This window comes from Streptomyces sp. NPDC058697, from assembly GCF_042715345.1.
GTDB lineage: Bacteria > Actinomycetota > Actinomycetes > Streptomycetales > Streptomycetaceae > Streptomyces > Streptomyces liliifuscus.
In genome coordinates this window covers 113,266-228,608 of sequence record NZ_JBHXSU010000011.1, presented here as the reverse complement: position 1 = coordinate 228,608, position 115,343 = coordinate 113,266, and the positions used below count along the sequence as shown (strand labels likewise).

The following is a 115,343-nucleotide window of genomic DNA, read 5'->3' as shown; positions in this document are numbered from 1 at the left end:
GATCCAGGCCGGTCCGCACCGGCTGGTGTCGCTGCTGACCCGGGAGGCCGTGGAGGAGCTGGGTCTTGAGGTCGGGGTGGAGGCCACCGCCCGGGTGAAGTCGACGAACGTGCACATCGACCGCGCCTGAGGGGAACGGGGGTGGCCTCCGCCGGTCACATCCCGGCCGGGCCGGTCACTTGGTGGCCGAAGACCGGTGCACGGTCAGTTGGCGACCGAGTACCAGCGCGCGGTCACTTCGTGACCGAGTACGAGTGCGCGCCCGTTCCCGCCAGGGCGCCGCCGTCCACGATCAGGTACTCGTCGCGGATCGGGCGGCCCGCCAGCCACGACTCCAGGATTTCGCGGGTGCCCGCCGCGTAGCGGGCCTGCGCGGAGAGGGAGGAGCCGGAGATGTGCGGGGTCATGCCGTGGTGCGGCATGGTCCGCCAGGGATGGTCGGGCGGGGCCGGCTGCGGGTACCAGACGTCGCCCGCGTAGCCCGCCAACTGGCCGCTGCGCAGCGCCCGGTCGACGGCGTCCCGGTCGGCGATCTTCGCCCGCGCGGTGTTGATGAGGTACGCGCCGCGCTTCATCTCACCCAGCAGCTTGTCGCCGAACAGCCCTTCCGTCTCCGGGTGCAGCGGCGCGTTGATCGTGACGACGTCGCAGTGCGGCACCATGTCGGCGGCCGACTCGTGGAAGGTCAGGCCCAGTTCCCGCTCGACGTCCTCGGGCAGGCGGTGCCGGTCGGTGTAGTGCAGCTTCACGTCGAAGGGCGCGAGGCGGCGCAGCACCGCGAGGCCGATGCGCCCGGCGGCCACCGTACCGACGTGCATGCCCTCCAGGTCGTACGAACGGGCCACGCAGTCGGCGATGTTCCAGCCGCCGTCCAGCACCACCTGGTGGGAGGGCAGGTAGTTGCGGACGAGGGACAGGGTCATCATCACCACGTGTTCGGCGACGCTGATGCTGTTGCAGTACGTCACCTCCGCGACCGTCACTCCGTGAGCGATGGCCGCGTCGAGGTCGACGTGGTCGGAGCCGATGCCGGCGGTGATCGCGAGCTTGAGGTTCTTCGCGGCGGCGACGCGTTCCGGGGTCAGATACGCCGGCCAGAACGGCTGGGAGATCACCACGTCGGCGTCGGGCAGCTCACGGTCGAAGACCGAGCCGTCGCCCTCCTTGTCGGAGGTGACGACCAGGGTGTGCCCGGCGGCCTCCAGGAAGCGGCGCAGGCCGAGTTCACCGGACACGCTGCCGAGAAGGTGGCCCGGTGTGAAGTCGACCTCGGAGGGGGTCGGGGCACTCTGGCCGCCGGGGTAGTGGTCGATCGCGGGGAGGTCGTCACGGGCGTACGAGGTCGGGTATCCGTCGGTGGGGTCGTCGTACAGGACGCAGAGCACCTTGGCCATGTCGCAGCTCCTCGACTCCGGGGTCCGGGAGTTCGGCTCAACTCCCGTGCGGGAAGGTGGAATTCACGATCCTCCGGGTCGAACGCGCTGGTCAAAGCGAACTTCGCTATGCCCGTATAGCCGACGGCTATCAACGCCGACGGCTATCAACCCGGATCCGCGGTTTCCAGATACGTCCGCAGCCGCTCGTCCAGCGCCTCCCGTACGCCCGCCTCCCGCGCCACCGCCACCAGCGCAGCGGCCAGTACGGAGGGAGGGTCGTCCGGGCCGGTCACCAGCCCCACCCTCGGTCCATGGCCGGGCCCCTCCAGCGGTATCACCCTCATCCCCTCCGGTACGCCGAACATGTGCAGCCACGCGTGCGAGATCACGCTGGACCAGCGGCCGCCCGGGAGGTGCGCGTACAGCCCCGCCACGCTGTCCGACTCGATCGCGGGGGCGGCCTTCGCGCCGTCGGCCGCGAAGCACTCGTCGATGATGCGGCGGTTGCGCATGCGCGGGCCGAGCAGACACAGCGGGAGGGCGGCGGCCTGGGCCCAGCGGGCCGTGGAGGCGGTGGCGAGCGGGCCGTCGGTGGGGGTGAGCAGGACGTACCGCTCCTCGTACAGCGGCAGTCGGCGCAGCGAGTCGTCGTCGAGGTACGTCATCGCCGCGTCCAGCTCGAACTCGGCGAGTCCGTGGGTGATGTCGGCCGAGGACAGGGACTCGATGCTGACGCGGGCGCGCGGGTGGCGGTCGCAGAAGGGGGTCGTCAGCAGGGAGGCGGCCGGCAGGGCTGTCGGGACCACTCCGAGGCGGAGCGTGCCCGTCAGTCCGTCGCCCAGGGCGGACAACTCCTGGCGGAGTGCGTCGCGTTCGGCGAGCATGCGGTGCGCCCAGGCCAGCACCACCTCGCCCTCCGGGGTGAGGCCCTCGTACCGTCTCCCCCGCCGCACGATCGGGACGTGCAGTTCGTGTTCGAGGCGGCGGATCGCGGCGGACAGCGACGGCTGGGAGACATAGCAGGCGGCCGCCGCGCGGGCGAAGTGGCGTTCGCGGGCGAGGGCGACCAGGTACTCCAGCTGACGCAGTTGCATGCGTGACCTCCGCGGGAGGGGGCTGCGTGCCCGGGGTGCCGGTGTGCCGACGTACAGCATGGGCCGGGCCGTGCGCCTCCGGGGAGGCCGACCGCGTCGGTTGCTGTCACGTACCGGCCGGTGTCGCGTACGGGCTCGTGTCCACGTACGTGTCACATACGGGCCCGTGTCACGTCCACGGTGTGTAGCCGCCGTCCACGCGGATCGTGTCGATGCCGCTGATGTGCCGGGCGCCGCAGCGGTCCTGGGGCAGGACGAGTTGGGGGCCCTCGCGGTCGAGCGGGGTGCCGTCGATGCCGACCGCGAGCAGGACCGGCGCGCGGCCGAAGTCGGGGTCGATCTCGGCCCAGGACAGCAGCGCATGGTGGCCGTCCCGGCTGGACACGGCGATGAGGAAGCGCAGCCGGTCCTTGCGGCGGGCGGGATCGAAGGCAGGGCCGGCGGCCGTCAGCACGTCGTACAGGAGCGGGCCGGTGAAGCGGTGATGCCGGATACCGCTGGTGGCGCACTCGAAGCTGACCGCGGCCTCGTGCTGCGGCCAGGCGAGCAGGTCGGCCACCGTCAGCCGGGCCGGGCGGTCCAGATCACCGGCGAGCACCAGTTCCGCCAGGGGACCGGCGGCTGTACGGGCAGCTGCGAGGAACTGGCTCACGGGCTACCACCTCCCGCATGACCGTACCCGGACACCCACCTCACACAAACGCACATGCCACCCCTACGGATGGCTGCCTCGATGAATGCCAAGCGAAGTCGGGTTTTCACCTAGCATCTGCGGCACAGCGAAAGATGTGTGCACGTCTGCCGTGGGCCTCCCGGGCCGGCTGTCGTCAGGCGTCTTCGGGTTCCAGCTCGAACGTGAAGTAGATGCTCAGCGTGTAGGGCTCGTCCTCGTCGTACGCGTAGTCCCATGAGACATCCAGCAGGAAGACCTGGTTCTCCCCCACCCACTCCTGGGCCTTCCCGAAGGCTTCCGCGGCGGTGGTGGCGGGGAACAGTTTTCTGGCTATGGGATGCACCTGGCTCTCGGCATCGGAGTCGTCGAAATCCTCCGGGACATCGAGGCAGAGGTCGGGATCGAGCTCCATGGACTGCGCCCTTCGGTCGGCTGCCGGTACGAGTGGACAGAGGCTGCTCCTGATCCTCCGAACACGACGCCGGGAAGGACGCCCGGGCACCTGGAACGGTTGCTTCGCAGGGTGCGGGTGGTATGGCGCAAGTCACAACGGGCCGCGGTATCGAGGGGAGGAGCAGGAGCGTCCTCTCCCCCACGGGGATCATGCGCCGTCCTGCGGGCGAAGCCGACGGACGTACGGCAAGGACGCCACAGCGCATGGTCGGAGACAGGGGGAACCGACGTTGCGCCGCGGATACAAGTGGGTGGACCGTGAACTGTCCGGGATGGATCCGGAGACCGACTGGGAGCGGATGGTCTCGCTCTATGTCGGCCACCGCGTCCCGGAGTTCGCCCTGGCGATGATGGTCTATCCGGGCACCATGCGCATGATGCAGCCGAGTTTCGGGTCCGCCACGCTGGCCCACACCTCGAAGCTGGAGAAGAGGCCCCACCGGCGTTTCCAGGACGGCAACGACTTCCTGATGGCCTGGATGGTGGACGGCCTGTCCAGTACGGCGGGCCGCGGGGCCGCCGTACGGCTGAACCGTATCCACCTGGCCGTCGCCCGCGGAACCCCGCACTTACCCGGCAACTTCGACGACACCGACGACTTCGTCTATCCGCTGGTGCTGCTGGCCACGTTCGGCGACCGTCTCCAGACCTCGCTTGGCCTGCCGGGCACCAGCGAACCCATGAAGACCGCCTGGCACCGATGGGCGCAGGCGCTCTTCCGCCTCCTGGAACGCGAGTCCGGCCCGCTGTCCGACGAGGCGTTTCCCGAGGACTGGGACGCGATGATCGCGTTCGCCGTCGAGTTCGAGTCCAGGCCGTACGAGCCGACGGAGTCCGGCCATCGCGTGGCGAGCGCGATGATGAACTTCTTCGCGGAGCGCTGGTTCCCCGCCCCCTTACGGTCGTTCGGCAGCGATCTGACCCGCTACCTCGCGGGCGAGCGGGTCTGCCGGGTCCATCGCATCGGCTGGATCAGCCCCCGCCGTGAGCGTCTCGTCCGCGTCTTCCTCAAGTCCGCGTTCCGCGCCCAGCGCCTGCTCCCGGACTCCCGCACACCGCTCCCGGAACGCCTCCGACGGAACCGGCGCACCAACGCACAGCTCAAGGAGCTGGAGCCCCACCGGACCACCGGCACTACATGAGGTACTGCCACTTGGTCATGCGGTCCTTCAGGTCGACGGTCGGCCCGTCCAGAGTGAAGGTTCCGTCTCCGCGGTGATGGAACAGCTGCGGGTGCGGCTGCGAGGGGTCGGTCCACGCCCTGACGGGTTCGAGGAGGAAGAGGCTGTACGCGGCCACGAGGCTGGTGTCGGCGACCCTGCACTCGATGTTGGCGAAGCACTCGGCCACCAGCGGGGCCTGGACCTGCTCACCGGTCACGGCGGTCAGGTCGAACTCCTCGAACTTGTCCACGTCGGCGCCCGAACAGTTGCCGATGTCGACCACGGTGGCGGCCATGTCCGCCGTCGGGACCGAGACGACGCACTCGCCGGTCTCTACCAGCGCCTGGTAGCTGTGGTCCCAGGGGCCGATGGTGCACGCGATCAGAGGCGGGGCGTGGCGCACCATCATGTTGAACCCGTTGGTCATCACGTTCGGGATGCCGCGATGCCTGGTGGTGACCAGGATGACGGGGCCGGGTTCGATGAGCCGGTGAACCTGGTCCAGGGGGTGGGGCTGAAGGTCCTTGACGGTGATCATGTCTGCTCCTGGCGCCGTGCGGTCCGGGCGCCGGCATCCGGGCCCGGCGCACTGTCTGTCGCATCGAGTGTCGGCAGACGGGCACGCCGCCATGAAGGCCACGTTTTTCCTGGGTGTGGCAGGACCAGGTTCCTGGGTGCGGCAGGACCGGCCTCGCCCCGGATCACATGATCCCGCTCTCCGCTCTCCGCTGCTACTGCTCCTTGCCTGCGAGGTCGGCCACGGGCGCGGCGGCCCGGGCCGGCTTCGGCTCGACCGCCATGGCCCTCAGCGTCTCGAAGGCGGTCGCCGTCGGGCTGGCCGGTTCGGCCTGATAGACGACCAGTTGCTGATGCGGAGCCCCATTGACGGTGAACGCGGCGAACTTGATGTTCAGGTCACCGACCTCGGGATGCTTGAGGTGCTTGCCTTCCTGGGACTTGCTCTTGACCTCGTGCATCTTCCAGAGCCCGGCGAACTCCTCGCTCTGGGCCGACAGTTCCGCGACGACCTCGGCGATACGGGCCGATTCGGGATCGTGGCCGTAGGCCGCCCTGATCTCGGCGACGCAGGAGTGCGCGGCCCGCTCCCATTCCTGGTAGAACTCGCGCCCTGCCGGGTCGACGAACACCATGCGGGCGAGGTTGTCGAACCGGTCGAATCCGCTGTGGAGGGCCGTGGCGAGGGAGTTGCCCGCCATGATGTCGAGGGCCGGACCGACCACGAAGGCCGGGGTGTGCTCCCATCCGTCCATCAGCTGCAACAGTTGCCCGCTGACCTCCGCCTCGCCCCAGTCGCGCGGGCGCTGCGAGGCGGTGAGGCAGAGGCGGTTGAGGTGGTCGGCGGCTTCCGCGTCCAGTTTCAGCGCGAGTGCCACGGCCTCGACCACCTGCGCGGAGGGGCTGCTTTCACGCCCCTGTTCCAGCCTGATGTAGTAGTCGGAGCTGACTCCTGCGAGTAGCGCGACTTCCTCTCTGCGGAGTCCCGGCACCCGACGTCGCCCGTATTCGGGGAGACCGACGTCGTGCGGCTTGAGGGCCTCTCGACGGGCTCTGAGGAAATCACCCAAAGGTGTCCCATTGCTCATGCGGCAAGCCTAGATGGTTTCCGACCGACCAGAAGTCCGGGTTGTGCAATATGACACCGGGCGACAGGAACGTATACGCAGAGTAGCCACAGGGCGAAGCGCACCGGCAATCCTGGGTGTAACGCACCCACCGTCCACGTACCTTTTCCGGGCGTTCTCCGCCTAGCCTCGAAAGCATGGACAACGACACGCGCGCCGACCTGGTTGAAGGGCTGGGTCGGTTTCTCCGCTCGCGCAGGGAACGCCTCAGCCCCGCGGACGCCGGGCTGTCCGGAGCCGGCCGGCGAAGGGTGCCCGGCCTTCGGCGCGACGAGGTCGCGGCGCTGGCGGGTGTCAGCCTGAGCTACTACAGCCGGCTGGAGCAGGGCCGTGAACTCAGCCCCTCGCCGCGGGTTCTGGAGGCGATGGCCCGCGTGCTGCGTCTCGGGGAGGAGGACAGGCGGGAACTCTTCCGGCTGGCCCGGCCGGCGACCCGCCGCACGAGGTCCCCCATCCGGGTCGAGCGTGTCCGCCCGCACCTGCGGCAACTGATCGAGGGCTGGACCAGGACACCGGCCTTCATCATCGGCCACGCCCAGGACCTGCTGGCCACCAACGCGCTGGCCGACGCCCTCTACGGAGACTTCGCCCAGCACGACAACGTACTGCGCATGCTCTTCCTGGACCCGGCGGCGAAGACCTTCTACCGGAACGCGGAACGGGCCAAGAACCGCGCGGTCGCCGACCTTCAGCAGACCGCCGCGAGCACGCCCGAGGATCCCCGCATCCTGGAGCTCGTCGGTGAACTGTCGGTGCGCAGCGGCGAGTTCCGCTCCCTGTGGGCACGCGAGTACACCCGGGTCCCGCCGTACGAGGTCAAGCAGATGTACCACTCCGGCGTGGGAGACCTGGAGTTGAGGCACGAGGCCCTCAACATCCGCAGCGCCCAGGGACAGCAGCTGGTGATCCTTCAGGCGGAGCCGGGGTCTCCCTCCGCGGACCGCCTGTCCCTGCTGGGTTCCATCAGCGCGCCCGAAGTACCTCACCAGCAGAATCCCCCGCACGGCACCTGAGCCGGGTTCGTTCTTCGCCCGCATGCTCGCCTCGCCTTCCTAGGTATGGGACTCCCAGGAAAAGCGCAGCCTTCATCGCGCCATCACCGACGGGCAGACTCGAATTCGTCAACAGGAAATCCCCGAAAAGGGGAAAAGACGAAAGAGGGTTTTCCCATGGCTACGTGGTTTGTCACCGGCGCTTCCCGCGGAATCGGTGCCGAAATCGCTCGGGCCGCCCTGGCGGACGGAAACAATGTCGTGGTCGCCGTACGGAACCCGGAGCGTGTGCCGGCCGATCTGAAGGATTCCGACCACGTCTTCGCGGTCGCCCTGGACGTCACGGACAACGACAGCATCCCGCAGGCGGTCGACGCCGCCGTGGAGCGCTTCGGCGGCATCGACGTCCTGGTGAACAACGCCGGCCGCGGCCTGCTCGGCGCGCTGGAGGAGATCACCGACGCGGAGGCCCGGTCGCTGTTCGACCTCAACGTGTTCGGCCTGATCAATGTCACCCGCGCCGTGCTGCCCGTGATGCGCAAGCAGGGCTCGGGCAAGCTCGTGCACATCGGTTCCCGTTCGGGCTTCGAGGGCGAGCCCGGCGTCAGCCTGTACTCCGCCTCGAAGTTCGCCGTCGCCGGCATCAGCGAAGCGCTCTCCGCCGAGATGGCCCCGTTCGGAATCCAGTCGGTGGTCGTGGAGCCGGGTGTCTTCCGCACCGACTTCCTCGACTCCAGCTCGCTCTCCGTGGCCGCGAACCGCATCACCGACTACGACGACACCCCCGCGCACGTGACGCTGGACTGGATCGACCGGGCCAACCACGCCCAGCTCGGCGACCCGGTCAAGGGCGCCGCCCTCATCGTCGAGGTCGCTTCCGCCGAGAAGCTGCCCACGCACCTCTACCTGGGTCGCGACACCCTTGAGCGGCTCGACGTCAAGTACCGGCAGGTGACCTGGCCCCGTGGCGCGAGAAGTCCGCCGCCACCGGGCACGAGGACGCCGCCTGACGTATCGCCGACTCTCCCCCCACACACATTCGGCTCTCCGCACCTTCGGCTCTCCCCACCTTCCGATCAAAGAGATTGAGGTTTTGTGATGTCTGCTGCTCTGCTCACGGGCACTCCCCTGGCCGGTCGTGTCGCCGTCGTCTCCGGCGCCTCCAGCGGCATGGGTGCCGTCACCGCCGAACGTCTCGCCGAACTCGGCGCCACCGTGGTCGTGCTGGCCCGGCGCAAGGAGCGTCTCGACAGCCTGGTCAAGAACATCGAGGCCGCCGGCGGCACCGCGTTGGCCCTGGCCGTCGACGTCACCGACCGCGCCGCCGTCCAGACCGCCGCCGACCAGGTCGCCGCGCGCTTCGGCAAGGCCGACCTCGTCTTCAACAACGCCGGCGTCCAACTCATCTCAGGCATCGAGGAGTTGAAGGTCGACGACTGGCAGCGCCAGATCGACCTCAACATCAGCGGCCTGATGAACGTCATCGCCGCGTTCCTCCCCCACCTGACGGACTCCGCCGCCCAGGGCAAGTCCGCCGACCTGATCAACACCTCGTCCATCGCGGCCACCCGCATCCTGGCGAAGTTCTCCATCTACTCCGGCACCAAGGCGTACATCAGCCATCTCACCCGGCTGCTCCGCGTCGAACTCGGTCCCAAGATGGTCCGCGTCGCCACCATCGAGCCCGGCATGGTCGACACCGAGCTGCCCGACCATGTCACCGACCCCGACGCGTCCAAGCTGATGGCCGACCTCATCCACGACATCGACGTCCTCCAGAGCGCCGACGTCGCCGAGACCGTTGCCTTCATGGCCGCCGTCCCGCGCCACGTCAACCTCACCGAGATCACCATCCTGCCGACGGCCCAGGTCGTCTGAGGTCCGTCCCGTCATGGCGGGGGAGGAACAGCACTCCGCTGTTCCTCCCCCGCCATGACGCGTCGGCGGACATGACGGCCCACACCGCCGAGCGGCCACCGGGCGCCCGCGCCCGCACCGTCCAAGCTCCGGGCCATGCGCGTATTGGTCTTGGAGGACAATCCCGAGCTGGGGCCCTGGCGGGACGCGTGGCCGCGGCCTTCGCCCTCGCCGCTCAACGCGCTGCCGCGGCTTCCCGACCATGAAGAAGTGCACGGCCGCCCCGCCGACAGGAGCCTGGACCGACTTCGACGGCAAGGGCGCCCGGTACGTGGACGACGTGGGCGCCTGGCAGACCGTGGAACCCGCCCTCGACTTCACCACGACGGCACTGCTGGCCTTCGCCCTGACCGCACAGGCCGACAGCCGGTAGCCGGTAGCCGGTAGCCGGTAGCCGGTAGCCGGTAACGGGCAGACCAGCCTCTGAGTCTCCTCAAGTCACTTGGCACACACGGATCATGACGGCGAGGCTGATCCCATGACAGGAATCATGGGACTGAGCAAGAAGAACAACTTCGTACTGGCCATCCGGGACGCGGACGTGGTCGCGGCGGCCCTGCGCGAGGCACTTGCCGGGGCCTCGCCGGAGGAGCGCCCGGGCCTGGAACGCGCCGCCGCACTCGTCGAGTCCACCGCCGCCGCCACCGAATCCCAGCTGCGCGCCCGCTGGGTCCGCTCCCGGCTGGCCGACGCCGGCTTCACCGGAGACATCACCTCGGTCGCGGCGGTGAAGGCACTGCGTCAGGCGGAGCCACAGCTGAGCCTGCTGGCGGCGGTGCAGCTGCAGAAGGACGCAGTGGCCCACCCGGAGTGATCCGGCAGCCCCCGAACACGCGGGGAGCGGGGGCTGCCGGAGGCGTCGTACTGCCCAGGACGTACGGTCGGTCGTACCGCTCAGGACCTGAGATGGGGCGTACCCCTCAGGACGTGAGGTAGCAGGACTTGCTCACGCCGGGCAGCGGATCGGTGCCGAATGCCGCCGTCGTGCAACCGGTGCCGCCGGTGAACGACTTGTACACGAAACTGCCCCGTGCGCCGTAGGCGACGGTTCGCTGTCCGCTGAAGGAGCACGTGCCGCCTTCGGCGGAGCAGGCCGTGGCATAACCGGCCGGGCCGCCGGTGGCGGTGTAGCAGGCCTTCGACTCCCCGGAGATCGGGTCGCCGAACGTGGCGTCGGTGCACGGGGTGTTGCCGGTGGCCGTGACGGTGGCGAACGCGCCGAAGGCTCCGTACATCACCGGCTGTCCGGCGGCGGCCGGACAAGTGCCGTTCTGGTCCGCGCACTTGGTCCAGCCGCCTGGCGGTCCCCCGGCCGGCGGCAGGTAGCAGGACTTGGCCACGCCGTCGATGGGATCGCCGAAGTGGGCGTTGGTACAGGCGACGGAGCCGTTGGTGACCTGGTGGGCGAAGTTGCCGTTGGCGCCGTACGCCACGTCGCGGTTGTAGCCGGGCACGGAGCAGTCGGCACCCTCGGCCGCGCAGACGGTGTATCCGGGCGGGCCGCCCGCGTCGGCGACATAGCAGGACTTGACGAGATCCGACGCCGGGTCGCCGCCGAAGGCGGTGTTGGTGCACGCGGTGCTGTCGGTCACCGTCTTGTACCTGTACGTCCCGGCCCCGTAGGCCACCGAGCGGGTGCCGCTGAAGGAGCACGTACCGCCCTCGTCCGCACACCGGGTGAAGCCCGCGCGCAGGGCGCCGGTACCCGGCTCGGCGGGCGGAGCGGGATTGCCCAGTCCGGTGGCGGTCACGGTGTAGCCGCCCGGGGCGACACCGGTGAGGTGGACGTAGGTGTCGTCCTGGCTGCCGCCGGTGATGCCGGAGGTGGGCGTGAAGGTTCCGTTGCGCCAGACGACGTTGCCGTTCACCGACACCGTGACGTTGCCGCCGCCGAACTTCGGGACGCCGATACGGCCGGTGGTGCCGGACGGGCTGGTCAGGTGCGCGGAGTAGGTGCCGGCGGCGGGGTCGCGGGACCAGGACGCGTTGACGGCGCCCTGCGGCATGGTGATGCGGCCCTCGGCGCTGGTCAGATCGCCGGGGTGCGGGACGAAGCGGTACGCACCGGTCGCCGACTCCGGTGCGGTGCCGAGCACGTCGAAGGTGAGCGTGGAGGTCGGCGCGCTGGACCAGCCGTGGGCCAGGCTCATGAACGAACCGCCGTAGGCGAGGCCTCCGTCCGCCTTGATGCCCTCCCAGAAGGTGCTCTTGGTGCCGATGTCGCTGTTCAGCATGTGGCCCCAGGTGCGACGGATCTGGTCCAGGGCGCCGTGGTCGTCATTGGCGGTGAAGCGGGCGTTCAGCTCCATGCCGCCCACGAACGGCGAGACGTTGCCGCCCCACTCGGGGGTGGTCGGACCGTAGGTGCCCCAGCGGGTGCCGAGCCCCGCGATGACACTCTTCGCCTTGGCCGTGGAGTCGGTGAGCCCGTACCAGACGGCGAGCGAGTTGCCGTCCTGCGGGTACAGGCCGCTGGTCGGGTTGTCCTTGTACATCCCCTTCGAGGCGTCCCACAGACGGGAGTTGGCGGCGGTCTTGAGGGCGGCCGCCCTGCTGTTCCAGCTCGCGGCGAGCGCGCTGTCGCCCTCGACGGTGGCCAGGGTGGCGCCGCCCCTGAGCGCTGCGTACAGCAGTGCGTTGGCGGAGATGTTCTCGCCGCCCTGGCCGGACCGGGCCCAGTCCTGCGTGCGGGTCACATTGAGCAGGTTGCTGGCGCCGATCTTGTTGATGATGAAGGCCATCCCACGCTTGTAGTCGGCCCATTGGGAGTCCAGCCACGCCCGGTCGGCCGTGTACGTGTAGTACGTCGACGTGCCCAGCAGCGTCCAGGTGTGGTAGGTGTCCGAGCCCTTGAGATTGAACGGCGGTCCCGACCAGGGGATTTCACCTTCGGCGGACTGCGCGTCGAACATCGTGGTGAGCGCGTTGCGGGTCGAGGTGAGGTCGCCCGAGTACGCGTACTGGCTGGGTACGGCGATGCCGAGGTCCCCGGGCCACACCGTACGGTCGCGCTTGGCCCCGTCGACCAGGATGGAGTCACCCACCCCGACGGTGGCGCCGTTGTCCCACTCCGAGGCGGGCGGGGGCCAGGCGCGGCCCTGGTTCGAGGCGATCGTGTTGAGCTGCACGGTGTACGCCCCGGCGTACCAGATGCGGTTGAGCAGTTCGTCGTTGGAGTGGAAGTAGTTGGCGTAGTCGGCCGGGTTGGCCTTCCCGGGAGCCGCCGTGAAGTTGAGGCTGACACCCTTGAGGTCCACCCAGCCCGAGGTGTCGAGGAAGACGGTGAGGTAGCGGAAGCCGCCCCGCTGTCTCGCGGTGGGCACGGTGTAGGTGCCGTTGGCGGAAGCAGTGGCGTAGAGGGCCCCGTCCTCGCCGTCGCGACCGCTGCTCCGGTCGCTGTTGTTGCCCACGTACAGGGACGACTCGCTGTACGCCAAGCCGACCCGTTGGCCGCCGCTGCTGGTGCTACCGAAAGACAACGTTGTCACACCACCGACTTCCTTGCCGAAGTCGAGAGTGATGGCCGACTGCGAGCCGGAGATCCTCGTCGACTGCCCACTGAGGACGTTCTGCGGGTTCGCGACACTGCCGGACGTCTTGCGCACGGCGGTCGGGCTGAGGGTGCGCGAGGTCGGCGAGTAGTTCAGCGGGTCAACGGCAGCTCGGGGCAAGCCAGTCGGGGCTTCCGACGGCGCCGCGGACGCGGGTGCGGATGCGGGTGCGGATGCGGGTGCGGATGCGCCGGCTGACGGCGCGGGAGCCATGGCCAGCGCGGAGGCCACGACCATGGCGAGGCCAACCAGGCGCCCTGGAAAGGGCGTTCGGCGGAACAGGGGACGGCGGCGGCGCCGCATGAATACCTCCCGGATCGGTTCGGAAACGAGCTGTTGTCTGAATCGATTCAAATCAATCGCCCACGAAGGCCTGGGATGGATGGAACAGTGGGTCTGCGAGGCGCCTCGCCGAAGTTGCACCGATGATGGGCGCCCAGAAATGGACTGTCAACCCATCGCGCCCCTCCTGAACTCCCCTGAAAATGCCGCCCCTTTGAGGCATTGACAGGGCCTCGCCAAAACGATTCACTGCCCCGGGGACAGGTATGGACCAGTGCTCGTTGCCTGGCCGGGAGGGCGAGGCTGCTGGGTGAATGAGGGGGAGCGTCGCCGGCGCCACAACAGGCCGTAGGCCGTCTCCCGCTCGCCGTAGCGGACGGGCACACCGCGCCGGGGAGCACCGGTCCGGGTCGTCACCGTATGCCGTTGATCGGCTGGCGTTTGGACCAAACCGGCGGCCGTCCCGGCTTCTTATCCGCCGGCAATGGCGGCTCCAGTCTGGCCCCTGCTCGTCGCCCAACCTCCGCGCCCCACGAGTGGATCGCGGCAGATCTTGATCCACTTCTGAAACGGGTCTCAGCAGAGCTCGCCCGCCAGCAGCCCCATCGTGAACATGTCGTACCACTTGCCGTCACGGCGGAAGACCTGACGAAGGCGGCCCTCCTCAACGAAGCCGACCTTCTCGTAGACCCTGCGCGCAGCATGGTTCTCGGTAACCACGGTCAGCGTTATTTTGTGGAGGCGCATGTCCTCGAAGCCGTAGCGGCAGATCGTCCGCACCGCATCGGTGGCGTATCCGCGGCCCCAATACGCCTTCTCACCCAGGTAGATATCAAGCTGTGCGATGCCCTTCTCCGGGGCCGCGTCGTGCAGCATGACCAGGCCGATGAGCTGGCCGTCGGCCAGCGCCTCAATGCCAAGGAGCAAGTCTCCATAGGCGTTGCGGGGGCGCTCCTCCAGCCACTTGCGGACGCGCTCCACCGGCTGGGCATATGTGTCGTCCATCCACCGCATGACGTGAGGGTCATGGTTCCAGCGCCACAGTGCGTCGGCATCCGCGGGACCCATCGCCCGCAGTTTCACCAGTTCTCCGAGCGCCATGCTCACCGACCCCTGTACGTCTCGTGATCATCTTACGAATCACGAAGTGGTACCACGGTCGGGATCGCACGCTCAATCGGTTTCGGCGGTGCCGAAATCGGGTCCATGGCAAGTTCAGGAGAAAGCGCCGGCTGCCAGGGGAACATCCCCCGGTGTGGGCAGCTGCCCGTTGCAGTTGGGGGAAGCCGAGGAGGTGGGACTTCTGAAGCACGCCCTCGGAGCGCTCACCGCCGCCGCGGGCTGACCGACGGGGCCGGCAGCTGACAGCACTCGGGGTCTCGGTCCGGGTGGGAGCAGGTGCTCGGGTCGTCGATGCCGGTCGCCGCGTGCTGGTCGGCGGGCACGGGGCGCGCGTGAACGCGTGTCGACCGAGCCGCGGCCCGGAGGGGGCGTCGCAGGACGTTCCGCCGCGCCCCGAGCCGGCGCGCTGGGTGGGTGTCAAACACCTGGGTAAACGGCGGCCTGGTTCCGTTTCGTGGGCGCGATCAGGCTGGCCGTAGGGCAGCCGCAAGGAGCTGCCGACCCCGCCTCGGCCGGCGTGAACGCGCTCGACGCAATCCACAGGCCGACGGAACCGATCACCTGAGGAGCTGCTGGCGATGAGCGACACCGACATGGACATGGGCATGGAAATGGACACCGTGCACTGGAACAGCAAGGCCTTCGACGAGATCGTCTCGAACGAGGCGGGACGGCCCGTCCTGTTCACCAACGCCCGGGTCCTGACGATGGACCCGCTGATCGGGACCATGACCGGCGCCGACGTCCTGCTCGTGGGCGCCCTGCTCGTGGGCGTCGGCCCCGGCATCATCACCGCGGCACAGGACGACAACGCCATCGTCGTCGACTGCACGGGCATGACGGTCGTACCGGCCGTCGTGGACACCGTCGCCCTGGTCGGCGGACGCGGCCACCGCTCGGAGTACGTCGCGACACTGACGCCGGGGAACGTCGGCGACCTGCTCGTCGTCCCCGACGAGTTCGCCGCCGACGTGGCGAGCGCACAGGCCACCCTCCTGACCCGCCCGGACCGGGTCCAGGCCCTGGTCGCGGCCGGCAAGCCCGTCCTGTGGGCCGGGACCGACGCCCCCGACCGCCCCACCGCGCCCGAGGCCGGTATCCCGGCCGCTCAGGACCTGACCGGCAGCCCGCGCGTCGGCGTCTGGATCGACAAGAACGACTTCCTGCACCAGGAACTCACCGCCGACGGCCGCTACGACGAGACCCGAGGCGGCCGCCCGCACGCCTACCAGGGCCGGTACTGGATCGACGGCGACCGCATCGACTACCTGGACGACCTCGGCTTCTGGGCCTTCGGCGAGTTCCAGGACGACGAGCTGCACCACGCGGGGTACGCCATGCGACTGGGCTGACCCTTTGCCGTACTGGCCAAAGCCGGCACGAGCCTTGACCGTAACGGTTCTGGCCCGTACCGGCTTTGGCCAGTTCCAGCTGTGGTCAGTTCCAGCTTGGTCAGTATCGGCTCCGAAGAAACCAGTGGCAGGCCGGCGAGCTCCAGCCCCTGCGGTCAACGTTTTCCGATGATCGGGGCTCTTGCATCACTCGGCCCAACTACCCTTAATCACCCTCGGATACGGGGAGTCACTACAAGAACGGGCGATGGACATCGAGATTCAGCTGATCAGTGACGGCGATGGACTTGCGGTCATCGGGAACCCGACGGATGTCGAACACTTCCTCCTCTCCGAGGGCCTGTTGTCGTTGTCGGAGGACCTCGGACTGCGAAAGCTCGGGCCTTTCCTCCGTGCCGGGGCTGGAATCGCACGGGCGGGATCCGAAGTCGCCGCCAACTCGGGTCGCTGGGTGAAGCTGACCGACGAGTCCGCGCAAGCCATCAGAAGATTCGGGCTGAGGGAAAGTTCGAAGACGGGTCTCTGTACAGGTGTGATCAAGGGGAGCAGGGGTCGGATCGGGGGATTCGTCGAAATCGTGAGGGGGCCCGGATCACTTCTGTCCAACCCGGCGATTCTCGCTGGCGCCGCGGGGATCATGGCGCAGCTCGCAAGGCAGCATGAAATGAACGAGATCAAGGACTATCTCGCCACGATCGACATGAAGGTCGACGACGTGCTCCACGCCCAGAAGAGCGCCGAGTTGGCGAAAGTGATCGGAGCCGGCCTCGACATCAAGTCCGCCATGACCGTTCGAGAGCAGGCTGGTCGGGTCGACGAGACCACGTGGTCGACGGTGCAGGGCAGGACCCATACGATCACAGACGCCCTCGGGTGGGCATTGCTCCAACTCGACGCACTCGCAGAGAGAGTGGAGAGCAAGACCAAGATCGGTGACCTCGCGAGGATGGCCGAGGAAGCGGAGTCCGAGGTCCGGGAGTTGCTCGCCGTTCTGGCTCGTTGCTTTGAACTGCAGGATGCGATGGACGTTCTGCGACTGGACCGGGTGCTGGACGTGTCTCCGGCCGAGCTGGACGGGCATCGCCTCGCGCTGAACGCCGACCGGCAGGACCGGCAGGACCGGCAGGACCGGCAGGAACGCATCTCACGAGAGACCGAGCACCTGATGGCCCGCATCGATGCGGCCGGCAGGGCCAACTCGAAGGTGCTGCTGCACTCGGCCACGTCCCGGGCTGTGGTGGGCTCGATCAACCGTGTCGGGATCGCTGTCGATGACTTCCACAGGCCGCTCGGAATCGAGTTCGGGCGACATCCGCTGGAGGCGACACGATGGTTGGACGCGGCCCGGGATCCGGGGCAGTTGAAGACCGCGGCCGCGGAGGCCGGGCGCATGGCGCTCGCCGGAGCAGCGGGCCTGGGGGCTCTGGGAGCTCTGGGGGTTGTAGCTAAGAAGGCCACGGAGAAGGGTAAGTGAGCGCGGGCCGACCGCCATGGCTTCCCGGACCTCGGCGTCCAGCTCGGCGGCCGAGTGCTCGCCGCGATCGGAGACGACCGCCCCCTGTTCGCCGTCGCCGCTTGGCGCCGCCGATTCCCGTCGCCGATTCCCGTCTCCGTTTGCCGGCGCCGCGTGACAGCCGGGCCGCGTCTGCCATGCTGGCCGCCGCACAGGGACGAGGGGGAGGCGTGACCGAGTCGATCGACGGATGGATCATGGCCCGTAACCTGCGGCCCTTGCTGGAATTGCTGTCCCACTACGCGGGCTATGCCTTCGACCAGACCGATTGGGACACCATCGCACTCGGCGTCCAGGACACCGACGACGAGATGCTCAACGGCTGGTACTCGTATCCGCTGACCGGCACGATCGCCACCCTGGAGGTCCGCCTCGCTCACGCCGTCGGCAGCGATGTGACGTCCGTCGGCGTCACCGGAGCGGAGACAGCGGAACTCCAGATCCGGGCCGACACGCTGCTGTCTGCATTCGCCACCGTCTGACAACCTTCTTGTGCAGCTGAGCGAGGCAACGGCCCAGCTGTGCAGCCTTCCGCTAGGAGCCGGCGGGGACGACCTCCCGCCCACCCGGGTCCGCGCGAGGCCGGGCCTGAGCTTGGCGACCACCAGTACCCGGTTCCCGCCGACCGAGGCCAACAGCATCGTCGCCCTGGTGCTCCGCCAGGTGTCACAGGTCGCGCCGACGGCCGGTCAGGGCAGGCAGAGAGAGCAACGTGCCCACGACCAGCAGTACGGCAACGACGCGGAGGATGCCGCCGAAGCCCTGCCCGGAGAGGGCACCGGCCAGTTGCGGGCCCAGGCTGGCGCCGAGGAACATGCTGCAGGCGTAGAGGGCGACGCCCGCGCCCCGGGCGTGGGACGCCATGGCGTGCACGATCTCGACGACGGCGGGAGCGGCCGTCGCCACCGCTGCCACGAACACGAGCAACACCAGCGCGAGGACGCGGACATCGCCACGCAGCACGGAGCCCGCCGCGACCGCTCCGGCCGCCACGGACATCGCCAGTACGACGCGCACCGGCGCCGCCAGGCGATGCAGGACGGAGGTCAGGAGCGGTACGGCGACTAGGGCGGGCAGGGCGCTGGCCCGCAGGGCGAGCAGGGCGGCGTTGTCGCCCGCGACGCCGGGAGGTCCGGCCACGACGACCGCGGTGTAGACGGCCACGAAGGATGCCATGACAGTGGCCGTGGCGAGGTACAGGGCGACGAGACGCGGCTTGCGCAGGAGACGAGGTACGGCGACGAAGGCCTGGAGCAGACTGGGGCCGGAGTCCCGTGCCGCCGTGGGGCGCAGGATGTGCCGGACCGGCCAGAGGCTGAGTGCCATGAGTGCGGCACTGAGGACGAAGACCATCCGCCAGCCGAGTCCGGCCGCGACGATCTGAGCGCCGATCTGCATGAGCACAGCGGACGCCAGCATCCCGCTGGTGACGCAGGTGAGGGCGATGCCTCGGCGGTGGGGCGCGAGGTGGCCGGCGATGTACGAGAAGGCCGAAGGCGCGAACGTGGCCGCGGTGAGCCCTTGCAGGATGCGCAGCGCGACGGCCCAGGTGAGGCTCGGAGCAGCGCTCACTGCCAGTGTGGTGACGCTTGCCCCCACCAGTCCGCCCGTGATCACCGTCCGGGGACCGTAGCGGTCGGACAGTGGTCCGGCGATCAGGAAGCCCGCCGCGTAGGCGAACCCGAACGCGGTGGCCGTCCAGGTCGTCTGCGTCGGGGTGGTGGCCAGGGAGCCGGCCATGGGGGTCAGCATGGCAAGGACGGTGTACATCTGCCCGACGACGAGGACGCCGAGGGCGGTCAGCAGCGCCACGGTGGAGGCGGTTCGGCTGCCGGCCGACGTGGGCGGGTCTGCCGCGAGCCGGTCCGCTGCTTCGGGTGACGCGGATCGGTCTGCCGTGGTGGGCGATGGGGATCGGCGGAGGACGGTGAGGCGGGACATGGGGGCTCCGGTTGTGCGCGCACGTCGGTGGCGCTGGTTTCTGGATGGTGATGGTGGTGCTGAGTGCCGCGTCGTGGCTGACGGCGGGGGTGTCCCCGGCTCGGCAGAGCCGGGGACACCCCCGAACTCCGGTCAGCCGGCCGGTGTGTTGAGCACGTACGTGCGGGAGGCGCTGACCTCGCTCCGCAGCGCCGCGAGGTCCACGTCGAGGACCTGGCCGTTCCACTTGCGGGGTTGGCCGCCCACCAGGACGCCGGTGATGTTGCGGGCGTCGGAGCCCAACACCAGTGTGCCGATGGGGTCGTTGAGGGGCATGTTGTTGAGATCCTCGGCCTGGACGACCAGCAGGTCGGCCTTCTTGCCGGGGGTGAGGGAGCCGGTGACGTCACCGAGGCCGTTGGTCCGGGCGCCCTGGAGGGTGGCGAAGTCCAGCACGTCGTGCGTGGTGATGCGGGAGAGATCGCCGCCCGTTCCGTAGGCGGCGTTGACCGCGCGCATCCGCTGGATCGCGAGCAGGGCCCGCATCTGGGTGAACATGTCGCTGGCGAGGGCGACTTCGACGTCGATGCTCAGGCCGGGGCGGATGCCTACGGCGAGCGCCTCGTCCACGGCGGGGATGGCCGTCTCCAGCCCGATCTGTGCGTCCGAGGTGGGCGCGAGGGCGACCGTGGTGCCCGACTCCCCCATCGCCTTCCATGCCTCGGAGGTCAGACCGGTGGCGTGGATCAGCGTGACGTCGGGGCCCAGGATGCCGTGCGCGGCCCAGGACAGCACGGCTTCCGAGGATGACTTACCGAAGACGGCGTCTACGCTGATTCCTATGCCCAAGTCGGCTGCGGCACGGGCGAGTTCGGGACCGTATGCGAGGACGGGTCCCGCGATTTCGTCGGTGGCCAGCGTCGCCATGCGGAGCGTGAGCAGCTGGTCGTCGCTGCTGAAGTACTGGTCCTTGAGGCGGGTCAGGTCGGCCGGCCACTGGCGGTCCCACTCCCCGAAGTGCGGCCCCATCGAGGCGTGCACCCCGCGGATACCGGTGTCCCGCAGTGCTTCGATCGCCGCGTCGGAGTGCTCGCGGGTACGGGAGTTGTGGGAGAAGTCGAGCATGGTGGTGATACCGCTGTCGATCGCGGTCAGCGCCGCCAGTCTGGTGCCGACGTACATGTCCTGCGGGCGGTAGACGGTGGCGTATCCGGCGAGCGTGGACATCACATAGCCGCCGAGGTCGTCGACGTCGGGCATGATCCGGCGCAGCTGGGCCTCCCAGGCGTGCCGGTGGGTGTCGACGAAACCGGGGGCCAGGATCGTGCCGGAGGCATCCACGACCACCGCGCCCACCACGCCCTCCGCGGCCCCTGCGGCCCCCACGGCCCCCGAGGCCCCCGAGGTCAGGTTCGGCCCGATCGCGGCGATGGCGTCGCCCTCGACGAGCAGGTCGCTGTCGTGCAGGATGCCCAGTTCCGGGTCCATCGTGACGATGGTGGCGCCGGTGAACAGGATGCGCCGACGCGGGTCGGCGGACTGGCGTCGCAGTTGTTCGAGAATGCCGGCGCTGGTGGTGTCGTCGGTGCTCATGGCGGGCCCCTTTCGGGTGGCTCTTCGCAGGCGCCGCGGGAGGCGCCGAGTCTGGGCCGAGTGGCTTCTGGTCCAAGACTCGATCCGCACCCGTACGGCAACCAGGCCGCCGTTTCCCTAGGTGCGACGCACCCAGGACAGCCCGCGGTGGCAGGGGCTCCGCCGCCGAGGCATGTGACGATCGGCCGAAGGGTGTGAGGATCGGCCGACGGGTGCGCCGAGGTCGCCGCCCTCGGCGCACCCCGCGAAACGCACGCGCCGCCTCGCCTCAGCCTTCTGAGGCGAGGCGGCCGATCACGCCATGCGGTCCGGCGAGCTCGCGCTCACCGCGGCACAGGCGTCGACCGTCGACGACATCGCACGCACAGCCACCGACGTCACCCCCAGTTACATTGACCGGCGCCCGCGGAGGCCGCGGCTCACCCTTGGGCGGGCGGCACCGGAAAGAGCAGGCAGCTACTGGTGGCATGGGCGAGCAGACGGTCCTTCGCGTCGACCAACCGCGCCTGGGCGAGGGCTGTTTGACGCCCCTGGTTGACGACCGTACCGATGGCTCGCACCCGGCCCGTGTCCACGGTGATCCGCCGCAGGAACTTCACCGTCAGGTCGAGCGAGGTGTACGCCATGCCCTGCGGGAGGGCGGACTGGACGGCGCAGCCCGCCGCCGAGTCGAGCAGGGTGGCGAAGATTCCGCCGTGCACGCTGCCGATCGGGTTGTAGTGCTCCTCCCCCGGCATCAGGGAGAAGACCGCCCTGCCGGGCTCCACCTCGTCCAGGGCGAAATCCATGCTCGCACCGATGGGCGGCGCCGGCAGTCGCCCCGCCTGCACCTCGCGCAGGAAGTCGATGCCGGCCATGCGTCCGGCGGCCTCCGCCAGGATCGCGGGGTCTTCCCATTCATACGTACGCGTTCGTCCCACGATCCAGCGCCTTCCCGTCTGACTTTTGCAAACGAAGCTAGCTTCCGGCTCACCTGACTGTCAATGACGAAGCCAGGCCCTTACGATGGCGGGATGGAGTGGCTTGAGGCGAGCACGGAGAACTGCCCCGTCCAGCGGACGCTCGACGTGGTCGGGGAGAAATGGACGTTGCTGATCCTGCGTGACGCCGTCAACGGCGTCCGCCGCTTCGACGACTTCCACCGTCACATCGGCCTGTCGGAGGCCGTCCTCAGCGACCGTCTCCGGAAGCTGGTCTCGACCGGGATCCTGAAGACCGTCCCGTACCAGGAGGCGGGCAGCCGCTCCCGCAACGAGTACCGCCTGACCCGCAAGGGCTGGGACCTGTGGCCCGTCCTGATGGCGCTGAGCCAGTGGGGCGAGGCCTACGCCCTCGGCGCCGAGGGCCCGGTACTGGACGTCCGCCACACCGACTGCGACGCTCCGGTCCGCGTCGTCGTGGAGTGCTCCGCGGAGCACTCCACGCTCACCCCCAGGGAAGTCACCGCCCGACCGGGACCCGGCGCCCGCCTCCGCTCCTGAACCCCGGGCCCGCTCGGGATGGTTCGTTCCCGAGGGGCCCGTACTCAGCGGCGCAGGGCGGTCGCCCGCTCCATGTGGGACAGCTTCTCGGGATTGCGTACGGCGTAGAGGCCGGTGATGAGGCCGTCGTCGATGCGCACCGCCACGACGGTGTCGAGCTCGCCGTCGAGCCGGACGATCAGCGCCGGGTGGCCATTGACCTGCACGGGCCGCATCGACACCGCGTCGGCGACCCTGCCGAGCCCGGCGATCAGCAGGCGGGCCACCTTGTCGGCCCCGACGATGGGACGCAGCACGGCCTGCTTGACTCCGCCACCGTCGCCGAGGAGGACGACGTCCGGCGCGAGGGTGTCGAGCAGGCTCTGCAGGTCGCCCGTGTTGACCGCTCGCTGGAATGCGTCGAGGGCGTTTCTGGTCTCGGCCGGAGAAACGACACCGCGTGGCCTGCGCGCCGCGACGTGGGCTCGTGCCCGGTGCGCGATCTGGCGGACAGCGGCCGGGTTCTTGTCGACGGCCTCGGCGATCTCGTCGTACCCGAGGTCGAACACCTCGCGCAGCACGAACACCGCCCGCTCGGTCGGCTGCAGAGTCTCCAGTACCAGCAGCATCGCCATCGAGACGCTGTCGGCCAGCTCGACGTCCTCGGCCACGTCGGGCGTGGTGAGCAGCGGCTCCGGCAGCCAGGAGCCGACGTAGGACTCCTTGCGGCGGCCGAGCGTACGCAGTCGGCTCAGCGCCTGGCGTGTGGTGATCCGGACCAGGTACGCCCGGTGGTCCCGCACGGTGCCTAGATCGACGCCCGCCCATCGCAGCCAGGTCTCCTGCAGGACGTCCTCCGCGTCGGCGGCCGAGCCGAGCATCTCGTAGGCGACGGTGAACAGCAGGTTCCGATGAGCGACGAACGCCTCGGTGGCGGGGTCCGTGCGTCCGCCGTCGGCGGGCTGCCCGGCCGTGTCCTCTGCGCACTCGCTGTACTCGCTCATCGCCGGCTGCTCCTGCCTGTTCGCTGTCGAAGGTGTCACGCGCACAAGACGCCGGCCACCGCCGCTCTGTGACATCCCTGAGCGGTGGCGCACGTCACACAACCGCCCCGCAGGACCACCTTGGGGGCTCGTTGATCACTTTCCGGCGTGGTCCGTCCCGGCGACTGTTCGCTGTCGGCCTTGGGGGGTGGCGTCGGGCATGGGCGATGCCACCAGCCGGGCGGTGATGCGGGCGACGGAGTCTGCGAGCTGGTGCTGCTCGTCGGCGGGCAGTACGCCGGCGATGTCGGGCATGCGCCGGCCGACGTCGGCGTAGAGCGCGTCGACGATCTCCTTGCCGAGTGCGGTGGTGCCGAGTGTGACCGCCCGCCGATCGCGCTGGACTGTTTCCCGTTGCACCAGTCCGCGCCGTTCGATGCGGTCGACAAGACCACTGAGCGCGTTCTTGGCCACGCCGAGCAGCTGCGCGAGTTCGCCCATGCCCTGCGGCTGATCCTTGATCACGCACAGGAGTGTCGCCTGGACCGGGGTGAGGTCGTGGTCGGCGCAGATCTGCGCGTACCGGCGCTGCACCAGCACGGACAGCCAGACCAGGTTGTTTCCGAAGCCGTCGTTCTCTGTCACCGGCGCACCCTTCCTTCACTGAACGCCAGCCTACCTTGCGGAAGTTCACGGCAGGAACTACTTTAGTTCACGGCAAGAACTATTTGTCCGCCGTCGTGGGCTCGCCCGGCGCACGCCATCGCTCCGGCGCGCCCGGACGCGTTCTCTGCGAACTCCGGAGCAGACCCCGGCGGACCAAGGCAGCCCCAGAGAGAGAAGCAACCATGAGCACACAGTCAGCCGGCACGATCGCCGTCTTCGGCGGCACAGGCCAGCAGGGCGGATCGGTCGTCGACGCGCTCCTGACCCGCGGCGCGCACGTACGCGCCCTCGTACGCGACCCCGAGTCCGACCGGGCACAGGCGCTCGCCGACCGCGGAGCCGAGCTCGCGCGCATTCAGATCGGCGACGCCACGTCGCTGTCGGCGGCGCTCAAGGGGGCGGACGCCTTCTTCTTCATGACCACCCCCGCAGGGCACTCCCTCGCGGACATCCAGGGCGAGACTCAACTGGGCACCGCGCTCGTCGACGCGGCGGTCACGGCGGCCGTGCCGCACGTCGTGTTCAGCTCGGTGGGCGGTGCGGAACGCGACTCGGGCATACCGCACTTCGAATCGAAGCGCCGTGTGGAGGAGTACCTCCAGCAGTCCGGCCTGCGGACGACGACAGTCCGCCCGGTCGCCTTCATGGAGAACTTCTCGTTCCTGGCACCGAGCGTCGAGCAGGGCCAGATCGTGCTGCGCATTCCGCTGCCCGACGGCATCCCGCTGCAGCTGGTCGCCGTCCACGACATCGGCCGGATAAGCGCCGCTCTCCTGCTGGGCACCGCCGAGGCGCCCGGCGGCACCATCGAGATCGCCGGCGACGAGCTCACCGGCAGTCAGATCGCCGCCGCCTTCGGCGAACACGCCGGACTCCCGGCGCGGTACGAAGCCCTGCCCCTGCACGTCCTCGACGACAACCCGGACACCCGGGCGATGTTCCGCTGGTTCGCGGAGACGCCTGCCTACCAGGCCGACATCGACGCGGTGAAGGCGATCGAACCGAGCGCGTGGGACCTGCCCACGTGGCTGCGCTCCACCGGCTGGACGCTCCCGGGCCGGTGACAACCGCCGGCGCGGCTGATTCAGAGGTGCCGATTCAGAGGTGTCGATCGTCCAGAAAGGAAACGCATCGATGGACGTTGATGTTGACGTTGACGTAGTGGTGGTCGGTGGCGGTCCGGCGGGCGCGCTGCTCGCCGGTGAGCTGGGGCTGGCAGGTGTGCGGACGTTGGTCGTGGAGCGGCTGACCGAACAGTCCGACCACAAGTGGCTGGGTGTGCAGACTCGTACGCTTGAGGAGTTCGAGCTCCGCGGGGTGCTTGAGGAACTCCTCGACGGTGCGCCGTTGCTTCACAACGGCAACTTCGCCAGCCTGCCCACTCCACTCACGTACGAGGGCCTCGACAGCCGCCATCCGCACGCGGCGTACCGCCCGCAGGAGGACGTCGAGGAGATACTGACCGCGCGTGCCCGAAAGCTCGGTGCCGACTTCCGGCGCGGGCACGAGCTGGTCCGGCTGGAACAGGACGAGGGTGGGGTCACCGCCGGCATCCGCGGGCCGGACGGCGAGTACGAGATCCGATCCCGCTACCTGGTCGGCTGCGACGGCGGGCGCAGCACCACCCGCAAGCTCGCCGGCATCGCCTTCCCCGGCCAGGGACCGACTCTCTACTGGCTGTTGGCCGAAGGCAGGTTCAGCGACGAACTGCCGGTCGGCGAGGGCATGGGGCCCCTGCGCCCGTACGGCGTCGTGCGGCCGGAGGAACGGACCTGGTTCTCGGCGGTCCCGCTCCCCGAACCGGGCATCTACCGGATCTTCACGTTCTTCTACGGGCGGACCGTCGCCGATCGTCATGCCCTCGTGTCCGAGGAGGAGATGCGGGCCGCGCTCGTCGAGATCGCCGGCAGTGACTTCGGGCTGCACGACATCAGGTGGCTGACCCGGCTGACGGACAGCAACCGGCAGGCCGAACGGTACCGGCAGGGACGTGTCTTCCTCGCCGGCGACGCCGCGCATGTGCAGTTCCCCGCGGGCGGCCCGGGTATGAACGCCGCGGTGCAGGACGCCATGAACCTGGGGTGGAAACTCGGTTCGGCCGTCCACGGCCGGGGTGGTGACGCACTGCTGGACACCTACCACAGCGAGCGTCATCCGGCGGGCGAGCTGATGCTGCGCCAGGCGCGGCTCCAGGCGCTGCTGCTCGACCCCGACCCCGGCCTCCAGGATGTGCGCGACCTGCTCGACGAACTGCTTCGGATCCCGGAGGTCAACCGCCACTTCGCCGAACGCGGAGCGGCGCTGGACACCAGGTACGACATCGTGGGCACGCATCCCCTGACCGGACGGCGGATGCCGGACGTGGCCGTGGTGACCCCGCGGTCGCAACGTCATCTGAGCTCCTGCTTCCGCGACGGTCACGGTGTACTGGCCCTCCTGACCGAATCGGCCGAGGCCCGCGATGCGGCCATGGCATGGAAGGACCGGGTCGACGTCGTCACCGCGGCGGTGCCCGCCTCTGACACCCCGCCCGCGGACGCCTTCCTGGTGCGACCGGACGGCTACGTCTGCTGGGCCGGCGACCCGGTCACCGACATCACGGGGCTGCGTACCGCGCTGGAGACCTGGTTCGGATCGCCCTTGCCGTAGAGCCGGCACCGGGATGCCACAGGGCCCGCCGGCTGCCGATCGCCGTCGCACCGGTTGTCCATGTACAGACGAGAAGAGGAATCATGAACACACAGTCATCAGGCACGATCGCTGTCTTCGACGCATTGGATGTACAGGGCGGAGCGGTCATCGACGCGCTCCTGTCCCGTGGAGCGCGCGTACGCGGCCTCGTCCGTGACCTTGGCTCCGACCGGGCACGGTCACTCGCCGACCGAGGAGTCGAGCTCGTCCGCGTCGAGGTCGGTGACGCCGCGTCGCTGTCGGCCTCGCTGGAAGGGGTGGACGCGTTCTTCTTCATGACCACCCTCGAAGGTGACACCCACGACGTCGACGGCGAGACGCGCCAGGGCATCGCCCTCATCGAGGCGGCTGTCGCGGCGGCCGTGCCGAACGTGGTCTTCAGCTCGGTCGGAGGTGCCGACCGCGACTCGGGCGTACCGATCTTCGAGTCCAAGCGCCACCTGGAAGAGCGCCTTGAGAAGTCCGGCCTGCGGGCGACGCTGGTCCGACCGGTTGTCTACATGGACCATCTGCCGTCCCTGGGGCCGAGCGTGGAGGACGGCGAGGTCGTGTTGCGCATGCCGCTGCCCGATCACCTCCCACTGCAGCTGATCGCGATCCGCGACATCGGGCAGATCAGCGCCACCTTCCTCCTTGGAGCCGCGGAAGCGCCCGGCGGCGCCATCGAGATCGCCGGCGACCAGCGCACCGGCAGTCAGATCGCCGCCGCCTTCGGCGAACACGCCGGGCTGCCGGCCCGCTACGAGGCTCTGCCGCTGCAGGCCTTCGACGACAACCCCCATCTGCGGGCGATGTTCCGCTGGCTGCAGGAGACGCCTGCCTTCCAGGCCGACATCGAAGCAGTGAAGGTGATCGAGCCGACCGTGTGGGACCTGCCTGCGTGGATCCGCTCCAGCGGATGGGCGGTCCCGATCCCCGGCCAGTGACACGCTGAACACCGGTCACATCGACACTTGACGGGCTGTGACGAGCTGTTGGGGAAGCGCCCTCAGCGGCCCCGGTCCGCCGCCGCCGCCGACCAGCCGATGAGGGCGCCGCGCAAGGCGGTCACCAGGCGGGTGGCGGCCTCGTCCTCGGTGTGGCCGCTCTTGATGAGGTCGAGGATGTCGCGGGGGTCGAACAGCAGGTTCCACAGGAACAGGGCCTCGTCGCCCAGGTCGCCGAGCCCGAGTTCCTCGGTGGTCTGCCGCAGCGGTTCGGCGAGCGCCTCGGCCTGCGGGGCGAGGTAACCGGTGCCTTCGCGCAGCCGCTCCAGGTATCCGCGGTGCGAGCGCATCTGTGCCATCGCCCCGCCGTGTTCGAGGACGAGCGACACCCAGTAGCGGGACACCGTCTCCAGCCGCTCCATGCCCCGGGTGGTCTGCCGTGCGCTGAAGTCGCGCAGTTCGGAGCCGACTTGGGCCCGGAAGGCATGCAGGATCTCCTCGACGGAGGAGAAGTGCCGGTACGCCGTGGCGGTCGACACCTCGGCCTGCTTGGCGATCTCGGCCAGGCTCACGGGTGTCGGCGAGTTCTCGAACAGCAGCGCGGCGGCCTTGATGAGGTACCTGCGGTTGCGCTCGGTGTCACTGCGCATGGGTCGACTCCCCGTTGCCTGTGGGACGGCGTTCACTGAAGGGCCGAGAGGCCGTATGCCAGGCGGCGAACACCCTCGGAGATGGATTCCGGGCTGGCAGCGTACGACAGCCGCAGGTGCCCCTCGCCCCGGGCGCCGAACTCGCTCCCCGGCCGGACCGCGACACCGTGCGTGCGCAGTGCCGCCACGACCTCCACGGCGGGCAGATCGAGGTCGTAGCGCGGGAACTGGTAGAACGCCCCCTCCGACGCGCTCAGCGTGAGGCCCGGGATCTCGGCGAGTCCCGCGCGCATGATCGCGCCGCGCTCCTCGTAGGCGGCCCGCATCCTGGCGATGTCCGCGTCGCAGGTCTGTACTGCGACGAGAGCCGCGTCCTGGATGAAGGTGTTCACCGAGCCGTTGAACGTGTTGTGGATGCGCGCGGCCGCCTGGATCAGCGGGGCGGGGCCCCAGAGGTAGCCGACGCGCCAGCCTGTCATCGCGTAGCTCTTGGAGAAGGTCTGGCAGTAGACCGTACGGTCGCGCAGGCCGTCGAGGGAGATCGCCGAGGTGAAGGGGCGTCCGGTGTAGTCGAGGTCGGAGTACGCCTCGTCGGAGATGACGATTGTGGACGTGCCGTCCAACAGGTCGGCGAGCGCGTCGAGTTCGGCGCGGCTGTGCACGATGCCGGTCGGGTTGACCGGGTTGCAGAAGACGAAGAGCTTCGCGCCGTCGAGTGCGTCGGCGAGCCGGTCGAGGTCCCAGTGCAGGTCCGGGGCGAGCGGCACGGGTACGACGATGCCGCCGGCCATGCTGACCAGGTCGGCGTAGAGGGAGTAGGTGGGGTCCGGGACGACCACCCTGTCGCCGGGGTCGACGATGGAGAGGATCGACGCGGCGAGGCCTGCGGTGCCGCCCTGGGTGATGAGGATGTCGGCGGCGGAGACCGGCGCTCCGGCGATGCCGTGCAGCTTCTCGGCGAGCGCCTCGCGCAGGGCCGGTTCGCCGAGCAGCGGTGAGTAGTGGGTGCGTCCGGCGCGCAGCGAGGCGTCGGCCGCCTCGGTCACCTGCCGGGGTGTGTCGAAGTCGGGCTCGCCCATGGCGAGGGAGACGAGGTCGCCCTTGGACTGCGGCTGCTGCGTCCGGCGGGAGGCGGCGGCTATCCGGGCGACGGCCTCGGCGGTGGCGAACCGGGGCGGGTACGTGGAGACGGTGGACGGCATGCGCTCCTCCTGGAAGCGAGGTGCTGGAAGCGGGTGCTGCTGAGCTGGGTGCGGGTGTTCGAAGCAGGGGCCGGGGACGGGGACGAGGTCGGTCAGGTCTGCGGTCAGGGCTGTGGTGAGGCGTCGGCGGGGGCGCCCGCCCAGCGGCTGATCTCCAGGTCGGCGGAGGTGTCCCGCTGCCGGGTCGGGGCGACGACGATCTCCTGGAGTACGACCCGCTGGGGCAGGGCGACGGCCAGACGGACGGCCTCGGCCACGTCCTCGGGCTGCACCATGTGGGCGCGTTCCTCGGCGGCCGGCGGTCGCGCGCGGTTGTCGAGGATGGGCGTGTCCGCCTCGCCGGGCAGCACGGTGATGGCCCGCAGCCCCTGGTTGCGGAAGGTGTTGTGCAGGAAGGTCATGAAGTTGCGCACCCCGGCCTTCGCGGCGCCGTAGGCCGCGCCGCCGAGCAGGTTGGGGTTGACGGCGGCGAGCGACGAGACGGTGACGATGGTTCCGGTGCCGCGGCCGAGCATGTCGGGCAGCACGGCCTGGGTGAGCTGGAAGACGGCCGTGAGGTTCACGTCCAGGACCTGGCGCCACTCCTCGTGCGGGAGCCACTGCGGGTTGAGCACCGTCGACGCGCTGCCCGCGTTGTTGACCAGGATGTCGACCGGGCCGAGGTCGGCGTGGACCCGGTCGAGGACCCGCTTCACATCGTCCGGGCGGGTGATGTCCGCAGCCAGGGCGAGGGCGGTGCCGCCCTCGGCGCGGATCGTGGCCGCGACCTCGTCGAGCGCCTCCTGTCTGCGGCCGACGAGCACGACGGTGGCACCGTCCCGGGCGAGGAGCCTGGCGGTTTCGAGCCCCATCCCGCTGCCGGCCCCTGTGATGAGCGCGGTTCTGCCGGCCGACGTCGTCACCGTTCCTCCTCCATGATCAGCATGCTCGACATGATCGATATGAGATGTGCAGCTCAAATGAGAATAACTTCTCAACTACTGTCGGGGCAAGGACGTCTCGAAGCCGAGCGCGGCGAACGCCTCCGCGACCGCGTGTTCCAGCGCGCGCACCTCCGCCTCGCGCCGCGCGAACCGGCGGAGCGAACTCTCGCGGTCGGTCCAGCGGAACCGCAGCCGCCGCCCCGGACCTGCCTGCCCGAGCAGCGGCAGACAGGCCCGTGAGGCGACGCCGACGATCGGATAGCCCGCCGTCAGGCTTCGGTATCTGCCCAGCACGATGAGCTCGTCCGCGTGCGGGATCTGCAGCGCCCCGACGGGAACCCCGTGCGACACGATCTCGGCGTCGGTGTCCGGGTGGAGCACCGGCCCTTCGAGCCGCAGCCCTACGTGATTCGAGCGGGGGGTGACGACGTACTCCGCCTCCTCGATCACCTCGCGGATGCCGGGGATCGCGTGGATTCCGTGGCTCGCGACGACATCGACGACCCAGGTCCCTTCGTCGAAGCGCGGGACGGGAACGGGCAGCCGGAACAGCGGCGGCTCGAACAGTCCGCGCCGGAACCCCTGGAACTCCGTGTCCAGCAGTACGCGCGAGCCCCGGGTGACGTTCTGCGTGAACCCCATCCGGGCGTCCGGGGCGGCGCTGCCCAGCAGGGTCTCCGCGGCGAGCGTCCCGTTCACGGCGAGATAGGTGCGGGTCCCCCGGCCGGCGTCGGCGTGGACCCGTACCTCATGCCCCTTCGGCACCACCAGCGGCGACCAGCTCTCGGCGGGGGCGCCGCCGACGGTGACGCGGGCGGGGGCGCCGGTCACCGCGAGCAGGACGTCGGCGTCGGGAACGAGGGCCAACTCGCCGCCGAGGTTCTCGATCAGGGTCGCGCCTCGGGGGTTGCCCACGAGGAGGTTGGCGACGACCGCGGAGTGCTGGTCGGCGGCACCGCCGGTGGGGACACCACGCCGTTCCGTGTCGCGGCGGCCGAGGTCCTGGAAGGTGGTGGTCCATCCGGTGCCGGTGAATTCGAGCGCCACGGTCTTCGTCGCCGTCGCCGTCGTCTTCATCCTCTTCGCCGTCATGGGGACACCTCCACCGGCAGCAGGAAGCCGGCGTCCAGCGCCGCCGCCTCGTCCCGTGTGACAGGGACGAAGCGCATGACGTCGCCGGGGCCGAACGAGACGGGGTCGGGGCGGGAGATGTCGACGACGGTGTGCGGGGTGCGACCGACCACACGCCAGCCGGTCGGGCCGGGGAACGGCTGGATGATCGCGTTGTCACCGGCGACCATGATCGACCCGGGCACGACGTCCGTACGTGGCTCAGCGCGCCGGCGTACGGGCCCGGGCAGTTCGAGCCCGTCCATCATCGGGGCCATCGCCGCGCCCAACAGAGCGATCGTGAAGGTGGACTTGGCGATCGCCTCGACCAACTCGGCGGACTCCAGGCCCACTTCCTCGGCGACGGACGCCAGATCGGGCCCGGTCTCCTCGTCGAAGACGACCGGGACAGCGAACTCCCGTACCGCACGCGGGAGTTCCGGACCGCCGCCCGAACCGCCGCCAGGCGCCCACCGGGCCAGCAGCCGGACCGCGTACTCCACGTGCTCCGGCGCGGTCCGCAGCGGATCGAACTCGACGAGCAGGGACTCCAGACCGGAGACGACATCGAGCACGCCGTGGGGGCGGTGCGCGAGGAACCGGTCGCGGAAGGCGACGATCGCGGACCTGCGGATCGCCTGTTCGGCGTGGGGGATGGTCACCATCACCGCCGAGTCCCCGAAGGGCTCGACGGTGACGGTACCGAACGGTGCAGTGGTCATCGGCTGACTCCCGCGCGCTGCCCTCAACGGGCGAGCGCGACCTCGGCCTTCTCCTTCAGGACGTCCCGCAGACCCGCGACACGGACATCCGCCTTGTCGAGCGCGGCCCGCAGCGCGATGCCGTTCTGCAGGACGGTCGGGTGGTCCCCGTGCAGGAGCAGTACGTCGGCGTCGTGGCCGAGCGGTACGACGTTGCCGTCGACCGAGCGCACGGTGCCCTCCTGTACGACCTGGACGGAACGTTCGCCGATGAACTCGGGGTCGTGAATGAGCCCCCCTTCGTGCGAGCGCGAGACGGGCATGCCGTCGTCGCCGTAGCCGCGGTCGGCCAGGAACACGTAACCGACTTCGAGGCCGCGCCTGCGCGACTCCTCGGCGAGCAGGCCGCGTTGACAGATCACGACGTAGTCCGTGTTGTACGCGGCGATCGCGTCCGTGATGGCGCGGGCGTGCTTGGCGTCGGTCTGCGCGATCGAGCCCATCCGGCCGTGGGGTGCCACATGGGTGATCGTCCCGCCGTGCACCCGCGCGAAGGCGTCGAGCGCGCCCAGCTGATAGAGGACGTCGGTGCGGATCTCCTCCTCCGACGCCTCGATGAGCCGGCGGCCGAACCCGACGAGGTCGGGGTATCCGGGGTGCGCGCCGAGTTCGATGCCGCGCTCGACGCAGTCGGCGACGGTCTTGTCCATGACGCGCGGGTCACCGGCGTGGAAGCCGCACGCGATGTTCGACGCCGTGACGAGGCCGAGGAGGGCGTCGTCGTCGCCGATCGTGTAGTTGCCGAAGCTCTCGCCGAGGTCGGCGACGACGGCTACCGAGTTGATTCCCATGGTGTCTCCCGGGTGTTGGCGGCTCAGTGGGATGCCAGCGGACGGCCCTTGGTCTCACGTACGAACGCGATGGCGACCAGGGTGATCAGGGCGGTGGTGATGGCGGCGAAGGCCGGGATCAGATTGGACCCGGTCGATTCGATGAGCTCGGTCATCAGCAGCGGGGCGCTGCCGCCGAAGATGATCGTCGAGATGCTGAACCCGATGCTGTAGGCGGAGTAGCGCACCGTGGTCGGGAACATCTCGGCGAGCACGGTGTGCACCACGGCGGCGTGGCCGGAGAAGGCGATCGCGAGCACGGTGGTACCGATGCAGGCCAGCCCGAACTCCCCGGTGGTGATGAGCAGGAACATCGGGTAGGACACCACGGCCATCGCGACGGCGGAGAACACCAGCACGGGTTTGCGGCCGATACGGTCCGACAGCCGGGCCATAAGGGGGATGCAGACGGCGATGGCGACCAGGCTGAACGCCGTGACGGTGAGCGCCCGCAGCATGGAGAAGTTGTTGTCGTCACCGAGCGAGGTCTTGAGGTAGGTCGGCATGTAGACGAACAGCAGGTAGTAGCCGGGGCCGTTGAGCGCGGGCAGGAAGATCGTGAGCACGATCGCCTTCAGGTGCCGCGGGGAAGTGAGCGCGTCCTTCAGGGGGTTGCGTACGACGGTGTTGCGCTCGCGCAGTGCCTTGAAGTGCGGGGTCTCCTCCAGCTGGCGGCGGATGTAGAAGCCGACGTAGCCGAGCGGGACGGCGACGAGGAAGGGGATCCGCCAGGCCCAGGAGGCCATGGCGTCGTCGCCGAGCGTGGAGATGAGGACGGCCGAGAAGGCGCTGCCGACCATGAGCGCGATGAACGAACCGACGGCGATGAAGCTCATCATGTAGTTGCGGCGGGCGTCCGGGGCGTACTCACCGACGAACGACATGGCGCCCGCCACCTCGCCACCGGCCGAGAAGCCCTGCAGCACCCGGAGCGCGACCAGCAGAACGGGCGCGGCGACGCCGATGGCGGCGTGGGAGGGGATGAGACCGATCGCCGCCGTGGCTGCGGAGATGAGCACCAGCAGACTGGCGAGCAGCCTCTTCCGGCCGAGCCTGTCTCCCAGGTATCCGCATATGACGCTGCCGAACGGCCGCGCGACAAAGCTGACCAGGAAGCCGACGTTGGTGAGGAAGAGCCCTCCGGCTTCCGCCTCCCCCATAATGTTGATCGCGAGATAGGTGACGAGCAGGCCGTAGATGCCGTAGTCGTACCACTCGACGAAGGAGCCCACGGCTCCGGCGACCGTTGCCTTGCGGACCACCTTGCCGTCCGCGGTGACCACGTCGGCCGTGACCTCGTCGGCCGTGGTCGCGTCGGCCGTGGTCGCGTCGAGCGGGTCCGACGATGCCTCGTGACGATCTGCCGTGGCGTCGAGCCGATCTGACGTTGTCATGCGTTCACCTTCAGGTCGTGGACCCCGGGGACGGTGTCCTGAACAGTCGTACGCTGAACGTCGTCGCTGCCGGCGGTCGCCCATGTGCCGGGGTGTTCCGCCCGCGTTCCGGATCCTCGTGGGAAGGCGACGATGACACCTCGGCGGTCAAGCGGCGTCGGTGTCGTCGGAGGATGTCTGGAGGTGTCGGTGGACGGCTGGTGACGCCCCCACCCGCCCCTTTCGCGCCAGTGGAGCACGTACTGGAGCGGACTTTAGGGGCACATCCGAGCCAAGTTGCGACTCAAATCTCGAATGAGAATAGATTCGCATTCTGGGGTGGTCAAGGGTGGAAGTTGCCGCCAGGTAAATCTTGCGATTCCGGCGCGGTTCGACACTCGGCCACCAGGACTTCACCGGAGAGACGGCGGACCGGCGACCACCCACCGACCGGTCGGCAGTCACCCGCGAGGCACCCCGCGAGCCCGCCCCACAAGGCCGCCACCCCTCCGGTTCGCCCTTGTCTCGCGGCACGGATGGATGCACACTGACACTCGCGAAACGCGAAACCTTTCGCATTTCCCAGCTGTGACGGGACGGCCGGACCCTTGGCGCCCGCCCTCCGACACCAACCGCAGGAGACCGTGATGACCCAGGACAACGTGCGTGTGGCCCCTGCCTGGGACCGCCCGGACCCGCAGGTGCTTCAGCGGTTCCGTGAGCATTCCGTGGCCAATCTCGGCGACGCCCTGGACCGGCTGAACATCGTGGACGGCGGGATCTCGCCGGTCTGGCACGGGGCGAAGGCGGTCGGCACCGCGCTGCCCGTGCTCACCGTCGCCGGCGACAACAAGGCGGTGATCGCCGCGCTCGACCACATCCGCCCCGGGGACATCCTGGTCATCAACGCCTTCGGCTACGACGGCCGTGCCATCGTCGGGGACAACCTCGCCCAGCGGTTCGACGTGTTCGGCGCCGTCGGCGCGGTCGTCGACGGCTATGTCCGCGACGGCGCGATCATCGAGAAGCTCGGCGTGCCCGTCTTCGCACGCGGGCTCACGCCCGCCGGCCCCTTCAAGAACGGACCTGGCACGATCGGCGAACCCGTCGCTCTCGGCGGTGTCGTGGTGAATCCGGGCGACATCGTCGTCGCCGACGACGACGGCGTCATCGTCATCCCGCCCCATCGCGCCGAGGAGGCGCTGACGGCGGTCGAGGCGATCGTCGCCCGCGAGGCCGACCTCGACGCCGAGGTCGCGGAACTGCGGAGTCGAATCGCCTGATGGGAACCGAGGAACGAGCCCCCGGCAGGCTCCGGGTCGCGGTCGCCGCGCCGCTGTCGGAGGACAACCGCGCGCGGATCCTCGCGCTGGAACCACGGATCGACCTGGTCGTCGACCCGTCCCTGCTCCCGCCGATGCGGTGGCCCGCCGACTTCGCCGGTGACCCGTCCTGGCGGCGCACACCGGCACAACAACAGGCTTACGAGGAGTCGCTCGACTCGGCCGACGCGCTCTACGGCATCCCGGACGTGGACCCGGCCGCCCTGGCCCGAACGGTCCGCGCCAACCGGCGGCTGCGCTGGGTGCACACGATGGCCGCGGGTGGCGGCAGCCAGGTGAAGGCCGCGCGGCTCACCGCCGACGAGCTCGGGCGGGTCCTTTTCACCACCTCCGCCGGAGTGCACGGGCAGCCGCTCGCGGAGTTCGCCGTCTTCGGCGTACTCGGCGGAGCCAAGGGCCTCCCCCGCCTGATCCGAGGGCAACGCGATCACGAGTGGGGCGGCCGCTGGACGATGGGGCAGGTGAGCGAGCAGACGATCCTGCTGCTCGGCCTCGGCGGCATCGGCCGGGTCGTCGCCCAGAAGCTGCACGCGCTGGGCGCCAGGGTCATCGGAACGAGCAGGAGCGGCACCGGTGTTCCCGGGGTCCACGAGGTCGTACCCCTCGACCGGATCGCCGAGGTCGCACCGACGGTGGACGCCGTCGTGAACACGCTCCCCGGCACCACGGCGACCGAGCACCTGCTCGACAAGCGGTTCTTCGACGCCCTCCGGCCCGGTGCGACCCTCGTGAACGTCGGCCGCGGCAGCGTCGTCGACGAGGCCGCTCTGATCGAGGCCCTCGACTCCGGCCGAGTCGGCTTCGCCGCACTGGACGTCTTCGAGACGGAACCGCTCCCGTCCCACAGCCCCCTCTGGGACCACGACCACGTCCTGGTGAGCCCCCACACCGCCGCCCTCAGCCCCGCCGAGGACCGCCTCATCGCCGAACTCTTCGCCACCAACGCCACGCGGCTTCTCGACGGAGAGGGCCTGCTGAACCGCGTGGACACGGTCGAGTTCTACTGACGTTCTACTGACGCCGAGGCATCGGAGGCGTGCGGGCTCCGAAGCAGTGTCGGTGGGCCACCCCCGGCTGATCGAGAGCCGCGATCACGGACGGGCGCTACGCCGCGGGAGCACCTCCGCCGAGCGCCGCCTGCGGGTCAACTGGACCGAACTCTGCCGGCGGCAGCCCGCGAAGGCTGTTCGGGGAACCAGGCTTACGCCCGGTGGCCGCCGTAGTAGCCGCCGAGCTCGTCGTGGTAGCCCGCGTCCCCGGTGTGCTTGTCCTTGTCGAATTCGGGAGCGTTCTTGATCTGCTCCTTGGTCCGGTCGACGTAGATCTTCTCTTCGGCCGTGTCGATGCCGCTGACGAGACCGGCGGGGATCAGGACGTGCTTGCCGAAGATCCACACCCCGGTGTCGACCACGAGGTGGGACGATCCGACGTCGTCGGAGTGCTTGTCGACCTTGCCGATGCTCCCGTCCGTCGCCTCGACCTTGTAACCGATCAGACTGCTGCCGGCGGTGTAGCCGGTGGTGGGCAGGTAGCCCCACATGTCCGCACTCACAAAAACATCTCCTTCATCTATTTCTGAACGGCCGAATAAATCGTCCCGGCCGCCTATTTCCTGAATTCTTCTCGCCCCGGGTGCCCATCGTCCCCGACGGCAATCATCACCAGGTTCACCCATCTTCGAGGGCCGCGTTCGTGGTCGGTCAGCAGGCTTTTCAGGCAGCCCAGGACACCGCCGCTCACATACTGGTGACGTGAACGGGCACATGTGTCTCACGGAACCAGTGGCCGGGCGGGGAGCACATACGAGAAAGGACTTGTGGTGAGTGAACAAGGCGCCGCCCCTCCGGCGGTCGACGCGTATCCGGAGACGCTGCTGCGGCGGATCGGACGGCTCGGCGATGTGTCCGGCCGGTCCCTGGGCGCGCCCGCCGACCGGCCGACCTCGTGAAGAAGGCCGGCGATCGCATGGCACCTCAGCACCCCTCCGATCGTGACGGCGACCGACCGGGCCGGTTCACGCGGCTGGCGGAACACGCCTCGAACTTCACCAGCTCCCCCGGCTTCTTCGGCGTGTGCCTCGTCCTGGTCGCCGGCGCGATCACCGCGCACGCGCTGAAGCTGCCCACGCAGTGGCTGCTGGTGGTGGGCGAGGCGATGTCCGCCGTGTCACTGCTGCTCCTGGCCCTGCTGAAGAACTCCGAACGGCGCGCCGAGCACGCCATCCAGCGCAAACTCGACGCCATCGCCGCCGCGTTGCTGGAGATCCGGCGGGAGGAGCCGGGCGCCGCGAGCGAGGAACTCCGCAAGGCCATCGGTATGGAAAAGCAGACCTGACCGTCCCCGGTACGGCCCGGTACGACTCGGCCGATCCCGCTCGTCGCCGCGCAAATCCCCTCGCCCGCCCGGCCGCCGGACCGCTAACGTGCCCGCGTGATGACCGCCGCTGACGTACTGTCCGTTCTCGCCCTGCTGCGTGCCGCGGATGTCGAGGTCTGGGTGGGCGGCGGATGGGGCATCGACATTCTGGTCGGGGAGCAGACGCGTCGGCACCGCGACCTGGATCTGATGCACCGCGAGGACCAGGAGCAGGCCGTCGTGGCGGCTCTGGCGGAGGCCGGGTTCGTCGAGACCCTCGACTGGCGTCCCGTGCGGTTCGTGGTCACGGACCCGCGCGGTCGCGAGATCGATCTGCACCCGTTGGTCTTCGCGGCGGACGGGTCCGCGGTGCAGGCCTCCCCCGACCCGCACCGCCCGTTCGTCTATCCCGCCCCGTGCTTCGTCAGCGGCACGATCCGGGGGACCCCCGTCCCCTGTCTCTCGGCCGAGCAGCAGGTCCACTTCCATCAGGGGTACGAACCGGCCGACCACGACCGCCATGACATGGCTCAGCTCCGACGGGTCTTCGGCGTCACCACACACTTCTGACCGGGTGCAGGCCGGGGTGCCCTCAACTCCGCAGCCACACCGCCGTGTCGGAGGGCAGCCTGCCGTCGGTGTCCAGTGGACCGCTGGAGAGCAGGATCTCCGTATGGTCCGGCAGGGCGGCCGGAGTGTCGGCCAGGTTCGCGACGCAGATCAGGTCCGGCGCACGGCGGAAGGTGAGGACGCCGTCGGAGGCGGGCAGCCACTGCAGCGGGCCGTCGCCCAGGGCCGGGTCGGCGCGGCGCAGGCCCAGTGCGGCGCGGTAGAGGCTGAGCATGGATTCGGGGTCGTCGGCCTGACGGTCGGCTGCGTAGGCGGGCCAGCCGTCGGGCTGCGGCAGCCAGGGTTCTGTGCGTGAGCCGAATCCGGCGTACGGGGCGTCGGCCGTCCACGGCAGCGGGACACGGCAGCCGTCGCGGCCCGGGTCGGTTCCGCCGGAGCGGAAGTGCATCGGGTCCTGGATGCGGTCCCGGGGGATCTCCGCTTCGGGCAGGCCCAGTTCCTCGCCCTGGTAGATGTAGACGGAGCCTGGCAGAGCGAGCGTGAGCAGCGCGGCGGCACGCGCCCGGCGGGTGCCGAGCCGCAGGTCGGTCGGGGTGTTGTAGGTCTTGGTGGCGAAGTCGAAGGCGGTGTCCTGCCGCCCGTAACGGGTGACCGTGCGGGTCACGTCGTGATTGCACAGCACCCAGGTGGCCGGCGCGCCGACCGGGGCGTGTTCGGCGAGGGTGTCGTCGATGGCGGCGCGCAGCCGGGCCTCCTCCCACGGGCACGACAGGAAGGAGAAGTTGAACGCGGTGTGCAGTTCGTCGGGGCGCAGATAGCGGGCGAACCGCTCGGAGTCCGGCAGCCACACCTCGCCGACGAAGACGCCGTCGTACTCGTCGGCGATCCGCCGCCAGGAGCGGTAGATCTCGTGCAGGTCGTCCCGGTCGATGTACGGGTGGGGGTCACGCCCCTCCACGAAGTCGGGCAGGTCGGGGTCCTTGGCGGGCAGCGCCGCGGAATCGATGCGTACGCCCGCCACCCCGCGCTCGAACCAGAATCGCAGCACCTCTTCGTGTTCCTCCCGCACCGCGGGGTGGGCCCAGTTGAGATCGGGCTGCTCCGGCGTGAACAAGTGCAGGTACCACTCGCCGTCCTCGACCCGGGTCCAGGTCCGGCCGGAGAACTGCGACGGCCAGTCGTTGGGCGGGAGTTCGCCGTGCTCGCCGCGGCCGGGCCGGAAGTGGAAGAGCTTGCGCTCGGGACTGCCCGGTCCGGCGGCGAGCGCGGCCCGGAACCAGGAGTGCTGGTCGGAGACATGGTTGGGCACGATGTCCACGATGGTGCGGATGCCCAGCTCGCGGGCCTCGGTGATCAGCCGCTCGGCCTCGCCGAGGTCGCCGAAGGCGGGGTCGATGGTGCGGTAGTCGGCGACGTCGTAGCCCCCGTCGGCGAGCGGGGACAGGTACCAGGGGGTGAACCAGATCGCGTCGACGCCCAGTTCGGCGAGGTAGGGCAATCTCGACCGTACGCCCGCGAGGTCCCCGGTGCCGTCGCCGTCGCCGTCGGCGAAGCTGCGCGGGTACACCTGGTAGATGGCGGCGCCGCGCCACCAGTCGTCGGTGTGGCCGGGGGTCTTACCGGGCTGAGGGGCTGCCACGTGTCGGTCCTTTCGGGGCAGGGGTGGTCTCCGCCGCCGCCCCGGACAGCGAGGCGTCGGGAACGGGGCGGCGGCGGAGGATCGGTGGGGGCACCTGCGTGGTGTTCGCTGCGGGCGGTGCCCGGACTGCGGGTGACTGCGGGTGGTGCCCGTACGGCGTGTGCTCGGTCAGCCCTTGAGGCCGCCCGCCGTCAGTCCGCTCATGATGTTGCGCTGGAAGGCGAGGAAGAGGAGGAGCGTGGGCAGGGACGCGATGGTCAGCGAGGCGATCAGCACGTTCTCGGGCACGCTGGTGGCGAGCGAGTAGATGCCGACGGCGAGGGTCTGCTTCGACGGATCCGGCAGGACGAGCATCGGCCAGAGGAAGTCCTTCCAGACGCCGACGACGGCGAAGATGGACACCACACCGAGGATGGGCCGGGAGACCGGCAGCACGATGGACCACAGGACGCGCAGCGAGCCGGCGCCGTCCATGGCCGCCGCGTCGAGCAGTTCCTTGGGTATCGAGTCGAAGAACCGCTTGAGCAGGAAGATGTTGAAGGCGTTGGTGACCGAGGGAAGCCAGATCGCCCAGGGCGAGTTGAGCAGATTGCGTTCGACGATCGGCACGTCCAGCACGGTGAGGTACTGCGGTACGACGAGGACGGTCGCCGGGATCATCAGGGTGGCGAGCATCAGCCCCAGGATCGCCTTGCCGAGTACGGGCCGCAGCTTGGAGAGCGAGTAGGCGGCGGCGACGTCGAGCACCAGCTGGAAGGCGAGCGCGCCGAAGGCATAGTAGAGGGTGTTCATCAGGAGTTTCGCCAGGTCCATGACCTCCCAGGCGCGCTGGTAGTTATCCGCGTGGACGGATCCCGGCACCCAGGTGGGCGGGGTCTGGACGGCTTCCTGGGTGGTCTTGAGCCCGCTGGACACCATCCAGTACAGCGGACCGAGGAAGGCCAGCGTGAACAGGACGACGACGAGGGCGAAGCACACCCAGTACAGGACCTTGCCGCGTGGGCGGGCCAGTTGGGCGGGTGAGATGAGTGTGCGAGTGGACATGTCCGTGTCTCCCCCGGTCCCCTAGTCCTGCTCGGCGCGGTTGAGTCGGGTGTACGTGGCCGAGAAGCCGGCCAGCAGCACGAGCAGGAGCAGGCCGAGCGCCGCCGCGGCGCCGTAGTTGTTGAAGTTGAAGGCGTACTGGTAGATCAGGTACACGATGGTGGTGGTGGACCCTTCGGGTCCGGCGCCGCCGGTGAGCAGGAACGGCTCGATGAAGACCTGCATGGTGGCGATGATCTGCATGAGGAGCATCAGCAGCAGGATGAGCCTGGTCTGCGGAACGGTGACGTGCCACACCTTGCGGAGCAGTCCCGCGCCGTCCAGTTCGGCGGCCTCGTACAGCTCACCGGGCACGCTCTGGAGCGCGGCGAGGTAGATCAGTGTCGCGCCGCCCATGTTCATCCAGGTCGAGGCGACCACCACGGAGAGCATCGCCGTGTCGGGGTCCTGGAGCCATTGCTGGGCGGGGACGCCGAAGACGCCGAGTATCTCGTTGAACATGCCGTACCCGGGGTCGTACAGGTACTTGAAGAGCAGGACCGACGCGGTCGGCGGGAGCATCACCGGCAGGTAGACCAGCAGCCTCAAGTAGCCCTGGCCGTGCCGGAATTCGTTGATGATCAGGGCGGTGACGAACGGTACGACGAAGCCGAGGAGCAGCGCCAGCACGGTGAACCACAGGGTGTTGCGCCAGGCCTGGCCGAAGGCCGGGTCGTTCCAGACGGTGACGAAGTTGTCCCAGCCCACCCAGCTGACGCGGCCGTCCTCGGTCTTCTGGAAGGCGAGGAGGAACTCCCGGACGATCGGATACCAGGAGAAGAAGGCGAAGCAGAGCACCGCGCCGATGAGGAAGCCGTGGGCGGTGATGTTGCGGCGCAGGTTCTTGCCGAACTCGCCGCCCGGGAGGTGCGGGGCACCGGCGCGGGGCCTGCGGGGACGGCGGTCCTTGACCACCGGGTCCTTGGTGAGGATGGGGGCCGACATGGTCGCTCCTTGACGTACTGCGGTGCCGCCGGACGGGTCGGGCCGGGGCACATGCCGTGGGAGGTCGGGCTCTCGCCCGCGCCGCCGGTGGACGGCGGCGCGCGGGCGGGCCGGACGGTGGTGACACCGCCCGGCCGCCGCGTGGTCACTGGGTGGCGAGGACCTTGTTGACCTGGGACTCGGCGGTGGACAGGAGCTTGTCGATGTCGGCGTCCTTGTTGGTGAGGAGGCCCGACATGACGTTGTCGAGGACCTTGTAGATCTCCTGGGCCTTCGGCGGTTCGGCCTTGCCCGGGACCGGGTTGTCGGTGAAGGCCTTGAAGTTCTCCACCGGCATGGTGGCGAACTCCTTGCGGGCGGCGGCGTCCTCGGTCCTGGAACCGTTCAGCCACAGGTCCGGCTGCGGAAGCCCGACGGGCAGACCGTCCGCCTTGGACCGCTGCCAGTCGTAGTGGCCCTTGCCGACCGTGGTGAACTTGAAGTTCAGCCAGGCGATGGCGGCCTTGACCTTGTCGGCCGAAATCCCCTGCTTGATCATGTAGTTGTTGCCGCCGGCGAGTGTGTTCTCGCCGCCCGGGATCGGCCCCATGCCGAAGTTCTCGTACTTGGCGCCGAGTTGCTGGACCATGTACGTGACGTCGTCGGGCGCGGCGAGGAACATGCCCAGCTTGTCGGTGGCGATCTGCTTCTGGAGGTCGCCCCACTTCAGCAGTTGGGTCTTGCCCATGGAGTCGTCGTCCCAGCGCATGGCGTGGAGGTTCTCGGCGACCTGCTTGCCGGTCGCGTCGTTGAAGGCGGCCTTCTTCCCACTGGCGTCGACGACGTCGCCCCCGAGGCTGTACATCTGCGCGGTGAAGTGCCAGCCACCGGTGTTGGCCGCGCTGTACTCGCCGAATCCGGCGACACCGCCGCCGAGGTCCGCGATCTTCTTGGCCGCGGTGCGGACTTCCGCCCAGGTGGTCGGCGGGCTGTCCGGGTCGAGGCCGGCCTCGGTGAAGAGCTTGCGGTTGATGAGCAGGCCCATGCGGTAGTTGCTGGTGGGCAGGCCGTAGAGCTTGCCGTCCTTCTTCAGCGAGCTGAGGACCTCGGGGTCGATGTCCTTGAGCAGCGGGACGCTCTTGTCGTTGACGTACGCGGTGATGTCCTGGGCGCCGTCGTTGTCGAGGACCTGGGGCAGGTCGGTGAAGTACGTGTAGAAGACGTCGGGTTGGGACTTCGCCTTGAGCATCGCGGTGAAGCGCGGCGGTTCCAGACACTGGCCCGGTGTGGAGCGGCCCTGGATGGTGACGCCCGGGTACTTCTTGTTGAACTCCTTGACGTCCTCGTTCCACTGCTTGAGCTCGGCCGCCTTCGCCGCGGGGGGCATGCAGTCGATGGTGATGGACACCTTGGTCTTCGGGTCCAGCGGTGCGGCGGGGTCGGCTTTCGCACTGTTGCCGGAGCCGTTGTCGCCGTCGTCGTCGCTGCTGCTCGTACCGCAGGCGGCGAGCGCGGTCAGCGTGAGCGCGGAGGCGAGGGTGACCGCGCCGGCGCGGCGCGTGCGGCGGAACCGAGCTCTTCTCATGGGTGGTCCCCTTCGGGCATGAACGTGGAAGGCGCCCTCACCGCCGGTGCGATGTGGGGCGCCGCACACTCAACCACCACGAACAACTGACCACAATATCTCGCGCAGCCTTCGTAAATGTTTGACAGAAGGATGTATACGGTTGATCTCAGGGAGGCCTGTGCGCGCAAACCGAAGCGCGGTGGGCCAGGTCGGCCGCACCGCGCTCGGGTTCTGCGGACTAGCCCCGAGGGGCCTGTGTCGTCGAGCCGCGGACCACCAGCTCCGGCTCGAACAGGAGCTCACCGGGCTGGACCTCACCGCCCTGGATCTGGGTGCAGAGCAGGTCCACGGCGGCCCGCCCCATGGCCTCGATGGGCTGGCGCACGGTGGTCAGCGGGGGTTCGGTGCAGTTCATGAAGGCGGAGTCGTCGAAGCCGACGACGGAGACCTGTTCGGGCACCGAGAGGCCGCGCCGGCGGGCCGCGCGGATGGCGCCGAGGGCGAGCGGGTCGCTGGCGCAGATGATGCCGGTGACGCCCCGGGCCAGCAGGCGGGTGGTCGCCGCCTGGCCGCCCTCCAGGGAGAACATCGACCGCTCCACACAATCGTCGGGCAGGGACTTGCCCGCCGCCTCGGCACCGGCCCGCGCGGCGGCCAGCTTGCGCCGGGAGGGGATGTGGTCGGCCGGGCCGAGGACCACGCCGATGCGCTCGTGCCCCAGCAGGGTGAGGTGCCGCCACGCCTGCTCGACCGCGACGGCGTCGTCGCAGGAGACACAGGGGAAGTCCAGCTCCTCGACCGGGGCGTTGATCAGCACGACCGGGATACGCCGTTCGGCGAGCTGCCGGTAGTGGTCGTGCGGGGCGTCGGCCTGGGCGAACAGACCGCCGGCGAAGACCACTCCGGACACGTGCTGCTGGAGCAGCAGGTCGACGTAGTCCGCCTCGGAGACGCCGCCCTTGGTCTGGGTGCACAGCACCGGGGTGAGTCCCTGCTGGGCGAGCGCGCCGCCGATGACCTCGGCGAGCAGGGGGAAGATCGGGTTCTGCAACTCGGGCAGGACCAGGCCGACCAGACGCGCCCGCTCGCCGCGCAGCTGGGTGGGACGCTCGTAGCCGAGGACGTCCAGCGCGGTGAGCACGGACTGCCTGGTGGCGTCCGAGACTCCGGGCTTGCCGTTGAGGACTCGGCTGACCGTGGCCTCGCTGACACCTACCTTCTTGGCTACCTGAGCAAGTCGTCGCGTCATGAGCGCAAGGCTAGCGCAAGCCGCGCAAACGGCTTGCGCCAGCCTTGGTGCCTCCGTTCCGTCTCCGTGAGAGACCGGTGGACGCCTTTCGGCGACCGGGTCAGGGATTGATGTTGATCCTGAAGGTGGAGGTGGTGTTGCGGACGTCCACGGCGTTGCCGCCCAGGCGCAGGCCGTTGAAGGTGACCTCACCGACCGCCGGACCCTGGTTCGGTTCCGGCATCTCGTTGGCCCACAGCCCGAAGCCGGACTTCGCGTCGTAGGCGTCACCGCTCTTGCGGGCACCCGTGATCGAGATGTCGGTGAGGACCGTGTCCTTGATCGGGTTCACCGGCTGCCCGCCCAGGTACTGGGTCTGGAACATGATCCCGCTGTAGGTCGGATCCACGATGTCCACGTCGTTGACGCGGATGCCCTGGAACACCTTCGAGGCGGAGAACAGCCAGATTCCGGGGAAGGTCTGACTGCCCCAGAAGTGGCCGCCGGAGCGGACCACCGAGACGTTCTCCACGGTCGTCGGCTCGGTGCCGAACCCGTTCATGGGATAGCCGAAGTCCAGCGAGCTGATCGTGATGCCCGAGTAGACCAGGGTGTCGGCGATGTGGATGTTGCGGAAGGTGTTGTCGTAGCCGCCGTAGACGGCGATGCCCGCGGCCCGCCAGGTGAGGATCGAGGTCAGGTTCTCGTAGAGGTTGTCCTTCATGTCGGCGCCGCCCGCGTCGATCGCGGAGAACAGCGCGAAGCTGTCGTCGCCGGAGGCCCGTGACTCGTTGTTGACCACGTGGTTGTCCGTCGAGCCGCTGGTCATGTTGACGGCGTCGGCGAACGTGTTGCGGATGCGCGAGTTGCTGATCGTCACCCGGTCCGTGTTGGCGCCCCAGTAGAGGCAGACCATGTGCTCGGTCCAGGTGTTGTCGATGACGATGTCCGACACGTTCGCGAAGTCGAACACCTTGCCGGGACCGTCGATGCGCGAGGTGTAGTTGCCGAAGTAGGCGAAGTTCCTGAACGAGGACCCCTTCGCGGAGTTCTCGGCCCGGAAGCCGACGTCGGTGTTGTCCTGGCCCGACGGGGCGTGGAACTGCGTGTACCAGGGCCCGGCGCCGACCACCTGCACGGCCTTGCCGTACACCTGGAACTTGCTTGACGTCTGATAGTCGCCCGGCGGGAGGTAGACGCCGGTGAGCCTGCCGGTGGTGTCCATGCGGACCCGGTCCAGGGCGTTCTGTACGTCCTGGTGGCCGAAGCCGGTCGGGACGGCGTACGCGGCCGGGTCCGGGTTGGCGACCGGCGCGACCTGTTCCAGGCTGACGAAGTCGATCGCGTACCGGGAGGTGTTGGCCGTGTCCTTCTGCAACCGGATCTTCGCCCCCTCCGGAACGGTCTCGCCCAGCATCAGGTGCGCCTCGTCGTAGATGTGGCGCGGGGCTCCCGCGGACGGGGAGTTGCCGGGACCTGCCTCCGCCCCGTACAGCCAGGCGTACTTCGAGGTGAGCGGCAGCACCTTGCGGAAGGTGCCGTTGACATAGACGTTGAGGGTGGCGTCGATGCCGCCGCCGCCCGCGGAGTCGGGGATGGAGAAGCGGGTGACGAGTGTGTTGGTGGCCGCCTTGGTGGTGAACTCCACATACTCACCAGTGCTGTTGAGGGTCACCGCCTTGCGGCCCGACGCCTCTCCGGCGAGGTCGCCGACGGTCCGGTTGGGTCCGACGGTCGCCGCTCCGCCGCCGGTCGCGCCGTCCTCCGCCTCGTACATGTCGAAGGGCATGTTGGCGCCGCGTCCGACGAACAGGGACTGGGTGGCACTGTTGTTCTCCCGTTTGACCGGCAGTTCGTTGGCATCGGCGGCGACGGTCGTACGTACCGTGTACGAGCCGTTGGCCGCGGTCCAGGTGCCCACCGTGACGGCGCCGGTGGTGGCACCGGCGGCGATCGTGCCGTCGTACGAGCCGGTCAGGGTGCGCACGGTGGCGCCCTGGGAGTCGACCAGCGCGACGGTGATGCCGTGCGCGCCGCCCGCCGAGCCGATGGTGCCCTGGTTGCGCAGGGCGACCTTGAAGGTGACGGTGTCGCCGTCCGCCGGGCCGGACGGTGTGGTGGTCAGCACCGGCACGAGGTCGGAGCTGCTGACCGGGCGTACGACGAGTGAACCAGGGCTGGTGTAGGTGTTGTTGGTCTCGTTCTGCTCGATGACCGCACCGGCGTCGTCGGCGACGGCACTGAGCTGGTACGTGCCCGCGTCCCGCGCCCCGATGGACGTGCTGACAGTGCGCTGCGCTCCGGCGGCGAGGGTGCCGACGGCCGCCGTGGCGACCTTGGTGCCGCCCAGGCGCAGCGCGACGGCGCTGGCCGGTGCGGCGGCCTCGCCACTGTTGCGGACGGTGGCGGTGAGGGTGATCTCGTCGGACTCCACCGGTGAGGCCGGCGAGGCGGTCAGCGCGGTGACCTCAAGATCCGGGTTGGGTGCGGCGGTGCCGATCACCTGGAACTCGGCGATCTGCCCGGCCGGGGCGCCCGTGTTGGAGGTGAAGCGCAGCTGCACGTCGGCCACCCGCGCGGTGACGGGCACGGTCACGCTGTTGCCGCTCGACGGGCTGAAGGCGTAGTCCCTCGCGGCGACCAGGCTGGTGTAGCCGGTGGCGTCCTGCTCGCGGCCGAGGACCTGGATGTTCTGGGTCCGGGCGCCCCAGGCGCTGTCCGGGTTGAGCTTGAGGACGAGCGAGGAGACGTCGGCGTTTGCCCCGAGCTTCACGGTGAGGGTGGCCGGGTGGCCGGAACCCTCCCAGTAGGTGGAGGTGCTGTTGTCGTTGGCGTTCTCGGCGACGAAGGTGTGCACGGTCGAGGAGGCCGTGATCGGCTTGCCGACCGCGAGATTGGAGCCGGGGCCCGAAGTGCCGTTGCGCGTCACGGTGTTGCTGTCGCCGGACACGTTCCCGGCCGCGTCCTTGGCCCGCACGAAGTAGGAGACCGTGGCACTCGCGGAGCGGTTGTCGGTGTACGTGGTGACCGTACCGGCGACCGTGGTGAGCAGGCTGTTGTTGGCGTACACGTCGTAGCCGGTCACGCCGGTGTTGTCGCTGGAGGCGTTCCAGGCGAGCCGGATCTGCCCGGCGGCCGGTTCGGTGAGGGCCAGGTTCGCGGGTGCCGTGGGTGCCTGGGTGTCACCGCTCTCGCCGCGGCGGGTGACGGTGTTGCTGTTGCCGGAGGCGTTCCCGGCGGCGTCCCTGGCCCGCACGAAGTAGGAGACCGTGGCACTCGCGGGACGGTTGTCGGTGTACGTGGTGACCGTGCCCGCGACGCTGGTGAGCAGCTCGTTGTTGGCGTACACGTCGTAGCCGGTGACGCCGGTGTTGTCGTCGGACGCCTTCCAGGCCAGCCGGATCTGGCCGGTGGCAGGCTCGGTGTAGGCGAGGTCCGCGGGAGCGCTCGGTGCCTGGGTGTCGCCGCTCGCCGGGCCGTAGACCTCGAGTTCGGACAACTGGGCGGCGGGCTGACCGGTGTTGGCGGTGACCAGCACCCGGACGTACCGGGTGGTCGTCGGGTCGAAGGAGATCGTCACCGAGTTGCCGTCGCCCGGCGCGAAGGCGTAGGCCTTGGACGCGGTCAGGTCGGAGAAGTCGGTGCCGTTGGCGCTGCCCTGGATCTTCAGCGTCTGGCTGCGGGCTCCCCAGCCGTCGGGCAGGCGCAGCACCACCCGGTCGACGCGCAGGGAGGAAGCCAGGTCGGCCTGGATCCACTGCGGCAGGTCGTTGTTGCGGCTCTCCCAGTAGGTGGCCTTGTTGCCGTCGGCCGCGTTGGCCGGCACGTAGGTCTCGTGGTGACTGGCGGCGGTGAGCGTGCGGCCGCGCGCCAGGTTCGCCGAGGAGTCACCTGACTCGCGGACCTCCAGCTCGGAGAGCTGCGCGGCCTGCCACCCGGTGTTGGCGGTGATGTCGATCCGTACGTACCGGGCCTGGGCGGCGGGGAAGGTCACCGTCACGGTGTTGGCGCTGCCCGGGCTGAAGGCGTAGGACGCGGAGGTCTTCAGCGTGGTGAAACTCGTGCCGTCCGCGCTGCCCTGGACGGACAGGGTCTGGTTGCGGCTCTCCCAGCCGGCCGGCAGCTTCAGCACCACCTCGTCCACGCGGGCCGTCGTGCCCAGGTCCGTCTGGATCCACTGGGGGAGGCTGCTCCCGGCGCTCTGCCAGTACGTTCCCTGGTCGCCGTCGGTGATGTTGCGTGCGGCGTACTCGGCGTGGGCGCTACTGGCGGTTGCGGGCCGTCCGGCGGCGAGGTTGGGCCCGGCGGCCGCCGCGGCGGCGGTCAGCGACGGCAGGCCCAGCAGGAGCAGAGCGGTCGTGAGGACGGCGGCAATCCCCCGCCATCCCCGGCGTTGCGGTCTCATGTGTCCCCGATCTCCGTCCCGAGCCGGATGTGGGCGGCCCCGGGGCGGCTGTGTGGGTGGGTGTCCGTGGGGGGTGTACGTCGCGCTTCAATGTGCGGCTGGGCGCACTCTCTTTTGCGTCGATCGATCAGAGAGTTGCAGACACCCGACGGTACGTCTATGGCGTGAGCATGCCCGAAATGCAGGCCTCGCGGGTCCCTCCCACCAGCTGCACCACCGGGCCAGCGACTTTCGTGCGGGCTGTCGGAAAAGCGCAAGCGGGCACGCAAGTAGCGCAAGCTGCTTCCACGTCAACTACCGGTGATACCGGGACCGTTGACAAAGTGGAGACGGACTAGAAACCTGTGGGCGTAGTTTCCGCAAAGAATCGACTGAGCAGCTCAATTTGCGCGCAAGGCCGGTGCATTCCTCGACGGACACTCCACTCCCCCTCTGAACTCCCCCGTGCCTGCCCCGGCGTGCCCGGCCCGTCTGTCGCGCTTCCGCCTCCCCCACGGAACAGAGGACCCCATGAGATGGAGACCCCTCGGCCGCCGGTCACTGACCGGTGCCGTCATAGCCGCGCTCATGACGACCGGGCTGATACCGCTGGCCGTCACGTCGAGCGCCCGGGCCGCCACCGCCCCGGCCGACAGCGAACGCGCGAAGGCGGCGGCCGTCGTCAACCTCGCGCTCGGCCGTCCGGCCACCGCGGGCGGCTCGAACGGCCCCTACACCGCCGGGAACGTCACCGACGGCACCCAGGCCTCCTACTGGGAGGGGCCGGGCGGCTCCTTCCCGCAGTGGGTCCAGGTCGACCTCGGCGCGACCCGGACCGTCGACGAGGTGGTGCTCAAACTGCCCGCCACCTGGGAGAGCCGTAACCAGACGCTGTCCCTGCAGGCCAGCACCGACGGCTCCACGTTCCGTACTCTCGCGGCCTCGACCGCCCGGGCGTTCAACCCCGCGCAGGCCAACACTGTCCCGGTCGGCCTCACTTCCCCCGCCGAGGCGCGGTACGTCCGTGTGCACATCACCGGGAACACCGGCTGGAACGCCGCTCAGCTCTCCGAACTGGAGGTGTACGGCGACGACGGCGGGACCACTCCCCCGCCGACCGGCACCAACCTGGCCCGCAACAAGCCCGTCGAGGCCACCTCCTCGGTCCACAACTTCGTCGCCGCGAACGCCACCGACGACTCCACCTCCACCTACTGGGAAGCGGCAGGCCACCCCTCCGATCTCACCGTCAAGCTCGGGGCCAACGCCGACGTCGACGCCGTGGTGGTCAAGCTCAACCCGGACCAGGTGTGGGCGGCCAGGACCCAGAGCATCCAGGTGCTGGGCCGCGAACACTCCGCGAGCGCCTTCACCTCGTTGCGCGACCGGGCCGACTACGCCTTCAGTCCCTCCCGGGACAACAACTCGGTGACCATCCCGGTCACCGGGCGCTGGTCCGACCTGCGGCTCCGCTTCTTCTCCAACACCGGGGCACCGGGCGGCCAGGTCGCCGAGTTCCAGGTCGTCGGGACCGCCGCACCCGCACCCGACCTGACCGTCACAGGACTGGACTGGACCCCTGCCTCCCCCTCCGAGCGGGACGCGGTGACCGTGAACGCCACGGTCCGCAACGCGGGCACGGCACGCTCGGCCGCCACGACCGTCGACGTCAGCCTGGAGGGAACGGTCGCCGGCAGCGGAACCGTACCCGCGCTCGACCCGGGCGCGTCCGCCACGGTGGCCGTCGCCGCCGGTACCCGTCCTGCGGGCAACTACGGCGTCTCCGCCGTGGTCGACCCGCGCAACACGGTCGCCGAACTCGACGACTCCAACAACAGCCGCACCGCCGCGAACCGGCTGGTGGTCGGCCAGGCACCCGGCCCCGACCTCGAAGTACGCGGCATCACCACCAACCCGGCCAACCCGGCCGTCGGCTCGTCCGTCTCCTTCACCGTCGCCGTGCACAACCGCGGCACCACCGCGGCGCCGGCCGGCTCCGTGACCCGGCTCCAGGTCGGCTCCACCACGCTCAACGGCACGACCGGCCAGGTGGCATCCGGAGCCACGGTGAACGTGCCGATCAGCGGAACATGGACGGCGACCAGCGGTGGGGCCACCCTCACGGCCACCGCCGACGCCACCGGGGTCGTCAGCGAGACCAACGAGAACAACAACGTGCTCGCCAAGTCACTCGTGGTCGGCCGTGGCGCCGCCGTCCCGTACACCGAACTGGAGGCGGAGGAAGGCCGCTACGAGGGCACCCTGCTCACCGCCGACGCCAAGAGGACCTTCGGACACACCAACTTCGCCACCGAGTCCTCGGGCCGCAAGTCCGTCAGGCTCAACTCCACCGGCCAGTTCGTCGAGTTCACCTCGACGACTCCGTCCAACTCGATCGTGGTGCGCAACTCCGTCCCGGACGCCGCGGGCGGCGGCGGGGCACAGGCCACGATCAGCCTGTACGCCGACGGCACCTTCGTACAGAAGCTCAACCTGTCGTCGAAGCACAGCTGGCTGTACGGGACCACCGACGACCCCGAGGGACTGACCAACACGCCCGGCAGCGACGCCCGTCGGCTCTTCGACGAGTCGCACGCGCTGCTGTCGCGTAGCTACCCGGTGGGCACCAAGTTCCGCCTCCAGCGGGACGCGGGCGACACGGCCGCGTTCTACGTCATCGACCTCGTCGACCTCGAACAGGTCGCGCCCGCGGCCACCAAGCCCGCGAACTGCACCTCGATCACCGAGTACGGGGCCGTCCCGGGCGACGGACTCGACGACACCGACGCCATCCAGCGGGCGGTCACCGCCGACCAGAACGGCCAGATCTCCTGCGTGTGGATCCCGGCCGGGCAGTGGCGCCAGGAACAGAAGATCCTCACCGACGACCCGCTGAACCGGGGCCAGTACAACCAGGTCGGCATCCGGGACGTCATCATCCGCGGCGCGGGCATGTGGCACTCCCAGCTCTACACACTCACCCCGCCCCACCAGGCCGGTGGCATCAACCACCCGCACGAGGGCAACTTCGGTTTCGACATCGACCACAACACCCAGATCTCCGACATCGCCATCTTCGGCTCGGGCACCATCCGCGGCGGCGACGGCAACCACGAGGGCGGTGTGGGACTCAACGGCCGCTTCGGCAAGGGCACGAAGATCACCAATGTGTGGATCGAGCACGCCAACGTCGGCGTGTGGGCCGGCCGCGACTACTCCAACATCCCCGAACTGTGGGGCCCGGGCGACGAGTTGGAGTTCTCGGGCGTACGCATCCGCAACACCTACGCCGACGGCATCAACTTCGCCAACGGCACCCGCAACTCCACCGTCTACAACTCGTCCTTCCGCAACACCGGTGACGACGCGCTCGCCGTGTGGGCCAGCAAGTACGTGAAGGACACCTCGGTGGACATCGGCCACGACAACCACTTCCGCAACAACACGATCCAGCTGCCGTGGCGGGCCAACGGCATCGCGGTGTACGGCGGTTACGGCAACACCATCGAGAACAACGTCATCGCCGACACGATGAACTACCCCGGCATCATGCTCGCCACCGACCACGACCCGCTCCCGTTCTCCGGGCAGACCCTCATCGCGGGCAACGCCCTGCACCGGACGGGCGGCGCGTTCTGGAACGAGGACCAGGAGTTCGGCGCCATCACACTCTTCGCGCAAGGGCAGGACATCCCGGGCGTGACCATCCGTGACACCGAGATCTTCGACTCGACGTACGACGGCATCCAGTTCAAGACGGGTGGCGGCGCGATGCCGGGCGTGAAGATCACCGACGTGAAGATCGACGGGTCCAACAACGGGTCCGGCATCCTCGCGATGAGCGGGGCCCGCGGCAGCGCCGCCCTGACGAACGTCACGATCACGAACTCGGCCGAAGGGAGCGTACTGATCGAGCCGGGCTCGCAGTTCACCATCACCGGCACGCCCACCGGGGCGTCCGCCGCCCGCATGAACCGCTGAGCCGGGGGGCCGACCATCCACCAAAGACGCCGGTGCCCCGCACTCTTCTCGGAGTGCGGGGCACCGGCTGTTTGCCCTGCCCGTGAAACGGGGCCTGTGGGGCGATGTTGCTTGTTGTGTCCGAGGGGGGACTTGAACCCCCACGCCCGATAAAGGGCACTAGCACCTCAAGCTAGCGCGTCTGCCATTCCGCCACCCGGACTAGGTGTCTGCCGCCTGGACGGGGGTGTTCCCCGTGGCGACATGGACAACAATACCAAGCTTTCGGAGTGGCTTTCACCTGCGTTTCCTCGCCCCGGCGGGGGTTCCCGACAGGTGCGGAAGGTGCGCCTACAGTCTCACCATGGGTGACTGGAAGACTACGGACGGGTTGCCGCGCAGACGGCGGCACCGGGCTCTGTCGCCGTGGCGGGAGCATCTGCGTGACACGTTCTGGTTCGCTCCGACCGCCGCCCTGGTCCTGGTGTTCGTGGTGTGGTCCGCGGCGACGGCGGCGGACGACGCGATCCTGACCGCGCTGCGCAACGCGGGCGACGAGGACGCCGTCAGTGATCTGCTGGGGATCGCCGAGGACGCGAAGACCGTGGTCACCACGATCAGCGCGGCCATGATGACCTTCATCGGCGTCGTCTTCAGCATCTCGCTGGTCGCCGTGCAGATGGCCGCCGGGCAGTTCAGCCCCCGCGTCGTACGGATCTTCGTGCGGAGCCGGATCACCAAGGCCACCTTCGCGGTGTTCCTGGCCACCTTCGTCCAGTCCCTGCTCGTCCTCACCTCGTACGACAGTCAGCGCGATCCCGCGCTGGTGGCCTCGATCCCGCTCGTCCAGTCCGTCCTCACGCTGATCCTGGTGGGGCTGAGCGTCGTCCTGTTCGTGATGTACGTGAACTCGACGCTGCGGCTGATGCGGGTCGCGCACGTCGTCGACCTGATCACCAGGGAGGCGTTGCGGGTCGTCGCCAACATGCCCCTCGGCGTCTCGGCGGAGGAGCCCGTCGGCACCGGTGCCGGTGCCGGTGCCGGTACCAGCACCGGTCCGGGCTCCGACCTCGGTCCCGAGACCGCCCGCTTCGCCCATCACGGCCGCGCGGGCGTACTGCGGGACGTCGACATCGTGCGGCTCGTCCGGATGGCGCGGCAGAGCGGTGTCGTACTGCGGCTCGTCCCGCGGATCGGGGACTTCGTCGTACCGGGCACGCCGGTGTTCGCCGTACACGGCGGGCCCGCCACGAAGGCGCTGCGGGCGCTGAGTTTTCAGGTGTCCGTGGGTGCCGAGCGGACGTTCCATCAGGATCTGGGGCTGGGGCTGCGGCAGTTGTCGGACATCGCGTTGCGCGCCCTGTCTCCGGCCGTGAACGACCCCACCACGGCGGTTCAGGCCGTGGACCGGATCGTGCAGTTCCTGTCCTCGGTGGCGCAGCGCCCGCTCGGGGCCCTGTTGCACCGGGACCGGCGAGGCACCGTACGGCTGGTGCAACCCGTGCCGGGCTGGACCGAGTTGGTCGACCTCGGCTTCACCGAGATCCGGGGGTGTGCCGTGGCCAGCCCTCAGGTGACCCGGCGTCTGCTGGCCGGGCTCGATGATCTCCTCGGCGCCGTTCCCGAGGACCGTCGGGCACCGTTGGTCCGCCATCGCACGCTGCTGACCCAGGCCGTGGAGCGAGCCGTGCCGGAAGCCGCCGACCGCGCCTTCGCCCTCCACCCGGACCGGCAGGGCATCGGCTAGGCGCGAGGCCACCGGCCCCCCGTCCCCCCGGTCGGCGGCCGACGGTCACGCAGCGCTAGGACGCGACCGCCGGCGCTCCCCCCAGCCAGTGGGCGGCGCCCCGCACGGCGCCGCCCACTCGCCGTCACGGCATGAGGTGGTACTCCGGGAAGTTGCCCGGCAACCGCTCCCCCGCCGGTCCTCGTGTCACCGCGCGGATCAGCAGTTCGCCGCCCACGAACGCGCCCCGCCAGGACGCGCCGAAGCCGCCGAAGAGCTCGTCGCGATCGCCGCGCGAACGGGGCTTGCCGTGGCCGACCTTGAACGCGCGGATCTGCGGGGCCAGTCGGTCGTAGGTGGCCTCGTCGTCCGTCGACAGGGTCGCGACGAGCGCGCCGTTCGACGCGTTCATGGCGGCGAGCAGCTCCGCCTCGGTGTCGACCAGGACGATGGTGTCGACCGGGCCGAAGGGTTCCGCGTGGTGGAGGGGCGAGGACGGGGGCGGGTTGAGGAGCGTGACCGGCTGGACGTACGCAGCCGTGTCCTGGCCGGGCAGGAAGCGCGCGTCGGCGAGCCGGCCGCGGTGCAGCGGGACCGCCCCCCGGTCGATCGCCTCGGCGACCTGGTCGTGGAGGTCCTTCGCCTTGGCCGCGTTGATCACCGGACCGAAGTCCAGCTGCGGATACGGGTCGTCCGGGTGCTCGACCGCCAGCGGGTGGCCGACCCGCAGCGTACGGACCGCGGGCAGGTACGCGGCCAGGAAGTCGTCGAACAGCTCACGCTGGACGACAAAGCGCGGGTAGGCGGTGCAGCGCTGCTTGCCGTAGTCGAAGAGCTTGGGGATGACCGCCGTCAGCGTGTCCCAGTCCGTGTGGTTCCAGATGCCCCAGGTGTTCAGTCCCTCCTGTTCCAGTACGTGTCGTTTGCCGAGGTCGGCGACGGCCGTGGCCACCGCGGCGCCCGTGTCTCGGCCGCCGACGAAGGAGACGCAGCCGATCTCGGGCGCGCGCACGAGCGCCTCCGACAGCTCGCCCCCGCTGCCGCTGACGAGGGTGACGGGAATCCCCTCGCGTGCGGCGAGTGCGCAGGCCAGGGTGAGACACGCGACGCCGCCGTCGGTCGGGGTCTTGGCGATGACCGCGTTCCCTGCCAATGCCTGTATCAGCATTGCGTGAACGAGCACGCTCATCGGGTAGTTCCAGCTCGCGATGTTGGACACGGGCCCGTCGAGCGGGGTCCGGCCCTCGACCATGGGCTCGATTCCGTCGACGTACCAGCGCACGCCGTCGATGGCCCGGTCGACGTCGGCCTGCGCGAGCCGCCAGGGCTTGCCGATCTCCCAGACGAGAAGGAGGGCGAGCAGTTCGCGGTGTTCGGTGAGCGCGTCGAGCGTGGCCGCGACGCGGGCCCGGCGTTCGTCCAGGGGCACGTGGCGCCAGGCGCGGTGGTGGTCGAGTGAGGCGCGTACGGCCTGGTGGGCCGTCAGGCTGTCGAGGCGCGGCGGGCCCGCGATGGGGCTTCCGTCCACCGGGCTGGTGGCGGGCAGAGCCCTGCCGTCCGCCTGCCAGGCGGCGCCCCAGAGGTTGAGGACACGGTCGTCCCGGAAGGCTTCCGGCGCCACGGTGAGGCAGCGTTGCCAGGCGTCGGTCCAGGAGCTGTGGGCCTTGAGGGTGAGGGTGGGTGCCATTCGGTTGCTCCGCTCTCGGTGCACAGTCGAGAAGGAAAGGGCCCGAAGGGCCTTCCTTGGAAGGGCGGTGGCGGGAGACGGGTGGGCGGTAGTGCATGGCTCGCCTCCCGTACGGGAGTACTGGGCGCACTTGGAGTGCGTGGCGTACTCGCGTACGGAGACGTCGTACGGGGGACGCTAGCGAGGCACCTCGGCCTCGGAAAGTAACGCCGTGTCAACTATGAGTGACATCACGCTTCTTCATCCGGACGCGTCCAGTGCGGCGAGGACCAGCCGGGCCGTCTCGGTGGGGGTGTCGCCGACCCGTACGCCGGCCGCCTCCAGGGCTTCCTTCTTCGCCTGGGCCGTGCCGGACGAGCCGGAGACGATCGCGCCCGCGTGGCCCATCGTCTTGCCCTCGGGTGCGGTGAATCCGGCGATGTAGCCGATGACGGGTTTGGTGACATGGTCGCGGACGTACGCGGCCGCGCGTTCCTCGGCGTCGCCGCCGATCTCCCCGATGAGGACGATGAGTTCGGTGTCGGGGTCGTCCTGGAAAGCGGCGAGGCAGTCGATGTGGGTGGTGCCGACGACGGGGTCGCCGCCGATGCCGACGCAGGTCGAGAAGCCGATGTCGCGGAGTTCGTACATGAGTTGGTAGGTGAGCGTGCCCGACTTGGAGACGAGGCCGATGCGGCCGGACTTGGTGATGTCGGCCGGGATGATGCCCGCGTTGGACTGGCCGGGGGTGATCAGGCCGGGGCAGTTGGGTCCGATGATCCGCGTGCCCTTCGACCTCGCGTACGCGGTGAAGGCGACCGAGTCGTGGACCGGGATGCCCTCGGTGATGACGACGGCGAGTTCGATGCCGGCGTCGGCGGCCTCGACAACTGCCGCCTTGGAGAAGGCGGGTGGGACGAAGACGACGCTGACGTCGGCCCCGGTGGCCTCGATGCCTTCGCGCACGGAGCCGAAGACGGGCACGGCGCGGTCGTCGAAGTCGACGCTCTGCCCGGCCTTGCGCGGGTTGACGCCGCCGACGACGTCGGTGCCGGCGGCGAGCATCCGCCGGGTGTGCTTCATGCCCTCGCCGCCGGTCATGCCCTGGACGAGGACCTTGCTCTCCTTGGTGAGGTAGATGGCCATGTCCCGCTCCTTCAGCTGGCGTTGGCGAGTTGGGCGGCACGGCGCGCGGCGCCGTCCATGGTGGTGGCCTGCTGGACCAGGGGGTGCGCCCGGTCGTCGAGGATCGCGCGGCCGCGTACGGCGTTGTTGCCGTCGAGGCGGACGACCAGCGGCTTGGTCAAGTGGACCGATTCCAGGGCCTGCACGATGCCGTCGGCGACCGCGTCACAGGCGGTGATGCCGCCGAAGACGTTGACGAAGACGGACTTCACCGCCGGGTCGGAGAGGATGACGGAGAGGCCGTCGGCCATGATCTGGGCGGAGGCTCCGCCGCCGATGTCGAGGAAGTTGGCGGGGCGCGCGCCGCAGCCGGCGACCACGTCGAGGGTCGACATGACGAGACCGGCGCCGTTCCCGATGATGCCGACCTCGCCGTCCAGCTTCACGTAGTTGAGGTTCTTGGCGGCGGCCGCCGCCTCCAGCGGGTCGTCGTGCGTGGACTCCTGGTCGCCCCAACGTGCCTGCCGGAAGCGGGCGTTGTCGTCGAGGGTGACCTTCCCGTCGAGGGCGAGGATCTGCCCCTGGGCGGTACGCACGAGGGGGTTCACCTCGACGAGTACGGCGTCCTCGCGGATCAGTACGTCCCAGAGCCTGACCAGGACGTCGACGGTCTGCGGAGGCAGGCCCGCGGCATCGGCGACCTCGGCCGCCTTCGCCGAGGTGACGCCCTCGGCGGGGTCGATGTGGACGCGCGCCACGGCGTCCGGCCGGGTGGCGGCGACCTCCTCGATGTCCATGCCGCCCTCGGCCGAGGCGATGGCGAGGAAGCGGCCGGCGGCTCGGTCGAGTACGTAGCTGACGTAGAACTCGCTCTCGATGTCGACCGGTTGGGCCAGCATCACCTTGCCGACGGTGTGGCCCTTGATGTCCATACCCAGGATCTGGCGTGCCGTCAGTTCGGTGGCGGCGGGGTCCGCGGCGAGTTTCACGCCGCCCGCCTTGCCGCGTCCGCCGGTCTTCACCTGTGCCTTGACGACGACGCGGCCGCCGAGCCTGCGGGCGATCTCGCGTGCCTCCTTGGGCGAGTCGGTGACCTCCGCCCTCGGCACCAAGATGCCGTGTTCCTCGAAGAGTTCCCTTGCCTGGTGCTCGAACAGGTCCATCTCGGCTCCCTCTTAAAAGTGCCGCACGCCCCCTGGACACCACCCACTGGATGCGGGATAACAAGCTTCATACAGTATTCGTCGACTGTATGCAATGTACCGCGACGGCATCCACGAACAGTGCGCGCACCACGTCCGACCTGCACTTCCGCGCGCCCAATCCCCTACGAAGGGACAGGACTTCGCCATGCCCGACGACAACAGCCAGAACCTCATATCCGGTGGGCACCTGGTCGCCAAGGCACTCAAAGCGGAGGGTGTGGAGGTCATCTACACGCTCTGCGGCGGCCACATCATCGACATCTACGACGGCTGCGTGGACGAGGGCATCGAGGTCGTCGACGTACGCCACGAACAGGTCGCCGCCCACGCCGCCGACGGCTACGCACGCATCACCGGCAAGCCCGGCTGCGCCGTCGTCACCGCCGGTCCCGGCACGACCGACGCCGTGACGGGTGTCGCCAACGCCTTCCGCGCGGAGTCCCCGATGCTGCTGATCGGCGGCCAGGGGGCCCACACCCAGCACAAGATGGGGTCCCTCCAGGACCTGCCGCACGTCGACATGATGACGCCGATCACCAAGTTCGCGGCGACCGTGCCGGACACCGCGCGGGCCGCCGACATGGTGTCGATGGCGTTCCGCGAGTGCTACCACGGGGCGCCCGGCCCGTCCTTCCTGGAGATCCCGCGCGATGTCCTCGACGCCAAGGTGCCGGTCGAGAAGGCCCGGGTCCCCGCCGCCGGCCAGTACCGGGCCTCGACCCGCTCGGCCGGTGACCCCGAGGCCATCGAGAAGCTCGCCGACCTGCTCGTGCACGCCGAGAAGCCCGCGATCCTGCTGGGCAGCCAGGTGTGGACGACCCGAGGCACCGAATCCGCCATCGAGCTCGTACGCGCCCTCAACATCCCCGCGTACATGAACGGCGCCGGGCGCGGCACGCTGCCGCCCGGGGACCCGCACCACTTCCAGCTGTCGCGCCGGTACGCCTTCTCCAACGCCGACGTCATCGTCATCGTCGGTACGCCCTTCGACTTCCGCATGGGCTACGGCAAGCGGCTGTCGCAGGACGCGACCGTCGTGCAGATCGACCTCGACTACCGGACCGTCGGCAAGAACCGGGACATCGACCTCGGGATCGTCGGTGACGCGGGACTCGTCCTGAAGTCGGTCACCGAGGCCGCCTCCGGGCGCATCAACGGGGGCGCGTCGAAGCGCAAGGAGTGGCTCGACGAACTGCGCGCCGCCGAACAGACCGCCATCGAGAAGCGCCTGCCGAACCTGAAGTCGGACGCCTCACCGATCCACCCGTACCGCCTGGTCAGCGAGATCAACGAGTTCCTGACCGAGGACTCCATCTACATCGGCGACGGCGGCGACATCGTCACCTTCTCCGGCCAGGTCGTGCAGCCCAAGTCACCCGGGCACTGGATGGACCCGGGACCGCTCGGCACGCTCGGCGTCGGCGTCCCCTTCGTGCTCGCCGCCAAGAAGGCACGGCCCGACAAGGAGGTCGTCGCCCTCTTCGGGGACGGTGCCTTCTCGCTCACCGGCTGGGACTTCGAGACCCTCGTCCGCTACAACCTCCCGTTCGTCGGCATCGTCGGCAACAACTCCTCCATGAACCAGATCCGTTACGGCCAGGCCGCCAAGTACGGCCTGGAGCGCGAGCGGGTCGGCAACACCCTCGGCGACGTCCACTACGACAAGTTCGCCCAGATGCTGGGCGGTTACGGCGAAGAGGTCCGCGACCCCGCCGACATCGCCCCCGCCCTCCAGCGCGCCCGCGAGTCGGGCAAGCCGTCGCTCATCAACGTCTGGGTCGACCCGGACGCGTACGCCCCCGGAACCATGAACCAGACGATGTACAAGTGAGGTGGACCCGATGACAGCGACGCCAGCCACGATCCCGGCGGCAGCGACGCCGCCGACCTCGACCAAGGCCCTCGAAGGCATCCGCGTCCTCGACATGACGCACGTCCAGTCCGGTCCCTCCGCCACCCAGCTGCTCGCCTGGCTCGGCGCGGACGTCGTCAAACTGGAGGCGCCGACCGGGGACATCACGCGCAAGCAGCTGCGCGATCTCCCTGACGTCGACTCCCTCTACTTCACGATGCTCAACTGCAACAAGCGGAGCATCACCCTCAACACCAAGACCGAGCGCGGCAAGGAGATCCTCACCGAGCTGATCCGGCGCTCCGACGTCATGGTCGAGAACTTCGGACCGGGCGCGGTCGACCGTATGGGCTTCACCTGGGACCGCATCCAGGAGATCAATCCGCGGATCGTCTATGCCTCCATCAAGGGGTTCGGGGACGGCCCGTACACCAACTTCAAGGCGTACGAGGTCGTCGCTCAGGCCATGGGCGGGTCGATGTCGACCACCGGCTTCGAGGACGGGCCGCCGCTGGCGACGGGAGCCCAGATCGGTGACTCGGGCACGGGCATCCACGCGGTGGCGGCGATCCTCGCCGCCCTGTTCCAGCGGGAGAACACGGGGCGCGGGCAGCGCGTGAACGTGGCGATGCAGCACGCCGTGCTGAATCTGTGCCGGGTGAAACTGCGGGACCAGCAGCGCCTCGGGCATGGGCCGCTGGCTGAATATCCCAACGACGACTTCGGCGACGAGGTTCCCAGGTCGGGCAACGCGTCCGGCGGCGGCCAGCCCGGCTGGGCGGTCAAGTGCGCGCCGGGCGGCCCCAACGACTACGTGTACGTCATCGTGCAGCCCGTCGGCTGGAAGCCCATCACCGAGCTCATCGGGCGCCCCGAGCTCGCGGATGCCCCCGAGTGGGCGACCCCGGAGGCCCGCCTCCCCCAGCTCACCAAGATGTTCCAGCTGATCGAGGAGTGGTCGTCCACACTCCCCAAATGGCAGGTCCTCGAACAGCTCAACGCCCACAACATCCCCTGCGGTCCGATCCTCTCCACCAAGGAGATCATCGAGGACGAGTCGCTGGTGGCCAACGAGATGGTCGTGACGGTGCCGCACCCCGAGCGGGGCGACTTCGTGACCGTGGGCAGCCCGCTGAAGCTCTCCGACTCCCCCGTGGACGTGACCAGTTCGCCGCTGCTGGGCGAGCACAACGAAGAGGTGTACGTCGGCGAGCTCGGTCTCGGCGACGAGGAGCTGCGCCTGCTCAAGTCGAACGGAGTGATCTGATTGATGGCCGAAGACCGGGTGCTGAGGGTGCGTACGCTCCTCGAAGCCGTACGGGCCGAGGGGCGGAGCGCGCTGACCGCGCCCGAGGGCAAGGTGATCGCCGACGCGTACGCGATCGCCGTCCCGGGCGAGGAGCTGGCGACCGACGTCGACGAGGCGGTGTCGTACGCGGCACGCTTCGGCGGGCCCGTCGTGATGAAGATCGTCTCCCCGGACATCCTCCACAAGACCGACGCCGGCGGCGTGATCGTCGGGGTGGAGGGCGCTGCGGACGTCCGTGCCGCCTTCCACAAGATCATCGAGAACGCCCGGGCGTACGACTCCCAGGCCCGCATCGAGGGCGTACAGGTGCAGGAACTGCTCCCCCAGGGGCAGGAGGTCATCGTCGGCGCGGTGACCGATCCGACGTTCGGGAAGGTCGTGGCCTTCGGGCTCGGCGGAGTGCTCGTCGAGGTCCTCAAGGACGTCACGTTCCGGCTGGCGCCCGTCGACGCGGACGAGGCGCTGTCGATGCTGGACTCGATCCGGGCCGCGGAGATCCTGCGCGGAGTGCGGGGCGCGCCGGCGGTGGACCGGTGGGCGATCGCCGAGCAGATCCGCCGGGTCTCCGAACTGGTCGCGGACTTCCCGGAGATCGCCGAGGTGGACCTCAACCCGGTGATCGCCACCCCGGAGGGCGCGATAGCCGCGGACATCCGGGTCATCCTCGCCGAGTCCGTGCCCAAGCCCCGCCGCAAGTACAGCCGCGAGGAGATCCTCACCTCGATGCGCCGGCTGATGCAGCCGTCGTCGGTGGCGGTGATCGGCGCCTCCAACGAACAGGGCAAGATCGGCAATTCGGTCATGCGCAACCTCATCGACGGCGGCTTCTCCGGGGAGATCCACCCGGTGAACCCCAAGGCCGATGACATTCTGGGCCGCAAGGCGTACAAGAGTGTCACGGACGTTCCCGGTGAGGTGGATGTGGCGGTCTTCGCTATTCCCGCCAAGTTCGTGGCCTCGGCCCTGGAGGAGGTGGGACGCAAGGGGATCCCCAACGCCGTCCTGATCCCCTCGGGGTTCGCGGAGACCGGTGAACACGCGCTGCAGGACGAGATCGTGGCGATCGGCGAGCGCTACGGAGTCCGGCTGCTCGGGCCGAACATCTACGGCTACTACTCGACGTGGCAGGACCTGTGCGCGACGTTCTGCACGCCGTACGACGTCAAGGGCGGTGTCGCCCTCACCTCGCAGTCCGGTGGCATAGGGATGGCCATTCTGGGCTTCGCGCGCACTACGAAGACAGGTGTTTCCGCGATCGTGGGGCTCGGCAACAAGTCGGACCTGGACGAGGACGACCTGCTGACCTGGTTCGGCGAGGACCCCAACACCAAGTGCATCGCCATGCACTTGGAGGACCTCAAGGACGGGCGCGCCTTCGTGGAGGCCGCGCGGGCGACCGTCCCCAAGAAACCGGTGGTCGTCCTCAAGGCGGGCCGTACGGCGGCCGGTGCCAAGGCCGCGGGCTCGCACACGGGCGCCCTCGCGGGCGACGACGCCGTGTACGAGGACATCCTGAAGCAGGCCGGTGTCATCAGGGCGCCCGGTCTGAACGAAATGCTGGAGTACGCGCGCGCGTTGCCGGTGCTGCCGACTCCCCAGGGCGACAACATCGTGATCATCACGGGCGCCGGCGGCAGTGGCGTACTGCTGTCCGACGCGGTGACCGACAACGGCCTCTCCCTGATGGAGATCCCGCCGGACCTGGACGCGTCCTTCCGGAAGTTCATCCCGCCCTTCGGCGCGGCCGGCAACCCGGTGGACATCACGGGCGGCGAGCCGCCGTCGACGTACGAGGCGACGATCCGGCTCGGTCTTGAGGACCCGCGGATCCACTCGCTCGTCCTCGGCTACTGGCACACCATCGTGACCCCTCCCATGGTCTTCGCCGAGCTCACCGCGCGCGTGGTGGCCGAATTCAGGGAGCGCGGGATCGAGAAGCCCGTCGTGGCGTCGCTCGCGGGCGACGTCGAGGTCGAGGAGGCCTGCCAGTACCTCTACGAGCACGGGGTCGTGGCATACCCGTACACGACCGAGAAGCCGGTGGCAGTGCTCGGCGCGAAGTATCGCTGGGCGCGCGCGGCGGGGCTGTTGTGAGGCCGCGGGGTGCGGCGGGCGCTGTTGGGGGGCGGTTCATGACTTGACCCGGTGAAGGGGCGGGCCGACGGTGCGCGTCGGCCCGCCCCGGGACCCGTGCGCACACGAAAGGAATTGGACAGGGGGCGCTGGCCAGATCTTTCGACGCAAGGGGTGCTACGCGACATGACAACCACCGACTTCACGACACCCGTCCCCTACAGGGAGGTGACGGACCGCAACGGCCGCCTGTACCGGATCGGTGAGACCGACCGGGACATCATGGGGCGACCACGCTGGACCATGGTGCTCTTCCCCTGGATGGGCATGATGGGCATCAGCTCCTCGGAGTACGCGTTCACATCCGCCGAGGACACCCTGCACGAGGCCCACCTCTGGGACAGTGGGCACATCTTCTGGCTGATGGGCGTCTGGATCTTCTTCCAGGCGGCCGTGGCCTTCCCGGCCGGCCAGCTGCGCGAGAGCGGAAAACTGCCCGCGCGGTACGCCATGATGCTCGGCGCACTCGGCACGATCCTGGGTTACATCTCGCTGGCGTACGCGCCGCACGTGATCGTCGCGTACATAGGCTTCGGCATGTTCAGCGGCATCGGCGCGGGCCTCGTCTACGCGACCTGCGTGAACATGGTCGGCAAGTGGTATCCGGAGCGCAAGGGCGGCAAGACCGGCATGGTCAACGGCGGTTTCGCCTACGGCTCCGTGCCCTTCGTGTTCCTGTTCACGTCGTACATGGACCTGTCCAACTACGAGACCGTGCTGGTCATGGTCGGCGTGACCTGCTGCACGGTCGTCGCGGTCGCCGGCTGGTTCTTCAAGGACCCGCCGAAGAACTGGTGGCCCGCGCACGTCGACCCGCTGAAGACCTCCGACGACCCGCGGGTCGTGCGGGCACTGGCGAAGAACCCGCCGGCGGTCAAGCAGTACACACCGCGGGAGGCGGCCAGGACGCCCGTCCTGTGGATGATGTGGTTCTGCCTGTTGTGCACGGCCGGTATCAACATCTTCGGCATCGCCATGCAGGTGCCGTTCGGAAAGGAGATGGGGTTCGCGGGCGGCATCGTGGCCACCGCGATGTCACTCAAGGCGATCGTCAACGGCACCGGACGTGGTGTCATCGGCTGGATCTCGGACCGCTACGGCCGCCGGAACACACTCGTCATCGTCTGTGTCGTCCTCGGCTGCTCGCAGTTCGGCGTGTTCTTCTCCGGGAACATGGGCTCGATGCCGTTCTTCCTGGTCTGCTCCATGATCTCGGGCTTCGGCGGCGGCGCGATCTTCCCGCTCTTCGCGGCGATGACGGCGGACTACTTCGGTGAGAACAACAACGCCTCCAACTACGGCATGGTCTACAGCTCCAAGCTCATCTCCGGTCTCGTCGGCTCCGGCGTGGGAGCCGTCGTCGTGAGCTCCTGGGGCTACGGAGGCGCCTTCGCGCTGGCCGGCGGCATCGGTCTGGGTTCCGCGGTCCTGGCGCTCTTCCTGCGTGCTCCTGGGCGGCCTGCGGCCAAGCGCATCGTGCCCAACCCGCACCCGATCGGCGAGGAGATGGCCTGACCCGGTGGGGAGACGAATCGAGCCGGTGAGGGATGCCCCCTCATGAACCCCCCGGTGTGGAACCGTCCCGCACCGAGTCCGCCGCACACGTCCCCGACGCTCTAGAACTTCCACGAACCGCCTCCGTCCTTGGAAACGCCGAACGGTCCTCCCCACGGCACCGCGTGGGGAGGACCGTCCGCTGTGCGTCCTGGGTCAGCGGCGCCTTGAGCGGAGGGCCGCGAGGTTGTCATAACTGATCTTGGCCTCGCGCAGCGACTGTGCGGGGTCGGTGGCACTGGGCGAGTTGTCGTCCTCGACCATCGGGTTGTGGTAGTTCCGCTCCCCGACCCGGGAGAAGAACGTGGTGTAGTCGATGACGCCTGTTCCGAAGGGCACCATGTCGTAGCCCATGCCGTTGGTGGTGCTCACGACACCGTCCTTGGCGTGGAACAGCGGGTAGCGCTTGTTGTTGCGGGCGACGAGCCCCGCCGGGTCGAAGACCTTCTTGCGGGTGGAGCCGTCGTGGGCGGTGTAAGTGTGGAACTTGTACTGGGCCACGTGCGCCCAGAAGATGTCCATCTCCAGCCAGACCAGCTTCGGGTCGGTGGCCTTCAGGAAGTACTCCAGCTTGCGGATGCCGGAGCTGCGGGTGGGCCGGCCCTGGGCGTCCAGCGGGCCTCCGTCGAGCAGAAAGCCGTAGGCGGAGTCGTGGTTGTGCGTGTACAGCTTGATGCCCTCGCGGCGGGCGATCCTGCCCAGCGCGTTCCACTTGTCGGCCGCCACGTCCCAGTCGGCCGGGTAGGAGCTGCCGGTGGGGTCTCCGCCGGTGCCCATGTGGTCCATGCCGATGATGTTGGCGATCTCCAGGTGCTGCTTGAAGGTGTCCAGGTCGGCGGTGGTCAGCGGCCAGGAGGGCGGTATGAAGCCGTGGTTGCCCTGGGCGCGCAGTCCGTAGTCGTCGAGCCAGGAGCGCAGCAGCCTGGCGCCCGCCACGGAACCGAGGTTGGCGCCGCCCGGTGCGTTGGCGTGCTGGTTGTAGCCGGCGAACTCCACCTGGCGGTAGCCGTGGCGGGCCAGTTGCTTGAACACCTCGCGGAAGCCGGAGGGCAGGTCCGAGGCGAGCGGGTCGCGGGCCGTGGCGTCACGGACGGTGTAGAGGATGATGCCGCGCTTGCCCGGCGGAACGAGGACGTGGCCGCGGCCGTGGTCGTGGTCGTGGTCGTGGCCTCTGCCCCGGTCCTGGGCCAGGGCTGGTGAGGCGCCCACCACCGGGGCGGCGATCGCCCCGGCGGCGACGGCGGTGCAGGTGCTGAGGAAGCGGCGGCGGTTGACGCCGAGCGCGCGACGCAGGGCGTCGCCGGTTCCGGATTCGTCGTTGAACGCGGTCACGGTGTCTCTCTTTCGGGTAGGGGCCCACCGTGTTCTGCAGGGGCCCAGCCATGTTCGCCAGAGGTCCGGCTGTGACGGGTGCCGTGCGGTGTGCCGGTTATCCACAGGCCGAACGCACTGTCAGTGCCGTCTGATTCACTTTCCGTAATCGCTCGTCCGGTCTTTCCCGGGTGCTGTCACCCGAGGCCGGCCAGGTCGAGCAGCAATGACTTCACATCGGTGGCCGCGACGCGGTCGCCGACAGCGCGGGGGGTGGAGCAGATGATGAGCGGACCTTCGTCGTCGCTCAGGGGGAGGCGGCCGTGGCTGCCTCGAATAGGTGAGGGATCGAGGGGCACGACCGCCATGCGGTAGCGCATGCCGAGCTTCTTGCGGGCGAGCGCGCCCGCGGCCTTGACCTTGACGTACGGGTCGAGCGGATCCATGAAGAGCTCGACCGGGTCGTAGCCGGGTTTGCGGTGGATCTCGACGAGCTGCGCGAAATCGGGCGCGCGGGCGTCGTCGAGCCAGTAGTAGTACGTGAACCAGGCGTCCGGCTCCGCGACGGCGACGAGTTCGCCGGAGCGCGGATGGTCGAGGTGATGGGTCTTCTTGCCCTCGTCGTCGAGGAGTTGCTCGATACCGGGCAGATCGGCGAGCGCCGCCTTCGTGGCCTCCAGGTCCTCGGGGCGGCGTACGTAGACGTGGGCGATCTGGTGGTCGGCGACGGCGAAGGCACGTGAGGCCATTGGGTCGAGGTACTCCATGCCGTCCTGCGTGTGCACTTCGAGGAGTCCGGCGCGGCGCAGGGCACGGTTGATGTCGACGGGACGGTCCACGCGGGTGATGCCGTACTCGGACAGGGCGACGACGGTGCGGCCTTCCGCGCGGGCGTCGTCGAGGAGGGGGGCCGTGGCGGCGTCCAGGTCGGCGGCCGCCTTCAGGGAGCGCGGGTCGTCGGGGCCGAAGCGCTGCAGGTCGTAGTCGAGATGAGGGAGGTAACAGAGGGTCAGATCCGGGTGGCGGGTGCGGATGATGTGCCGGGTGGCGTCGATGATCCAGCGGCTGGAGACGAGGTCGGCGCCGGGACCCCAGAAGTGGAAGAGCGGGAACGTGCCGAGTTTCTCGGTGAGTTCGTCGTGCAAGGCCGGGGGCCGGGTGTAGCAGTCGGGTTCCTTGCGGCCGTCGGCGTAGTAGACCGGACGAGGGGTGATGGTGATGTCGGTGTCGGCGCCCATGGCGTACCACCAGCAGATATTGGCGACCGTGTAGCCGGGGTGCGCGCGCCGGGCGGCGTCCCACAGTTTGTCCCCGGACACCAGACCGTTGTGCTGGCGCCACAGCAGTACGTCGCCGAGGTCGCGGAAGTACCAGCCGTTGCCGACGATGCCGTGCTCGGACGGGTGGGTGCCGGTGAGGAACGTCGACTGGGCGGCGCAGGTGACGGCGGGCAGGACCGTGCCGAGGGTGGCCTGCGAGCCGGACTGGGCGAGGGTCTTGAGGTGGGGCATGTGGTCGAGGAGACGGGGGGTGAGGCCGACGACGTCGAGGACGAGGAGCGGGGTGGGGGTCGTGGAGCCGTCGGTGCCGGCCCGTGCTGGCGGGGTCTCATGGGTGCTCATGGGAGTTCCTTCAGGCCGAGGTCCGTCAACAGGTCCCGGGCAAGGGTGAGTTCCGCGGCGATGCCGTCGGCGAGCTGGGCGCGGGCTCGGGGGCGCAGCTCGGGCGGGAGTGCCTGCCAGGTGTAGGTCTCGACCTCGAGGTGGCTGGTCAGCGGGTGCGGGCCGCCGACCAGTCGGGTCAGCGTGTCCTTGAGTACGGGCAGCGTGGAGGTGAGGGGCGCGTCGGGGGCCGCGTGCAGCGGGACGTGGAAGTGGGCGCGCCACGGGGAGGCGTCGGGCAGTGCCTCCTCGTTGACGGCCTCGCCGAGGTCGTCGGTCCCGCGGAGTCCGGCGGCGGTGAGGGTGCGGGTCTGGTGCAGGAAGCGGGGTTCGTCGAAGGCGGCGAGTGCCTCGCGGACTTCGGGGAGGTGGGGGTGGTCGGCGTGCAGGGCGGCCGACAGCTGGGACTTGACGACGGGGACGTTGGCCGCGGCCAGCGCGTCCAGGGCGGTGTTCGGATCTTCGAAGGAGGTGGCGAGGTGGCAGGTGTCGACGCAGATACCGATGCGGGGGTGGCCGATCGCGGTGAGTGGGGCGATGGCGTCGGCCGTGGTCTCGACGGTGCAGCCCGGCTCGGGCTCCAGGCCGATACGGATGGAGCGGCCGGTCAGCTCCTCCAGCGCGTCGAGGCGTTCGGCGAGGGTGGTCAGGGCCGCGTGGGCCTTGGCGGCACGGCCGTCGTCGTACACCGTGCGCCAGGCGAGCGGCAGGGTGGAGATGGTGCCTTCGGTGACGTCGTCGGGGAGGAGCCCGGCGAGGACGCGGGCGAGGGCGGTGGTGTGTTCGAGCCGCTCGGGGTCGGCCCAGTCCGGCTTGTAGACGCGGTACTTGACCTCCTCGGCGCCGAACCCCTCGTACGGGAAGCCGTTGAGGGTGACGACTTCGAGGCCGCGCAGGTCGAGTTCGGTGCGCAGCCCGCGCAGGGCGGACGGGTCGGAGACGAGGGCGTGGGCGGCGTCCTTGGCGAGCCACAGGCCGATGCCGAGACGGTCGCGGCCCAGGCGTTTGCGTACGGGTTCACAGTGGTCGCGGAGCTGGGCGAGAACGCCGTCCAGGGTCTCGGCGGGGTGGACGTTGGTGCAGTAGGCGAGGTGAACGGTGGAGCCGTCGGGGTGGCGGAAGCGCATGGGTCACGCCCCCGTCGTCGTGGGGGCGGTCCTGGGAGTGGTGCCCGGGTCGGTCCCGGGGTCGGTCCCGGGGACGGTCTTCGGGACTCCGCGAAGGATGGAGTTGCCCTCGTGGGTGGCGTCCGTGCCGGCGACGTCCAGGTCCAGTCGGCCGCTGAGTCCGTAGAAGGCGACGGGGTTGCGCCACAGCACCTGGTCGACGTCGTCCTCGGTGAACCCGGCCTTCAGCAGGGCGTCCGCGACCTTGCGGGTCTTCAGCGGGTCGCTCTTGCCCCAGTCGGCGGCGGAGTTGACCAGCACCTTCTCCGGCCCGTACTCCTGCAGGACCGCGACCATCCGTTCCTCGTCCATCTTGGTGTCCGGATAGACGGAGAAGCCGAGCCAGCAGCCGCCGTCCTTGGCCTCCTTGACCGTGGTCTCGTTGAGGTGGTCGATCAGGACGTGGTCCGGGGGCAGTGCGGACTCCCGGACCACGTCGAGGGTGCGGCGCAGACCGGCCAGCTTGTCGCGGTGCGGAGTGTGGACGAGCGCGGGCAGCTCGTAGGTGACGGCGAGCTGGAGCTGGGCGGCCAGGGCGGTGTCCTCCGCGGGGGTCATCGAGTCGTAGCCGATCTCGCCGACGGCCACGACGTGGTCCTTGACGAGATACCGGGGCAGTTCGTCGAGGACGGGCACGCAGCGGGGGTCGTTGGCCTCTTTGGGGTTGAGAGCGAGGGTGCAGTGGTGGGCGATGCCGTACTGGGCGGCGCGGAAGGGTTCCCAGCCGAGGAGGGAGTCGAAGTAGTCGAGGAAGGAGGCCACCGAGGTGCGGGGCTGGCCGAGCCAGAAGGCGGGTTCGACGACGGCTCTGACGCCGGCCGCGTGCATGGCTTCGTAGTCGTCGGTGGTCCGTGACGTCATGTGGATGTGGGGGTCGAAGATGCGCATCAGGACTCCTTGCCGTCGCTGCCGTGGGGGGCGTCGGTGCCGGGCGGGGTGGCCGGGTGCTCGGTCAGGGACAGGACGCGGTGCAGGTCATGGGGTACGGGACGGCCCGCGGCGGTGCGTTCGTCGGCGTAGTCGGCGAGCATGCGGGCGAGTTCCGCGTCGGCGCGGGCGCGGCGGGGCAGATCGGCCACCGCCTCGACGGGGACACCGGTGAACAGGCACTTGAGCACGGCGTGCCGCCAGTTGTGGGCGTCCAGATGCAGGGCGGTGTACGGGCCGACGGCCGCGGCCACGAGCCGGGTGTCGTTGGTGCGCAGGGCGTCCTCGACGATCGGCAGGGCGTCGGGGCCCGGCACGAGGTGGGGCAGTGCCTGGAGGACGGCGCGGCGTTCGTCGGCGGTGCCCTGGCGGTAGACGCGGGCGAGGGTGGTCGCGTCGGCCCGGGCCGCGTGCAGGAGGAGGACGCGGGCCGCCTCCGCGTGGTCGGGGCCGCAGCGGCGGCCGGCCTCGGCGATCCGCAACTCCCAGACGGAGATGGGCCCGTGGGTGCCCGGGTGGGCGGCCGCCTCGTCGAGGGCCTGGTCCAGCCAGGCGCGCGCGGCGCCGTCGAGCCGTCCGTTCAGGCGGGTGTGCAGGGCGGTGAGGGCGGGCGGCGCGACGTCCGTCGGGGTGCCGAGGGCGTCGTGGAGGTGGTTCACGGGGTTCTCCCGTCGGAGTCGGTGGGGCCCTCGCCGGGGTTCGGCGGCCGGTCGTCGTCCGGGGGTGTGGAGACGGCGGCCGCGTGATGGAGGAACGGGAGGGACTGCTGGGCGAGTTGAGGGCCGGCGTGCGAGTGGCGGGGCAGCTCGACGGAGACCAGGCCCTGGTAGCCGACGGCGGCGAGGGCTTCGAGTACGGGAGGGAAGTCGATCTCTCCGTCACCGAAGGGGAGGTGTTCGTGGACGCCGCGCCGCATGTCCTCGATCTGGACGTGGCGCAGCCAGGGGGCGGCGGCGCGTACACAGTCGGCGGGTGAGAGGGGTTCGAGGCACTGGCAGTGGCCGATGTCTAGGGTGAGGCCGAGGGCGTCGGGGCTGCCGAGGGCGGTACGCAGGCGGTGGAAGTCGTCGAGGGTGGCGAGGAGGTGACCGGGTTCGGGTTCGACTGCGAGCGGGATTCCGGCGGCGGTGGCGGCGTCGAGGACGGGGGTGAGGGTTTCGGCGAGGCGCTTCCAGGCGGCGTCCTCGGCCGCGACAGCCTGCCCTTCGGTGTCTGTCTCTCCTGCTGTGTCCTTCGGGAGGATGCCGCTGAAGCAGTGGACCGCGTGGGCGCCGAGGTCGGTGGCGATCTGCACGGCTCTGACGAGCAGATCGGCGCGGCGGGCGCGTTGGGCAGGGTCCGGGTCGAGGAGGGACGGGCCGTGCTTGCGCCTCGGGTCTAGTACGTAGCGGGCGCCGGTCTCGATGGTGACGCCCAGGCCGAGCTCGTCCAGTCTGCGGGCGAGTTTGTGGGTGCGGGCCGTGAGGTCGGGGGCGAGCGGGTCCAGATGCATGTGGTCGAGCGTCAGGCCGACGCCGTCGTAGCCGAGGTCGGCGAGGAGGGAGAGGGCGTCGTCCAGGCGGAGGTCCGTGAGGCCGTTGGTGCCGTAGGAGTAGCGGAGGGGGTGCACGGTGGGACGGGGGCTCGGTCGAAGGCTCATGTCATGCTCACCTTCCGGCCGAACCGGCGGGCGGCCGGAGCGAGCGCCGCCGTCAGCAGGGCGGTGACCGGAGCGCCGGAGCGGGCCGCGAGGGCGGCCTGCAGGGGGATCATGGCTCGGATGCCGCCGCCGACGGCTCGTTGGGTGAGTTGGGGTGACGGGTTGAGGGCGGCGTGGAAGAGGGGGCGGGCGGCGGTCGCGGCGTAGACGGCGGCGAGTGCTCCGCGCAGGGACACGAGGTTGGGCGCGGTTGCCCCCGCGTGTGCCGGGTGGCGTTCCCGTCCCGGTTGCCGGCCCCGTCCCAGGTGCCGGTCCCCTGCCGGGTGCTGATCGCATGCCGGGTGCCGGTCTCGGCCCGGGCCGTCGCGGGTGATGGACCAGGCCAGTGCCGCCGTCGTGGCCAATCCGCTCAAGGGGGCCCAGGGTGAACCGCCCTGGGTCTCGTGGCGGGAGACCGTGGTGACGGCGAGGGTGTGGGTGCCCAGGGCCAGCGCGGAGGGCAGGGCCCTGCGCAGGTCGCCGTTGGCTGCCGCCCCGCCGAGCAGGAGGTCCAGGGCGCGGGCCGTCGCCATCGCCGCGGGGCCTGCGGGCGTGCGCTTGAGGACCAGGTCGTACGACCAGACCGTGGCGGCCAGCGCGCCGGCGACCGCGAGGGGTCGGCGGCCCGCTGTGGACGCCAGGGCCAGGCCCGCCGCCGTCAGGCCGCCGGCCGCCGCCAGGGCCGCGGCCGGCCTGATGCGGCCGGAGGGCAGGGGGCGGTGAGGGCGGTCCACGGCGTCCTCCTCGCGGTCGGCCCAGTCGTTGAGGGCCATGCCGGCCTCGTACAGGCAGAGGGAGGAGGCGATGGCCGCCAGGGTTCGGGGGGTCGGGCGCGCCCCGGCCGCGGCGGCGCCCGCGAGCGCGTCGCCGGGGACGGTGAAGAGGGCGGGGAGGCGCAGGAGTTCCACCCAGGCGTTCACATTCACTCCCTGCCTCGCGGTCCGTGATGATGTCGTTCTCGGGACGTCCCGTGGCACCGGCCTCACGCCTCGCACCCCGGGGCCCGCCTGCTGTTCCCCGAGTCCCGCCTCCAGTGCCACCGGGCTCGTGCGCAACTGCCCCGGGCTGGCGTACAGCTCGCTCAGGCTGCCGTGCGGCTGCCCCGGGCCCGTGTGCGGCTGGCCCGGGCCGGCGTGCAGCTCGCTCAGGCTGCCGTGCACCTGACCCGCGCTCGCGTGCAACCCGCTCAGGCTGCCGTGCAATTCGTCGCTCGGCCCGCCGCGCGGTCCACCCGCGCTTGCGTCCTGCGGCACCGGCCGCCCGCTCCCGCTCATCGCCGCTCACCCGAAAGGCCTCGCCACTCGCCTGAAGAGGCAGGCCGATCACTCAAGGAGCCAGGCCCCTCGCCCAAAGGCAATTGCGGATCCCCAACGCGCCGCAGCGGACCCCCAGCCCCAGCCCCGACCCCAGCCTTGGCTCCGGCTCCAGCCCCGACCCCACCCCCAACCGCAGCCCCGGCCTTGGCCCCAGCCCCCCTCAACCGCCCCGCGAACCCCACCAGTTCCGCGTACTGCTCGCCCAGGGCCGCCGGTCCCTCCCCCACCGGGTCCTTGAAGTAGAAGCCGAGTTCGGAGAGTGGGCCGGAGAGGCCGGTCTCGTGGGCTCGGGCGGTCAGGCGGGCCAGGTCGAGGATCAGGGGGGCCGCGAGGGAGGAGTCGCAGCCCTGCCAGGTCGTCTGGAGGACCATCCGGGTGCCGAGGAAGCCGTCGAAGGCGATGTGGTCCCAGGCTGTCTTCCAGTCGCCCAGGGACGGTACGTCGTCGATGTGGGTCTCGCCCTCGGGGACCCCGCCGAGGGTGTCGGCCAGGACGCGTTCCTTGCCCGCGTTCTTCGCCGCCGCGGCCCCCGGATCGGCGAGGGCCGCGCCGTCACCGCCGCCCAGCAGGTTCGTACCGGACCAGGCGCGGACCGCCAGCGCGCGCTGCGCGAACATCGGGCCGAGGACCGACCGCAGCAGGGTCTGGCCGGTCTTGCCGTCCCGGCCCGCGTACGGGAGGCCGGACTCCGCGGCCGCCGACGCAAGGGCCGGGTGGTGCAGGCCCATGGACGGTGTGAAGTTGACGTACGGGCAGCCCGCCCGCAGCGCGGCCGCCGCGTACAGGGAGCTGGCCGGGAGTTCCGTCCCGGTGGGCACGGGTTCCGTGGACGCCACGTTGACCACGACCGTGCGGTCCAGGCCGCATCGGCTTGTGAAGTCACGGATGTCGGAGGCCAGGGCCTCGACCAGTTCGTCCTCGTCGCGCGTCTCGCCGGACAGCGGGCCGCCGAGCCTGATCTCCCGGTCGGCGGCGGCGAGTTCGGCGGTGACGGCCGACGGAAGTCCGGGCGGCAGCACGCCCCCGGCGGCCAGCGCCTCCGCCCGCTTGGGCAGGGGGCAGTCCACCATGTCGTGCCCGCCGAAGACGAGGGACGACAGCGGTAGCAGTCCGCAGTCGGCGAACGCGGGGGTCTCGGTGACCATGCCCGTCGGTGGGTGCAGCCCCGCGGTCACCGCGGCGCACCCCGTGACGGCCGTGGTGGCGACAGAGCCACGTGCTCCGATCAGCCACACTCCCACCCGGGACGGGGAGACGGAGGATTCGGCGGACATGGGCAGCCTCCTTGTCGTACGTGAGGTTGTTCGCGAGCCGGATCGGGCAGCCGGGAGAATCGGCCGCCACAGAGGGGACAAGACGGCGGGCGGAGGTCCGGCGTCCCCCGCCCGCCGCCGCTCAATCGCCCTGCGCGCCGGTTCGCGCCGGCAGTTCCTTGATCCGGATGTCCCGGAAGGACACCTGGTCCTCGGCTCCGTGGTTCTGGATGCCGACATGACCGTCACGCAGGTTGCGCGCCGGATCGGTGTTGGTGAAATCGTTGATCTTCACGCCGTTGAGCCAGACGCGGAGTCGTTCGCCCTCCACGCGGATCTCGTACGTGTTCCACTCCCCCGGCGGATTCAGCGCACGGTCGCGCTTCCTGATGTCGGCGGACTGGAAGCTGTACACGGCCCCGGTGGTGCGGTCGGGGGCGTCGGACGCGTCGATCTGGACCTCATAGCCGTTGTTGACGGCCGACCAGGGGTCGTCGGAGGCCGGGAAGCCCACGAACACACCGGAGTTGTCGTCCCCGGAGGCACTCGCCATCCTCCAGTCGAGCTTCAGCGAGTACGAGCCGAGGCCGCGGTCCGCGTACCAGAGCATGCCCAGGCCGCCGGACGACGTGAGTGTGCCGTCGTCCGAGAGCGAGAACGAGCCCGGTCCCGCCTGCTTCCAGTCCGCCAGTGACTCGGCGGTCCCGTCGAAGAGGGGTGAATACCCCTTCTCCGGGCGGCAGTCGGCCTCCGCGGCGCCGACGGCCCAACGGATGCCGCCCAGCAGGTGCTGCCGGGAGGCGGGATCGGCGTACGACTCCTTGGTGTGACCGCTTCCGGTGTAGAAGGCGCGGCCGCCCCGGTACTCCTGGCACCAGGCGATCGGATGGTCGCCGCTCATCGTGCCGCCGCTGTACGACGACTCGTCGAGCGAGGCCAGGATGTGGGCCCGGTCCCGGGGATTGGAGCGGTAGTTGTACCACTCGTCCGTACGGTTCCAGGACTCCCCGAGGTGCGAGGTGGCCGGGTGTGCCCGGTCCTCGACCTCGATCCGCGCGGGCTGGATCGCCGGGTGCGACTGGAAGTAGGCGCCGGCCAGGCCGCCGTAGAACTCCCAGTCGTACTCGGTGTCGGCGGCCGCGTGGATGCCCACGTAACCGCCGCCGCGCTCGATGTAGCTCTCGAAGGCCCGCTGTTGGGCCTTGTTGAGGACGTCCCCGGTCGTGGAGAGGAAGACCACGGCGTCGTACCGGCCGAGGTTGCGCGAGGAGAAGGCTCCCGCATCCTCGGTGGCGTCGACCCTGAACCCGTTCGCGGCGCCGAGGCTCTTCACCGCGGCGACCCCTTCGGGGATCGAGTCGTGCCGGAACCCGGCGGTCTTGGAGAACACCAGGACCCGGTCACCCTTCGAGGGCTTCTTCGACGCGGCAGCCCCGGTCGGCCCCGACGAGCCGGAGGAGGATCCCTTCGACGCGGCCGGGCCCGACACACACCCGATGAGCAGGGCGGCGCCGACGACAGCGGTCACAGTTCGGGCAGTTGCTCGCATGGCGCACCTCCCTCAGCGGGTTGTGAAGGTGAAGTCGTCCACGTCGTACAGGGCTCCGGTCCCGCTCCCCTTGAAGACGAGGTAGAGCGTGGTGGTGCCGCGCGGCGCGTTCCTCAGATTGGCGCTGACGTCCTGGAAGTTCTCCCAGCCGCCGGTCACCGGGACGGTCGCGGTGCCGAGCAGGCGGCCGGTGGGCGAGCCCGCGCGGACCTCCAGCTTGCCGCCGGTGCCGCCGGAGGAGATGCGCGCCGTGATCTTCGTGGCGTTGCTCAGGACGTACGGCTCGAAGGAGATCCAGTCGCGGTTGTTGATGTCACCGACGGTCCGTCCGCCGTGTGCGGTGGCCTTGGTCTGGATCGTGACGCCCTCGGACTTGCCGTAGTGCTCGGCCTGCCGGTGCCTGGGCTGGACGACGTTCTGGTCGTGCGTGGTGAGCGCCTCCTGGCCGCCGCCTCCGTTGTCGGTGTACTCCGCGTCGAAGACACCGAAGATGTTGGCGTCCTCGTCGTGGCCGCCGTCGGCGCTGGTCTGGATGGTGCCGGAGCAGCCGTTCGCGGTGGTCAGCGGGTGACCGTGGCTGTCGTGACCCAGGACGAAGCTGACCTTCACCTTGGCGCAGTCGATCGACCTGCCGTCCTCCGGGTCGGTCACCTTGACCTTGAAGGGCACGGCGTCACCGAAGCTGAACAGCTGCCCGTCCTCGGGGAGTTGGAGGGTCACCTTCGGCGCGGTGTTGCCGACGACGATCCGTACGCTCGCGCTGCCGGTCCGCCCGGTGGCGTCCTTCGCGGTCAGCGTCGCCGTGTAGGTGCCGTTCTTCTTGTACGTGTACGTCGGGTTCGCCGAGGTCGACGTGCCGCCGTCGCCGAAGTCCCAGCTGTACGTCAGGGCGTCACCGTCGGCGTCCGTGGTGCCGGCCGAGGAGAACTTGACCTTCAGCTTCGCCTGTCCCGAGGTGCGGTCGGCCGCAGCCTGTGCCACGGGCGAGTGGCCGTCGGTCGCGTTCTCGATCCGGTACAGGGCCGAGTTCTCGTCACCGCCGAACCACGCGAGGCCGTAGTCGAGGACGTACAGCGCGCCGTCCGGGCCGAAGGCCATGTCCATGATCTGGGTGCCGGTCCACGGCACGTCGTTGATGGACTGCACGGTGCCGCTGTCGTCCGAGGCGATCCGCTTGATCCAGCGGCGGCCGAACTCGCCGGCGAAGAAGTCCCCGTCGTACGCCTCCGGGAACTTGACCGGGGAGTCGAGCGAGGCGTCGTAGTCGTAGACCGGGCCGCCCATCGGGGACTCGGAGCCGCTGCCGAACTCGGGCACGGAAGCGCCGTCGTAGGGGATCCACGCGGTCTGGGCCGGGGGCAGGTCCGTCAGGCCCGTGTTGTTGGGCGAGGTGTTCTTGGGTGCGGAGCAGTCGAAGGAGGCCCCCGACGCGCCCGTGCCGAAGTCGTAGTCCACGTAGGCGTCGTTGTTGCCCGTGCAGTAGGGCCAGCCGAAGTTGCCGGGCTCGGTGACGCGGGCGAACTCGACCTGGCCGGCCGGGCCGCGCGCGGGATCGGCGGCACCGGCGTCCGGGCCGTAGTCGCCGACGTAGAGGATGCCGGTCTTCTTGTCGACGCTGAAGCGGAACGGGTTGCGGAAGCCCATCGCGTAGATCTCGGGCTTCGTCTTGTCCGTGCCGGGCGCGAAGAGGTTGCCGTCCGGGACCGTGTACGAACCGTCGGCGTTCACCTTGATGCGCAGGATCTTGCCGCGCAGGTCGTTGGTGTTGCCGGAGGTGCGCTGCGCGTCGAAGACGGGGTTGCGGTTGGCGCGCTCATCGATGGGCGAGTAGCCGTCCGACTGGAACGGGTTGGAGTCGTCACCGGTCGACAGGTAGAGGTTCCCGGCCGCGTCGAAGTCGATGTCCCCGCCCACGTGGCAGCAGATGCCGCGGGTCGCCGGGACGTCGAGGATCTTCTTCTCGCTGGCGTTGTCGAGGGTGCCGTCCGCCTTCAGGACGAAGCGCGAGAGCCGGTTGACGCCGTCGAAGGGCGCGAAGTCGGCCGCGGTGCCCGTCTCGGGCGCGTCGCCCGCCGGGGTGTCGAGCGGCGGGGCGTAGTAGAGGTAGATGAAGCGGTTGTCGGCGAAGCCGGGGTCGATGCCGACGCCCTGCAGGCCTTCCTCGTCGTGCGAGTAGACGGCGAGCTTGCCCGCCAGCCTGGTGTTTCCGGCGCTGTCGGTGATCCGCAGTTCGCCGTCGCGCGAGGTGTGCAGGACCGAGCGGTCCGGGAGGACGGCCAGCGACATGGGCTCGCCGACCTCGGGTTCACCCTTGGCGAGGGTGACCTGCTGGAAGTCCTCGGCGGCCGCGGGCGCGGCCGGCGCGGCGGCCGGGTCGGCGACGGCGGCGCCCGCCGGCGGTGTGGCCAGGGTGAGCGAGGCACCCGCGAGGAGTGCACCGGTGAACAGGGCGAGCGCCTTGCGCAGTCGGAGTCTCGGGCGTCGTCTGTGGCTCTCGGTACTGGTGGTGCCTATGTGGTCGTTCCCGTGCACGGAATGCCTCCAGAGTGGGGCTGGTTGTACATGCGGGTGCGATGCGCCGGGGTGCGCCGTCACCCCGGAACGAACTCTGTGAGGGGGGTGGCTAGTCGTTGCCGCCGAACGCCGCGTCGAAGGACGCCGTCGGAGGTTCGAAGTCGTACGCCTTCAGCCGGGTGAGTGCCTCGGGTGCGCCCTGGAGACGGTCCATGCCCGCGTCCTCCCACTCGACCGAGATGGGGCCCTTGTAGTCGATGGAGCGCAGCATCCGGAACACGTCCTCCCAGGGGACGTCTCCGTGGCCCGCGGACACGAAGTCCCAGCCGCGGCGCGGGTCGCCCCACGGCAGATGGGAGCCGAGCCGTCCGTTGCGGCCGTCGAGGCGCTTGCGGGCCTCCTTGCAGTCCACGTGGTAGATCCGGTCGCGGAAGTCCCACAGGAAGCCGACCGGGTCGAGGTCCTGCCAGACGAAGTGCGAGGGGTCGAAGTTCAGCCCGAAGGCCGGCCGGTGGTCAACTGCCTCAAGGGTGCGCTGAGTTGTCCAGTAGTCGTACGCGATCTCGCTGGGGTGGACCTCGTGCGCGAACCGCACGCCCTCGGTGTCGAAGACGTCGAGGATGGGGTTCCAGCGCATGGCGAAGTCGTCATAGCCGCGCTCGATCATCGACTCGGGGGCGGGCGGGAACATCGCGACCAGGTGCCAGATCGCGGAGCCGGTGAAGCCGATGACGGTGTCGACGCCGAAGGCCGCCGCGGCGCGCGCGGTGTCGGCGATCTCGGCCGCCGCCCGCTGCCGTACGCCCTCGGCCTCGCCGTCTCCCCAGATGCGGGAGGGCAGGATCGCCTGGTGGCGTTCGTCGATGATGGCGTCGCAGACGGCCTGGCCGACCAGGTGGTTGGAGATGGCCCAGCACTTGAGGCCGTACTTGTCGAGCAGTTCCCGGCGCGAGTCGAGGTAGGTGGAGTCCGCGAGGGCCTTGTCGACCTCGAAGTGGTCGCCCCAGCAGGCCAGTTCGAGTCCCTCGTAGCCGAAGTCGCGGGCGAGCCGGCAGACCTCTTCGAGCGGCAGGTCGGCCCACTGGCCGGTGAACAGCGTGAAAGTGCGCGGCATGGGACAGGCCCTCCTCTAAGCGGGACTTGTGAAGTCCCGTGCGGTACAGCGCCCCGTAAGGGGCGCGGGGCTGTGACATATGCGGCTCCGCCGCGGGGCGCGATCAGCCACCACCGGTCCGCGGCAAATGAACCGCATGCCCGGCGGAGCGCTCAGCTCGCGATGGGGGTGTAGACGGAGTTCTTCTCGGCGCTCTCCTCGACCGCCGCGAGCACGCGCTGCACCTGCAGCCCGTCGGCGAAGGAGGGCAGCGGCTGCGCGCCGTCCGCGATCGCGTGCACCAGGTCGCGGGCCTGGTGGACGAAGGTGTGCTCGTAGCCGAGGCCGTGGCCCGGCGGCCACCAGGCCTCCAGGTAGGGGTGGTCGGGTTCGGTGACGAGGATGCGGCGGAAGCCGGCGTGGGTGCCGGGCTCCGTGCCGTCGTGGTACGAGAGTTCGTTGAGGCGCTCCAGGTCGAAGGCCAACGAGCCGTTCTCGCCGTTGAGTTCGATGCGCAGGGAGTTCTTGCGGCCGGTGGCGAACCGGGTGGCCTCGAAGGACGCGAGGGCGCCCGAGGCGAACCGTCCGGTGAACAGGGCGGCGTCGTCGACCGTGACGGCGCCGAGTTCGCCGCCCCCGGCCGCCGAGAGGCCGCTGGAGGCTCCGGACAGCAGCGGCCGCTCCCGTACGAAGGTCTCGGTGAGCGCGGACACTCCCACGACCGGCTCGCCCGCCAGGTACTGGGCGAGGTCGACGATGTGCGCGCCCAGGTCGCCGAGCGCTCCCGAACCCGCCGACTCCTTGCGCAGCCGCCAGGTGAGCGGGAACTCCCGGTCCACCAGCCAGTCCTGAAGGTATGTCACCCGTACGTGCCGCAGGGTGCCGAGGCGCCCCTCGGCGACCATCTGCCGGGCGAGTGAAGTGGCAGGCACCCGGCGGTAGTTGAAGCCGACCATCGCCACCTGGCCGCGCTCGGCGGCGGCTCGGGCGGCCTCGGCCATCGCCTCGGCCTCCTCGACCGTGTTGGCGAGGGGCTTCTCGCACAGCACGTGCTTGCCCGCGGCGAGCGCGGCGACGGCGATCTCGGCGTGGCTGTCGCCGGGGGTGCAGATGTCGACGACATCGACGTCGTCGCGGGAGATCAGTGCCCGCCAGTCGGTCTCGGCGGCCGCCCAGCCGAGCCGGTCGGCCGCCGCTCGTACGGCTCCCGCGTCACGGCCGCAGACGGCGGCGAGGACCGGTCGGCGTGGCAGGTCGAAGACACGGCCCACGGTGCGCCAGCCCTGTGAGTGGGCGGCGCCCATGAAGGCGTATCCGACCATGCCCACGCCCAGGGGCGGCCTTCCGGCCGCTGCCCCGGCCTGTGCCTCGTCGGGCTGCTGCGGCTGTCCCATGCGGAGGTCCTCCTTTTCGTGGTGGCGCGGTGGGGGGTTGTCCTGCGGGGGCGCTCCGCGGGGTGCGTGGGTTGTCTGCGGGTCCGTTTTGGCTGGTCGCGCAGTTCCCCGCGCCCCTTCAGGGCGCCCCTCGCGGGGCGCGGCCTACTTGAAGCCTGTGGGCAGGTACTGCTTGACGTTGGCCTTGTCGACCACCGCCGAGTAGAGGGTCAGGGATGCCGGGATCTCGAACTCGGCGAGGCCGCCGATGCCCTTGCTCTGGCCCAGCGCGCGGGCGAGGTCGATCGCGGACGCGGCCATGGTCGGCGGGTAGAGGACGGTGGCCTTGAGGACGCTGTTGTCCGACTCGATGGCCTGCATGGCGGACAGGGCGCCCGCGCCGCCGACCATCAGGAAGTCGTCGCGTCCGGCCTGCTCGATGGCGCGCAGGGCACCGACTCCCTGGTCGTCGTCGTGGTTCCACAGGGCGTCGAAGTTCGACTGGGCCTGCAGGAGCTGGGACATCTTGGCCTGTCCCGACTCGACGGTGAACTCGGCGGCCTGGCGGGCGACCTTCTTGATGTTCGGGTAGTTCTTGAGGGCCGCGTCGAAGCCCTGCGTGCGCTGCTTCGTCAGCTCCAGGTTGTCGAGGCCCGCGAGCTCGATGACCCGGGCGCCCTTCTTGTCCTTGAGCTGCTCGCCGATGTAGTGGCCGGCGTTGAGGCCCATGCCGTAGTTGTCGCCGCCTATCCAGCAGCGGTACGCCTGCGGGGAGTTGAAGATCCGGTCAAGGTTGACGACGGGGATGCCGGCACGCATGGCCTGGAGGCCGACCTGGGTGAGCGCCTTGCCGTCGGCGGGCAGCACCACCAGGACGTCGACCTTCTTGTTGATCAGCGTCTCGATCTGGCCGATCTGCTGGGCGGTGTCGTTGGAGCCCTCGGTGATCTCCAGCGTCACGTCCTTGTACTTCTTGGCGCGGCTCTTGGCGTTGTCGTTGATCGCGTTGAGCCAGCCGTGGTCGGCCTGCGGGCCGGCGAAGCCGATGGTGACCTGCTTGCCGGGCTTGTCGTCGGCGGCGGGCTGGTCGTTGGAGGCCGGCTCGTCGTCGGATTCATTGCTGGTGCAACCGGCGAGGAGGACACCGGCCGAGACGGCGGCGGTGCCGAAGAGCAGTCCTCTGCGGCTCGTGATCTCTGGCATGGCGGTGAACCCTTTCCTCAGGTCGTGCTGGCGGTACGGCGCTGGACGAGCACGGCGGCGACGATGATCGCGCCCTTGGCGATCTGCTGGACGTCGCTCTGCAGGTTGTTCAGGGCGAAAATGTTGGTGATCGTGGTGAAGATCAGGACTCCGAGCACCGAGCCGACGATGGTGCCGCGTCCCCCGGTGAGCAGCGTGCCGCCGATGATCGCGGCGGCGATGGCGTCGAGTTCGTAGAGGTTGCCGTTGGTGTTCTGGCCCGAGCCGGACAGGATGATCAGCAGGAAGGCGGCGATGCCGCAGCACAGTCCGGACAGCAGGTAGAGGTAGAGGCGCTGGCGGCGTACGTCGATGCCGGCGAGCCGGGCCGCCTCCGCGTTGCCGCCGACGGCGACCGTGCGGCGGCCGAAGGTGGTGCGGTTGAGCACGAGCCAGCCGATGATCGTCACGACCGCGAACACCATGACGAGCGGCGGGACGCCGAGGACGTAGGAGTCGCGCTCACCGAGGTCGAGGATTCCGTCGACGGTGACGACCTGGGTGTTGCCGTCGGTTATCTGGAGGGCGAGACCGCGGGCCGAGGCGAGCATGGCCAGGGTCGCGATGAACGGCACCATGGTGCCGTACGCGATCAGTACGCCGTTGACGAGGCCGCAGCCGACGCCGACGATCACCGCCGTGAAGAAGATGCCGACGAAGCCGTAGTCCTGGGTGGCGACGGTCGTCGCCCACACCGAGGCGAGTGCGACGATCGCGCCGACGGACAGGTCGATGCCTCCGGAGATGATGACGAAGGTCATGCCGACCGTGACGACACCGATCACCGAGGCCTGGGTGAGGACGAGTTGGAGGTTGCGGGTGTCGAGGAACTCGTCGGGCTTGGTGATGCCTCCGATGAGGATCAGGGCGGCGAGCACACCGAGCAGCGAGAGCGTGCGGACGTCGGCACGGGCCACGACCGCCCGCCACGGACTGGGTTCCACCTGTGGTGACAGCTTCGGGGTGTCGTCCCGGGGCGGGGACACGGGCTGCGTCATGACGCCGGGCTTCCTTCCATGACGAGGTCGAGTACGCGGTGTTCGTCGAGCTCCTGGGCGGGCGCCGTGTGCACGACCCGGCCCTCGCGGAGCACCAGGACGCGGTCGGCGAGGCCGAGGACCTCGGGTACTTCGCTGGAGACCATGAGCACGGCCAGGCCTTCGTCGGCGAGGCGGCGGATGACGGCGTACAACTCGGCGCGGGCGCCGACGTCGACGCCGCGGGTCGGTTCGTCGAGCAGCAGCACCCGGCAGCCGCGCAGCAGCCAGCGGGCCAGGACCGCCTTCTGCTGGTTGCCGCCGGAGAGGGTGCGCACGGGTGCGGACGGGTTGTCGGGGCGCAGTGACAGTTCGCGGGTCGCCTTCTGTGCCGCGTTGCGCTCTGCGCTCCGGTCGAGCCAACCCCCGTACGAGAAGCGGGACATGGAGGACACGGAGACGTTCCGGGTGACGGACTCCAGCATCAGCAGGGCCTGTGCCTTGCGCTCCTCGGGGGCGAGGCCGAGTCCTGCGCGGACGGCGGCTCGGACGCTGCCTGGCTTCAACCGCTTGCCGTCGACGAGGACTTGGCCGTTGCTCGGTTTGCGGGCGCCGTAGATGGTCTCCAGGATCTCGGAGCGGCCTGAGCCGACGAGTCCCGCGAGGCCGACGATCTCGCCGGGGCGCAGGGTGAGGTCGAGGGAGGCGAACTCCCCGTCCCGGGCGAGGCCTTGGACCTCCAGCACGGGATCGGGCAGTGCCTGGTTCGTGGGCCGCTCGGGGAAGACGTACTCGACGTTCCGCCCGGTCATCAGCGCGACGACCTCGCGGGTCGGCGTCGACTCCGCGGGCAGTCCGCCGGCCACCGCCCGGCCGTCCTTCAGGACCGTGACCCGGTCGCCGATGCGGCGGATCTCCTCAAGGCGGTGCGAGATGTAGACGACGGCCACGCCCTCCGCGGTCAGGTCGCCGACGATGCGGAAGAGGTTGTCGACCTCGTCGGGGTCCAGGGCCGCGGACGGTTCGTCCATGACGATGAGGCGTACGTCGTGGGAGAGCGCCCGTGCCATGGAGACGATCTGCTGCTGGGCGGCGGACAGGTCGCCGACGAGCCGCGCGGGATCGACCTCTGAGTGCCCAAGTCGCTTGAGCAGGGCGGCAGTTGAGGCCTTGGCGTCCTTGCCGCGTACGACGAATCCGGCGGTCGTCGGCTCATGGCCGAGGTAGACGTTCTCGGCCACCGACAGGTGCTCCACCAGGTCGAGTTCCTGGTAGATGGTGGCGATACCGAGGCGCATGGCGGCGATGGGCGAGCGCAGGGTGACCTGTTCGCCGCGCCAGGTGATCGTGCCCTCGTCCGGCTGGTGGGCGCCCGCGAGGACCTTGATGAGCGTGGACTTCCCCGCGCCGTTCTGGCCGAGCAGGCAGTGCACTTCGCCGGTCTGGACGTCGAGGTCGACGCCGTCGAGGGCCCGGACACCGGGGAACGACTTGGTGATTCCGGACATGGTGAGCAGGGGTGGTTCTGGAGCCATGACGGTTCCCCTCGGCGTGCGGGCCGGTCTCAGGGCAGGGCGGAGTGAGGCAGGGCGAAGCAGGGTGTGGTGGTGAGGTGTGGTGCGGTAGCGCCTCGGGAAGAGGTGCTGCTCGTGCGGCTCGTGGAGAATGTGGCGCTTGGGCGGCTCGTGCGGAAGGTGCGCTCTTGCGGCTGGTGAGGCCCGTGAAGGCGTGGTTGCGCTCTGGCGACTCTGGAAGCAGGCGTTACGCGGGTGAGAAGAGGTGGTCGCTGATGAGCCGGGCCGCGCCGATGACTCCGGCGGTGGGGCCCAACTCCCCCAGAACGATCGGGAGGTTGCCGGTCGCCAGAGGCAACGACTGGCGGTAGACCTGGGTGCGGATCGCGGCGAGCAGGGTGTGGCCGAGTCCGGTCACACCGCCGCCGATCACCACCAGGCCCGGATTGAAGAAGCTGACGAGTCCGGCGATGACCTGGCCGGTGCGGTTGCCGCCCTCGCGGATCAGATCGAGCGCGGTGGCGTCGCCCGCGGCGGCCGCGGCGGCGACGTCGACGGCGCTCAGGGCGCCCGCCGCCTCCAGTCGTGCCGCCAGTTCCTGGGAAAGCCCCTGATGGGCGGCCTCCGTGGCGTCGCGGGCGAGCGCGGCGCCGCTGAAGTGGGCCTCCAGGCAGCCCCGGTTGCCGCACGCGCACGGGCGGCCGTCCGGCACGGCCTGGATGTGGCCGATGTCGCCCGCGCTGCCCGTCGTACCGCGGTAGACCTCACCGCCGACGACGATCCCGCAGCCGATACCGGTACCAATCTTGACGCAGAGGAAGTCGCCCACGGAACGGGCCACGCCCGCGTGCTGCTCCCCCATCGCCATCAGGTTCACGTCGTTGTCGACCATGACGGGGCAGCCGAGGTCCTGACTCAGTGCCTCACGGACCGGGAACCCGTCCCAGCCCGGCATGATCGGCGGGGCGACCGGGACGCCCTCGGGGAAACGGACCGGTCCTGGTACGCCGATGCCGGCGCCGTCGAACCCCTCCGCGAGCCCCGAGGCCCTCAACTTCGCTGCCATGGACAGGACTTGCTCGAAGACCGCGACCGGGCCCTCGCGTACGTCCATGGGCTGGTTGATGTGCCCCAGCACCTCCAACTCCGCGTTGGTGACGGCGACATCGACCGAGGTGGCGCCGATGTCGACCCCGAGGAAGCGCAGTGCGGGAGCGAGCCGGATGTTGTGGGAGCGGCGGCCACCGCGCGAGGCGGCGAGTCCGTCGGCCACGACGAGGCCCGTTTCCAGCAGCCGTTCGACCTCGACGGCCAGTTTGGACCGCGAGAGGTCCACCTGATCGCCCAGCTGGGCCCGCGAGTTGGGACCCCCGTCACGCAACAGCCTGAGCAGCCGCGCCTGGTGGGCGTTTCCGGGTCGCGCCGTCATGCGTCTCACGAGCCCCTCCCCGCCTCATCGGCACCGCCGTCGTTGGCTTTCGAGTGGAACGTAGCAGCGGCTGCCCAAGCTGGGAAGAAGTTGCGCACGAATTGCCGACGACTTCTTCCACTGAGAGGACAAAGCGAGTTGGGGCGGTGGCCCTGCGCGGAAGGACACAGCAGGATGGACACCCTGTGCTCCGGGCTGCCGTGGCCCGGGGCGGGAGAGGGGGAAACTCATGATCCTGGTGACGGGTGCCACGGGGAACGTCGGCGCCGGAGTGGTGCGCGCGGTGGCCGCCGCGGGCGAGCCGGTGCGCGCGATGAGCCGCTCGGGCGAGGCAGCCGGGCTGCCGCAGGGTGCCGAGGGGGTGGCCGGCGACCTGAACCGCCCGGAGACCGTAAGGGCGGCGCTCGACGGGGTGCGGGCCCTGTTCCTGATGCCCGGGTACGAGGGCCAGCGGGCCGTCCTCGCCGACGCGCGGGCGGCCGGCGTCGAGCGGGTCGTGATGCTCTCCGGCAAATCGGCGGCGGTCGACGACGGAAACGCGGTCACCCGCTACATGCGAGCGTCGGAGGACGGGGTGCGCGAGTCCGGGCTCGCCTGGACCTTCCTGCGGCCCGTGAGCTTCATGTCCAACGCGGTGTCGCTCGCGGACCAGATACGCAAGGGCGACGAGGTGCGGGTGCCGTTCCCCCATGTCCGTACGGCGGACATCGATCCGTACGACATAGCCCAGGTCGCCGCCCGGTCCCTCCTCTCGCCCGAACACGCGGGCCACGTCTACACCCTGACGGGCCCTCAGTCACTGCTGCCCGCCGACAGGATCGCCGTCCTCGGTGAGGTGCTGGGCCGCGAGCTGCGTACCGTCGGACTCACCGACGAGGAGGCCCGCGAGGCGCTGGGGGCCGCCTTCCCGGCTCCGTACGCCGAGGCGTTCCTCCGCTTCTTCGCCGACGGAATCCTGGACGAGTCCCAGGTAATGCCCACGGTCGAGGAGGTCACGGGCCAACCACCACGCACGTTCCGAGAATGGGCAACAGAACACGCAAACGCGTTCTGACGGCGCCTACCGCTGGCTCGGGCGAACACGAGCGGGCCCCGTAAGGGGCGCGGGGAACTGCGCACCCAGCCACAACGCACCCGCAGACAACACCGAACCGCCCAAAACGCCCCCGGCGGAGAGCGCGGGCACTCAGTCGCGAGGCCGGGCGTGATAAGTCCGACGCGTGTGCTCCGTATGGGCACGCATGACCTCCGTCGCACGCTGCTCATCGCGGGCGGCGATCGCGGCGATCAGGTCGCGGTGCTCGATCCAGGACTGGTGACCGCGCTGCCGGGCGACCGGCGTGTAGTACCAGCGGACCCGCCGGTCGACCTGGGCGGCCAGTTCGGCGAGGACCGTGTTGCCCGCGAGCTCCATGACCTTCGCGTGGAAACGGGCGTTCATCGCGACCGCCCCGTCCACGTCGTCGGCGCCGACCGCCTCCTCGCCCTGGGCGCACAGCTCCTCAAGGGCGGCGATCCCGGCCGTGCCCGTGTTGGCCGCCGCCAGCCGGGCGGCCTCGGCCTCCAACAGCGTGCGTACGGTGAGGAGTTGGTCCGCCTCGGCCTCCGTCGGTTCGTGCACGAAGGCGCCCTGGGCGGGCCGCAGATCGACCCATCCCTCGGTGTTCAGCCGCTGCAGCGCCTCGCGCACGGGCTGCCTGGAGACTCCGAGGTGCCCCGCCAACTCGCTCTCGACCAGATGCTGGCCGGGCTGCAGGGCACGGGTCGTGATCAGTTCGAGCAGCGCTTCGTAGACACGGTCCCGGAGCGGTCCCGGCCGTTCGAGCTTGGGCACCGAGCCCTGCGGCAGTCCGGTCGACAACATCGCGGTCCCCCTCCTGGGCAGCGGCGGCGTGCGCGCCGGCAGCACGGCAGCCTCAGAGCCAGTATCAATTGTCTTTCGTCTACAGTCTACGGCGCACAATGGCCAGGCCGGAGGGGAGTTGGCCTCGTCACACCATGGAATACCCGCACGTCACGGGCAGCGGATGACCTGTCCCGCGTACGAGAGGTTGCCGCCGAAGCCGAAGAGCAGGACCGGGTCGCCGGTGGAGATCTCGCCGCGTTCGACGAGCTTGGACAGGGCGATCGGGATGCTGGCGGCGGAGGTGTTGCCCGACTCGGTGACATCACGTGCGACGACGGCGTTCACGGCGCCGATCTTCGCGGCGAGGGGCTCGATGATGCGCAGGTTGGCCTGGTGCAGCACGACCGCGGAGAGGTCCTCGGGGGTCAGACCGGCGCGCTCGCAGGCCGCGCGCGCGAGGGACGGGAGCTTGGTCGTCGCCCAGCGGTAGACGCTCTGGCCCTCCTGCGCGAACCGTGAGGGGGTGCCCTCGATGCGGACCGCGTGCCCCATCTCGGGCACCGAGCCCCACAGCACGGGCCCGATGCCGGCGTCCTCGGCGGCCTCGACAACGGCGGCTCCCGCCCCGTCCCCGACGAGCACACAGGTCGTACGGTCCGTCCAGTCGGCCACGTCGGACATCTTGTCGGCGCCGATCACGAGCACCCGGGTCGCGGCGCCCGCGCGAACGGCGTGGTCGGCGGTGGCCAGGGCGTGTGTGAAGCCCGCGCAGACGACGTTGACGTCCATGGCGGCGGGCGAGGGGATGCCGAGGCGGGCGGCGACCCGGGCGGCCATGTTCGGCGACTTGTCGACGGCGGTGGAGGTGGCCACCAGGACGAAGTCGATGTCGTCGGGGGCGAGGCCGGCGGCCGCCAGGGCCTTGGCCGCCGCGTGCGCGGCCAGCTCGTCGACCGGTTCGTCAGGTCCTGCGATGTGCCGCGTACGGATGCCCACCCGGCTCGTGATCCACTCGTCGCTGGTGTCGACCAGGTCCGCCAGGTCCTCGTTGGTGAGGATCCTGGCGGGCTGGTAGTGGCCGACAGCGGCGATGCGCGAGCCGTTCATGGGCGGTCCCCTTTGTTGCCTGGGTAACGGGACTCACCAGTCTGATCAGGTACTCACGGGTACGAGGGCACGTGATGCCACAGGATTGGTGTGCCACCCTTGTCGGCTTCTGTCAGGCCCTCGGACACCCGAACACCTACCCTGTGAACAATTGGGTGGCCTTCTGCACCAGCTCGTACAGGCCATAGGCCAGCGGCGCCCCCACCCAGAGCCAGGCGAAGGCGATCAGTGGGCGCCGGTCGGGTGCGCTGCCCTCAGGCGGACTGCTGTCGCTCGTGGACATCGGGGGCCTCCCTCTGGGCGGGGATGTGATGGCGGGCGTCGACCGGGCGGACGAGTTCGTTGGCGACGAAACCGATCACCAGCAGCCCGATCATGATGATCAGTGACGTTCCGTAGAGGGACGCTCCGGATTTGCCGGCCTCCTCCTGCCGGTCCGCGATCCAGTTGACGATCAGCGGTCCGAGGACTCCGGCGGTCGACCAGGCGGTGAGCAGCCGCCCGTGGATCGCGCCGACCTGGTAGGTCCCGAAGAGGTCCTTCAGGTAGGCGGGGATGGTCGCGAAGCCGCCTCCGTAGAAGGAGAGGATCACCAGGGCGCAGCAGATGAACAGCGGCTTCGAGGAGTCTCCGACCCAGGCGATGAGGGCGTACATCAGCGCGCCGACGCCCAGGTAGAGGCGGTAGATGTTCTTGCGCCCGATCAGGTCGGACGTGGACGACCAGCCGATACGGCCCGCCATGTTCGCCGCCGAGAGCAGCGCGACGAACCCGGCCGCCGCCGACACCGAGACGGGTGTGGAGGTGTCCGAGAAGAAGTCCGTGATCATCGGGGCGGCCTTCTCCAGGATGCCGATGCCCGCGGTCACGTTCATGCAGAGCACCACCCACAGGCACCAGAACTGCGGGGTGCGGATGGCGCTGTTCGCGGAGACCTGTACGCCCTCCAGCGGGGCCGGAGTGCCGTCGGCCGCGGTCTTGGTGGGGCGCGGCACTCGGACCAGGAACACGCCGAGGGACATGAAGACGGCGTACGTCAGTCCGTGTACGAGGAAGGCCTGCGCGATGCCGGTGTTGTCGGAGCCGAAGGACTCCAGCATCTGCGCGGACCACGGCGAGGCGATGAGCGCGCCGCCGCCGAAGCCCATGATGGCGATGCCGGTGGCCATGCCGGGCCTGTCCGGGAACCACTTGATGAGCGTGGAGACGGGCGAGATGTAGCCGATGCCCAGGCCGATGCCGCCGACGAAGCCGTAGCCGAAGACGATCAGCCAGTACTGCTCGGTGGCGGCGCCGAGCGCGGAGAGCAGGAAGCCGGACGAGAAGCAGATCAGGGCGACCGTCATCGCCCAGCGCGGCCCGTTGCGCTCGACGAGTGTGCCGCCGAACGCGGCGGACAGGCCGAGCATCACGATGCCGAGCTGGAAGGGCAGGGCGCTCTGGGTGCCGCTGAGGTCGAGCGCGGACTCCAGGGACGGCTTGAACACGGACCAGGCGTACGCCTGTCCGATGGAGAGGTGGACCGACAGGGCCGCGGGCGGGACCAGCCAGCGGCTCCAGCCCGGTGGGGCTACAGGGGGACTCATGATCCCGGACGATAGGAACCGGTCGGCCGGTTGGGAAGACGGCCACACGAACGTGTCCGGCGTGTGCGGTGAACGGTACGCAGTGCGCGACGAACGGTCGGTTCGGTCCGACGAACGGCATTCGGACACCGGCCCCGCCGGACCCGGCCACGCCCGGCCGAACTCGACTGCTCCACCAAGGGTGTTCGGGGCGCGACGCTCAGCGAACTCCGGAGTGGTGTTCGGCGGTACCGGGTGGATCCCCGAAGCCTGTCGCAGGTGCTGCGCGAACCCTTGCTGCCCCAACTCCCATACTGTAGACAATATTCAGTCGACATGGTTCAACGCTGTTCAGCGTCTCCTCGGTACCCTCGACCGAACGGAGCCCCTCCCGTGAAAGTGGCAGTTCTCGGCGCCGGTGCTATCGGCGCCTACGTCGGTGCCGCGCTGCATCGCGCGGGTGCCGATGTGCACCTCATCGCCCGTGGACCGCATCTTGCGGCCATGAGGCAGCACGGAGTGCGAGTGCTCAGCCCGCGCGGCGACTTCACCGCGCGGACGCACGCCACCGACGACCCGGCCGAGGTCGGCCCGGTCGACTTCGTCTTCCTCGGCCTGAAGGCCAACTCGTACGCGGCGTGCGGGCCGCTCATCGAGCCTCTCCTGAATGACACGACAGCGGTGATCGCCGCTCAGAACGGCATCCCCTGGTGGTACTTCCACCGGCACGGCGGCCCGCACGACGGCCACCGTGTCGAGAGCGTGGACCCCGGCGGCGCGGTCAGTGCGGTGATCGCGCCCGAACGGGCCATCGGCTGTGTCGTCTACGCGGCGACCGAGCTGGAAGGACCGGGAGTCGTCCGCCACTTGGAAGGCACCCGGTTCTCCGTCGGAGAGCCCGACCGCTCGGTCTCGGCGCGCTGTGCGGCGTTCAGCGAGGCCATGGTCGCGGGCGGGCTCAAGTGCCCCGTCGAGCCGGACCTGCGCAACGACATCTGGCTCAAGCTGCTCGGCAACATCTCCTTCAACCCCATCAGCGCCCTGGCCCGCGCGACCATGCGGCAGATGTGCCTGCACGGCGGTACGCGCCGGGTCATCGAGATCATGATGACCGAGACGCTCGCGGTCGCCGAGGCGCTCGGCTGCGAGGTGGGCGTCTCCATCGAACGGCGGCTGGCCGGCGCGGAGCGCGTCGGCGACCACCGCACCTCGACGCTCCAGGACCTGGAGCGCGGCAAACCGCTCGAACTCGACGTGCTGCTCGCCGCGGTCGTCGAACTCGCGGAGATCACCGACGTCCCGGTGCCCACGCTCCGCACCGTCCACGCCATCTCGGACCTGCTCGCCCTGAGGACCGCCGCATGAGGACCTTCACGAGGACCTGCACGAGGACCTTCACGGAGACCTTCACGGAGACCTTCACCAGGACTTTGAGGAACGCCGTATGAGGAAGCGCGACCGAACTCCCAAGACGTACACCCGACTTGAGTATCCGCTGGTCCGCGACTCGCGCGACGAGCCCTTCCGCAGGGCGAGTTGGGACGAGGCCCTGGACCGCGCCGCCCGGGGCCTCGGCGCGGCACGCGACGCGTTCGGCATGTTCTCCTGCGCCCGCGCGACCAACGAGATGAACTACGTGGCGCAGAAGTTCGCCCGCGTGGTCATGGGCACCAACAACGTCGACTCCTGCAACCGGACCTGCCACGCGCCCAGCGTGGCGGGCCTGTCGGCGGCCTTCGGATCCGGCGGCGGCACCTCCTCGTACGGCGAGGTCGAGCACTCGGACCTCATCGTGATGTGGGGTTCCAACGCCCGTTTCGCGCACCCGATCTTCTTCCATCACGTCCTGAAGGGGATCAGGAACGGCGCCCGGATGTACGCGGTCGATCCGCGCCGCACGTCCACGGCCGAGTGGGCGGAGAGCTGGCTCGGGCTGAACGTCGGAACCGACATCCCGATGGCGCACGCGATCGGCCGCGAGATCATCCACTCGGGCCTGGCGAACGAGGCGTTCATCGAGCGGGCGACCACAGGCTTCGAGGAGTACAAGGCGCTCGTCGAGCCGTGGACGCTGTCGCTCGCCGAGAAGGTGACGGGCGTTCCGGCCGCCGCTATACGGGAGTTGGCGCACGCCTACGCCCGCGCCGAGCGCGCCCAGCTGTGCTGGACGCTCGGCATCACGGAGCACCACAACGGCACGGACAACGTCCGCGCGCTCATCAACCTGTCGCTCCTGACGGGCCACGTGGGGCGGTTCGGCTCCGGGCTGCAGCCGCTGCGCGGACAGAACAACGTGCAGGGCGGCGGCGACATGGGCGCCATCCCGAACCGGCTGCCCGGCTTCCAGGACATCCTCGACCCGGACACCCGGCTGAAGTTCGAGTCCGCCTGGGACACCGTCATCCAGCCCCACTACGGGATGAACCTCACCGAGATGTTCGAGGCCATGGAGGAGGGCACGCTCAAGGCCGTCTACTGCATCGGCGAGAACCCGGCGCAGTCGGAGGCCGACAGCGAGCAGGCGATACGGCGCATGCGGGCCCTCGACTTCCTCGTCGTCCAGGACATTTTCCTGACGAAGACGGCCGAGCTGGCGGACGTCGTCCTGCCCGCGACGGCCGGCTGGGCCGAGACCGAGGGCACGACCACCAACAGCGAGCGGCGCGTTCAGCGGGTGCGCCGGGCGGTGATCCCGCCCGGTGAGGCCCGCGAGGACATCGACATCCTCTGCGACCTCGCCTCCCGCATGGGCCACGAGTGGAAGTACGCGGACTCCGAGGCCGTGTGGAACGAGCTGCGGTCGGTGTCCCCTGACCACTTCGGGATGACGTACGAGCGGCTGGAGGAGCACCAGGGCATCCAGTGGCCGTGCCCGGAGACGGGCCGGCTCGAACCGACGTATCTGCACGGCCGGTTGTGGGCGTCCGACCCGGCCGAACGCGGCCGGCTCGCGCCCTTCGGTCTGGTTCAGCACGACCCGCCGGTCGACCTCACGGACGAGGAGTACCCGATCCGGCTGACCACCGGGCGGCGGCTCGACTCGTACAACACCGGGGTGCAGAGCGGCGGTTTCGCCTCGCCGCTGCGGCGCGGTGAGTACGTCGAGCTGTGCCCGGAGGACGCGGAGCGTTACGGCGTGGTGGTCGGCGAGGAGGTCCAGGTCTCCTCGCGGCGCGGGGCGGTGGTGGCGCCGGTGTGGGTCGACACGGCGCTGCGGCCCGGGCTCGCGTTCATGACCATGCACTTTCCCGACGAGGTGGACACCAACCAGCTGACGATCGAGGCCAACTGCCCGATCGCGGGGACGGCGGAGTTCAAGGCGTCGGCGATCCGGATCGACAAGCTGCCGGTTGCTATTCAAGTGAGGTGATGTGTGGTGGACCTGCACTTCGGTGACAGCAAGCCGACGGACGAGGAACGGGCGGCCATCGACACGCTGCTCGGCCCTCCGGAGTCTTCGTGGGAGGGCGCCGACCGTTCCGATGCCGACCTGAGGTGGGCACGCGGCGGGCGTGAGGCCCGGGAACGCCGTGACCTGCTGTTGCCGGGGCTGCACGCCGTCAACGACCGGATCGGCTGGATCAGCGAAGGTGCCCTCGACTACCTCTGCCGACGGCTGACCGTGCCGCCGGCGGAGGCGTACGGGGTCGCCACCTTCTACGCGATGTTCTCGGTGAAGCCGCGGCCCGCAACGGTCCTGCACGTCTGCACGGACCTCGCGTGCGCGGCCGCCGGGGCATCGGAGCTGTGCGCGGGCGTCGAGGCCCGGCTCGGCCTCGGCAGCGGTGTCAGTGTCGAGCGCAGCCCCTGCCTGGGCCTGTGCGAGCGGGCTCCGGCCGCGCTGGCGATCAAGGCCGGTGATCCGGTGCGTACGGCCGTGTCGGCGCCCGCGACCGTCGAGCGGGCGGTGCTGGCGGCGAGCTCGCCCGGCTCGGCGCCCGAGGAGCCGCCGGCGGCCCTGGCGGTACCGCAGGCGGGCCGGGCGGGCCGTGAGGAGCTCGTGCTGCTGAGCCGCGTCGGCGTGGTCGATCCTGCCTCGCTGGACGACTACCGGGCGAACGGCGGCTACACGGCCCTGCGGCAGGCCTTCGCGATCGGCCCCGCCGGGGTCATCCGCGAGGTCACCGACGCGGGCCTGGTCGGGCGCGGCGGCGCCGCCTTCCCCACCGGCCGCAAATGGCAGGCCACGGCGTCCCAGCCCGACCATCCGCACTACCTCGTCTGCAACGCCGACGAGTCCGAGCCGGGCACCTTCAAGGACCGTGTGGTCATGGAGGGCGACCCGTACTCCCTCGTGGAGGCGATGACGATCGCGGGGTACGCGGTCGGGGCGCACAAGGGCTCTCTGTATCTGCGCGGCGAGTACCCGCGGGCACTGGAACGCATGGAGCACGCCATCGGACAGGCACGCGCGCGTGGGCTGCTCGGCGACGACGTCCTCGGCCAGGGGTACGCCTTCGACATCGAGATCCGGCGCGGCGCGGGCGCGTACATCTGCGGCGAGGAGACCGCCCTCTTCAACTCGATAGAGGGGTACAGAGGAGAGCCCCGGTCGAAACCGCCCTTCCCCGTAGAGAAGGGTTTGTTCGGCAAACCCACTGCCGAGAACAACGTCGAGACGCTGGTCAACGTGCTGCCCATCCTCACGATGGGGGCGCAGGCGTACGCGGCGATCGGCACCGGCAAGTCCACCGGACCGAAGCTGTTCTGTGTGTCGGGCAGCGTGGACCGGCCCGGCATCTACGAGCTGCCGTTCGGCGCCACGCTCGGCGAGCTGCTGGACCTCGCGGGCGTACGTAAACGTTTGCGCGCTGTGCTGCTCGGGGGCGCGGCCGGTGGTTTCGTACGGCCCGACGAGCTGGACATCCCGCTCACCTTCGAGGGCACGCGGGAGGCGGGCACCACGCTCGGCTCCGGGGTCGTGCTGGCCTTCGACGACACCGTGCCGCTGCCGCGTCTGCTGCTGCGGATCGCCGAGTTCTTCCGCGACGAGTCCTGCGGTCAGTGCGTGCCGTGCCGGGTCGGGACCGTGCGCCAGGAGGAGGCACTGCACCGCATCGTCGAGCGGACGGGCGTGGACGCGGCGCCCGACATCGCCCTGCTGCGCGAGGTGGGCCGTGCCATGAAGGACGCCTCGATCTGCGGTCTCGGGCAGACCGCGTGGAACGCCGTGGAATCCGCCATCGACCGCCTGGGGGCGTACGAATGACCTTGATACCGCTGGGGATCCCCCGCCGTCTGCTGGAGTTCACGATCGACGGTGAGCCCGTGCGGGCCCCGGAGGGGTCGACGATCCTCGACGCCTGCCGCTCGGTCGGCAAGGACGTCCCGACCCTCTGCCACGGGGACACGCTCACCCCCAAGAACGCCTGCCGCCTCTGCGTCGTCGAGGTCGAGGGCTCGCGCACCCTCGCCCCGGCGTGCTCCCGCAAGGCCGAGGCGGGCATGCAGGTGCAGACGGACAGCGAGCGGGCCCGCCACAGCCGCAAGATCGTCCTCGAACTCCTCGCGTCCTCGGTCGACCTCTCGACCACACCGGAGGTCGCCGGATGGCTCAAGGAGTACGAGGCGAAGCCCGACCGCTTCGGCCCGGACGCGGCCCGTCTCGACGAGGAGCCGAAGGTCGACAACGACCTGTACGTGCGCGACTACGACAAGTGCATCCTCTGCTACAAGTGCGTGGACGCCTGCGGCGACCAGTGGCAGAACACCTTCGCGATCTCGGTCACCGGGCGTGGCTTCGACGCCCGGATCGCCGTCGAGCACGACGCGCCGCTCACCGACTCGGCGTGCGTGTACTGCGGCAACTGCATCGAGGTGTGCCCGACGGGCGCGCTGTCGTTCAAGTCGGAGTTCGACATGCGCGCGGCGGGTACGTGGGACGAGCCGGCGCAGACCGAGACGACCACGGTGTGCGCCTACTGCGGAGTGGGCTGCAACCTCACCCTGCACGTGCAGGACAATGAGATCGTGAAGGTCACCTCGCCGCACGACAACCCGGTGACCCACGGCAACCTCTGCATCAAGGGCCGCTTCGGCTACCAGCACGTACAGAACCGGGACTGATCAGGACATGGGACGAGTCACGGAACGACGCAAGGTGATCCGCATCCGGGACGGGGCGGTCTCCACCCGCCCGGACACGCTCGTCGCGGAGGAGCCACTGGAGATCCGCCTCAACGGCAAACCCCTCGCGATCACGATGCGCACCCCGGGCGACGACTTCGCGCTCGCGGCGGGCTTCCTGGTAAGCGAGGGGGTGCTGGGCGCGGCCGACGAACTGCAGAACATCGTCTACTGCGCGGGCGCCACGGTGGACGGCTCGAACACGTACAACATCGTCGACGTGCGGACCGCGCCCGGCGTCGTCATCCCCGACATCACCCTCGAACGCAACGTGTACACGACCTCGTCCTGCGGCCTGTGCGGCAAGGCGAGCCTGGACGCCGTCCGTACGACCGCCCGCTGGTCGATCGACGACACGGCGGGCGACACCGCTCCCCCGGTGCGGCTCGGACCCGAACTGCTCGCGAGCCTCCCCGACCGGCTGCGCGCGGCGCAGCGTGTGTTCGACCGGACCGGGGGTCTGCACGCGGCGGCGCTGTTCACGGAGGACGGCGAACTCGTCGACATCCGGGAGGACGTGGGCCGGCACAACGCGGTCGACAAGCTGGTCGGCCGCGCCCTCCAGAACGGCTCGCTGCCGCTCTCCCGCACTGTCCTGCTGGTCTCGGGCCGGGCGTCCTTCGAGCTGGCCCAGAAGGCCGTGATGGCGGGCATCCCGGTCCTCGCGGCGGTCTCGGCGCCGTCCTCGCTGGCGGTGGACCTGGCCGCCGAGTCGAACCTCACGCTGGTCGGCTTCCTGCGGGGCACCTCCATGAACGTGTACGCGGGCGAGCACCGCATCGCTCTGCAGGCCGCGGCCGCCCAGGGCTGACCGGTCTCCCCGCTGCACGGCGGCGGGGCCCCCACCCGGCGGGGAGCGCCCCCTGCGCCGGGAGGGGGCCTGCTGTTTTAAGTGCTCGGTTCGCCTGCTTGCCGATCAGCCTCTTGCGAAGCGCACCTCGTCAGCCGTGACGACCGTGCCCAGGCGTGGGAAGTTCAGCTTCACCGAGGCCTCGTGTTCCGGGCCGGTGAGGGCGGCCATGGCGTTCTCGACGAAGACGAGGTCGTAGCCGAGGTCGCCGGCGGCGCGGGCGGTGGACTCGACGCCGAGGTTGGTGGCGATGCCGCCGAACACCAGCGTGGAGACACGGTGTTCGCCGAGCCGCTCGTGCAGCCCCGTGCCCTGGAAGCCGCCGATGGTCCGCTTCACGATCTCGACGTCGCCCTCCGCCGCGAGCCCCGCGACCAGACCGCTGCCGGGCGGCTGCTCGTGGACACCGGGCCGCTCCACGCGCACCAGTACGACGAGCGCGCCCACCTGCCGGAATGCGGCCGCCAACTCCTCGGCGACGGCGAGGACTTCGGTCCCCTTGCGGGGCTCCAGGGGCAGTCCGACGATGCGGTCCATCAGGTCGACCAGCACGAGGGCGGTGTGCGCCGGGTCGAGGGCCAGGCGGGGTTCCATGTCCGGTGCGTTCATGACGGAACGTTAGCCCGCATCAGCCGTCCGTACCGGAAATCCGGATCAACAGGCCCGTGAACTGCTCGGGTTGGACCCCCCTCGCCGCCAACCGGTGGTACAGCCGGATATGACGCTCCGTCAGCACCCGTCCGGAGGTACGACCGGAGCGGGCGCGTACCCCGGAGGCACTTGCCTCGTTGCTCCGGACAACCTCGAACGGGCCCCGTACGCACGGCCCGTCGTCCAGGTAGGAGGCAGTTACTTGGATGCCGGCACCACCCTGCTCGGCTCGTTACTTGCCTGCGCGGGCGTGCTGGGCGCGGCCGTCGTGGCGTACTTGGGAAAGCGGGGCGAGAACGCCCTGAACGGCTACTCCAGCCTGACCGAGAAGCTCCAGTCCGAGCGTGATCGTAGGCCCTGTCGTCAAACTCCCGCCTGCTCCGCGGTGTCATGCACGCACTCTCGCCGCACCGGGCAAAGACCCAAGTACGTCCAGTACGAGGGTCTGTGCCCGGCACACCGAGAGCACGCACCTGACGCCGCGGAGCCCGCCCTCCGGGCGGACGACGGGAGTTTGACGACAGGGCCTAGCGCCAGATCGCCGAACGCGACACGCGCATCGACGAGTTGTCGACGATGCACACCGCCGACCAGTCGGAGATCGCCCGTCTGCGACTCGACATCCACCGACTGGGAGGTGCGCCGTGAACCGGTTCCAGCGGCTGCTCGCCCTGCGCTGGCGCAGCATCTTCCTCGTCTGCGTGCTGATCGCGCTCAGCGGCATCGCGGTCATCCTGTGGGCGCGGATCGACGCCGGCGACCGCAGGGCCGACGAGCTGCGCGCCGAGGCGGACCGGCGCGGCGAGGCCGTGTCGACGCTGGCGCAGGACGTACGCGATCTGCGCGCCCAGGTCGAGGCCGGCGGCGGCACCCCGGCGGCACCCGATCCGTCCGACGCCGTGGACGACCTGCTCGACCGGGTGCGCGTGCCGGCCGCCGCCCCCGGCGAGCCCGGCGCCAAGGGCGACCGGGGCGCGACCGGAGCGGGCGGGGCACCCGGCCCCGGCGGTGACCGCGGACCGCGCGGCGAGAGCGGGCCGCCCGGCCCGTCGGGCTCCCCGGGCCCCGCAGGGCCCTCCGGAGGGCCGGGCGAGCCGGGTCCCGCGGGCGCCGACGGCCTGAACGGGGCGAACGGCACGGACGGAGCGGGAGGGCCGCCCGGCTCCGACGGCTCACAGGGCTATCAGGGACCGAAGGGGGATCCCGGACCCAAGGGCGAGAAGGGGGAGAAGGGCGACCCCGGGGCCTCGTGCCCGGACGGCTACAGCCTCCAGGCACCCGCAGGCGACCCGGACGCGCTCGTCTGCCGCAGAGGCGGCGCGGCCGCGCCCGCCCCCGAACCCGCGGGACTGCTCCCGGTGCCTCCGCCGCTGCTCCGACGGAGGGAACTCGCCTAGCCCGGCACGCGTCATCACCCGACCGCGGCACCAGGTGTTCCACAGTCTCCGGGCGGGCTCCGAGGATCACGGAACGGAACCCGCCCGACCGCCGAAACGCGAACCGCCCGACCGCCGAGGGGAGGCGCACACCACCAAGCGGCACCGAGCCCTCGTCCGCCGTGCGCCAACTTCCCCCGGCACGACCCGTGCACGCTTCTTGTGGGGTGCCTGAGAGCCCAAGTAGCGTCTGTGGCGCGCACGTTGGACGTGGGATGTCCAGATGTCCAGACGTATCCAGATGTCCAGACGCATGAAGGGCAGGTCGCACCATGCCGTCAAGCATTCGCGCACGTCTCAGATCCGCTGCTCGCGCAGGCCTCGACTCCACCGCTCGCCCACGCCTCGGCTCCACCCTGACAGCGGTTCTCACCGCGACCGCGCTGCTCGGGCTGCCGAGCACCGCGGCCGCCCAACCGGCCGACGGTCCCGCCGAATCCGCGAGGTCCACCACGTCCACCGCGGCGTCCACCGCGTCCTCCGCGGCAACCGTGCCCACCGGGTTCGAGCAGCAGGTGCTCTTCAAAGCCTCCCAGGATCCCGGTTACGCCTGCTACCGCATCCCCGCCGTCGTGAAGACCACGAAGGGCACGCTGCTCGCGTTCGCCGAGGGCCGGGTGAACGACTGCAGCGACGCCGGCGACATAGACATCGTGCTCAAGCGCTCCACCGACGGCGGCCGCACCTGGGGCCCGCTCCAGGTCGTCAACGAGGGCGCGGGCGACACGCACGGCAACCCCGCCCCGATCGTGGACCGCGAGACCGGCCGCGTCGTGCTGGCGGAGACGTACAACACGGGCCGTACGGACGGCCGCAACTGCGATGTGCCGTGCGACCGCACCCCGCACATGCAGCACAGCGACGACGACGGCCGCACCTGGTCCGAGCCGCGCGACCTCAGCGACGAGATCCTGCCCGCCCACTGGAACTCCTGGTACGCGACCGGTCCCGTCCACGGCATCCAGCTGACCCGGGGCAGGCACGCGGGCCGGCTGGTCTTCGGCGTCAACACCGAGACGTGGAACGGCAGCCGGGTCACCGCCAACCATGCCGCGCTCATCGTGAGCGACGACGGCGGCGACCACTGGCGGATCGGGGCGACGGACTCGTGGCCGATCGCGGACGACGGCACGTTCCGGCAGAAGCCGTCCGAGATGACGATGACCGAGGGCGCCGACGGGACGATCCTCGTCAGTGGCCGCGAGCAGGACGGCACCGATCTCGGGCACCGCACCCAGGCGTTCAGCCGCGACGGCGGCACCAGCTTCACCTCGCCCTTCCGTGCGCTCCCCGACCTCTACACGCCCCAGGTGCAGGGCTCCACGCTGCGGCTGGGCAACCGGATCCTGCTCGCCTGCCCCGGTGACCCGGACCGCCGCCGGACGATGATGGTCCGCTCCTCCTACGACGGCGGGCGCACCTGGGACAGCGTGGACCGCGGCACGGTCGTCACGACGGACTGGTCCGGCTACTCGGACATGGTGGGCATCGGCGGCAGCGCGGTCGGCCTGATGTACGAGGGCGGGGCGATAGACGCGCGCGACGAGATCCGGTTCGCCCGGTTCACCGAGGACTGGCTGCAGCCCCGCCGCGGCCCCGACCCGACCACCATCGACCGTGCCCCGCACGCACCCCGCGCGGCGGTCCTCGGCGGGGCCGGGGAGACGGACGGCGTGTTCGGCGACGCCCTCGAGTTCGACGGCACGGACGACGCCGTACGCCTGCCCTACCGCGACCGACTCCCGCTCGGGAAGAAGGACTTCACCGCTTCCCTCTGGTTCCGCTACACCGCCACCACCGGTGAGCAGCCCCTGCTGTGGATGGGCGGGGTCGGCGGCACCCAGCCGCAGGTGTGGCTGCGCGGCGAACCCGCGAGCGGGCGCCTCCAGGCGCTGATCACCGTGCGGGACGGCGCGAGCGCCCCGCGGTCCGCGTCCGTGCGCACGACCGGCGCGTACAACGACGGCCAGTGGCACCATCTGGCGCTGCGCCGCGGCGGTGGACAGCTCACGCTGTTCATCGACGGGACCTCGGTCAGCACCGCGGACGTGCCGGGTTCCGTGAGCCGCAACGCTCCGTTCGGTGTGCACATCGGGCAGAAGCTGGACAGCCGGGCGCACTTCACCGGCGCGATCGACGAGGTACGGGTCTACGACCGGGCGCTGAGCGACGCCGAGTTGACCGGCGTCCGCACGACGAACGCGCCTGTGACCCGGGACACCGTCCTGTGGCTGCCCATGGACCGGGTGAGCGGCAGCCACTAACGTCCCGGGCGTGCCCGACGACGCACGAGCACGACAGCGCACGGGGACCGGGATCGGCGTGCTCCTGGCCCTGGTCCTCGGCGCCGTGCTGCTCACCGCCCTCCCGGAGGACGACGACCGGGAGGGCGCCTGCCAGGCCCGTACGGTCGCCTCCTGGGCCGCGGACCGGGACCTCACGGGCGAGTTCGCGCGGTACGGGGACGACGCCTCGCGGGCCGACGACTGGACCGGCGGCGACGGCACCCACTCGGTGCGGCTGCCGGACGGCCGGGTGCTGTGGCTGTTCTCGGACACATATCTCGGCCAGGTGTACCGCCCGCCGAACCCGGCGGGCGAGTCCTACGCGTGGCGGGACACGACCGCGCCCCTGGTGCGCAACTCGGCCGTGGTCATGGACGACGGCCGCCTCCAGCGCACGCTGCCCGCGCCGCTGTTCGCGGACCCGGCCCCGGGCCAGTGGCGCTGGCCGGTGGCCGCCCGGGTCGAGCCCCGCTCCCCCGGCTCGTCCGAGCAGGTCGTACGGGTCGTGCTGTGGACCCGTACGACCGGCACGTACCCCTGGATCTACGGGGTGCCGACGGCCACCGAGGTCGCCACGCTCTCGCTGCCCGACCTGCGGCTCGAAGGCATCGTGCGGATCCTCGACCAGCAGCGGGTCCAGGACTCGGCGAAGCGGGTGCTGTTCGGCACGACCGCGCTGACCGACGACGGGGACTGGACGTACGTCTTCGGCGGCGACGACGCGCGAGCGGCAGCCCAGCCGGCGTCCAAGGCGTACGTCGCGCGGGTCCCCCGGGGCCGCCTGGCGGATCCCGGCGCATGGCGGTACTGGGACGGCGAGCGCTGGACCATCCCCTCGCTCATGAAGCCCGTGCTGGGCGACGGCGGGCGCAAGGGCGTGGGCAGTGCCTTCACGGTCGCCCGCGACGGGGGCACGTATGTGCTGTTCACGATGGCAGCGGGCGCCGAGGGGCTGACGACCGTCACCTCGTACTGGGCGTGCTCCCCCACCGGGCCCTGGTACGGGCCCGGCAAGGGCTTCAGCCCGCCGCTGCCGGAGCGGGGGGCGGGCGTGGCGGCGTACAACCCGCAGCTCCATCCGACGGTGAGCCGGGGCAGGCTCGTGCTCAGCTACGACGTCAACTGGCTGGACGCCAACGGCGGGGTCACGGCGCAGGCGAACCTCAGCCGGAACGTGTCCCTGTACCGACCGCGATTCGTGACTCTGCGGCTGGGGCCGGGGTGACGGGCTGCTCGGCCTCGGGATCGCGCGAGCGGCGTTTGGCGATGACCGCGCAGACCATGAGCTGCATCTGGTGGAAGAGCATCAGCGGCAGGACGGCCAGCGAGGCGTGGGCGCCGAACAGCACGCTCGCCATGGGCAGTCCGGACGCCAGGGACTTCTTCGACCCGGCGAACTGGATGGCGATGCGGTCCTCGCGGTTGAAGCCGAGCGCCTTCGAGCCGTACCAGGTGACCGCCAGCATCACGGCGAGCAGCACGGCCTCGACCGCGAGCAGGCCGCCCAGGCGCAGCGGGCTGACCTGGTGCCAGATGCCCTGCACCATGCCCTCGCTGAACGCGGTGTAGACGACCAGGAGTATCGAGCCGCGGTCGACGTATCCGAGGACCTTCTTGTGGCGCGCGATGAAGCCGCCGATCCATCGCCGCAGCAACTGCCCGGCCAGGAACGGCACCAGCAGCTGGAGCACGATCTTGAGGAGCGAATCGGCGGAGAATCCACCGCCGCTACCGCCGAGGAGGGCCGCGGCGAGCAGCGGGGTGAGCACGATGCCCACGAGGGAGGAGAAGGAGCCCGCGCAGATCGCGGCCGGAACGTTTCCGCGTGCCATCGAGGTGAAGGCGATCGAGGACTGGACCGTGGACGGGACCAGGGTGAGGAAGAGCAGACCGGTGTACAGCGAGTGGTTCAGGATCACCGGTTCGAGACCGCGGGCCGCCAGCCCGAGCAGCGGGAACAGTACGAACGTACAGGCCAGGACCGTGATGTGGAGCCGCCAGTGCCGTACGCCGTCCATCGCCTCACGGGTGGACAGGCGGGCCCCGTAGAGGAAGAAGAGGAAGGCGATCGCCGCGGTGGAGGCGCCGGACGCGACCTCGGCTCCGGTCCCCCGGGCGGGCAGCAGGGCGGCGAGCCCCACCGTCCCGAGCAGCAGCAGGATGTACGGGTCGATCGGCAGCCAGGACGGCCACTTCAGGCGTTTCACGGTGCTCCGTTGCTCAGTCGGTTCAGTGCGGTGGTTCAGTGCTGGGTCGTGCCCTCTCCATCGTCCTCCGCGGACCCTTGATCGGGAATCCGTCATACCACTCTGACTGTCATCATGAATCGCGATAGCCTGAGGGTGTGTACGACCCTTCACAGCTGCGTACGTTCCTGGCGGTGGCCCAGACGCTGAGCTTCACGCAGGCGGCCCGGCGGCTCGGGCTGCGCCAGTCCACGGTCAGCCAGCATGTGCGGCGCCTGGAGGACACCGCCGGGCGGCAACTGTTCTCGCGGGACACCCACTCCGTGGAGCTGACGGAGGACGGCGAGGCCATGCTCGGCTTCGCGCGCCGCATCCTGGAGGCGCACGAGCAGGCGGCTGCGTTCTTCACGGGGACGCGGCTGCGCGGCCGGCTGCGCTTCGGCGCCTCGGAGGACTTCGTCCTCACCCGCCTCACCGAGATCCTGGAGGGCTTCCGGCACGACCACCCGGAGGTCGACCTGGAGCTGACGGTCGAGCTCTCGGGCACCCTGCACGAGCAACTGGCCGACGGAAAGCTCGACCTGGTGCTGGCCAAGCGCCGCCCCGAGGACCCGCGCGGCGAGCTGGTCTGGCACGACCGCCTGGTCTGGATCGGCGCGGAACGGCTCCGCCTGGACCCCGAGCGTCCGGTCCCGCTGATCGTCTATCCGCCGCCGGGCATCACCCGCGCCCTCGCCCTGGAGGCGCTGGAACGCCAGGGCCGGGCCTGGCGCATCGCCTGCACCAGCGGCAGCCTCAACGGCCTCATCGCGGCCGCCCGGGCGGGCCTGGGCGTCATGGCCCACTCCCGCGGCCTCATCCCACCGGGCCTGGTCCGCATCCCCGACCGCGCCGGCCTCCCGGAACTGGGCGAGGTCGACTTCGTCCTAGTACACGCCAAACGCCACACGGCAGCCAAAAGCGCGGCGGACGCGTTGGCGTCTTCGATCCTGGCGGGCGGAAACAGGCTGTACCGAGGCGCCCTGTAAGGGGCGCGGGGAACTGCGCGACAAGCCACAACGCACCCGCAGACTCAATTCGCACCCCGCAAAGCGCTAACGCGTCCGCTGCTGATACGTCAGCTGCTTGACCCGCCGCAAGAACGGCGACGTCTCCACATGCTGCACCCCGTCAAGCCGCCCAAGCTTCCCACTCACATACGCATAGAGCGCGGCGGTATCCCGCGCGACAACGGTGGCAACCAGATTGGACGGCCCCGCCGTAGCCGCCGCATGCGCGATCTCCTCGTGCTCGGCGAGCGCACTCCCCACCGCGTCCATCGCCCCCGGCGCAGCCGTGATCCACAGGATGGCCCCGACGGAAAACCCGATGAGCGCGGTGTCGTACTCGATGTCGACGAACAGCGCACCGGAGCCGAGCAGTTGACCGAGCCGCCGTTTGACGGCGGACTCCGAGCGCCCGGTGGCCCGCTGCAACTCGGGGTACGTGGCACGGGCGTCCCGTTCGAGGGCTGAGACCAGCGGCTCGTCCTCGGCGGTGATCCGCGCGGGCCCGGCGTCGGGAACCCGCGCCGGCCGCAACGCGGCGACCTGTTCACCGGTGAGCGGCCCGTGCTTGACCAGCCAGCCCACCGGCCCGCCGAAGAACGTGTGCAGCAGCTGGAAGGCCCGGATCTCCACGATGTGCGGCGTCCGCGGAAGCTTGCCGAGCAGCAGGTCGTCCTGGTCGCCCGCGGTACGCGGCCCGGTCATGCAGACGACCTCCGTACCGCCCGAGGTGAGGCCGATCCAGGCCGTGTCGGGGCGGCGCGCCAGGGCGTTCGCGATGGTCTCCGCGCCGTCCGGCGCGCAGCGCAGCCGGAGAATCCAGTCCTCCCGGCCGAGCTTCCTGTTGTTGCGTACGGCGACGACCCTCAGCCCGCCCTCGGAGAGCAGCCTTCGGAAACGGCGGGCCACGGTCTGGTCCGAGACACCGAGGACGGCGGCGATGCGGCTGAAGGGGGCACGTCCGTCGATCTCCAGGGCGTGGAGGAGTTCCACGTCGAGCGCGTCGAAAGTGGGGGATTCCATCGGTGGACCACATTTCCGTGTCGATATCCGGCGTCATTTCGTCGCCGATCACCTGGATCGTCCGGCGGCGTCCCATCGTACGAGGGACGCCACGGCGCGTGCCGTGGGACGACGAGGAGTTGTTGAGGATGCGTACATGGGGACCGCTCACGGCGGTCTGTCTTGGCACGTTCATGCTGCTGCTGGACGTGACGATCGTGATCGTGGCACTGCCCGACATCGCGCGGGCGCTGGACGCCTCGCTGAGCGATCTGCAGTGGGTCGTCGACGGGTACGCGCTCGCGCTCGCCGCGCTGTTGCTCGCGGCGGGCGCGGCTGCCGACGTGCTGGGCCGGCGCCGGGTGCATGTGGTGGGTGTCGTGCTGTTCGCGGTGGCCTCGCTGTGGTGCGGGCTCGCGTCCGGGCCCGGGATGCTGGTGGCGGCGCGCGCGGTGCAGGGGGTGGGCGCGGCCGCGATGTTCGCGACGACGCTGCCGCTGCTCGGCTCGGTGTACCAGGGACGGCAGCGGTCGGCGGCGCTCGGTGTGTGGGGCGCGGTGAGCGGTTCCGCTGCCGCGGTCGGTCCGCTGGTCGGCGGGCTGCTCGCCGAGGGGCCCGGCTGGCGGTGGATCTTCTTCGTCAACCTGCCGGTGAGCGTGGCCTCGGTGTGGCTGACCCTGCGGGTGGTTCCCGAGTCGCGCGGCCCGCGGGAGATGCGGGTCGACTGGGCGGGCACGGCGACCTTCGCGTGCTTCGCGGGGGCGACGACGTACGCGACGGTGCGGGCCGGTTCGGACGGCTGGACGTCGACGCCCACGACCGTGTCGTACGCGCTGGCGGCGCTGTCGCTGCTCTGCTTCGTCCTCGTCGAGCGGCGGGCCGCCCATCCGCTGCTCGATCTCGCGCTGCTGCGCAGGCCGGCGTTCGTGGGCGTGATGCTGGGCGCGCTGGCCTTCAACGCGGCGGCGTTCGGCGTGATCCCGTATCTCTCGATCTGGCTGCAGACGCTGGAGGGGATGAGCCCGGTGCAGGGCGGTCTTGTGCTGCTGCCGATGACCGGGGCCTCGGTCGTGGCGTCGGTGCTCGTCGGCAAGCTGCTGCACGGCGTGCCGGCCCGGATCACCGTCGGCGGCGGGCTGCTGCTCATCGGGGCCGGCATGTTCTGCCAGGCGGTGCTCGACGCGGGCGCGACCTGGCCGGTCCTCGTGCCGGGTCTGGTCCTGGTGGGCCTCGGTACGGGTCTGGTGGCGCCCACGCTCGCGGGCGCCGCGCTGGCCACCGTGCGGCCCGAACGCGCGGGCATGGCGGGCGGCGCGGTCAACACCTCCCGGCAGCTCGGGTACGCGCTCGGAGTCGCCGTCTTCGGCACGGTCGTCACGTCCCGGATGCGGGACACCCTCCCGCACGAGGCCGCACACACCCTCGCGGGCGGCGGCGCGGAAGCCCTGCGAGGCACGTTCTCCTCCCACACCCTGAACGCGGCCTTCACCTCGGGCCTGAACACGGCAGCCGTGGTCGCGGGGCTGACGGGAACGCTCGCGGGCGCCCTGGTCCTCGCGCTGGTGCGCACACCTCGCCCACGCCAGGGGCCACCACTGGACATCCCGGCCCAGGCGGACAGGGTGCCGACACCGCGCCTCTGACCTGGTCCGACGCCCTTGGGGCAGCCCCGCAGGGGCGCCCCAAGGGGCGCGGGGAACTGCGCGCTCAGCCCGTACGAACCCGCACTTCACCACGACAAGCACCCCCACCACCCGCCCGGCCCAGCCAGCGCAGCGAACTCGTACAGATTCCGTGGAGATTACGGGTCCGAAACTTACGGAGGAGTAAGGATTCTGTCCCGGCCAGCACCATTGTGGCCGTATTTCAACTGTTGACCAGTGCGTACGCCCGCCCTCACACCGATTCGGCGCCCCTCCCGCCGCAGAGCATGGTGGGGTAGCTTTCACGGCGCTGTGGAGCACCACAAGGAGCGGGGATTGCGCGAGTTCACCAACCCTCCCCTGGCGTCGGCACCGCCGGTGGGCGGCCTGGCCGATGCCGTGTTCGAACATGCCCAGGAGGATCCGCTCTACATCGCGCTCGGCCGCAAGGACGACGAGGGCCAGTGGCGCGACGTGACGTCCGCCGAGTTCCGGGACGAGGTCCTGGCGCTGGCGAAGGGTTTGCTGGCGCACGGCATCCGCTTCGGGGACCGGGTCGCGATCATGTCCCGTACGCGCTACGAGTGGACGCTCTTCGACTTCGCGCTGTGGTCGATCGGCGCGCAGGTCGTGCCCATCTACCCCACCTCGTCGGCCGAGCAGGTCTTCTGGATGCTGCACGACGCGCAGGTCTCGGCCGCGATGGTGGAGCACGAGGACCACGCGATGACCATCGCCACGGTCATCGACCGGCTGCCGACGCTGCACAAACTGTGGCAGCTGGACACGGGCGCGGTGCAGGAGCTGTACGAGGCCGGCGGGCACATCGACGACGAGGTGGTGCACCGGCACCGGCGGGCGGTCACGCCCGAGTCGACGGCGACGATCATCTACACGTCCGGAACGACCGGCCGCCCCAAGGGCTGTGTCCTCTCCCACGCGAACTTCATGTTCGAGTCGGACACGGTCACCGAGCGCTGGGAGCCGCTGTTCCACTCCAAGCGCGGCGACCAGGCGGCCACCCTGCTGTTCCTGCCGCTCGCGCACGTCTTCGGGCGGATGGTGCAGGTCGCGGCGATCCGCGGGCGGGTCAAATTCGGCCATCAGCCGCAGCTGAACGCGGCGGCCCTGCTGCCGGATCTGGCCGCGTTCCAGCCGACGTTCTTCCTCGCGGTGCCGTACATCTTCGAGAAGGTCTTCAACGCGGCGCGCAGGAAGGCGGAGCGGGAGGGCAGGGCGGGCCCGTTCGAGAAGGCCGTCGAGGTCGCCGTGCGCTACGCGGACGCGGCGGAGGCGAAGGCGTGGGGCATCGGCCCCGGGCCCTCGGCGGCGCTCCGGGTGCAGCACCAGCTGTTCGACAAGCTCGTCTACTCCAAGATCCGTGCCGCGATGGGCGGTCGCATCAAGCACGCGATGTCCGGCGGCTCGGCGATGGACCGGCGGCTCGGGCTGTTCTTCGCGGGCGCCGGTGTGCAGATCTACGAGGGGTACGGGCTCACCGAGTCCACGGCGGCCGCGACCGCCAACCCGCCCGAGCGCACCCGGTACGGCACCGTCGGGCAGCCCATCCCGGGCACGACCGTGCACATCGCGGACGACGGCGAGATCTGGCTGAGCGGCGCCAACGTCTTCCAGGGCTATCTCAACGACCCGAAGGCCACCGACGCGGCGCTGCACGACGGCTGGCTCGCCACCGGTGACCTGGGTGCGCTCGACGAGGACGGCTACCTCACCATCACCGGGCGCAAGAAGGAGATCCTGGTGACCTCCGGCGGCAAGAGCGTCTCGCCGGGGATCCTGGAGGAGCGGGTGCGCGACCATCCACTGGTCGCGCAGTGCATCGTCGTCGGCAACGACCGGCCGTACATCGCGGCGCTCGTCACCCTCGACGGGGAGGCCGTCGAGCACTGGCTGCAGATGCGGGACAAGCCCCAGCTGACCCCGTCGGAGCTGGTCCGGGACCCCGACCTGGAGACCGAGGTGCGGCGCGCCGTCGTCGCCGCGAACACCCTCGTCTCCCAGGCCGAGTCGATCCGCACGTTCCGGATACTGGCCCACCAGTTCACCGAGGAACACGGCCTGCTGACCCCCTCCCTGAAACTGAAACGCAAGGCGATCGAGAACGCGTACGGCGCGGAGGTCGAGGCCCTGTATCGCGCGTAGCGCGCCCCGGAAGGGGCGCGGGGAACTGCGCGACCAGCCACGACGAACCCGCGGCCGACAAGCAGCAAACCTGACGGCCCATCACATACCGATGCGTCAGATATTGACGCATCGTCAGATCGCACGGATTATTTCGGTCACCCGACGGAGGGGGACCGACCGTGTCGCGACCGACCCGTACCATCGCCGCCGCGGTGGCCGTAACCGCGCTTCTGCTGGCGAGTGCCTGCAACTCCGCCTCCACCACAGGGGGTTCGGAGGCCGAGGACTCCGTACGCGGGGTCTCCGACACCTCCGTCAAGGTGGGCGGCATCGTCTCGATGACCACCGCCAGCGGGTACTCGAAGAAGGACACCGACCTCGGGGCCAGAGCCCGCTTCGACCGTGCGAACGCCGAAGGCGGTGTGAACGGGCGGAAGATCGACTACCTGGGCGCCGAGGACGACGGCCAGGATCCCGCCAGGAACCTCACGGCGGCCCGCAAACTCGTCCAGCAGGACAAGGTGTTCGCGATCGCGCCGATGAGTTCGACGACGTTCTCCGGCGCGGACTTCCTGCAGAAGCAGAAGGTCCCCACCTTCGGCTGGGGCACGCTGCCGTCCTTCTGCGGGCCCTCGTACATCTACGGTTTCGGCGGCTGCATGGTGCCGATGCCCGGCGGCACCATCTCGCAGACCTGGCCCGAGGGGCTCAAGGAGGTGCTGGGCGGTTCGGCGGGCAGGAGTGTGGCGATCCTCGCCAACGACAGTGACGCGGGGACGTTCGCCATCCGCACGTACAGGCAGAGCTTCGCGTCGGCCGGATTCAAGGTGACGTTCGCGAAGCCCTCGGTGCCCGCGACCTCCGTGCCGAACGACTGGTCGGCGTACACGAAGGAGATCCTGCGGAGCAACGGCGGCAAGGCCCCGGACGCGATCGTCTCGGTGATGCAAACGCCGTACAACATCGGCCTGTTCACGGCGATCAAGCGCGCGGGGTACACCGGTCTGCTCACCGATCCGACCGACTACGACCCCGGGCTGCTCGCGAAGAGCGCGACGAAGAAGGCGCTCGACGGGGTGCACGTCCTGCTGTCGTTCCAGCCGTTCGAGCAGGACAGCGCGGCGATGACGCAGTTCAGGAAGGACATCACGAAGGCGGCCGGCAAGAGCGTGCCCCTGAACATGCACATGATGACGGGCTATATGTCGGCCGATCTCTTCCTCGCCATCGCCGAGAAGGCCGGCAAGGGCCTGACGGTGGCGTCCTTCCAGAAGGCGGCGGACGGGTTCACGGACACCGGCACGATGGTCGGCGACCGGGCGGAGCCCAAGGGGCAGAAGGAGTCGTTCGGCTGCGGGGCGCTCGTCCAGCTCAAGGGCGGGAAGTACGTCGTCTCGTCGCCGTTCAGGTGCTATCCGCCGATCCCCTTCAAGTAGGCGCAACTTCACGTACGCACGGCTTCAAGTGGGCGCGGCTCAAGGCGACTTGACGACTCGGGGATATGGGGATTTGGGGACTCGGCATGGCTGACCTTCTCGGATTCGTACTGAGCGGACTGGTGTCGGGTGCGCTGTACGCGCTGCTCGCCACCGGTCTCGTGCTCTCCTACTCGGCCTCGGGCCTCTTCAACTTCGCCCACGGCGCGACCGCTTACCTGTGCGCACTCGCCTTCTACGAACTGCACTCGGGCTTCGGCTGGCCCGCCGTACCGACGGCCGTGCTGCTGGTCTGTGTGGCGGCACCCGCGCTCGGCTGGGGACTCGACCGGCTGATGTTCCGGAAGCTGGCGCGGGTCGGTGAGACGGCCCAGATCGTCGCCACCATCGGGCTGTTGGTGGCGCTGCCCGCGCTCGGGCTCTGGATCGTCGAGCTGCTGGAGGACGCGGGCGCGTCGGTGAAACCGGCCGAGAACCAGTTCGGGCTGCCCGGTGTCGGGCCGAGTCCGGCCAGGTCCTGGCAGTTGACGGACGGTGTCGGCATCGACTCGGACCAGCTGATCACCTGGGTCGCGACCGCGGTGGTGGCCGTCGGCCTCTGGGTCCTGATGCGGCACACCCCGCTGGGGCTGAAGCTCCGGGCGGCCGTCGACGACCGTTCGCTGGTGGAGCTGCGCGGGCTGAGCGCGGACCGGCTGTCGTCGATCGCGTGGATGCTGTCGTCGGGGCTCGCGGGCCTGGCGGGCGTCCTGGCCACCCCGCTGCTCGGTCTGTCGGCCCACGACTTCACCCTCTTCCTCTTCGTCTCGGCGACGGCGGCGGTGCTCGGGCGCTTCGTCTCCATCCCGCTGGCGTTCGCGGGCGGGCTCGGGCTCGGGGTGCTGCAGAACCTGGTCGCCGGGTACGCGGGTTTCGCCGAGCGGATCACCGGATTCCGTACCGCCGTACCGTTCCTGATCCTCTTCGCCGGGCTGCTCCTGCTGACCAGGCGCAGCCGCACGGCGGGGACGGCGGCCGTGGACGCGCCGCCGGTCGACTATCTGGCGGGCCGGTCCAGGCTGCGGCGGTGGGGACCGTGGGCGACGGCCGCCGTGCTGCTGGCCGTGGCCTTCTACACGGTGACGACCCCGTTCTGGAGCGGCATCCTCGCCCAAGGGCTCGCCCTGTCCCTGGTGTTCGTCTCCTTCACGGTGGTGACGGGGCTCGGCGCGATGGTGTCGTTGGCTCAGGCGACCTTCGTGACCGGGGCGGCGCTGGTGGCGGGGCTGCTGATGAGTCATGGCTGGCCGTTCGTAGCCGCGGCGGCCGTGGGGACGTGCGCGGCGGCCGTGCTCGGTGCCCTGGTGGCGCTGCCCGCGCTGCGGCTCGGCGGCCGCTCGCTCGCCCTCGCGACCCTCGCGCTCGCCTTCCTGGCGGACCAAGTCCTCTTCCAGATCGGCTGGTTGAGGAACGGCGACACCGGTTGGTCGGTCCCCCGGCCGGTCTTCGGTCCGGTGGATCTCAACGACGACCGGGCGTTCGGTGTCGCACTGCTCGTGCTGGTCACCGCAGCCGTCGCCGCGCTCAGCGCGCTGCGCGGCTCGCCGTCCGGGCGGGCCATGCTCGCGGTGCGTTCGGCGCCCGCGGCGGCGATGGCCTCCGGGGTGTCGGTCGTCCGCACCAAGCTGGTGCTGTTCACCCTGTCGGCCGGGCTCGCGGGGTTCGGCGGCGTGATGTACGCGTCCTACAACACCCGTGTCACCGCTACCGACTTCACCGCGATGACAGGACTGATCTGGCTCGCGGTGGTCGTCGCGGCGGGCCTGCGCCGCCCGCAGTTCGCGGTCGTCGCCGGACTCGTCTACGCCCTCGTACCGCACCTCGTCTCCGACTACGTCACCGAGTCCGTCCACCTCCCCGTGATCCTCTTCGGCCTGGCGGGCCTGGCCCTGGCGAACGACCCGGACGGGTATTGCGCTGCAGTGTCTGTGCGGGTGCATCGGAGGCGCTTGGCGCGTGGGGGCCCGGCTGAGGCCGGGGCGGGGACAGGGCCGATGGCTGGCGCTGGGGCTGAGGCTGAGCAAGAGGCAGGAGCGCAGGCGGGGGCGAGGGCGGGGACGAAGTCGCGGCCGGCGAGTGGCGGGACGGGCACCGAACCCGAGTCGGCACCTGGCGTGACGGGCTACCCGATCGAGGCGCGGAGCGGCAACGGGGCCGAGTTGTCCGGAGCGCCCAGCGGCAGCCCGGTCGGCGCGTCCCGGGTGCCGGGCGAGGGTCCGGCCGACTCGTCCCGGGTGCCGGGCGGGGATCTGACCGACCCGCCCCAGACGCCAGGCAGGGCTCCAACCAACTCGCCCCAGACGCCAGGCAGGGCTCCAACCGACCCGCCCCAGACGCCAGGCCGAGGTCCAACCGACCCGCCACGGGCACCGGGCAGGGGTTCAACCGACTCGCCCCAGGTGCCAGGCAGGGGCCCAGCCGACCCGCCCCAGGTGCCAAGCAAGGGTCCAGCCGACCCACCCCAAACGCCGGGCCGGAGCCCAGCCGTGGTGTCCGAGACATCGAGCCGCAGTCCGGCCGACGCGTCTCGGACAGCGAGCCCGAGCCCGGTCGGCGCGTCCCGGGCGCCGAGTGGGGATCCCGCCCGTGCCCCCGAAGCCGGTGCCGCGCCGACGGCCCCCTCCTCCCCCGCCGCACCGACGCCCGCCCTCGAACTCCGCGCCGTCCGTGCCGGATACGACGGTGCGCCCGTCCTGCACGGGGTGGACCTCGCCGTGCACCCCGGCGAGATCGTCGCGCTGCTCGGCCCGAACGGGGCCGGAAAATCGACGACTTGCCGTGTCGCGGCGGGCCTGGTCGGTCCGCTCGGCGGCCAGGTGTACGTGGCCGGCCGCGACGCCACCCGCGAGGGAGCCGTACGCCGGTCGCGCGCCGGAGTGGTCCTGGCACCGGAGGGGCGAGGCATCTTCCCGGCGCTCACCATCGAGGAGAACCTCGCCCTGTACCTGCGGGAGAAGAGCCGGCGCGAGGCCGTGTACGAACGCTTCCCCGGCCTCGCCGGACGACGTGGCGTGCCCGCCGGCTCCCTCTCCGGCGGCGAACAGCAGATGCTCGCCCTCGCCCCGCTCCTCCAACGCCCCCCGAAGGTCCTGATCGCGGACGAACCGTCCCTCGGCCTCGCCCCGCGCATCGTCG

General features: G+C 70.1%; 90 protein-coding genes, 1 tRNA gene and 1 pseudogene (2 of these 92 only partly in view). 39 read left to right on the top strand and 53 right to left on the bottom strand.

Annotated features, from left to right (window positions below; translation table 11 throughout):
- A protein-coding gene (locus tag ACFWXQ_RS26070; RefSeq protein ID WP_383953362.1) for a molybdopterin-binding protein crosses the window boundary here: on the top strand, positions 1-130 show its 3' end. 263 nt of this gene lie to the left of the window's left edge; 130 of the gene's 393 nt are visible here — the last part of the coding sequence; its start codon lies off the left edge, out of view; it ends in the stop codon at positions 128-130.
- Positions 131-233: 103 nt separating this feature from the next.
- Here the strand turns inward: ACFWXQ_RS26070 and ACFWXQ_RS26065 are convergent, their stop codons facing one another.
- The 4 genes from ACFWXQ_RS26065 to ACFWXQ_RS26050 all read right to left on the bottom strand — a co-directional run bounded on the left by ACFWXQ_RS26065 (position 234) and on the right by ACFWXQ_RS26050 (position 3,555).
- Entirely contained in the window at positions 234-1,394 is a 1,161-nt protein-coding gene (locus ACFWXQ_RS26065; RefSeq protein WP_383953360.1) for an NAD-dependent formate dehydrogenase, read from the bottom strand.
- A 146-nt stretch (positions 1,395-1,540) separates the two neighbouring features.
- Positions 1,541-2,470: a LysR substrate-binding domain-containing protein gene (locus ACFWXQ_RS26060; protein WP_383953358.1), complete on the bottom strand. Its 930-nt coding sequence runs from the start codon at positions 2,468-2,470 to the stop codon at positions 1,541-1,543.
- 169 nt (positions 2,471-2,639) lie between these two features.
- Positions 2,640-3,122: a molybdopterin-dependent oxidoreductase gene (locus tag ACFWXQ_RS26055; RefSeq protein ID WP_383953356.1), complete on the bottom strand. Its 483-nt coding sequence runs from the start codon at positions 3,120-3,122 to the stop codon at positions 2,640-2,642.
- Positions 3,123-3,297: 175 nt separating this feature from the next.
- The gene (locus ACFWXQ_RS26050) at positions 3,298-3,555 is read right to left on the bottom strand and encodes a hypothetical protein (RefSeq protein WP_383953354.1); all 258 of its coding nucleotides are present in this window, start codon (positions 3,553-3,555) and stop codon (positions 3,298-3,300) included.
- Positions 3,556-3,847: 292 nt separating this feature from the next.
- Here ACFWXQ_RS26050 and ACFWXQ_RS26045 point away from each other — a divergent pair, with 292 nt between their 5' ends.
- The gene (locus tag ACFWXQ_RS26045) at positions 3,848-4,738 is read left to right on the top strand and encodes a DUF2236 domain-containing protein (RefSeq protein WP_383953352.1); all 891 of its coding nucleotides are present in this window, start codon (positions 3,848-3,850) and stop codon (positions 4,736-4,738) included.
- Here ACFWXQ_RS26045 and ACFWXQ_RS26040 read toward each other — a convergent pair.
- Together ACFWXQ_RS26040 and ACFWXQ_RS26035 are read right to left on the bottom strand one after the other, a co-directional pair.
- Entirely contained in the window at positions 4,731-5,297 is a 567-nt protein-coding gene (locus tag ACFWXQ_RS26040; RefSeq protein WP_383953350.1) for a flavin reductase family protein, read from the bottom strand. The two genes, ACFWXQ_RS26045 and ACFWXQ_RS26040, sit on opposite strands and share 8 nt — an antisense overlap.
- A 193-nt stretch (positions 5,298-5,490) precedes the next feature.
- A complete protein-coding gene (locus ACFWXQ_RS26035) occupies positions 5,491-6,363 on the bottom strand; it encodes a helix-turn-helix transcriptional regulator (RefSeq protein ID WP_383953348.1) in 873 nt (290 codons plus the stop codon).
- A 176-nt stretch (positions 6,364-6,539) separates the two neighbouring features.
- Here ACFWXQ_RS26035 and ACFWXQ_RS26030 point away from each other — a divergent pair, with 176 nt between their 5' ends.
- The 5 genes and pseudogenes from ACFWXQ_RS26030 (at position 6,540) to ACFWXQ_RS26010 (ending at position 10,125) form a co-directional block, all read left to right on the top strand.
- Complete coding sequence (locus ACFWXQ_RS26030) at positions 6,540-7,415, top strand: helix-turn-helix transcriptional regulator (protein ID WP_383953346.1); 876 nt, start codon at positions 6,540-6,542, stop codon at positions 7,413-7,415.
- A 156-nt stretch (positions 7,416-7,571) separates the two neighbouring features.
- Positions 7,572-8,404 (top strand): annotated as a pseudogene (locus tag ACFWXQ_RS26025) (SDR family NAD(P)-dependent oxidoreductase).
- An 85-nt stretch (positions 8,405-8,489) separates the two neighbouring features.
- The gene (locus ACFWXQ_RS26020) at positions 8,490-9,272 is read left to right on the top strand and encodes an SDR family oxidoreductase (RefSeq protein ID WP_383953344.1); all 783 of its coding nucleotides are present in this window, start codon (positions 8,490-8,492) and stop codon (positions 9,270-9,272) included.
- Between the two features lie 241 nt (positions 9,273-9,513).
- Complete coding sequence (locus tag ACFWXQ_RS26015; RefSeq protein ID WP_383948844.1) at positions 9,514-9,684, top strand: hypothetical protein; 171 nt, start codon at positions 9,514-9,516, stop codon at positions 9,682-9,684.
- Between the two features lie 105 nt (positions 9,685-9,789).
- Positions 9,790-10,125 (top strand): hypothetical protein, encoded by a 336-nt coding sequence (locus ACFWXQ_RS26010; RefSeq protein ID WP_383948841.1) that lies wholly within the window; start codon positions 9,790-9,792, stop codon positions 10,123-10,125.
- Between the two features lie 106 nt (positions 10,126-10,231).
- On the opposite strand, the gene ACFWXQ_RS26005 is transcribed toward ACFWXQ_RS26010, so the two are convergent.
- Entirely contained in the window at positions 10,232-12,982 is a 2,751-nt protein-coding gene (locus ACFWXQ_RS26005; protein WP_383948838.1) for a trehalase family glycosidase, read from the bottom strand.
- Positions 12,983-13,720: 738 nt separating this feature from the next.
- The gene (locus tag ACFWXQ_RS26000; protein ID WP_383948835.1) at positions 13,721-14,245 is read right to left on the bottom strand and encodes a GNAT family N-acetyltransferase; all 525 of its coding nucleotides are present in this window, start codon (positions 14,243-14,245) and stop codon (positions 13,721-13,723) included.
- A 599-nt stretch (positions 14,246-14,844) separates the two neighbouring features.
- Between ACFWXQ_RS26000 and ACFWXQ_RS25995 the strand changes: the two genes are divergently transcribed.
- From ACFWXQ_RS25995 to ACFWXQ_RS25985, 3 genes are all read left to right on the top strand, one after another.
- A complete protein-coding gene (locus ACFWXQ_RS25995; protein WP_383948832.1) occupies positions 14,845-15,618 on the top strand; it encodes an Atu4866 domain-containing protein in 774 nt (257 codons plus the stop codon).
- Positions 15,619-15,865: 247 nt separating this feature from the next.
- Positions 15,866-17,092 (top strand): hypothetical protein, encoded by a 1,227-nt coding sequence (locus ACFWXQ_RS25990; protein ID WP_383948829.1) that lies wholly within the window; start codon positions 15,866-15,868, stop codon positions 17,090-17,092.
- A gap of 209 nt (positions 17,093-17,301) precedes the next feature.
- Positions 17,302-17,613 (top strand): hypothetical protein, encoded by a 312-nt coding sequence (locus ACFWXQ_RS25985; protein WP_383948826.1) that lies wholly within the window; start codon positions 17,302-17,304, stop codon positions 17,611-17,613.
- Between the two features lie 184 nt (positions 17,614-17,797).
- On the opposite strand, the gene ACFWXQ_RS25980 is transcribed toward ACFWXQ_RS25985, so the two are convergent.
- The 3 genes from ACFWXQ_RS25980 to ACFWXQ_RS25970 form a co-directional block, all read right to left on the bottom strand.
- Positions 17,798-19,072 carry an MFS transporter gene (locus ACFWXQ_RS25980; protein WP_383948823.1) on the bottom strand — a complete coding sequence of 425 codons (1,275 nt, stop codon included), beginning with the start codon at positions 19,070-19,072 and terminating at the stop codon, positions 17,798-17,800.
- Positions 19,073-19,204: 132 nt separating this feature from the next.
- Positions 19,205-20,644, bottom strand: a complete 1,440-nt coding sequence (locus tag ACFWXQ_RS25975; RefSeq protein ID WP_383957429.1) for an amidohydrolase family protein — start codon at positions 20,642-20,644, stop codon at positions 19,205-19,207.
- A 419-nt stretch (positions 20,645-21,063) separates the two neighbouring features.
- Entirely contained in the window at positions 21,064-21,564 is a 501-nt protein-coding gene (locus ACFWXQ_RS25970) for a PaaI family thioesterase (RefSeq protein ID WP_383953161.1), read from the bottom strand.
- Between the two features lie 93 nt (positions 21,565-21,657).
- On the opposite strand from ACFWXQ_RS25970, the gene ACFWXQ_RS25965 reads away from it, so the two are divergent.
- On the top strand, positions 21,658-22,125 hold the full coding sequence (locus ACFWXQ_RS25965) for a winged helix-turn-helix transcriptional regulator (protein WP_383953159.1): 468 nt from the start codon (positions 21,658-21,660) through the stop codon (positions 22,123-22,125).
- Between the two features lie 44 nt (positions 22,126-22,169).
- On the opposite strand, the gene ACFWXQ_RS25960 is transcribed toward ACFWXQ_RS25965, so the two are convergent.
- Positions 22,170-23,108: an RNA polymerase sigma-70 factor gene (locus ACFWXQ_RS25960; protein WP_383953157.1), complete on the bottom strand. Its 939-nt coding sequence runs from the start codon at positions 23,106-23,108 to the stop codon at positions 22,170-22,172.
- Between the two features lie 135 nt (positions 23,109-23,243).
- Positions 23,244-23,732 (bottom strand): MarR family winged helix-turn-helix transcriptional regulator, encoded by a 489-nt coding sequence (locus ACFWXQ_RS25955; RefSeq protein ID WP_383953155.1) that lies wholly within the window; start codon positions 23,730-23,732, stop codon positions 23,244-23,246.
- Between the two features lie 203 nt (positions 23,733-23,935).
- Here ACFWXQ_RS25955 and ACFWXQ_RS25950 point away from each other — a divergent pair, with 203 nt between their 5' ends.
- The 3 genes from ACFWXQ_RS25950 (at position 23,936) to ACFWXQ_RS25940 (ending at position 27,370) form a co-directional block, all read left to right on the top strand.
- Positions 23,936-24,817 (top strand): NmrA/HSCARG family protein, encoded by an 882-nt coding sequence (locus ACFWXQ_RS25950; protein WP_383953153.1) that lies wholly within the window; start codon positions 23,936-23,938, stop codon positions 24,815-24,817.
- A 70-nt stretch (positions 24,818-24,887) separates the two neighbouring features.
- On the top strand, positions 24,888-26,402 hold the full coding sequence (locus ACFWXQ_RS25945; protein WP_383953152.1) for an FAD-dependent monooxygenase: 1,515 nt from the start codon (positions 24,888-24,890) through the stop codon (positions 26,400-26,402).
- Positions 26,403-26,485: 83 nt separating this feature from the next.
- Entirely contained in the window at positions 26,486-27,370 is an 885-nt protein-coding gene (locus ACFWXQ_RS25940) for an NmrA family NAD(P)-binding protein (RefSeq protein WP_383953150.1), read from the top strand.
- A gap of 62 nt (positions 27,371-27,432) precedes the next feature.
- On the opposite strand, the gene ACFWXQ_RS25935 is transcribed toward ACFWXQ_RS25940, so the two are convergent.
- The 7 genes from ACFWXQ_RS25935 to ACFWXQ_RS25905 all read right to left on the bottom strand — a co-directional run bounded on the left by ACFWXQ_RS25935 (position 27,433) and on the right by ACFWXQ_RS25905 (position 34,240).
- Positions 27,433-28,020, bottom strand: a complete 588-nt coding sequence (locus ACFWXQ_RS25935) for a TetR/AcrR family transcriptional regulator (RefSeq protein WP_383953148.1) — start codon at positions 28,018-28,020, stop codon at positions 27,433-27,435.
- Between the two features lie 32 nt (positions 28,021-28,052).
- Positions 28,053-29,222, bottom strand: coding sequence for a pyridoxal phosphate-dependent aminotransferase (locus ACFWXQ_RS25930; RefSeq protein ID WP_383953146.1), 1,170 nt, complete (start codon positions 29,220-29,222; stop codon positions 28,053-28,055).
- 104 nt (positions 29,223-29,326) lie between these two features.
- A complete protein-coding gene (locus ACFWXQ_RS25925) occupies positions 29,327-30,124 on the bottom strand; it encodes an SDR family oxidoreductase (RefSeq protein WP_383953144.1) in 798 nt (265 codons plus the stop codon).
- A gap of 75 nt (positions 30,125-30,199) precedes the next feature.
- Positions 30,200-31,237 carry a biotin-dependent carboxyltransferase family protein gene (locus ACFWXQ_RS25920; protein ID WP_383953142.1) on the bottom strand — a complete coding sequence of 346 codons (1,038 nt, stop codon included), beginning with the start codon at positions 31,235-31,237 and terminating at the stop codon, positions 30,200-30,202.
- Positions 31,234-31,977 carry an allophanate hydrolase subunit 1 gene (locus ACFWXQ_RS25915; protein WP_383953140.1) on the bottom strand — a complete coding sequence of 248 codons (744 nt, stop codon included), beginning with the start codon at positions 31,975-31,977 and terminating at the stop codon, positions 31,234-31,236. Before ACFWXQ_RS25915 ends, ACFWXQ_RS25920 begins: the two co-directional genes overlap by 4 nt.
- A 23-nt stretch (positions 31,978-32,000) precedes the next feature.
- Positions 32,001-32,807, bottom strand: a complete 807-nt coding sequence (locus tag ACFWXQ_RS25910; protein ID WP_383953138.1) for a LamB/YcsF family protein — start codon at positions 32,805-32,807, stop codon at positions 32,001-32,003.
- Between the two features lie 23 nt (positions 32,808-32,830).
- The gene (locus ACFWXQ_RS25905) at positions 32,831-34,240 is read right to left on the bottom strand and encodes an MFS transporter (protein ID WP_383953136.1); all 1,410 of its coding nucleotides are present in this window, start codon (positions 34,238-34,240) and stop codon (positions 32,831-32,833) included.
- A gap of 626 nt (positions 34,241-34,866) precedes the next feature.
- Here ACFWXQ_RS25905 and ACFWXQ_RS25900 point away from each other — a divergent pair.
- A complete protein-coding gene (locus ACFWXQ_RS25900; RefSeq protein WP_384086405.1) occupies positions 34,867-35,502 on the top strand; it encodes an RraA family protein in 636 nt (211 codons plus the stop codon).
- Positions 35,502-36,569 carry a D-2-hydroxyacid dehydrogenase gene (locus tag ACFWXQ_RS25895; RefSeq protein WP_383951789.1) on the top strand — a complete coding sequence of 356 codons (1,068 nt, stop codon included), beginning with the start codon at positions 35,502-35,504 and terminating at the stop codon, positions 36,567-36,569. Before ACFWXQ_RS25900 ends, ACFWXQ_RS25895 begins: the two co-directional genes overlap by 1 nt.
- A 194-nt stretch (positions 36,570-36,763) precedes the next feature.
- On the opposite strand, the gene ACFWXQ_RS25890 is transcribed toward ACFWXQ_RS25895, so the two are convergent.
- The gene (locus ACFWXQ_RS25890) at positions 36,764-37,114 is read right to left on the bottom strand and encodes a PRC-barrel domain-containing protein (protein ID WP_383951783.1); all 351 of its coding nucleotides are present in this window, start codon (positions 37,112-37,114) and stop codon (positions 36,764-36,766) included.
- A 267-nt stretch (positions 37,115-37,381) separates the two neighbouring features.
- Here ACFWXQ_RS25890 and ACFWXQ_RS25885 point away from each other — a divergent pair, with 267 nt between their 5' ends.
- The 3 genes from ACFWXQ_RS25885 (at position 37,382) to ACFWXQ_RS25875 (ending at position 38,487) form a co-directional block, all read left to right on the top strand.
- Complete coding sequence (locus ACFWXQ_RS25885; protein ID WP_383951782.1) at positions 37,382-37,510, top strand: hypothetical protein; 129 nt, start codon at positions 37,382-37,384, stop codon at positions 37,508-37,510.
- 17 nt (positions 37,511-37,527) lie between these two features.
- A complete protein-coding gene (locus ACFWXQ_RS25880; protein WP_383951779.1) occupies positions 37,528-37,896 on the top strand; it encodes a low affinity iron permease family protein in 369 nt (122 codons plus the stop codon).
- Between the two features lie 99 nt (positions 37,897-37,995).
- On the top strand, positions 37,996-38,487 hold the full coding sequence (locus ACFWXQ_RS25875; protein WP_383951786.1) for a nucleotidyltransferase domain-containing protein: 492 nt from the start codon (positions 37,996-37,998) through the stop codon (positions 38,485-38,487).
- A 22-nt stretch (positions 38,488-38,509) separates the two neighbouring features.
- On the opposite strand, the gene ACFWXQ_RS25870 is transcribed toward ACFWXQ_RS25875, so the two are convergent.
- From ACFWXQ_RS25870 to ACFWXQ_RS25845, 6 genes are all read right to left on the bottom strand, one after another.
- A complete protein-coding gene (locus ACFWXQ_RS25870) occupies positions 38,510-40,126 on the bottom strand; it encodes a glycoside hydrolase family 13 protein (protein ID WP_383951776.1) in 1,617 nt (538 codons plus the stop codon).
- A gap of 168 nt (positions 40,127-40,294) precedes the next feature.
- Entirely contained in the window at positions 40,295-41,170 is an 876-nt protein-coding gene (locus tag ACFWXQ_RS25865; protein WP_383951773.1) for a carbohydrate ABC transporter permease, read from the bottom strand.
- A gap of 21 nt (positions 41,171-41,191) precedes the next feature.
- Positions 41,192-42,154, bottom strand: a complete 963-nt coding sequence (locus tag ACFWXQ_RS25860) for a carbohydrate ABC transporter permease (protein WP_383951770.1) — start codon at positions 42,152-42,154, stop codon at positions 41,192-41,194.
- A gap of 145 nt (positions 42,155-42,299) precedes the next feature.
- A complete protein-coding gene (locus ACFWXQ_RS25855; RefSeq protein ID WP_383951767.1) occupies positions 42,300-43,718 on the bottom strand; it encodes an ABC transporter substrate-binding protein in 1,419 nt (472 codons plus the stop codon).
- A gap of 220 nt (positions 43,719-43,938) precedes the next feature.
- Positions 43,939-44,949, bottom strand: coding sequence for a LacI family DNA-binding transcriptional regulator (locus tag ACFWXQ_RS25850; protein ID WP_383951764.1), 1,011 nt, complete (start codon positions 44,947-44,949; stop codon positions 43,939-43,941).
- Between the two features lie 100 nt (positions 44,950-45,049).
- Positions 45,050-49,333: a discoidin domain-containing protein gene (locus ACFWXQ_RS25845; RefSeq protein ID WP_383951761.1), complete on the bottom strand. Its 4,284-nt coding sequence runs from the start codon at positions 49,331-49,333 to the stop codon at positions 45,050-45,052.
- A gap of 510 nt (positions 49,334-49,843) precedes the next feature.
- On the opposite strand from ACFWXQ_RS25845, the gene ACFWXQ_RS25840 reads away from it, so the two are divergent.
- Positions 49,844-53,293: a CARDB domain-containing protein gene (locus tag ACFWXQ_RS25840; protein ID WP_383951759.1), complete on the top strand. Its 3,450-nt coding sequence runs from the start codon at positions 49,844-49,846 to the stop codon at positions 53,291-53,293.
- A gap of 117 nt (positions 53,294-53,410) precedes the next feature.
- Here ACFWXQ_RS25840 and ACFWXQ_RS25835 read toward each other — a convergent pair.
- Positions 53,411-53,495 (bottom strand) — tRNA-Leu (locus tag ACFWXQ_RS25835).
- A gap of 141 nt (positions 53,496-53,636) precedes the next feature.
- Here ACFWXQ_RS25835 and ACFWXQ_RS25830 point away from each other — a divergent pair.
- On the top strand, positions 53,637-55,019 hold the full coding sequence (locus ACFWXQ_RS25830; protein ID WP_383956779.1) for a DUF2254 domain-containing protein: 1,383 nt from the start codon (positions 53,637-53,639) through the stop codon (positions 55,017-55,019).
- A 124-nt stretch (positions 55,020-55,143) separates the two neighbouring features.
- On the opposite strand, the gene ACFWXQ_RS25825 is transcribed toward ACFWXQ_RS25830, so the two are convergent.
- The 3 genes from ACFWXQ_RS25825 to sucC form a co-directional block, all read right to left on the bottom strand.
- The gene (locus tag ACFWXQ_RS25825) at positions 55,144-56,685 is read right to left on the bottom strand and encodes an aldehyde dehydrogenase family protein (protein WP_383956776.1); all 1,542 of its coding nucleotides are present in this window, start codon (positions 56,683-56,685) and stop codon (positions 55,144-55,146) included.
- Positions 56,686-56,925: 240 nt separating this feature from the next.
- On the bottom strand, positions 56,926-57,810 hold the full coding sequence (gene sucD / locus ACFWXQ_RS25820; protein WP_383956773.1) for a succinate--CoA ligase subunit alpha: 885 nt from the start codon (positions 57,808-57,810) through the stop codon (positions 56,926-56,928).
- 11 nt (positions 57,811-57,821) lie between these two features.
- Complete coding sequence (sucC, locus tag ACFWXQ_RS25815) at positions 57,822-58,952, bottom strand: ADP-forming succinate--CoA ligase subunit beta (RefSeq protein ID WP_386269264.1); 1,131 nt, start codon at positions 58,950-58,952, stop codon at positions 57,822-57,824.
- 187 nt (positions 58,953-59,139) lie between these two features.
- Between sucC and ACFWXQ_RS25810 the strand changes: the two genes are divergently transcribed.
- The 4 genes from ACFWXQ_RS25810 (at position 59,140) to ACFWXQ_RS25795 (ending at position 65,803) form a co-directional block, all read left to right on the top strand.
- Positions 59,140-60,825, top strand: coding sequence for a thiamine pyrophosphate-binding protein (locus ACFWXQ_RS25810; protein ID WP_383944844.1), 1,686 nt, complete (start codon positions 59,140-59,142; stop codon positions 60,823-60,825).
- 10 nt (positions 60,826-60,835) lie between these two features.
- The gene (gene frc, locus ACFWXQ_RS25805; protein ID WP_383944847.1) at positions 60,836-62,113 is read left to right on the top strand and encodes a formyl-CoA transferase; all 1,278 of its coding nucleotides are present in this window, start codon (positions 60,836-60,838) and stop codon (positions 62,111-62,113) included.
- Between the two features lie 3 nt (positions 62,114-62,116).
- Complete coding sequence (locus tag ACFWXQ_RS25800) at positions 62,117-64,249, top strand: acetate--CoA ligase family protein (RefSeq protein ID WP_383944850.1); 2,133 nt, start codon at positions 62,117-62,119, stop codon at positions 64,247-64,249.
- A 165-nt stretch (positions 64,250-64,414) separates the two neighbouring features.
- Positions 64,415-65,803: an OFA family MFS transporter gene (locus ACFWXQ_RS25795; protein ID WP_383944853.1), complete on the top strand. Its 1,389-nt coding sequence runs from the start codon at positions 64,415-64,417 to the stop codon at positions 65,801-65,803.
- A gap of 195 nt (positions 65,804-65,998) precedes the next feature.
- Here the strand turns inward: ACFWXQ_RS25795 and ACFWXQ_RS25790 are convergent, their stop codons facing one another.
- From ACFWXQ_RS25790 to ACFWXQ_RS25715, 16 genes are all read right to left on the bottom strand, one after another.
- On the bottom strand, positions 65,999-67,174 hold the full coding sequence (locus ACFWXQ_RS25790; protein ID WP_383944856.1) for a sugar phosphate isomerase/epimerase family protein: 1,176 nt from the start codon (positions 67,172-67,174) through the stop codon (positions 65,999-66,001).
- Positions 67,175-67,350: 176 nt separating this feature from the next.
- Positions 67,351-68,775 (bottom strand): alkaline phosphatase family protein, encoded by a 1,425-nt coding sequence (locus ACFWXQ_RS25785; protein WP_383944859.1) that lies wholly within the window; start codon positions 68,773-68,775, stop codon positions 67,351-67,353.
- Positions 68,772-69,941: a metabolite traffic protein EboE gene (gene eboE / locus ACFWXQ_RS25780; RefSeq protein ID WP_383944861.1), complete on the bottom strand. Its 1,170-nt coding sequence runs from the start codon at positions 69,939-69,941 to the stop codon at positions 68,772-68,774. Before eboE ends, ACFWXQ_RS25785 begins: the two co-directional genes overlap by 4 nt.
- Before the next feature lie 3 nt (positions 69,942-69,944).
- Positions 69,945-70,868, bottom strand: a complete 924-nt coding sequence (locus ACFWXQ_RS25775; protein ID WP_383944864.1) for a TatD family hydrolase — start codon at positions 70,866-70,868, stop codon at positions 69,945-69,947.
- The gene (locus tag ACFWXQ_RS25770) at positions 70,868-71,566 is read right to left on the bottom strand and encodes an EboA domain-containing protein (RefSeq protein ID WP_383944867.1); all 699 of its coding nucleotides are present in this window, start codon (positions 71,564-71,566) and stop codon (positions 70,868-70,870) included. Before ACFWXQ_RS25770 ends, ACFWXQ_RS25775 begins: the two co-directional genes overlap by 1 nt.
- Entirely contained in the window at positions 71,563-72,546 is a 984-nt protein-coding gene (locus tag ACFWXQ_RS25765) for a sugar phosphate isomerase/epimerase family protein (protein ID WP_383944870.1), read from the bottom strand. Before ACFWXQ_RS25765 ends, ACFWXQ_RS25770 begins: the two co-directional genes overlap by 4 nt.
- Positions 72,543-73,505 carry an SCO3242 family prenyltransferase gene (locus ACFWXQ_RS25760; RefSeq protein WP_383944873.1) on the bottom strand — a complete coding sequence of 321 codons (963 nt, stop codon included), beginning with the start codon at positions 73,503-73,505 and terminating at the stop codon, positions 72,543-72,545. Before ACFWXQ_RS25760 ends, ACFWXQ_RS25765 begins: the two co-directional genes overlap by 4 nt.
- Positions 73,506-73,855: 350 nt before the next feature.
- The gene (locus tag ACFWXQ_RS25755; RefSeq protein WP_383944876.1) at positions 73,856-75,175 is read right to left on the bottom strand and encodes an inositol-3-phosphate synthase; all 1,320 of its coding nucleotides are present in this window, start codon (positions 75,173-75,175) and stop codon (positions 73,856-73,858) included.
- A gap of 121 nt (positions 75,176-75,296) precedes the next feature.
- Positions 75,297-76,703: a ThuA domain-containing protein gene (locus tag ACFWXQ_RS25750; RefSeq protein ID WP_383944878.1), complete on the bottom strand. Its 1,407-nt coding sequence runs from the start codon at positions 76,701-76,703 to the stop codon at positions 75,297-75,299.
- Between the two features lie 12 nt (positions 76,704-76,715).
- Positions 76,716-79,235, bottom strand: a complete 2,520-nt coding sequence (locus ACFWXQ_RS25745; protein WP_383944881.1) for a PQQ-dependent sugar dehydrogenase — start codon at positions 79,233-79,235, stop codon at positions 76,716-76,718.
- A 91-nt stretch (positions 79,236-79,326) separates the two neighbouring features.
- A complete protein-coding gene (locus ACFWXQ_RS25740) occupies positions 79,327-80,331 on the bottom strand; it encodes a sugar phosphate isomerase/epimerase family protein (protein ID WP_383944884.1) in 1,005 nt (334 codons plus the stop codon).
- 152 nt (positions 80,332-80,483) lie between these two features.
- The gene (locus ACFWXQ_RS25735; RefSeq protein WP_383944887.1) at positions 80,484-81,704 is read right to left on the bottom strand and encodes a Gfo/Idh/MocA family protein; all 1,221 of its coding nucleotides are present in this window, start codon (positions 81,702-81,704) and stop codon (positions 80,484-80,486) included.
- A 144-nt stretch (positions 81,705-81,848) separates the two neighbouring features.
- The gene (locus ACFWXQ_RS25730) at positions 81,849-82,886 is read right to left on the bottom strand and encodes a substrate-binding domain-containing protein (protein WP_383944889.1); all 1,038 of its coding nucleotides are present in this window, start codon (positions 82,884-82,886) and stop codon (positions 81,849-81,851) included.
- 17 nt (positions 82,887-82,903) lie between these two features.
- A complete protein-coding gene (locus ACFWXQ_RS25725; RefSeq protein WP_200394912.1) occupies positions 82,904-83,923 on the bottom strand; it encodes an ABC transporter permease in 1,020 nt (339 codons plus the stop codon).
- Positions 83,920-85,437 (bottom strand): sugar ABC transporter ATP-binding protein, encoded by a 1,518-nt coding sequence (locus tag ACFWXQ_RS25720; protein ID WP_383944894.1) that lies wholly within the window; start codon positions 85,435-85,437, stop codon positions 83,920-83,922. The genes ACFWXQ_RS25725 and ACFWXQ_RS25720 overlap by 4 nt, the downstream gene beginning before the upstream one ends.
- A gap of 226 nt (positions 85,438-85,663) precedes the next feature.
- Positions 85,664-86,845: an ROK family protein gene (locus ACFWXQ_RS25715; RefSeq protein ID WP_383944908.1), complete on the bottom strand. Its 1,182-nt coding sequence runs from the start codon at positions 86,843-86,845 to the stop codon at positions 85,664-85,666.
- A 229-nt stretch (positions 86,846-87,074) separates the two neighbouring features.
- Between ACFWXQ_RS25715 and ACFWXQ_RS25710 the strand changes: the two genes are divergently transcribed.
- A complete protein-coding gene (locus ACFWXQ_RS25710) occupies positions 87,075-87,899 on the top strand; it encodes an NAD(P)H-binding protein (protein ID WP_383944897.1) in 825 nt (274 codons plus the stop codon).
- Positions 87,900-88,031: 132 nt separating this feature from the next.
- Here the strand turns inward: ACFWXQ_RS25710 and ACFWXQ_RS25705 are convergent, their stop codons facing one another.
- The 3 genes from ACFWXQ_RS25705 to ACFWXQ_RS25695 form a co-directional block, all read right to left on the bottom strand.
- A complete protein-coding gene (locus tag ACFWXQ_RS25705) occupies positions 88,032-88,709 on the bottom strand; it encodes a GntR family transcriptional regulator (protein ID WP_055616771.1) in 678 nt (225 codons plus the stop codon).
- A 150-nt stretch (positions 88,710-88,859) separates the two neighbouring features.
- Positions 88,860-89,798: a beta-ketoacyl-ACP synthase III gene (locus tag ACFWXQ_RS25700; protein ID WP_383944900.1), complete on the bottom strand. Its 939-nt coding sequence runs from the start codon at positions 89,796-89,798 to the stop codon at positions 88,860-88,862.
- Positions 89,799-90,052: 254 nt separating this feature from the next.
- Positions 90,053-91,384, bottom strand: a complete 1,332-nt coding sequence (locus tag ACFWXQ_RS25695; protein ID WP_383944903.1) for an OFA family MFS transporter — start codon at positions 91,382-91,384, stop codon at positions 90,053-90,055.
- 372 nt (positions 91,385-91,756) lie between these two features.
- Between ACFWXQ_RS25695 and ACFWXQ_RS25690 the strand changes: the two genes are divergently transcribed.
- From ACFWXQ_RS25690 to fdhD, 5 genes are all read left to right on the top strand, one after another.
- Positions 91,757-92,728 carry a 2-dehydropantoate 2-reductase gene (locus ACFWXQ_RS25690; protein ID WP_386269255.1) on the top strand — a complete coding sequence of 324 codons (972 nt, stop codon included), beginning with the start codon at positions 91,757-91,759 and terminating at the stop codon, positions 92,726-92,728.
- 79 nt (positions 92,729-92,807) lie between these two features.
- Positions 92,808-94,733, top strand: a complete 1,926-nt coding sequence (locus ACFWXQ_RS25685) for a molybdopterin oxidoreductase family protein (RefSeq protein ID WP_386269253.1) — start codon at positions 92,808-92,810, stop codon at positions 94,731-94,733.
- Between the two features lie 6 nt (positions 94,734-94,739).
- Positions 94,740-96,572: an NAD(P)H-dependent oxidoreductase subunit E gene (locus ACFWXQ_RS25680; protein ID WP_383955323.1), complete on the top strand. Its 1,833-nt coding sequence runs from the start codon at positions 94,740-94,742 to the stop codon at positions 96,570-96,572.
- On the top strand, positions 96,569-97,429 hold the full coding sequence (locus ACFWXQ_RS25675) for a 2Fe-2S iron-sulfur cluster-binding protein (RefSeq protein WP_383955320.1): 861 nt from the start codon (positions 96,569-96,571) through the stop codon (positions 97,427-97,429). Before ACFWXQ_RS25680 ends, ACFWXQ_RS25675 begins: the two co-directional genes overlap by 4 nt.
- Positions 97,430-97,436: 7 nt before the next feature.
- Positions 97,437-98,300 carry a formate dehydrogenase accessory sulfurtransferase FdhD gene (gene fdhD, locus ACFWXQ_RS25670; RefSeq protein ID WP_383955317.1) on the top strand — a complete coding sequence of 288 codons (864 nt, stop codon included), beginning with the start codon at positions 97,437-97,439 and terminating at the stop codon, positions 98,298-98,300.
- 105 nt (positions 98,301-98,405) lie between these two features.
- On the opposite strand, the gene ACFWXQ_RS25665 is transcribed toward fdhD, so the two are convergent.
- Complete coding sequence (locus tag ACFWXQ_RS25665) at positions 98,406-98,933, bottom strand: isochorismatase family protein (protein ID WP_383955332.1); 528 nt, start codon at positions 98,931-98,933, stop codon at positions 98,406-98,408.
- 701 nt (positions 98,934-99,634) lie between these two features.
- On the opposite strand from ACFWXQ_RS25665, the gene ACFWXQ_RS25660 reads away from it, so the two are divergent.
- The 3 genes from ACFWXQ_RS25660 (at position 99,635) to ACFWXQ_RS25650 (ending at position 103,936) form a co-directional block, all read left to right on the top strand.
- Entirely contained in the window at positions 99,635-100,387 is a 753-nt protein-coding gene (locus tag ACFWXQ_RS25660) for a collagen-like protein (RefSeq protein WP_386269250.1), read from the top strand.
- Between the two features lie 311 nt (positions 100,388-100,698).
- Positions 100,699-102,690 carry an exo-alpha-sialidase gene (locus ACFWXQ_RS25655; protein ID WP_386269248.1) on the top strand — a complete coding sequence of 664 codons (1,992 nt, stop codon included), beginning with the start codon at positions 100,699-100,701 and terminating at the stop codon, positions 102,688-102,690.
- Between the two features lie 10 nt (positions 102,691-102,700).
- On the top strand, positions 102,701-103,936 hold the full coding sequence (locus tag ACFWXQ_RS25650) for a DUF4185 domain-containing protein (protein ID WP_383948369.1): 1,236 nt from the start codon (positions 102,701-102,703) through the stop codon (positions 103,934-103,936).
- Here the strand turns inward: ACFWXQ_RS25650 and ACFWXQ_RS25645 are convergent.
- Positions 103,875-104,918 (bottom strand): bile acid:sodium symporter family protein, encoded by a 1,044-nt coding sequence (locus ACFWXQ_RS25645; protein ID WP_383948372.1) that lies wholly within the window; start codon positions 104,916-104,918, stop codon positions 103,875-103,877. The genes ACFWXQ_RS25650 and ACFWXQ_RS25645 overlap by 62 nt on opposite strands.
- A gap of 137 nt (positions 104,919-105,055) precedes the next feature.
- Between ACFWXQ_RS25645 and ACFWXQ_RS25640 the strand changes: the two genes are divergently transcribed.
- Positions 105,056-105,925 (top strand): LysR substrate-binding domain-containing protein, encoded by an 870-nt coding sequence (locus ACFWXQ_RS25640; protein ID WP_383948374.1) that lies wholly within the window; start codon positions 105,056-105,058, stop codon positions 105,923-105,925.
- A gap of 66 nt (positions 105,926-105,991) precedes the next feature.
- On the opposite strand, the gene ACFWXQ_RS25635 is transcribed toward ACFWXQ_RS25640, so the two are convergent.
- Positions 105,992-106,966 carry an Lrp/AsnC family transcriptional regulator gene (locus tag ACFWXQ_RS25635; protein ID WP_383948377.1) on the bottom strand — a complete coding sequence of 325 codons (975 nt, stop codon included), beginning with the start codon at positions 106,964-106,966 and terminating at the stop codon, positions 105,992-105,994.
- 128 nt (positions 106,967-107,094) lie between these two features.
- On the opposite strand from ACFWXQ_RS25635, the gene ACFWXQ_RS25630 reads away from it, so the two are divergent.
- The 4 genes from ACFWXQ_RS25630 to ACFWXQ_RS25615 all read left to right on the top strand — a co-directional run.
- Positions 107,095-108,588, top strand: coding sequence for an MFS transporter (locus ACFWXQ_RS25630; RefSeq protein ID WP_383948380.1), 1,494 nt, complete (start codon positions 107,095-107,097; stop codon positions 108,586-108,588).
- Between the two features lie 336 nt (positions 108,589-108,924).
- A complete protein-coding gene (locus ACFWXQ_RS25625) occupies positions 108,925-110,751 on the top strand; it encodes an AMP-dependent synthetase/ligase (protein ID WP_383948383.1) in 1,827 nt (608 codons plus the stop codon).
- 161 nt (positions 110,752-110,912) lie between these two features.
- Positions 110,913-112,169, top strand: coding sequence for an ABC transporter substrate-binding protein (locus ACFWXQ_RS25620; RefSeq protein WP_383948386.1), 1,257 nt, complete (start codon positions 110,913-110,915; stop codon positions 112,167-112,169).
- Positions 112,170-112,255: 86 nt separating this feature from the next.
- On the top strand, positions 112,256-115,343 hold the 5' portion of the coding sequence (locus tag ACFWXQ_RS25615) for an ATP-binding cassette domain-containing protein (RefSeq protein WP_386269243.1). The gene runs 293 nt beyond the window's last position; only the first 3,088 of its 3,381 coding nucleotides appear in the window; it begins with the start codon at positions 112,256-112,258; the stop codon falls past the right edge of the window.

Coding starts and splice junctions, on each gene's coding strand:
- ACFWXQ_RS25990 (WP_383948829.1), top strand. CDS start 15,866: ATGGACATCGAGATTCAGCTGATCAGTGACGGCGATGGACTTGCGGTC.
- ACFWXQ_RS25765 (WP_383944870.1), bottom strand. CDS start 72,546: ATGAGCCTTCGACCGAGCCCCCGTCCCACCGTGCACCCCCTCCGCTAC.
- ACFWXQ_RS25940 (WP_383953150.1), top strand. CDS start 26,486: ATGAACACACAGTCATCAGGCACGATCGCTGTCTTCGACGCATTGGAT.
- ACFWXQ_RS25735 (WP_383944887.1), bottom strand. CDS start 81,704: ATGGGACAGCCGCAGCAGCCCGACGAGGCACAGGCCGGGGCAGCGGCC.
- ACFWXQ_RS26040 (WP_383953350.1), bottom strand. CDS start 5,297: ATGATCACCGTCAAGGACCTTCAGCCCCACCCCCTGGACCAGGTTCAC.
- ACFWXQ_RS26050 (WP_383953354.1), bottom strand. CDS start 3,555: ATGGAGCTCGATCCCGACCTCTGCCTCGATGTCCCGGAGGATTTCGAC.
- ACFWXQ_RS25665 (WP_383955332.1), bottom strand. CDS start 98,933: ATGGAACCCCGCCTGGCCCTCGACCCGGCGCACACCGCCCTCGTGCTG.
- ACFWXQ_RS25685 (WP_386269253.1), top strand. CDS start 92,808: ATGAGGAAGCGCGACCGAACTCCCAAGACGTACACCCGACTTGAGTAT.
- ACFWXQ_RS25830 (WP_383956779.1), top strand. CDS start 53,637: ATGGGTGACTGGAAGACTACGGACGGGTTGCCGCGCAGACGGCGGCAC.
- ACFWXQ_RS25800 (WP_383944850.1), top strand. CDS start 62,117: ATGGCCGAAGACCGGGTGCTGAGGGTGCGTACGCTCCTCGAAGCCGTA.
- ACFWXQ_RS25915 (WP_383953140.1), bottom strand. CDS start 31,977: ATGACCACTGCACCGTTCGGTACCGTCACCGTCGAGCCCTTCGGGGAC.
- ACFWXQ_RS26060 (WP_383953358.1), bottom strand. CDS start 2,470: ATGCAACTGCGTCAGCTGGAGTACCTGGTCGCCCTCGCCCGCGAACGC.
- ACFWXQ_RS25860 (WP_383951770.1), bottom strand. CDS start 42,154: ATGTCGGCCCCCATCCTCACCAAGGACCCGGTGGTCAAGGACCGCCGT.
- frc (WP_383944847.1), top strand. CDS start 60,836: ATGACAGCGACGCCAGCCACGATCCCGGCGGCAGCGACGCCGCCGACC.
- ACFWXQ_RS25975 (WP_383957429.1), bottom strand. CDS start 20,644: ATGAGCACCGACGACACCACCAGCGCCGGCATTCTCGAACAACTGCGA.
- ACFWXQ_RS25710 (WP_383944897.1), top strand. CDS start 87,075: ATGATCCTGGTGACGGGTGCCACGGGGAACGTCGGCGCCGGAGTGGTG.
- sucC (WP_386269264.1), bottom strand. CDS start 58,952: ATGGACCTGTTCGAGCACCAGGCAAGGGAACTCTTCGAGGAACACGGC.
- ACFWXQ_RS26065 (WP_383953360.1), bottom strand. CDS start 1,394: ATGGCCAAGGTGCTCTGCGTCCTGTACGACGACCCCACCGACGGATAC.
- fdhD (WP_383955317.1), top strand. CDS start 97,437: ATGGGACGAGTCACGGAACGACGCAAGGTGATCCGCATCCGGGACGGG.
- ACFWXQ_RS25810 (WP_383944844.1), top strand. CDS start 59,140: ATGCCCGACGACAACAGCCAGAACCTCATATCCGGTGGGCACCTGGTC.
- ACFWXQ_RS25995 (WP_383948832.1), top strand. CDS start 14,845: ATGAGCGACACCGACATGGACATGGGCATGGAAATGGACACCGTGCAC.
- ACFWXQ_RS25725 (WP_200394912.1), bottom strand. CDS start 83,923: ATGACGCAGCCCGTGTCCCCGCCCCGGGACGACACCCCGAAGCTGTCA.
- ACFWXQ_RS25775 (WP_383944864.1), bottom strand. CDS start 70,868: ATGCGCATCTTCGACCCCCACATCCACATGACGTCACGGACCACCGAC.
- ACFWXQ_RS25755 (WP_383944876.1), bottom strand. CDS start 75,175: ATGTCCGCCGAATCCTCCGTCTCCCCGTCCCGGGTGGGAGTGTGGCTG.
- ACFWXQ_RS25950 (WP_383953153.1), top strand. CDS start 23,936: ATGAGCACACAGTCAGCCGGCACGATCGCCGTCTTCGGCGGCACAGGC.
- sucD (WP_383956773.1), bottom strand. CDS start 57,810: ATGGCCATCTACCTCACCAAGGAGAGCAAGGTCCTCGTCCAGGGCATG.
- ACFWXQ_RS26035 (WP_383953348.1), bottom strand. CDS start 6,363: ATGAGCAATGGGACACCTTTGGGTGATTTCCTCAGAGCCCGTCGAGAG.
- ACFWXQ_RS25910 (WP_383953138.1), bottom strand. CDS start 32,807: ATGGGAATCAACTCGGTAGCCGTCGTCGCCGACCTCGGCGAGAGCTTC.
- ACFWXQ_RS25655 (WP_386269248.1), top strand. CDS start 100,699: ATGCCGTCAAGCATTCGCGCACGTCTCAGATCCGCTGCTCGCGCAGGC.
- ACFWXQ_RS26030 (WP_383953346.1), top strand. CDS start 6,540: ATGGACAACGACACGCGCGCCGACCTGGTTGAAGGGCTGGGTCGGTTT.
- ACFWXQ_RS25945 (WP_383953152.1), top strand. CDS start 24,888: ATGGACGTTGATGTTGACGTTGACGTAGTGGTGGTCGGTGGCGGTCCG.
- ACFWXQ_RS25675 (WP_383955320.1), top strand. CDS start 96,569: ATGACCTTGATACCGCTGGGGATCCCCCGCCGTCTGCTGGAGTTCACG.
- ACFWXQ_RS25895 (WP_383951789.1), top strand. CDS start 35,502: ATGGGAACCGAGGAACGAGCCCCCGGCAGGCTCCGGGTCGCGGTCGCC.
- ACFWXQ_RS25700 (WP_383944900.1), bottom strand. CDS start 89,798: ATGAACGGCTCGCGCATCGCCGCTGTCGGCCACTACCAGCCCGCCAGG.
- ACFWXQ_RS25740 (WP_383944884.1), bottom strand. CDS start 80,331: ATGCCGCGCACTTTCACGCTGTTCACCGGCCAGTGGGCCGACCTGCCG.
- ACFWXQ_RS25840 (WP_383951759.1), top strand. CDS start 49,844: ATGAGATGGAGACCCCTCGGCCGCCGGTCACTGACCGGTGCCGTCATA.
- ACFWXQ_RS25705 (WP_055616771.1), bottom strand. CDS start 88,709: ATGTTGTCGACCGGACTGCCGCAGGGCTCGGTGCCCAAGCTCGAACGG.
- ACFWXQ_RS25875 (WP_383951786.1), top strand. CDS start 37,996: ATGACCGCCGCTGACGTACTGTCCGTTCTCGCCCTGCTGCGTGCCGCG.
- ACFWXQ_RS25720 (WP_383944894.1), bottom strand. CDS start 85,437: ATGGCTCCAGAACCACCCCTGCTCACCATGTCCGGAATCACCAAGTCG.
- ACFWXQ_RS25795 (WP_383944853.1), top strand. CDS start 64,415: ATGACAACCACCGACTTCACGACACCCGTCCCCTACAGGGAGGTGACG.
- ACFWXQ_RS25930 (WP_383953146.1), bottom strand. CDS start 29,222: ATGCCGTCCACCGTCTCCACGTACCCGCCCCGGTTCGCCACCGCCGAG.
- ACFWXQ_RS25845 (WP_383951761.1), bottom strand. CDS start 49,333: ATGAGACCGCAACGCCGGGGATGGCGGGGGATTGCCGCCGTCCTCACG.
- ACFWXQ_RS25980 (WP_383948823.1), bottom strand. CDS start 19,072: ATGTCCCGCCTCACCGTCCTCCGCCGATCCCCATCGCCCACCACGGCA.
- ACFWXQ_RS25960 (WP_383953157.1), bottom strand. CDS start 23,108: ATGAGCGAGTACAGCGAGTGCGCAGAGGACACGGCCGGGCAGCCCGCC.
- ACFWXQ_RS25750 (WP_383944878.1), bottom strand. CDS start 76,703: ATGCGAGCAACTGCCCGAACTGTGACCGCTGTCGTCGGCGCCGCCCTG.
- ACFWXQ_RS25935 (WP_383953148.1), bottom strand. CDS start 28,020: ATGCGCAGTGACACCGAGCGCAACCGCAGGTACCTCATCAAGGCCGCC.
- ACFWXQ_RS25825 (WP_383956776.1), bottom strand. CDS start 56,685: ATGGCACCCACCCTCACCCTCAAGGCCCACAGCTCCTGGACCGACGCC.
- ACFWXQ_RS25850 (WP_383951764.1), bottom strand. CDS start 44,949: ATGACGCGACGACTTGCTCAGGTAGCCAAGAAGGTAGGTGTCAGCGAG.
- ACFWXQ_RS25855 (WP_383951767.1), bottom strand. CDS start 43,718: ATGAGAAGAGCTCGGTTCCGCCGCACGCGCCGCGCCGGCGCGGTCACC.
- ACFWXQ_RS25865 (WP_383951773.1), bottom strand. CDS start 41,170: ATGTCCACTCGCACACTCATCTCACCCGCCCAACTGGCCCGCCCACGC.
- ACFWXQ_RS25730 (WP_383944889.1), bottom strand. CDS start 82,886: ATGCCAGAGATCACGAGCCGCAGAGGACTGCTCTTCGGCACCGCCGCC.
- ACFWXQ_RS25785 (WP_383944859.1), bottom strand. CDS start 68,775: ATGAGCACCCATGAGACCCCGCCAGCACGGGCCGGCACCGACGGCTCC.
- ACFWXQ_RS25900 (WP_384086405.1), top strand. CDS start 34,867: ATGACCCAGGACAACGTGCGTGTGGCCCCTGCCTGGGACCGCCCGGAC.
- eboE (WP_383944861.1), bottom strand. CDS start 69,941: ATGCGCTTCCGCCACCCCGACGGCTCCACCGTTCACCTCGCCTACTGC.
- ACFWXQ_RS25920 (WP_383953142.1), bottom strand. CDS start 31,237: ATGACGGCGAAGAGGATGAAGACGACGGCGACGGCGACGAAGACCGTG.
- ACFWXQ_RS25695 (WP_383944903.1), bottom strand. CDS start 91,384: ATGAGTCCCCCTGTAGCCCCACCGGGCTGGAGCCGCTGGCTGGTCCCG.
- ACFWXQ_RS25905 (WP_383953136.1), bottom strand. CDS start 34,240: ATGACAACGTCAGATCGGCTCGACGCCACGGCAGATCGTCACGAGGCA.
- ACFWXQ_RS25880 (WP_383951779.1), top strand. CDS start 37,528: ATGGCACCTCAGCACCCCTCCGATCGTGACGGCGACCGACCGGGCCGG.
- ACFWXQ_RS26010 (WP_383948841.1), top strand. CDS start 9,790: ATGACAGGAATCATGGGACTGAGCAAGAAGAACAACTTCGTACTGGCC.
- ACFWXQ_RS25965 (WP_383953159.1), top strand. CDS start 21,658: ATGGAGTGGCTTGAGGCGAGCACGGAGAACTGCCCCGTCCAGCGGACG.
- ACFWXQ_RS26000 (WP_383948835.1), bottom strand. CDS start 14,245: ATGGCGCTCGGAGAACTGGTGAAACTGCGGGCGATGGGTCCCGCGGAT.
- ACFWXQ_RS25630 (WP_383948380.1), top strand. CDS start 107,095: ATGCGTACATGGGGACCGCTCACGGCGGTCTGTCTTGGCACGTTCATG.
- ACFWXQ_RS25635 (WP_383948377.1), bottom strand. CDS start 106,966: ATGGAATCCCCCACTTTCGACGCGCTCGACGTGGAACTCCTCCACGCC.
- ACFWXQ_RS26015 (WP_383948844.1), top strand. CDS start 9,514: ATGAAGAAGTGCACGGCCGCCCCGCCGACAGGAGCCTGGACCGACTTC.
- ACFWXQ_RS25715 (WP_383944908.1), bottom strand. CDS start 86,845: ATGACGGCGCGACCCGGAAACGCCCACCAGGCGCGGCTGCTCAGGCTG.